Annotated in this window: 103 protein-coding genes, 3 tRNA genes and 2 pseudogenes (2 of these 108 only partly in view); 42 read left to right on the top strand and 66 right to left on the bottom strand. The window is 60.0% G+C overall.

Going from position 1 to position 114,729, the window contains the following annotated elements:
- The 3 genes in view from R3O64_RS06130 to pyrR are tightly spaced (at most 44 nt apart) and all read right to left on the bottom strand, a layout consistent with a single transcriptional unit that may run on beyond the window.
- Positions 1 to 1,246: the 5' portion of a dihydroorotase gene (locus R3O64_RS06130; protein ID WP_339017507.1), read on the bottom strand. Its footprint begins 113 nt before the window's first position; only the first 1,246 of its 1,359 coding nucleotides appear in the window; it begins with the start codon at positions 1,244 to 1,246; the stop codon falls past the left edge of the window.
- A 44-nt stretch (positions 1,247 to 1,290) separates the two neighbouring features.
- The gene (locus tag R3O64_RS06125) at positions 1,291 to 2,262 is read right to left on the bottom strand and encodes an aspartate carbamoyltransferase catalytic subunit (RefSeq protein WP_143335038.1); all 972 of its coding nucleotides are present in this window, start codon (positions 2,260 to 2,262) and stop codon (positions 1,291 to 1,293) included.
- Positions 2,263 to 2,853, bottom strand: a complete 591-nt coding sequence (pyrR, locus tag R3O64_RS06120) for a bifunctional pyr operon transcriptional regulator/uracil phosphoribosyltransferase PyrR (RefSeq protein ID WP_070532978.1) — start codon at positions 2,851 to 2,853, stop codon at positions 2,263 to 2,265.
- Between the two features lie 160 nt (positions 2,854 to 3,013).
- On the opposite strand from pyrR, the gene R3O64_RS06115 reads away from it, so the two are divergent.
- Genes R3O64_RS06115 through R3O64_RS06095 form a run of 5 tightly spaced genes read left to right on the top strand, consistent with a single transcriptional unit; the run spans position 3,014 to position 6,518 of the window.
- Complete coding sequence (locus R3O64_RS06115; protein ID WP_070532980.1) at positions 3,014 to 4,411, top strand: TIGR01777 family oxidoreductase; 1,398 nt, start codon at positions 3,014 to 3,016, stop codon at positions 4,409 to 4,411.
- A gap of 35 nt (positions 4,412 to 4,446) precedes the next feature.
- Positions 4,447 to 4,962: a YbjN domain-containing protein gene (locus tag R3O64_RS06110; protein WP_070532981.1), complete on the top strand. Its 516-nt coding sequence runs from the start codon at positions 4,447 to 4,449 to the stop codon at positions 4,960 to 4,962.
- Positions 4,955 to 5,476, top strand: coding sequence for a YbjN domain-containing protein (locus tag R3O64_RS06105; protein ID WP_070524347.1), 522 nt, complete (start codon positions 4,955 to 4,957; stop codon positions 5,474 to 5,476). Before R3O64_RS06110 ends, R3O64_RS06105 begins: the two co-directional genes overlap by 8 nt.
- Entirely contained in the window at positions 5,473 to 5,991 is a 519-nt protein-coding gene (locus tag R3O64_RS06100; protein ID WP_070683005.1) for a hypothetical protein, read from the top strand. Before R3O64_RS06105 ends, R3O64_RS06100 begins: the two co-directional genes overlap by 4 nt.
- Positions 5,988 to 6,518: a hypothetical protein gene (locus R3O64_RS06095; RefSeq protein ID WP_070524349.1), complete on the top strand. Its 531-nt coding sequence runs from the start codon at positions 5,988 to 5,990 to the stop codon at positions 6,516 to 6,518. The genes R3O64_RS06100 and R3O64_RS06095 overlap by 4 nt, the downstream gene beginning before the upstream one ends.
- A gap of 3 nt (positions 6,519 to 6,521) precedes the next feature.
- On the opposite strand, the gene R3O64_RS06090 is transcribed toward R3O64_RS06095, so the two are convergent.
- From R3O64_RS06090 to R3O64_RS06055, 8 genes are read right to left on the bottom strand one after another with little or no spacing between them, the layout of a single operon-like run.
- Entirely contained in the window at positions 6,522 to 7,376 is an 855-nt protein-coding gene (locus R3O64_RS06090) for a PPK2 family polyphosphate kinase (RefSeq protein WP_070564382.1), read from the bottom strand.
- Between the two features lie 25 nt (positions 7,377 to 7,401).
- Entirely contained in the window at positions 7,402 to 8,157 is a 756-nt protein-coding gene (locus R3O64_RS06085; RefSeq protein ID WP_269948219.1) for a sulfite exporter TauE/SafE family protein, read from the bottom strand.
- Positions 8,158 to 8,163: 6 nt separating this feature from the next.
- Positions 8,164 to 8,640, bottom strand: coding sequence for a pantetheine-phosphate adenylyltransferase (gene coaD, locus R3O64_RS06080; protein WP_070596563.1), 477 nt, complete (start codon positions 8,638 to 8,640; stop codon positions 8,164 to 8,166).
- Positions 8,641 to 8,642: 2 nt separating this feature from the next.
- On the bottom strand, positions 8,643 to 9,245 hold the full coding sequence (rsmD, locus tag R3O64_RS06075; protein WP_070564376.1) for a 16S rRNA (guanine(966)-N(2))-methyltransferase RsmD: 603 nt from the start codon (positions 9,243 to 9,245) through the stop codon (positions 8,643 to 8,645).
- Positions 9,246 to 9,287: 42 nt separating this feature from the next.
- Positions 9,288 to 11,384, bottom strand: coding sequence for an ATP-dependent DNA helicase RecG (locus R3O64_RS06070; RefSeq protein ID WP_070524361.1), 2,097 nt, complete (start codon positions 11,382 to 11,384; stop codon positions 9,288 to 9,290).
- 3 nt (positions 11,385 to 11,387) lie between these two features.
- Complete coding sequence (locus R3O64_RS06065) at positions 11,388 to 12,773, bottom strand: DAK2 domain-containing protein (RefSeq protein WP_339017506.1); 1,386 nt, start codon at positions 12,771 to 12,773, stop codon at positions 11,388 to 11,390.
- Between the two features lie 10 nt (positions 12,774 to 12,783).
- Positions 12,784 to 13,392 (bottom strand): uracil-DNA glycosylase, encoded by a 609-nt coding sequence (locus R3O64_RS06060; RefSeq protein WP_154762012.1) that lies wholly within the window; start codon positions 13,390 to 13,392, stop codon positions 12,784 to 12,786.
- Between the two features lie 35 nt (positions 13,393 to 13,427).
- Complete coding sequence (locus R3O64_RS06055; protein ID WP_070524368.1) at positions 13,428 to 14,426, bottom strand: thiamine-phosphate kinase; 999 nt, start codon at positions 14,424 to 14,426, stop codon at positions 13,428 to 13,430.
- Between the two features lie 57 nt (positions 14,427 to 14,483).
- On the opposite strand from R3O64_RS06055, the gene R3O64_RS06050 reads away from it, so the two are divergent.
- The gene (locus R3O64_RS06050) at positions 14,484 to 15,398 is read left to right on the top strand and encodes a DUF3515 domain-containing protein (RefSeq protein WP_070524370.1); all 915 of its coding nucleotides are present in this window, start codon (positions 14,484 to 14,486) and stop codon (positions 15,396 to 15,398) included.
- A 50-nt stretch (positions 15,399 to 15,448) separates the two neighbouring features.
- On the opposite strand, the gene R3O64_RS06045 is transcribed toward R3O64_RS06050, so the two are convergent.
- Both R3O64_RS06045 and R3O64_RS06040 read right to left on the bottom strand, forming a co-directional pair.
- Complete coding sequence (locus R3O64_RS06045; RefSeq protein WP_070685001.1) at positions 15,449 to 16,519, bottom strand: D-alanine--D-alanine ligase family protein; 1,071 nt, start codon at positions 16,517 to 16,519, stop codon at positions 15,449 to 15,451.
- Between the two features lie 21 nt (positions 16,520 to 16,540).
- Positions 16,541 to 17,539, bottom strand: coding sequence for an NAD(P)H-dependent glycerol-3-phosphate dehydrogenase (locus tag R3O64_RS06040; RefSeq protein WP_070685003.1), 999 nt, complete (start codon positions 17,537 to 17,539; stop codon positions 16,541 to 16,543).
- A 147-nt stretch (positions 17,540 to 17,686) separates the two neighbouring features.
- Here R3O64_RS06040 and R3O64_RS06035 point away from each other — a divergent pair, with 147 nt between their 5' ends.
- Positions 17,687 to 18,685 (top strand): bifunctional NUDIX hydrolase/histidine phosphatase family protein, encoded by a 999-nt coding sequence (locus tag R3O64_RS06035; RefSeq protein WP_339017505.1) that lies wholly within the window; start codon positions 17,687 to 17,689, stop codon positions 18,683 to 18,685.
- 46 nt (positions 18,686 to 18,731) lie between these two features.
- On the opposite strand, the gene R3O64_RS06030 is transcribed toward R3O64_RS06035, so the two are convergent.
- The 3 genes from R3O64_RS06030 to leuC form a co-directional block, all read right to left on the bottom strand.
- Positions 18,732 to 19,640 (bottom strand): EI24 domain-containing protein, encoded by a 909-nt coding sequence (locus R3O64_RS06030; RefSeq protein WP_154736540.1) that lies wholly within the window; start codon positions 19,638 to 19,640, stop codon positions 18,732 to 18,734.
- A gap of 75 nt (positions 19,641 to 19,715) precedes the next feature.
- On the bottom strand, positions 19,716 to 20,306 hold the full coding sequence (leuD, locus tag R3O64_RS06025) for a 3-isopropylmalate dehydratase small subunit (RefSeq protein WP_339017504.1): 591 nt from the start codon (positions 20,304 to 20,306) through the stop codon (positions 19,716 to 19,718).
- Between the two features lie 16 nt (positions 20,307 to 20,322).
- Positions 20,323 to 21,765, bottom strand: coding sequence for a 3-isopropylmalate dehydratase large subunit (gene leuC / locus R3O64_RS06020; RefSeq protein ID WP_070528544.1), 1,443 nt, complete (start codon positions 21,763 to 21,765; stop codon positions 20,323 to 20,325).
- A gap of 48 nt (positions 21,766 to 21,813) precedes the next feature.
- Between leuC and R3O64_RS06015 the strand changes: the two genes are divergently transcribed.
- On the top strand, positions 21,814 to 22,527 hold the full coding sequence (locus tag R3O64_RS06015; RefSeq protein WP_070528547.1) for an IclR family transcriptional regulator: 714 nt from the start codon (positions 21,814 to 21,816) through the stop codon (positions 22,525 to 22,527).
- A gap of 50 nt (positions 22,528 to 22,577) precedes the next feature.
- Here R3O64_RS06015 and R3O64_RS06010 read toward each other — a convergent pair whose 3' ends face one another.
- Positions 22,578 to 23,381: a hypothetical protein gene (locus tag R3O64_RS06010; RefSeq protein WP_083321610.1), complete on the bottom strand. Its 804-nt coding sequence runs from the start codon at positions 23,379 to 23,381 to the stop codon at positions 22,578 to 22,580.
- Between the two features lie 167 nt (positions 23,382 to 23,548).
- Between R3O64_RS06010 and R3O64_RS06005 the strand changes: the two genes are divergently transcribed.
- Both R3O64_RS06005 and R3O64_RS06000 read left to right on the top strand, forming a co-directional pair.
- Positions 23,549 to 23,839: a hypothetical protein gene (locus R3O64_RS06005; protein WP_083299015.1), complete on the top strand. Its 291-nt coding sequence runs from the start codon at positions 23,549 to 23,551 to the stop codon at positions 23,837 to 23,839.
- Between the two features lie 116 nt (positions 23,840 to 23,955).
- Positions 23,956 to 24,663, top strand: coding sequence for a hypothetical protein (locus tag R3O64_RS06000; protein WP_339017503.1), 708 nt, complete (start codon positions 23,956 to 23,958; stop codon positions 24,661 to 24,663).
- A 76-nt stretch (positions 24,664 to 24,739) separates the two neighbouring features.
- Here R3O64_RS06000 and R3O64_RS05995 read toward each other — a convergent pair.
- Positions 24,740 to 24,812: transfer RNA gene (locus R3O64_RS05995), tRNA-Glu, on the bottom strand.
- A 636-nt stretch (positions 24,813 to 25,448) separates the two neighbouring features.
- Between R3O64_RS05995 and R3O64_RS05990 the strand changes: the two genes are divergently transcribed.
- Both R3O64_RS05990 and R3O64_RS05985 read left to right on the top strand, forming a co-directional pair.
- Positions 25,449 to 25,853, top strand: a complete 405-nt coding sequence (locus tag R3O64_RS05990) for a hypothetical protein (protein WP_339017502.1) — start codon at positions 25,449 to 25,451, stop codon at positions 25,851 to 25,853.
- Positions 25,846 to 26,175 (top strand): transcriptional regulator, encoded by a 330-nt coding sequence (locus R3O64_RS05985; protein ID WP_339017501.1) that lies wholly within the window; start codon positions 25,846 to 25,848, stop codon positions 26,173 to 26,175. The genes R3O64_RS05990 and R3O64_RS05985 overlap by 8 nt, the downstream gene beginning before the upstream one ends.
- Here the strand turns inward: R3O64_RS05985 and R3O64_RS05980 are convergent.
- The 7 genes from R3O64_RS05980 to R3O64_RS05950 all read right to left on the bottom strand — a co-directional run bounded on the left by R3O64_RS05980 (position 26,170) and on the right by R3O64_RS05950 (position 37,914).
- Positions 26,170 to 26,733: an RBBP9/YdeN family alpha/beta hydrolase gene (locus R3O64_RS05980; RefSeq protein WP_339017500.1), complete on the bottom strand. Its 564-nt coding sequence runs from the start codon at positions 26,731 to 26,733 to the stop codon at positions 26,170 to 26,172. The two genes, R3O64_RS05985 and R3O64_RS05980, sit on opposite strands and share 6 nt — an antisense overlap.
- Before the next feature lie 237 nt (positions 26,734 to 26,970).
- Positions 26,971 to 28,653, bottom strand: coding sequence for a UvrD-helicase domain-containing protein (locus R3O64_RS05975; protein WP_339017499.1), 1,683 nt, complete (start codon positions 28,651 to 28,653; stop codon positions 26,971 to 26,973).
- A 9-nt stretch (positions 28,654 to 28,662) separates the two neighbouring features.
- Positions 28,663 to 30,486 carry an ATP-dependent nuclease gene (locus R3O64_RS05970; protein WP_425248919.1) on the bottom strand — a complete coding sequence of 608 codons (1,824 nt, stop codon included), beginning with the start codon at positions 30,484 to 30,486 and terminating at the stop codon, positions 28,663 to 28,665.
- Positions 30,476 to 31,216, bottom strand: a complete 741-nt coding sequence (locus tag R3O64_RS05965) for a M48 family metallopeptidase (protein ID WP_083306513.1) — start codon at positions 31,214 to 31,216, stop codon at positions 30,476 to 30,478. Before R3O64_RS05965 ends, R3O64_RS05970 begins: the two co-directional genes overlap by 11 nt.
- Positions 31,200 to 34,286, bottom strand: a complete 3,087-nt coding sequence (locus tag R3O64_RS05960) for an HsdR family type I site-specific deoxyribonuclease (protein WP_339017497.1) — start codon at positions 34,284 to 34,286, stop codon at positions 31,200 to 31,202. The genes R3O64_RS05965 and R3O64_RS05960 overlap by 17 nt, the downstream gene beginning before the upstream one ends.
- Positions 34,283 to 35,464, bottom strand: coding sequence for a restriction endonuclease subunit S (locus tag R3O64_RS05955; protein ID WP_083276498.1), 1,182 nt, complete (start codon positions 35,462 to 35,464; stop codon positions 34,283 to 34,285). The genes R3O64_RS05960 and R3O64_RS05955 overlap by 4 nt, the downstream gene beginning before the upstream one ends.
- Complete coding sequence (locus tag R3O64_RS05950; protein ID WP_339017496.1) at positions 35,461 to 37,914, bottom strand: class I SAM-dependent DNA methyltransferase; 2,454 nt, start codon at positions 37,912 to 37,914, stop codon at positions 35,461 to 35,463. The genes R3O64_RS05955 and R3O64_RS05950 overlap by 4 nt, the downstream gene beginning before the upstream one ends.
- Positions 37,915 to 38,275: 361 nt before the next feature.
- Here R3O64_RS05950 and R3O64_RS05945 point away from each other — a divergent pair, with 361 nt between their 5' ends.
- Positions 38,276 to 38,458: a hypothetical protein gene (locus R3O64_RS05945; RefSeq protein WP_339017495.1), complete on the top strand. Its 183-nt coding sequence runs from the start codon at positions 38,276 to 38,278 to the stop codon at positions 38,456 to 38,458.
- A gap of 236 nt (positions 38,459 to 38,694) precedes the next feature.
- On the opposite strand, the gene R3O64_RS05940 is transcribed toward R3O64_RS05945, so the two are convergent.
- Positions 38,695 to 39,804 carry a hypothetical protein gene (locus R3O64_RS05940; RefSeq protein WP_339017494.1) on the bottom strand — a complete coding sequence of 370 codons (1,110 nt, stop codon included), beginning with the start codon at positions 39,802 to 39,804 and terminating at the stop codon, positions 38,695 to 38,697.
- Positions 39,805 to 41,353: 1,549 nt separating this feature from the next.
- Between R3O64_RS05940 and R3O64_RS05935 the strand changes: the two are divergent.
- Positions 41,354 to 42,109 (top strand): annotated as a pseudogene (locus R3O64_RS05935) (IS1249 family transposase); the annotation flags it as partial.
- 228 nt (positions 42,110 to 42,337) lie between these two features.
- Here R3O64_RS05935 and R3O64_RS05930 read toward each other — a convergent pair.
- The 3 genes from R3O64_RS05930 to gltX form a co-directional block, all read right to left on the bottom strand.
- Positions 42,338 to 42,413: transfer RNA gene (locus R3O64_RS05930), tRNA-Glu, on the bottom strand.
- 56 nt (positions 42,414 to 42,469) lie between these two features.
- Positions 42,470 to 42,541, bottom strand: a tRNA-Gln gene (locus R3O64_RS05925).
- 173 nt (positions 42,542 to 42,714) lie between these two features.
- On the bottom strand, positions 42,715 to 44,214 hold the full coding sequence (gene gltX / locus R3O64_RS05920) for a glutamate--tRNA ligase (RefSeq protein ID WP_339017493.1): 1,500 nt from the start codon (positions 44,212 to 44,214) through the stop codon (positions 42,715 to 42,717).
- Between the two features lie 162 nt (positions 44,215 to 44,376).
- Between gltX and R3O64_RS05915 the strand changes: the two genes are divergently transcribed.
- The 8 genes from R3O64_RS05915 to R3O64_RS05880 all read left to right on the top strand — a co-directional run bounded on the left by R3O64_RS05915 (position 44,377) and on the right by R3O64_RS05880 (position 54,421).
- Positions 44,377 to 46,761 carry a choice-of-anchor M domain-containing protein gene (locus tag R3O64_RS05915; RefSeq protein ID WP_070528566.1) on the top strand — a complete coding sequence of 795 codons (2,385 nt, stop codon included), beginning with the start codon at positions 44,377 to 44,379 and terminating at the stop codon, positions 46,759 to 46,761.
- A gap of 54 nt (positions 46,762 to 46,815) precedes the next feature.
- Entirely contained in the window at positions 46,816 to 47,892 is a 1,077-nt protein-coding gene (locus R3O64_RS05910) for a choice-of-anchor M domain-containing protein (RefSeq protein WP_246818718.1), read from the top strand.
- On the top strand, positions 47,892 to 49,391 hold the full coding sequence (locus R3O64_RS05905; RefSeq protein ID WP_339017492.1) for an anchored repeat ABC transporter, substrate-binding protein: 1,500 nt from the start codon (positions 47,892 to 47,894) through the stop codon (positions 49,389 to 49,391). The genes R3O64_RS05910 and R3O64_RS05905 overlap by 1 nt, the downstream gene beginning before the upstream one ends.
- Positions 49,384 to 50,283 (top strand): choice-of-anchor M domain-containing protein, encoded by a 900-nt coding sequence (locus R3O64_RS05900; protein ID WP_070744045.1) that lies wholly within the window; start codon positions 49,384 to 49,386, stop codon positions 50,281 to 50,283. The genes R3O64_RS05905 and R3O64_RS05900 overlap by 8 nt, the downstream gene beginning before the upstream one ends.
- A complete protein-coding gene (locus R3O64_RS05895) occupies positions 50,276 to 51,004 on the top strand; it encodes an anchored repeat-type ABC transporter ATP-binding subunit (protein ID WP_070744043.1) in 729 nt (242 codons plus the stop codon). The genes R3O64_RS05900 and R3O64_RS05895 overlap by 8 nt, the downstream gene beginning before the upstream one ends.
- A complete protein-coding gene (locus R3O64_RS05890; protein ID WP_339017491.1) occupies positions 51,001 to 51,897 on the top strand; it encodes an anchored repeat-type ABC transporter permease subunit in 897 nt (298 codons plus the stop codon). The genes R3O64_RS05895 and R3O64_RS05890 overlap by 4 nt, the downstream gene beginning before the upstream one ends.
- Complete coding sequence (locus R3O64_RS05885; protein WP_339017490.1) at positions 51,894 to 53,237, top strand: choice-of-anchor M domain-containing protein; 1,344 nt, start codon at positions 51,894 to 51,896, stop codon at positions 53,235 to 53,237. Before R3O64_RS05890 ends, R3O64_RS05885 begins: the two co-directional genes overlap by 4 nt.
- An 80-nt stretch (positions 53,238 to 53,317) precedes the next feature.
- Positions 53,318 to 54,421 (top strand): isochorismate synthase, encoded by a 1,104-nt coding sequence (locus R3O64_RS05880; RefSeq protein WP_339017489.1) that lies wholly within the window; start codon positions 53,318 to 53,320, stop codon positions 54,419 to 54,421.
- 8 nt (positions 54,422 to 54,429) lie between these two features.
- Here R3O64_RS05880 and R3O64_RS05875 read toward each other — a convergent pair whose 3' ends face one another.
- The 10 genes from R3O64_RS05875 to R3O64_RS05830 form a co-directional block, all read right to left on the bottom strand.
- The gene (locus R3O64_RS05875; protein WP_210383650.1) at positions 54,430 to 55,239 is read right to left on the bottom strand and encodes a fumarylacetoacetate hydrolase family protein; all 810 of its coding nucleotides are present in this window, start codon (positions 55,237 to 55,239) and stop codon (positions 54,430 to 54,432) included.
- Positions 55,240 to 55,357: 118 nt separating this feature from the next.
- Complete coding sequence (locus tag R3O64_RS05870; protein ID WP_339017488.1) at positions 55,358 to 55,975, bottom strand: exonuclease domain-containing protein; 618 nt, start codon at positions 55,973 to 55,975, stop codon at positions 55,358 to 55,360.
- Positions 55,976 to 57,844 (bottom strand): DUF294 nucleotidyltransferase-like domain-containing protein, encoded by a 1,869-nt coding sequence (locus R3O64_RS05865; RefSeq protein ID WP_339017487.1) that lies wholly within the window; start codon positions 57,842 to 57,844, stop codon positions 55,976 to 55,978. It lies immediately after the preceding gene.
- A 17-nt stretch (positions 57,845 to 57,861) separates the two neighbouring features.
- Positions 57,862 to 58,881, bottom strand: coding sequence for a 3-isopropylmalate dehydrogenase (locus R3O64_RS05860; RefSeq protein WP_070818387.1), 1,020 nt, complete (start codon positions 58,879 to 58,881; stop codon positions 57,862 to 57,864).
- Positions 58,882 to 59,015: 134 nt separating this feature from the next.
- Complete coding sequence (serA, locus tag R3O64_RS05855; protein WP_339017486.1) at positions 59,016 to 60,602, bottom strand: phosphoglycerate dehydrogenase; 1,587 nt, start codon at positions 60,600 to 60,602, stop codon at positions 59,016 to 59,018.
- A gap of 44 nt (positions 60,603 to 60,646) precedes the next feature.
- Positions 60,647 to 61,531, bottom strand: coding sequence for a hypothetical protein (locus R3O64_RS05850; RefSeq protein ID WP_339017485.1), 885 nt, complete (start codon positions 61,529 to 61,531; stop codon positions 60,647 to 60,649).
- Between the two features lie 28 nt (positions 61,532 to 61,559).
- Entirely contained in the window at positions 61,560 to 63,353 is a 1,794-nt protein-coding gene (locus R3O64_RS05845) for a GmrSD restriction endonuclease domain-containing protein (protein ID WP_339017484.1), read from the bottom strand.
- Positions 63,354 to 63,465: 112 nt separating this feature from the next.
- Entirely contained in the window at positions 63,466 to 64,479 is a 1,014-nt protein-coding gene (gene ilvC, locus R3O64_RS05840; RefSeq protein WP_070564318.1) for a ketol-acid reductoisomerase, read from the bottom strand.
- A 109-nt stretch (positions 64,480 to 64,588) separates the two neighbouring features.
- Positions 64,589 to 65,104 carry an acetolactate synthase small subunit gene (ilvN, locus tag R3O64_RS05835; protein WP_070528612.1) on the bottom strand — a complete coding sequence of 172 codons (516 nt, stop codon included), beginning with the start codon at positions 65,102 to 65,104 and terminating at the stop codon, positions 64,589 to 64,591.
- Positions 65,097 to 66,929 carry an acetolactate synthase large subunit gene (locus R3O64_RS05830; RefSeq protein WP_339017483.1) on the bottom strand — a complete coding sequence of 611 codons (1,833 nt, stop codon included), beginning with the start codon at positions 66,927 to 66,929 and terminating at the stop codon, positions 65,097 to 65,099. The genes ilvN and R3O64_RS05830 overlap by 8 nt, the downstream gene beginning before the upstream one ends.
- Before the next feature lie 314 nt (positions 66,930 to 67,243).
- Between R3O64_RS05830 and R3O64_RS05825 the strand changes: the two genes are divergently transcribed.
- The 7 genes and pseudogenes from R3O64_RS05825 (at position 67,244) to R3O64_RS05800 (ending at position 72,755) form a co-directional block, all read left to right on the top strand.
- Positions 67,244 to 67,777, top strand: coding sequence for a PH domain-containing protein (locus R3O64_RS05825; RefSeq protein ID WP_070533040.1), 534 nt, complete (start codon positions 67,244 to 67,246; stop codon positions 67,775 to 67,777).
- Positions 67,778 to 67,779: 2 nt separating this feature from the next.
- Entirely contained in the window at positions 67,780 to 69,633 is a 1,854-nt protein-coding gene (gene ilvD / locus R3O64_RS05820) for a dihydroxy-acid dehydratase (protein WP_339017482.1), read from the top strand.
- An 11-nt stretch (positions 69,634 to 69,644) separates the two neighbouring features.
- A complete protein-coding gene (locus R3O64_RS05815; protein WP_339017481.1) occupies positions 69,645 to 70,913 on the top strand; it encodes a glycosyltransferase family 87 protein in 1,269 nt (422 codons plus the stop codon).
- Positions 70,914 to 71,012: 99 nt separating this feature from the next.
- Positions 71,013 to 71,576, top strand: a complete 564-nt coding sequence (locus R3O64_RS05810) for a hypothetical protein (protein WP_158011593.1) — start codon at positions 71,013 to 71,015, stop codon at positions 71,574 to 71,576.
- Between the two features lie 9 nt (positions 71,577 to 71,585).
- Positions 71,586 to 71,855: pseudogene (locus R3O64_RS12870) on the top strand (hypothetical protein); the annotation flags it as partial.
- A gap of 296 nt (positions 71,856 to 72,151) precedes the next feature.
- Positions 72,152 to 72,382: a hypothetical protein gene (locus R3O64_RS05805; RefSeq protein WP_144675827.1), complete on the top strand. Its 231-nt coding sequence runs from the start codon at positions 72,152 to 72,154 to the stop codon at positions 72,380 to 72,382.
- 4 nt (positions 72,383 to 72,386) lie between these two features.
- Positions 72,387 to 72,755 carry an IS30 family transposase gene (locus tag R3O64_RS05800; RefSeq protein WP_339017480.1) on the top strand — a complete coding sequence of 123 codons (369 nt, stop codon included), beginning with the start codon at positions 72,387 to 72,389 and terminating at the stop codon, positions 72,753 to 72,755.
- An 86-nt stretch (positions 72,756 to 72,841) separates the two neighbouring features.
- On the opposite strand, the gene R3O64_RS05795 is transcribed toward R3O64_RS05800, so the two are convergent.
- The 4 genes from R3O64_RS05795 to R3O64_RS05780 all read right to left on the bottom strand — a co-directional run bounded on the left by R3O64_RS05795 (position 72,842) and on the right by R3O64_RS05780 (position 75,610).
- Positions 72,842 to 73,156: a transcriptional regulator gene (locus R3O64_RS05795; RefSeq protein ID WP_339017479.1), complete on the bottom strand. Its 315-nt coding sequence runs from the start codon at positions 73,154 to 73,156 to the stop codon at positions 72,842 to 72,844.
- On the bottom strand, positions 73,153 to 73,590 hold the full coding sequence (locus R3O64_RS05790) for a hypothetical protein (RefSeq protein ID WP_193629667.1): 438 nt from the start codon (positions 73,588 to 73,590) through the stop codon (positions 73,153 to 73,155). The genes R3O64_RS05795 and R3O64_RS05790 overlap by 4 nt, the downstream gene beginning before the upstream one ends.
- 132 nt (positions 73,591 to 73,722) lie before the next feature.
- A complete protein-coding gene (locus tag R3O64_RS05785; protein WP_339017478.1) occupies positions 73,723 to 74,697 on the bottom strand; it encodes a DoxX family protein in 975 nt (324 codons plus the stop codon).
- Between the two features lie 28 nt (positions 74,698 to 74,725).
- Entirely contained in the window at positions 74,726 to 75,610 is an 885-nt protein-coding gene (locus R3O64_RS05780; protein WP_154737058.1) for a LysR family transcriptional regulator ArgP, read from the bottom strand.
- 70 nt (positions 75,611 to 75,680) lie between these two features.
- Here R3O64_RS05780 and R3O64_RS05775 point away from each other — a divergent pair, with 70 nt between their 5' ends.
- Positions 75,681 to 76,370 (top strand): LysE/ArgO family amino acid transporter, encoded by a 690-nt coding sequence (locus R3O64_RS05775; RefSeq protein ID WP_101736429.1) that lies wholly within the window; start codon positions 75,681 to 75,683, stop codon positions 76,368 to 76,370.
- Here R3O64_RS05775 and R3O64_RS05770 read toward each other — a convergent pair.
- From R3O64_RS05770 to R3O64_RS05745, 6 genes are all read right to left on the bottom strand, one after another.
- Positions 76,367 to 77,791, bottom strand: a complete 1,425-nt coding sequence (locus R3O64_RS05770) for a hypothetical protein (RefSeq protein ID WP_339017477.1) — start codon at positions 77,789 to 77,791, stop codon at positions 76,367 to 76,369. The two genes, R3O64_RS05775 and R3O64_RS05770, sit on opposite strands and share 4 nt — an antisense overlap.
- A 185-nt stretch (positions 77,792 to 77,976) precedes the next feature.
- Entirely contained in the window at positions 77,977 to 79,032 is a 1,056-nt protein-coding gene (locus tag R3O64_RS05765) for an NAD(P)-dependent alcohol dehydrogenase (RefSeq protein ID WP_070564285.1), read from the bottom strand.
- 55 nt (positions 79,033 to 79,087) lie between these two features.
- Positions 79,088 to 80,593 (bottom strand): Asp-tRNA(Asn)/Glu-tRNA(Gln) amidotransferase subunit GatB, encoded by a 1,506-nt coding sequence (gatB, locus tag R3O64_RS05760; protein WP_339017542.1) that lies wholly within the window; start codon positions 80,591 to 80,593, stop codon positions 79,088 to 79,090.
- A gap of 43 nt (positions 80,594 to 80,636) precedes the next feature.
- Positions 80,637 to 82,235, bottom strand: a complete 1,599-nt coding sequence (locus R3O64_RS05755) for an aspartate:alanine exchanger family transporter (RefSeq protein WP_070564279.1) — start codon at positions 82,233 to 82,235, stop codon at positions 80,637 to 80,639.
- A 39-nt stretch (positions 82,236 to 82,274) separates the two neighbouring features.
- Positions 82,275 to 83,306, bottom strand: coding sequence for an ATP-dependent 6-phosphofructokinase (locus R3O64_RS05750; RefSeq protein WP_070524457.1), 1,032 nt, complete (start codon positions 83,304 to 83,306; stop codon positions 82,275 to 82,277).
- A gap of 22 nt (positions 83,307 to 83,328) precedes the next feature.
- Positions 83,329 to 84,705 (bottom strand): MFS transporter, encoded by a 1,377-nt coding sequence (locus R3O64_RS05745; protein WP_339017476.1) that lies wholly within the window; start codon positions 84,703 to 84,705, stop codon positions 83,329 to 83,331.
- Positions 84,706 to 84,753: 48 nt separating this feature from the next.
- Here R3O64_RS05745 and R3O64_RS05740 point away from each other — a divergent pair, with 48 nt between their 5' ends.
- Positions 84,754 to 85,077, top strand: coding sequence for a hypothetical protein (locus tag R3O64_RS05740; protein WP_339017475.1), 324 nt, complete (start codon positions 84,754 to 84,756; stop codon positions 85,075 to 85,077).
- A 231-nt stretch (positions 85,078 to 85,308) separates the two neighbouring features.
- Positions 85,309 to 86,583 (top strand): HNH endonuclease signature motif containing protein, encoded by a 1,275-nt coding sequence (locus R3O64_RS05735; protein WP_339017474.1) that lies wholly within the window; start codon positions 85,309 to 85,311, stop codon positions 86,581 to 86,583.
- Positions 86,584 to 86,746: 163 nt separating this feature from the next.
- On the opposite strand, the gene gatA is transcribed toward R3O64_RS05735, so the two are convergent.
- On the bottom strand, positions 86,747 to 88,231 hold the full coding sequence (gatA, locus tag R3O64_RS05730) for an Asp-tRNA(Asn)/Glu-tRNA(Gln) amidotransferase subunit GatA (protein WP_339017473.1): 1,485 nt from the start codon (positions 88,229 to 88,231) through the stop codon (positions 86,747 to 86,749).
- Positions 88,232 to 88,233: 2 nt separating this feature from the next.
- Entirely contained in the window at positions 88,234 to 88,536 is a 303-nt protein-coding gene (gene gatC / locus R3O64_RS05725) for an Asp-tRNA(Asn)/Glu-tRNA(Gln) amidotransferase subunit GatC (protein WP_070525257.1), read from the bottom strand.
- 201 nt (positions 88,537 to 88,737) lie between these two features.
- On the opposite strand from gatC, the gene R3O64_RS05720 reads away from it, so the two are divergent.
- The gene (locus R3O64_RS05720; protein ID WP_070525255.1) at positions 88,738 to 89,397 is read left to right on the top strand and encodes an amino acid-binding ACT domain protein; all 660 of its coding nucleotides are present in this window, start codon (positions 88,738 to 88,740) and stop codon (positions 89,395 to 89,397) included.
- On the opposite strand, the gene R3O64_RS05715 is transcribed toward R3O64_RS05720, so the two are convergent.
- The 4 genes from R3O64_RS05715 to R3O64_RS05700 are packed head-to-tail and all read right to left on the bottom strand — an operon-like array spanning position 89,394 to position 94,253.
- Positions 89,394 to 90,152: an HAD hydrolase family protein gene (locus tag R3O64_RS05715; protein ID WP_339017472.1), complete on the bottom strand. Its 759-nt coding sequence runs from the start codon at positions 90,150 to 90,152 to the stop codon at positions 89,394 to 89,396. The two genes, R3O64_RS05720 and R3O64_RS05715, sit on opposite strands and share 4 nt — an antisense overlap.
- Positions 90,149 to 90,919: an HAD family hydrolase gene (locus tag R3O64_RS05710; protein WP_101736633.1), complete on the bottom strand. Its 771-nt coding sequence runs from the start codon at positions 90,917 to 90,919 to the stop codon at positions 90,149 to 90,151. Before R3O64_RS05710 ends, R3O64_RS05715 begins: the two co-directional genes overlap by 4 nt.
- A complete protein-coding gene (gene ligA / locus R3O64_RS05705; RefSeq protein WP_070525252.1) occupies positions 90,916 to 92,940 on the bottom strand; it encodes an NAD-dependent DNA ligase LigA in 2,025 nt (674 codons plus the stop codon). The genes R3O64_RS05710 and ligA overlap by 4 nt, the downstream gene beginning before the upstream one ends.
- 53 nt (positions 92,941 to 92,993) lie before the next feature.
- A complete protein-coding gene (locus tag R3O64_RS05700) occupies positions 92,994 to 94,253 on the bottom strand; it encodes an ATP-binding protein (protein ID WP_339017471.1) in 1,260 nt (419 codons plus the stop codon).
- 145 nt (positions 94,254 to 94,398) lie between these two features.
- Between R3O64_RS05700 and R3O64_RS05695 the strand changes: the two genes are divergently transcribed.
- The 6 genes from R3O64_RS05695 to R3O64_RS05670 all read left to right on the top strand — a co-directional run bounded on the left by R3O64_RS05695 (position 94,399) and on the right by R3O64_RS05670 (position 98,448).
- Complete coding sequence (locus R3O64_RS05695) at positions 94,399 to 95,070, top strand: 3'-5' exonuclease (RefSeq protein WP_070563067.1); 672 nt, start codon at positions 94,399 to 94,401, stop codon at positions 95,068 to 95,070.
- A gap of 63 nt (positions 95,071 to 95,133) precedes the next feature.
- Positions 95,134 to 95,649, top strand: coding sequence for an ArsR/SmtB family transcription factor (locus R3O64_RS05690; RefSeq protein ID WP_070525247.1), 516 nt, complete (start codon positions 95,134 to 95,136; stop codon positions 95,647 to 95,649).
- The gene (locus R3O64_RS05685) at positions 95,649 to 96,647 is read left to right on the top strand and encodes a serine hydrolase domain-containing protein (protein ID WP_070525245.1); all 999 of its coding nucleotides are present in this window, start codon (positions 95,649 to 95,651) and stop codon (positions 96,645 to 96,647) included. The genes R3O64_RS05690 and R3O64_RS05685 overlap by 1 nt, the downstream gene beginning before the upstream one ends.
- A gap of 9 nt (positions 96,648 to 96,656) precedes the next feature.
- Positions 96,657 to 96,941: a hypothetical protein gene (locus R3O64_RS05680; protein WP_070525243.1), complete on the top strand. Its 285-nt coding sequence runs from the start codon at positions 96,657 to 96,659 to the stop codon at positions 96,939 to 96,941.
- 4 nt (positions 96,942 to 96,945) lie between these two features.
- Entirely contained in the window at positions 96,946 to 97,209 is a 264-nt protein-coding gene (locus R3O64_RS05675) for a FitA-like ribbon-helix-helix domain-containing protein (RefSeq protein ID WP_339017470.1), read from the top strand.
- A gap of 108 nt (positions 97,210 to 97,317) precedes the next feature.
- A complete protein-coding gene (locus tag R3O64_RS05670) occupies positions 97,318 to 98,448 on the top strand; it encodes an ATP-binding protein (RefSeq protein WP_339017469.1) in 1,131 nt (376 codons plus the stop codon).
- Between the two features lie 8 nt (positions 98,449 to 98,456).
- On the opposite strand, the gene R3O64_RS05665 is transcribed toward R3O64_RS05670, so the two are convergent.
- Entirely contained in the window at positions 98,457 to 99,365 is a 909-nt protein-coding gene (locus R3O64_RS05665) for a methionine synthase (protein WP_339017468.1), read from the bottom strand.
- On the bottom strand, positions 99,366 to 100,451 hold the full coding sequence (gene mnmA / locus R3O64_RS05660; RefSeq protein ID WP_339017467.1) for a tRNA 2-thiouridine(34) synthase MnmA: 1,086 nt from the start codon (positions 100,449 to 100,451) through the stop codon (positions 99,366 to 99,368).
- A gap of 102 nt (positions 100,452 to 100,553) precedes the next feature.
- Between mnmA and R3O64_RS05655 the strand changes: the two genes are divergently transcribed.
- A complete protein-coding gene (locus R3O64_RS05655) occupies positions 100,554 to 101,396 on the top strand; it encodes a fused MFS/spermidine synthase (protein WP_339017466.1) in 843 nt (280 codons plus the stop codon).
- On the opposite strand, the gene R3O64_RS05650 is transcribed toward R3O64_RS05655, so the two are convergent.
- Positions 101,393 to 102,547 carry a glycoside hydrolase family 25 protein gene (locus R3O64_RS05650; protein WP_339017465.1) on the bottom strand — a complete coding sequence of 385 codons (1,155 nt, stop codon included), beginning with the start codon at positions 102,545 to 102,547 and terminating at the stop codon, positions 101,393 to 101,395. The genes R3O64_RS05655 and R3O64_RS05650 overlap by 4 nt on opposite strands.
- Positions 102,548 to 102,744: 197 nt before the next feature.
- Here R3O64_RS05650 and R3O64_RS05645 point away from each other — a divergent pair, with 197 nt between their 5' ends.
- Positions 102,745 to 103,149 carry a hypothetical protein gene (locus R3O64_RS05645; RefSeq protein ID WP_154762065.1) on the top strand — a complete coding sequence of 135 codons (405 nt, stop codon included), beginning with the start codon at positions 102,745 to 102,747 and terminating at the stop codon, positions 103,147 to 103,149.
- Here R3O64_RS05645 and R3O64_RS05640 read toward each other — a convergent pair.
- From R3O64_RS05640 to R3O64_RS05605, 8 genes are all read right to left on the bottom strand, one after another.
- Positions 103,146 to 105,602, bottom strand: a complete 2,457-nt coding sequence (locus R3O64_RS05640) for a bifunctional lysylphosphatidylglycerol flippase/synthetase MprF (protein WP_154762064.1) — start codon at positions 105,600 to 105,602, stop codon at positions 103,146 to 103,148. The genes R3O64_RS05645 and R3O64_RS05640 overlap by 4 nt on opposite strands.
- Positions 105,589 to 106,842 (bottom strand): alpha/beta hydrolase, encoded by a 1,254-nt coding sequence (locus R3O64_RS05635; RefSeq protein WP_339017464.1) that lies wholly within the window; start codon positions 106,840 to 106,842, stop codon positions 105,589 to 105,591. The genes R3O64_RS05640 and R3O64_RS05635 overlap by 14 nt, the downstream gene beginning before the upstream one ends.
- 90 nt (positions 106,843 to 106,932) lie before the next feature.
- Positions 106,933 to 108,057, bottom strand: coding sequence for a cysteine desulfurase family protein (locus R3O64_RS05630; RefSeq protein ID WP_339017463.1), 1,125 nt, complete (start codon positions 108,055 to 108,057; stop codon positions 106,933 to 106,935).
- On the bottom strand, positions 108,057 to 109,016 hold the full coding sequence (locus R3O64_RS05625; RefSeq protein ID WP_339017462.1) for an electron transfer flavoprotein subunit alpha/FixB family protein: 960 nt from the start codon (positions 109,014 to 109,016) through the stop codon (positions 108,057 to 108,059). Before R3O64_RS05625 ends, R3O64_RS05630 begins: the two co-directional genes overlap by 1 nt.
- A gap of 12 nt (positions 109,017 to 109,028) precedes the next feature.
- Positions 109,029 to 109,829, bottom strand: coding sequence for an electron transfer flavoprotein subunit beta/FixA family protein (locus R3O64_RS05620; protein WP_339017461.1), 801 nt, complete (start codon positions 109,827 to 109,829; stop codon positions 109,029 to 109,031).
- 34 nt (positions 109,830 to 109,863) lie between these two features.
- Entirely contained in the window at positions 109,864 to 111,015 is a 1,152-nt protein-coding gene (locus R3O64_RS05615; protein ID WP_339017460.1) for a THUMP-like domain-containing protein, read from the bottom strand.
- 11 nt (positions 111,016 to 111,026) lie between these two features.
- Positions 111,027 to 111,854: an NUDIX hydrolase gene (locus tag R3O64_RS05610; protein WP_070531149.1), complete on the bottom strand. Its 828-nt coding sequence runs from the start codon at positions 111,852 to 111,854 to the stop codon at positions 111,027 to 111,029.
- Between the two features lie 50 nt (positions 111,855 to 111,904).
- Positions 111,905 to 112,702, bottom strand: a complete 798-nt coding sequence (locus tag R3O64_RS05605) for an ABC transporter ATP-binding protein (protein ID WP_369815762.1) — start codon at positions 112,700 to 112,702, stop codon at positions 111,905 to 111,907.
- A gap of 132 nt (positions 112,703 to 112,834) precedes the next feature.
- Between R3O64_RS05605 and R3O64_RS05600 the strand changes: the two genes are divergently transcribed.
- Positions 112,835 to 114,729, top strand: the 5' portion of a protein-coding gene (locus tag R3O64_RS05600; RefSeq protein WP_339017459.1) for a maltotransferase domain-containing protein. The gene runs 112 nt beyond the window's last position; only the first 1,895 of its 2,007 coding nucleotides appear in the window; it begins with the start codon at positions 112,835 to 112,837; its stop codon lies off the right edge, out of view.

Raw genomic sequence — 114,729 nt, 5'->3', positions numbered from 1 at the left:
CCGACTTCGAGGCCAGGCGGGTGGAATCTGATACCCACTCATGTTCCGGATCAACGATGGTGAGGTTGGCCGGCTCGCCTACCGCAATCGGGCGACCATGGCCGGGCAGGCGGGTAATCTCCGCCGGACGCTCCGACATGACGCGAGCAACGAAGCGCCAATCCGCCAGACCGGTGGCGACAAAGAGCTTGGCGATGACCGCCAGGGAGGTTTCAAGTCCCAACATGCCCGGCTTGGCGTGCTCGAATTCGACACACTTGTCTTCGCTGCCGTGCGGGGCGTGGTCCGTTGCCACGACGTCGATAAGCCCGTCGAGCAATGCCTGGCGCAGGACCAGGGTGTCGAATTCCTCGCGCAGCGGCGGGTTGACGCGGAAGACGCCGTCATAGGTCACCAGCTTGTCATCGGTCAGCAGCAGGTGGTGCGGGGTCACCTCAGCGGTCAGCGGAATCCCCTGCTCCTTAGCCCACTTGAGCAGCTCGACTGTGCCCTTCGTCGAAGCGTGGCAGATGTGCATGCGGTTGCCGTAGTCACGCGCGAGCAGTGCGTCGCGCGCCACGATCGATTCCTCAGCCACGCGCGGCCAGCCGCGCAGACCCAGGCGGGCGGCAACCTCGCCCTCATGGGCACTCGCGCCTTCGGTCATACGGTGATCCTCTGCGTGCTGGGCCAGCAGGACGTCGAGCCCCTTGGCGTATTCCAAGGCACGGCGCATGAGCTGCGGGTCTTGAACACACTTGCCGTCGTCGGAGAACATGCGCACCTTGGCATCCGAGCGGGCCATCATGCCGAACTCGGTCAGCGTTTTACCCTCCAAGCCCTTCGTGATGGAGCCAACCGGATGGACGTCGCACAAACCGCGTGCCTGGCCCTTGGCCCAAACGGACTCCGCGATGATCGGCTGGTCCGTGACCGGGGAGGTATTCGCCATGGTGAACACGGCAGTAAACCCGCCCTTGGCGGCGGCCCGCGAACCGGTCTCGATGGTCTCGGTGTCCTCGCGGCCTGGCTCACGCAGGTGGACGTGCATGTCCACCAGGCCCGGCAGCAGCACGTTGCCGCCCCCGTCGATGGTGCGGTCGACGCCTTCCGCTGGGGTGATATCGGCGGCACCGATCGCCTCGATGAAGCCATCCTTGATCAGGATGTTAGTGGGTTCCCCTTCCCCATAGGGGCGAACATTGGTGATGAGCAAGGTGCCCGCCGCAGGAGCAGAGAGCACGCCGGTGTCTGGATAATTAGTCATGGTTTCTGAAAAGCTCTCCTCGTTGTTTTATGAGATAACTCGTTTTAGATACCGGCGTTCTCGCCGTTGGTGAGCAGCGTAAAGAGGGTGGCCATGCGCACGTGGACACCGTTGTGGACCTGCTGGAGCACTGCGGTGTTGTCATAGTCAGCCACCGCATAGTTGATTTCCATGCCGCGGACCATGGGGCCCGGGTGCATGATGATGGCGTCCTTCTTCATGGCAGCAGCGCGGTCCTTGGACATCCCGTAAAGAGCTGCATACTCGCGGTGCGAGGGGAAGAAGCCGCCGTTCATACGCTCTGCTTGGACGCGCAGCATCATGACGACATCAGCCTTGGCCACCTCGGAGTCGAAGTCATGGGAGACGCGTACCGGCCAGGTGTCGACGCCAAAGGGCAGCAGCGTCGGCGGAGCGACAAGCGTAACCTCAGCGCCCAACGTCGACAGCAGGTCCACGTTGGAGCGCACGACGCGGGAGTGCAGGCAGTCACCGACGATGGTGACGTTCAGGCCCTCGAAGCCGGTGCCAGAGGCGGAGCGATCCGTACCAAGGTGTAGCCGCTGGCGCATCGTGACGGCGTCGAGAAGCGCCTGCGTGGGGTGCTGGTGGGCACCATCGCCGGCGTTAATCACGCTCGGTCCCTGTCCTCTCGGTGCTACCCAACCGGCCAGCTGCTGCGCCGCGCCGGAGGAAGGATGGCGGATGATGATGGCATCGGCGCCGATGGAGGTCAGCGTCAGCCCAGTGTCCTTGAGGGACTCGCCCTTCTTCACCGAGGAAGTCGAGGCAGACAGGTTGATGACATCCGCCGACATCCACTTTCCCGCCGTTTCAAAGGAGGAACGAGTACGGGTGGAGTTCTCATAGAACAACGTAAACACGGTTCGCCCGCGCAGGGTCGGCAGCTTCTTGACTTCGCGGCCGTCCAAGGCTTCCCGGAAACGGTCGGCCTCATCCATGAGCCCAAGGATTTCCTCGGCGCTGTGGTCGGCGATATTGATGAGGTGCTTCATTTATGCCTCCTTGCCGGGCTGTGCAGTGAAGCGGGTAAGAACGACGGCGTCCCGGCCATCGATGTCGGCGTTGTATACGGTGACGTCCTCGTCGCGTGCGGTGGGGATGTTCTTGCCCACGTAATCAGCACGGATGGGAACCTGGCGGTGTCCGCGGTCCACGAGGACGGCAAGTTGGATGATGTCGGGGCGCCCGATATCTGCCAGGGCATCTAACGCAGCGCGGATGGTGCGGCCGGAATACAGCACATCATCAACAAGGATGACCGTGGCGCCGTTGATACCACCGGCTGGGACTGTGGTGGGCTGCAATGCCCGGTGCGGGCGGGCATATAGATCGTCGCGGTACAACGTGATGTCAAGGGAGCCCCAGGGAACCTCCACCCCGGAGAATTCCTCAATCTTTTCGGCAAGGCGCTGCGCCAAAGGCACGCCACCAGAGGGAATGCCTAAGAGCAGGACTCGAGGAGATTCACTCGAATCAAGCGCCGTTTTCTCAATGATCTGGTGCGCGATGCGTGCGACAGTACGCGCGACGTCTTTCGAGCTCAGCAGCTCGTTGGACTCCGCGTGGGTGCCGGTTTCACTCATCGTGACCTCCTTCCCCGCCTCACGGTGCGGTCTTTAAAGGATGTCGGACAATGGTTAATAGGCTTGTCTATGCTTGAAAGCCAGCACCAACCATAGCACTCTTCATCCGTGCTGTATACGCCCTCGCACCCCCGAATTTTCTCAGGCAGGTCCATAGACAGTGAGTTTTACTACCCAGCACGTTGTTCCAGCCCCGCGCGAAGAGGTATGGCAATGGCACACCCGCCCCGGGGCGCTCGCCCGCCTCACCGCGCCATTTGGATTCATGTCTCCCCTGCAGCAGGCAGAGTCACTGGCAGACGGAACATCGGTCTTGAGCTTGCCTGGCGGCCTGAAATGGGTTGCCCGGCATGATTTGAGTAGGTACCAGCCGCGGCGTTCCTTTGCGGATGTGTGCATCAACGCCCCCTTCCGTTCGCTGGCCAACTGGCGCCATGAACACCTCTTTGAGGATCACCCGGAAGGCACACTCATCACCGACAAGGTGGACACACGCATTCCCACGGGTGCGGTGGAGTCGGTCTTTGCCTACCGCCAGCAACAGCTCATCGAAGACTTTCGCTTTGCCCAACGGCTCGGTGAGCTCAACGCCGAGCCCCGCACAATAGCGATTACGGGAACGCACGGGACGGTTGGCGCTGCTGTGGCCGCCCAACTTGGCACCTTGGGCCATACCGTCGTTCCTTTAGTGCGCTCCTCCCCGGGTGCCGGCGAACGCTTGTGGCGCCCAAACATTCCCGCCAAGGATTTGTTAGAGGGAATCGATGTTCTCATCCACCTAGCCGGGGAGCCAATCTTCGGTCGTTTTAATTCCGCTCACAAGGAGGCGATCCGGGATTCGCGCGTGGGCCCCACTCACCTGTTGGCCCAGCTTGTAGCCCAGACACCGTCCGTGTCAGCGATGGTCTGCGCCTCCGCCATCGGCATCTACGGTCCGGACCGGGGCGACGAGGATCTCACCGAAGAATCGGAACGTGGAGATGGTTTCCTCGCCGACGTCGTGGGGGCGTGGGAGGAGGCCTGCGCGCCGGCGCGCGAGGCGGGAAAGCGCGTGGTGAACCTGCGCACCGGCATAGTGCAATCAGCCAACGCGGGTATCCTCCCGCTGCTGCGTGCACTGTTTTCTACTGGACTCGGCGGCACGTTCGGCAAGGGCACCATGTGGAATAGCTGGGTTGCACAGGACGATCTTTCAGACATGTTTGTCCGCGCCGCGCTCGACCCAGAGTCGCAGGGCGCGATCAACGCGGTCTCCCCGCAGCCGGTGCTCAACCGAGACTACGTCGACGCCCTCGGCGCACTGCTCCACCGCCCCACTTTTATGCCCATTCCCAGCATCGGGCCCGCCCTTCTGCTGGGTAAGGAAGGCGCACGCGAGCTCGCACTGGCTAACCAGAAGGTGGTGCCCAGCCGGCTGGAGAATCTGGGCCACGTCTTCCGCTACCCAGAGTTAAAACCAGCGCTTGCCCACGAACTCGGCGGCGAACAGCTCGTCGATGCCCCCACCTGCGCACCCGAGGAGGACGGCTCCGGTAGTGTCGGGGCCGGAAAAGATTAAGAAATATGTAGCAAGTAGCAAAGTGAGTAGAAGAATTGACGGACACCACTAATCACGACGACGCGCAGCAGCGCCAGCTGCAGCCCGACACCCCCATCGAGGAGGTCACCCTCGAGCGCATCGCGGAGATCTTTGAGTCAGAGAACTTGGAGTACCGCATCGAAGAGCAAAAGACCCAGGACGGCCAGACGGTCAACCTTTTGCGCACCGGTTTCTCCAACGCCGCCATTGCCTTCCAGCTCGTTGGCTCCTCACTCATCGTCGATTCCGTGTGGCGCGGCTCGGTCCCCGCCTCCGAGGGGCCTGCGCTCCTCATGCACATCAACGCGTGGAACCAGGACCATTTCACCCCGACTTTCCGCTTCTTCGAGGCACCCGATAACGCCTTGGCGGTCTCTGGTGCGCGTGATCTCGACGTGACACATGGTGCCTCCCGCAACCAGCTTGGCGCGTTCGTCATGTCTACCTTGGATGCCGTGTTGCAGTCCTTCGAGTGGATTGAACAGCAGTACCCGCAGCTCGTGACCTGGAAGGAGCACAACCATGACTAATCCGACAACCACCGCCGCCGAAGACCCGCACGCACTGCCGGAGGTCACCCTCGACCGCATCATCGAGGCGATGAAGACCTTCGACATCGAACTCGAGCCAGTCACCGGCCGCGACGATGCCGCCACTGCAAACCTCAACGGTCTGCCCTGCATGTTCGCCGTGTTGGAGAGCGTTGCCATCGTGCGCTGTGATGTGCCGACGGACGTCAACTACGCCAAGGCTGATGCAGGCCTTTTCCTGGCGGCCAACCAGATCAACTCCGTGGCCATGGGTGCCCGCGCGGTGATCGCGGACTTCGACGGCATGCTCCTCGTTCGCACTGAGGCCGACCTTCCGTGCGCGGCCGGGATGACCGACGAACAACTCGCAGCCGCACTGCGCGCCTCCGTGGACGGCGTCATCAACGCCCAGAACGCCATGGTCGCCGCCGCCGAAGAAATGGCCAAGCTCGGGTCCGAGTCCGCCGCGCAGGCAGGCGAGGGATCCGAGGACGCCCAGGGTGAACAGCAGTGACCGATCTCCACGTGGTTGAGCCGGTCACCATCGACCGGTTGGCGCAGTTGTGCGAGCTTATCGACGCCGACTATGCCCTCGTCGAGGCAGCACCGGAAGCCACCGAGGACGCTGACACTGGCGACACCGCATCCGCGCGGCGCGTGCTGCAGACCGGTGTCCCCCATATCGCGGTGCACTGTGACCTTGACGCCGAGGGTGACGTGTTGAGCGCCTTCGCCTCCTGGGAAGGCACGCTTCCCGCACACCTGGAGCAAGACGTGGCCGCCGCCGTGGCGGAGCTGAACTGGGCTAGCGTTGCACCGACGTTGAGTTACCTCGTGGAAGAGGATGCAAAGGGAAACGAGGAAATCCACCTAGGAGCCAACCGCGCCATGGCTGTGGGCGAAGGCCTCTCCTTGGCCCAGCTGGGCCACTTCCTGCTGAGCTCGCTCGCCAGCTTCGCGGAAATCTTCGATATCGTGGCGCAGCGCTTCCCGCAGGCAGTCACCTGGGATAAGGAGGAGCAAGCATGAGCCACAACTCGACAACGAACCAGAATGCATCCGTAGGTTCCGATCCCTTCGATATCATGTCCGGCTCACCACTGCCCGCCGTGAGCCGGGATCGCGTGCTCACCGCGCTGAACAGCACCGAACTGGACATGGCGGCCACTGCGCACCCGGAGGATGCGACTGCCGCAGTTGCCCGCCTCAACGATCTGGACTGGGTCATCACCGTGGAAGAGGGCCTCGTGCGCATCGAGTGCGTACTCTCCACGCAGCTCAACGCCGACATGCTCCCCATCTTCCACGTCCTGTGCAATGAGTTCAATGCAGGCGCATTCGATGGGCGCGCGCTCGTCGGGCTGGTCGAGGATGAGGTGGAGCTGCGCGGTGACGCCTGCTTCGTCACCACTGCCGGACTGAACGAAGACCAGCTCTTCCACGCGCTTAACGTGGGCGTCATCAATGCCCAAGAAGCTCTGCTCTCTGTTCTCGATACCTTCAACGCCGCGGCCCGTGAACTTGCCCGCGACGTCGATGACGCAGAAAGCGACTAGCTCTTAGTCGGCGTCCTTAATGCGCTGGCGCTCTACTTCCGGATCAAAGTCGGGCGCTGGCCATTCCAGGTCCAGGTGGCGTAGGAGATCCACGATGAGGAACTTCAGCGCCATCCGGGCATACTTTTTATTATCGGTGGGGATGACGTACCAGGGTGCGTAGTTTTCATCTGTGCGCCGAATGGCATCCTGATAGGCCGCCATGTAGTCATCCCAATAGGCCCGCTCTTCCACATCGGAAGGGTCATATTTCCAGAACTTGTCCTCCCGTTCCGTGCGCTCCAGTAGGTTCTTCTTCTGCGCGTCCTTGGACAGATGCAAGAAAACCTTGATGACCTTGACGCCCTTCGCCGTCAGATCCAGCTCATAGTCGCGGATGGCTTCGATGCGTCGGTCCACTTCTTCTTCATCGACCCACTCGTGTACGCGTTGGATGAGGACATCTTCGTAGTGCGAGCGATCAAAGGCCACGATTTGCCCCGGCTGTGGGTCATGCTTGCGGATGCGCCACAAGAAGTCGTGTTCTAATTCCTCCTCGGTGGGCTTACCAAAGCTCACGGTCGTGGTTCCCTGAGGGTCAAAGGTGTTCAACACGTGGCGGATAGCCCCGCCCTTGCCCGAGGTATCCATGCCCTGCAAGACAATGAGCACCGCTGGGGCGTCCTCACCATAGCTGCGACCATTGGCAAAAAGCCGCTCTTGGAATTCATACAGCTCATCATCGTACTTGGAGAAGCGAGCGGCGAGCTCCTCCTTATCGCCGTCAAAACCGGGGGTTGCCGAAGCATCGACCGAATCAATCTGAAAATTCTTGCCAGCGCGCAGGGACAGTGCGTCCTCAATCTTGAATTTCGCCATGGGTCCCACCCTACCCAGGCGCTGTCTAAGCACCCAGAGTGAACAAGCCTCGCAGCAATGCGCTGAGCGCCCCCAAGCTTGCCAGCGATAGCGAGAGCTTATGCGCCTTGTCCCGTGAGACCCGTCCTGCAATCTTCTTACCTAGGAAGATGCCAATGCACATGCCAACGACGCCGCAGGGCCACACCAGCCAGTGCAAGCCCTCAAAACCGCCGGATCCCAAGAAGAATTTGGTCAACACCGACGACAGGCCGCCAATGAAGAAGCAGGGCTGTAGGGTTGGCGCGAGGACCTCCTTGGGCCACCGCGCAGCCTGCGCATACACAGTGATGACCGGGCCGGCCACGCCCGCAAGCGTGTTGGTGAACCCACCCAAGATGCCCGCGGAAATGGCTGGGCCCGTACCGCGCATCTCCGGGACGAACTTTCGCCCGAAGACCACCACACCCAACGCGATCAACAAGGCCGCGCCAACGAGTACCAACAATGCTGCGGTATCAATACGCGCGATGAGCAGGGCTGCCGGGATTGAGCCGAGGATCATGAAGGGGCCGATGCGCAGCCACTTTCCCCAATCCACGTTCTCACGCATCGAATAGGTCGTGAGAACAGCGTTAAGGCAGGCCAAAACATTGATGACCATGATGCCTTCCACCGGGCCGAGGAAGAGGGTCAGGATTGGTCCACCAATGAGGCCAAGGCCCATGCCGGACACTCGTTGCAGGCAGGAGCCAGCTAGAACTGTGAAGAGAACAACGAGCGGTATTGCCAGTACAGACATGTCCCCTTAGCCTCGGTACCGTTCCATGACAGCAGCAGCCACATGCTCCGGGAACATACCCGTGACGTCGCCTCCGTAGTGTGCCACCTGCTTGCACAGCGAGGAGGAAATGTAGCCGTACTTCTCATCTGTTAGCAAGAAGACCGTATCGATTCCGGAAAGGCGCCGGTTCATCTGCGCCATGGGCAGCTCGTATTCATAGTCCAAGGAGGAGCGAAGGCCCTTCACAATCGTGTCTATGCCATGCGCGCTGGTGTAGTCCACGAGCAGACCGCCCCACCAGTCCACCTCGATTTCCGGGGCGACGGTACGGCGAATCAAATCCACGCGCTCCTCCACGCTGAACAACCCGGAAGGCTTGTCTGGGTTGCCCGTCACCAGCACCGTGACCTTGTCAAAGAGCTCGCTCGCACGGTTAAACACGTCAACGTGCCCTAGCGTGATGGGATCGAAAGAGCCGGGGCATACGGCGTGGGTCGGCATGGCTAGTCCTCCTGGTTGTCGGTGTGATTGGTGTCCGAGGTCTCCGCGTCGCGGTGATAAATCGCCATATCAAAACGCGCGATACCGAAGGTCCGCTTCTTGAGCTTCTGACCGGTGGGCTCGAAACCTTCCGGCCATTGTGTCTGTGGGGAATCTACATGGCGCTCGATGACAACAATCGCGGCATCATCCAGCACCGGCTCGATCGCCGCGAGAAGTCCGTCGACGTCATCGAAGCTATACGGCGGATCCGCGAGCACCATGTCGAAATAGCCGCGCGGTGCGGTGGCCAGGTAGGAGGAGGCATTCATTTCTCGTACCTCGACGCGCGGGTGCTTGACCACCCCAATGTTGTGGCGGATGACTTTTACGGCCGCGGCGTTGTTCTCCACGAGGACGACTTCTTCGGCACCGCGGCTGGCCGCCTCCAGACCCAGCGCACCTGAGCCCGCAAACAGATCCAGCACGCGGGAATCAATGAAACCCCAACGCACGTTCAGAGATGAGAAAAGTCCCTCACGGGCACGGTCGGACGTGGGCCTCGTCCCGGCTTCGGGCACCTTGATGGTGCGCCCGCGGGCCTCCCCGGCGATGATTCTGGTCATGGCTTCTACCCTATCTCCCCTGTCCCAGCCGCGGAGACTCCCCTAGTTCTTCTCCAAAAATCCCTGCTCATCGGCGCTCAGATTGTGCGTCAACTGCTCCGCCAGGTCAGGATTGCGCTCAACCAATGCGGCGGCATCGGCATGCGTGCGCTCGATGATGTCCCTGTCATAAACAAGGTCGAGCAATTTGAGCGTGCGCTTCGTGCCGGATTGGAGTGTTCCTAAGATGTCGCCTTCGTGGCGTTGCGTGAGATCCAATTCGGCAAGGTCAAAGCCGGACGGCGTATCCGCAATGGCTTTAATGCGCCGAAAGGACTTGCTGTCTGGCTCGGCCAGCGTATGCAGCAAACACACGGATTCGTTTCCCCCGCGGCCCACGCGCCCGCGCAGCTGATGTAACTGCGAAACTCCAAAATTCTCCGATTCACGGATGAGCATGACGGTGGCGTTGGGCACATCGACGCCGACCTCGATGACCGTGGTGGCCACGAGGACGTCAATCTCCCCGCGGGCGAATCGCTCCATCACCTCATCCTTATCGGGCATCTTGCCGTGGAGCATCTCCACTCGAAGCCCGCGAAAAGGTAGGTTGCGCAATTGCAAAGACATGGTTTCCACCCCGCCCTCGCCTTCAATTCGCGGGCAGACGATATAGGCCTGGTGGCCTTTGCTCACCTCTTCGCGAATGCGCTCGATGGCGCGGCGCACCCATTCCGGTTTCCATTCAGGCACCACCGCGGAAAGGATGGGTTTGCGCCCACCGGGAAGCTCCTTGAGCGTCGAGACTGCCAGGTCACCGAAGACGGTCATGGCAATGGTGCGCGGAATGGGGGTTGCTGTCATCACCAGCACGTGCGGGCTGATGCCCTCACGCGTCTTGGTGCGCAGACTATCGCGCTGCTCCACGCCGAAACGGTGTTGCTCATCCACGATGACCAGGCCAAGATCGAAAAACTCTACGCTGTCCTGGATGATGGCGTGGGTGCCGATGACGATATCGGCCTCACCAGAAACAATCTCCAGCAGCGCCTTGCGCTTCTCCGCCGTCTTCATCGACCCTGTCAAGACCGTAACGGTGACACCATCCGGAACGCTGGCGCTTATCGACGCCCCATGCTGCGCCGCCAGCACCTCCGTCGGCGCCAGGAGCGCGGCCTGCTTGCCGGCGTCTACCGCTTGCAGCATGGCGCACGTGGCAACGAGCGTTTTTCCCGAACCCACCTCGCCTTGCAGCAGTCGCATCATGGGCGCGGTGCCGCAGAGATCAGCATCGATTTCGGCGATGACGCGGCGTTGGCCGTCGGTTAGCGCAAAGGGCAGCTCAGAAAGCAGCTCATCGCGGTAGCCCTCCAGAATGGCTGGCATTGGGGTTGCCGTGCGCGCCTTGACGTCGCGCTGACGAAGGGCCATGACCAATCCGATCGACAAGGCCTCGTTGTATTTCAGACGCTGGATGGCGCGTTCCGGCCCGCTGTCTCCCGGTTCGTGGATTTCGCGCACTGCCTGATCGAGCGTCACCATCATCCGATAGTCCAGCGGCTCCGGAATAGGCGGGGTGTGTTCGAGGACCTTGTGGATGGCACCCATGATGTACCACGACGTCACCTTCCCGCTGGCCGGGTAGACGGGGATCCATTCACGTTGCAAGAAGGTGTCTAGTGAACCGAACTGGGAGAGCTTCTTGAGCGAGCCTGTCCCCTGCCCGGTTGCGCTATCCAGCAGGGACTCCTGATAGCGGCCGGGATCAAGGATGAGGAAGTCGGGGTGCTGCAGGCTGGGATATCCGCGAAAGTACTTCAGCTTGCCGGAGAGCATGACGCGCATACCTCGGCCCAGCACGCGCTGGACGTAGTGCGCGTTAAAGAAGGAGGCTTGGACTCCGTTATCCATGTAGAGGATAAACACCATGGCTTTAGAGGTGTGCTTGACGCGGGCCTCCTCAATGACGCCGGTGATGGTGACGTGATCTCCGTCCTCGGCACCGCCGAGGCCCACGTCCTTGTTGTGGCGGATATAGTCACGCGGATAATGGCTAAGCAGCTCCCCGCACGTGGTGTAGCCGAAGGCGCGCTTGAACGCCGCGGCATCCTTCTTTGCCAGTACTTCCGTCAGCGCCCGATCGTCTTGCCATCCCAGCATGGTCTACTCCACCCCGATCTCCGTGCGCAATCCGGGAACTCGAAGCACAACGACGTCGACACCAAGAATCTGCGTCAACTCTTCAGCATCGATGTCACAGCCGGACAACACAGTGATTTGTTCGCCCCCATAGGCCAACTGGGTGCGGCATGCCGCGATGATGCCGTCGAGGCTTTCTGTTTCCGGATGAGCCACCCGCATGGAACGCGCGGCATCGGACATAGCGGCCACTACTTCGGCCGAACGAGAGGGGTTGGGCGAGTACACCGATAGCGCGGCGAGCCCGGCCACGATGGAGCCAGTCGGTATGACTGTCGCCCTGCCTGGATCTCCACCGCACCCGTTGGGCAGGAAAAGATCGCCTGCCGCAGCATGTTCCAGATCCTCGCCGGGCCCAATTGCTCGCGCCCCAGCCTTCTCAAATAGCTCCCGCGCGGCCCCTTCGGGCACCGCGGCAAAAATACGCCGCTGCGGGCTCTCGCCCTCGCTGTGCTCCGTGGCGCACTCCCCCGCCTCTGCGGGCGGCAGCGCCTCGAGCCGCAGGTTGCTGACCTTTCCCAGGCCGTAGGCCTTTTCGATCACCGTGCCGGCCTCCGGACTATGGATGTGAACGCTGCCAGAGGTGTCCGTCGCCCGCGCGATGACGAGGCTATTGCCCAGCGAGGCCAATGTTTGTTCAACCTCAGCGAGGTTTCCCTCGAAGAAGAAGACGACTTCGATCTCTGCAAGCTCCTCAGGTTTCTCTGGCACCGAAACGCTCAACGGCTGGTTGGCGGGTTCTTCACCGGTGACCTGTGCAAGGAGGCACTCCAGCAGAATCACGAAGCCGGTACCGCCGGCATCCACGACACCTGCCTCGCGCAGCGCGGGCAGTTGCGACGGAGTCTGCGCCAGGGCCTGCCGTGCGGCGTCTAACGCTGCAACCAGGATGCCGTGTAGCTGGGCACCGGGCTGCCCGGCGGCCTCACTGGCAGCGGCCGCTGCAGCGCGCAAAACGGTGATGATGGTGCCTTCTACTGGGGCGGCAAGCGCGCGATCGACCAACGTGACAGCCAGCGTCAAAGCATCAGCGAGGACCGCACCATCCACGCGCGAGTCCGTTGTGGCATCGGCAACGCCACGCAGCACCTGCGAGAGCACCATCCCCGAGTTGCCGCGGGCACCGCGCACCGAACCGATGGCCAATGCTTCAGCGACGTCCGCCTCACCCTTATCGGCCTCCGCCAAGGCGGACTCCATGGTGTGCGCCATGTTGGATCCCGTGTCCGAATCGGGCACCGGGAAAACGTTGAGGGCATTGATTTCAGCGCGGCGGCGCTGCAGCTCCTCCACGGTTCGTGCGGCCCACTCATGCAGACCACGAGCGTCCAACTCGGCGGGATATGACATGGTGGCTAGTTTACAAGCGCCAGTCCACCGCGGGGACGCCACGGGCCTCTAAGGCCGCGTTTGCGCGGGAGAAAGGGCGCGAGCCGAAGAAGCCACGCCGCGCTGACAGCGGCGAGGGATGCGGGGAAGTAATGCAGTCCGTGCCCGGTAGGTAGGCCTGGCAGGACTGGGCGTCGCGGCCCCACAGGATGGCCACGATATCGCGCCCCGCCAGCGCCCTAATGGCTGCCTCGGTAATCGCCTCCCACCCGAGCCGGCGGTGCGAACCCGCCTGGCCCGGGGCCACGGTGAGTACCCGGTTGAGCAGTAGTACGCCCTGGTCAAACCAGGCCCGCAGGTCACCATCGGCGCGGCCGGGGATGCCGAGGTCGGCGCCAAGCTCGGCGTAGATATTCTTCAGCGAACGCGGTGCCGGCACGCCCGGCCGCGTGGAGAAGGACAAGCCCATGGCATGCCCCGGCGTGGGATAGGGATCCTGGCCCACGATGAGCACCCGCACGTCCTCGAGGGGCATCGACAGGGCGGCAAAGACGTCCTCGGCCGGCGGCAAGAACTCTGCCCCAATCTCACGCTCGATGCGTGGGAGGTTGTCCTCCAAGGCCTGCCTGATGTGCGGCATCCACGAATAGTGGATGTGAGAAGTATCGATGTGGCTCACGCAAATCCCTCCCAGCCCTCGCTATAGCGAGGTTCCTCTCCATCGATGGTTACTCCGGTGCCGCGCATCACCCGGCCAATTTCCCGGAACCCGGAGGGGGCAGCCTTAAACGTCGTAGCCAACAGCGTGTGGTCCTCCCCACCCGCCAAGACCCACTCCCAAGGGTCGATGCCGAGCACCGCACCGGCGGCGGCCACAAGCGGATCGGGGGCAATGGCGCCGCGGTCAAAATCGATGCGCACCCCGGAGCGCTCAGCCAAGTGCCCCACATCGCGCACGAGACCATCCGAGTTATCCGTCATCGCGGTCGAGCCGGTTGCCCGAGCGATGACGCCGCGTCCGGGTGCGAGGGTGGGCGCGCAGTGGGCGTCGATCAGTGGCCAGAGCTCGTCCAGCTCCGGGGGCAGCGCGCGGCCGTAACGTTGCAAGAGGGCCAAGCCCGCCCCGGAATACCCAATCTTGCCGTGCGCCACTAGCTTCTGGCCCGCACGCGCACCATCCAGAGTTAACGGTGCGCCGCTTCCGCCCAAAGAGCCCATCGCTGTGACGTTGATGACCAGGCTGTCGCTGCGGGTCAAATCACCGCCGACCAGCTCGGCGTTGTACACCGCGCACCGCTCAGCAATGCCTTGCGCTATCCCCCGCACGAAATCCACCGGGGTATCGCCCGGGGCGGCGATCGCCAGAAGCGCTGCAGTGGGCCGAGCCCCCATTGCCTCAATATCGGCAAAGTTGCGCACGATGGCCTTGTGACCGACTTCCGCGGCGGTGGACCAGTCCCGCCGAAAATGCCGGCCCTCCACCATCATGTCCGTCGAGGCCACAGTGCGCGAATTAGGCGCCGCCGGATAAAGCACCGCGGCATCATCGCCGTTGAGTGCACTCGGCGCTGCGGTGACGATTTCATGGATAACGTGCCGTTCGCCGGCTTGGTCGAGGGTATGGGATAAACCCACCGTCACGGACTCCTTTTCCTTGCGCAGATGGCGCACCATTCTGGCACGCCTTCAACGTTCGTTCTTCTTGGGCTATCAGCGATAGGATAAGCCCCTATGGATACCCAATTTAACCGCACCGCTATATACATCTCACTCGGGATTGCCATCGCGATGGTCTTCGCGGTGATTTTTGGGGCAAAGTACGTCATCACCAGCGCCGCGCAACAGCCGGTGGCGCTGCCTCCCACTCCGTCTGAAGCAGCGGACTCCCCCGAATGCGCCGCTGTCGTCGACTCTCTGCCGGAAAAGCTCATGGGATACTCACGGGTCGAACTCGTCGACCCAGCCCCGGCGGGTGCCGCAGCCTGGACGAAGAGCTCGGAGGACAAAGTAACCCTGCGCTGTGGCGTTGACCTGCCGCAGCAGTTTACGGATTATTCCCAGACCATCGAGGCCGACGGCGAATCCTGGTTGCAGGTCATTGACGCCACCCCCGGCTCGAACCTCACGACGTGGTACAGCACCCAGCGCACTCCTGCGGTCGCCGTGACTACGTCTACAGGCGACGCACATTCCGACGCCCCGCAAGGGCTAACAGAAGCCCTCAACAAACTAGATAAAAAGCCTCAAGACCCCAATCCGGCACCGCTATCCAAACTCAAGGCAGGTCCGGATTCCATGTGCCCCGCGCTGGACAAGGCTCTGCCAGACTCACTCGCGGAGGGCTATACGCGCCGCACGGATGCTGGCGCTAAGAACACCTGGGTCTACAGCGCGCCGGGCCATGAGGAAATAGTCGTGCGCTGCGGTGTCGCCGCTCCGGAGAACTACCGCGCGGGCGTTCAGCTCCAGCAGGTTAATGACGTCCCTTGGTTCGAGGACACCACGCTGGCGGAAGGCACAACGGCCGGCACGTGGTTCGCACTCGGCCGCGCGGAGGACCTCGCGCTGTCTGCCCCGCAAGAGGCAGCGAACTCGGCGCTGGTGCGGCTTAGCGACGCCCTCGTTGAAGCCACCCCCGCTCAGTAGGTGTCGCGGCCTCTTTCTTCACCACCTTCCCTTCGCGCACGGCTCAGGGACTAGGAACGCGCGAGAGCGGTCTGGATGAGAGTATCGAGCAGTTCGGCGTAGCCCACTCCCACGGCGGCGAAGACCTGCGGGTACATCGAAATCGGCGTGAATCCAGGGAAGGTATTGATCTCGTTGATGCAATAAGAGTCTTCGCTAACGAAGAAATCCACGCGCGACAGCCCCGTAGCGCCCAGCGCCCGGAAGGCCTCGATGGCGCGCTGACGCAGCTCGTCGATGAGCTCCGCGCTTAGCGGCGCAGGAATCGCCGCCGACACTCCCTCATCGATGTACTTGGCATCGAAGTCATAAAAGCCTTCCTCCGACTCGGTGGTCCCCAAAAGCTTGGCCGGAACAGAGGCTTGCAGGCTTCCGTCCGGGTGCTCGAGGACGCCCACCTCAACCTCATCTCCGCGGATCTCAGGCTCGACTAGGACCTTGTCATCGGACTCATAAGCCAGGGTCAGCGCCGCGTCAAAATCTTCCCACGCGGAAACCTTGGAGACACCGATGGAGGAACCGCCCCGCGCCGGCTTCACGAAGACAGGCAAACCAAGGCGCTCTTTCTGGGCATCATTCAGCGTATCTCCACCGCTAAGCACTTCTTGGGGTGCGACGGGAAGACCTTCGGCCACTAGGAGCTTCTTGGTGAACTCCTTGTCCATACCCACCGCAGAGGCCAGTACGCCCGCGCCGACGTAGGGGATTCCGGAAAGCTCAAAAAGACCCTGTACCGTGCCATCTTCCCCATAAGGTCCATGGAGAACTGGAACGATGACATCCACCTCTGTGTAGTGCTCGTGGCGGGTGACATTGTGGATGCGCCCGCGTGTTGCGGGGTTGAGGGATAGCGCCAACTCATCGTGGAGTTCCACCTCAGGCAGGCGCCCATCGACGATGGCGAGGCCCGCGCGGTTGCCCTGGGTCCAGGTGCCTTCCCGCGTGATACCGATCGGCACGACCTCATACTTTTCTGGATCTAGGTGCTCCATGATCGCGCCGGCGGAAATGCATGACACCGAGTGCTCGGAGCTGCGGCCGCCGTACACAACGGCTACGCGCACAGGTTTCGCTTCAGTCATACCGAGCAACTTTACTCGGCTTTACTCAGCTTTCTTGGTACGACCCATCAGAGCGACGATCATGTCGTCGACAGTCACGCCACGGTGACACACTCCATAGACCGCCTGGGTAATGGGCATCTCCACGCCCGCGCGCTGCGCCAACCTAAAAATGGAATCGGAAGAGATAACGCCTTCCGCGACCTGCCCGTTAGTGGCCGCGGTAGCTTCCTCCAGAGTCCCGCCCTGGCCAAGGCGGTAGCCAAAGGTACGGTTGCGCGAGAGCGTCGAGCTGCACGTCGCCACAAGGTCACCCATTCCAGCTAGACCAGAGAAGGTAAATGGATCCGCGCCCAGTTTCACACCAAGGCGGGTAATCTCAGCAAGCCCGCGCGTGATAATGGTCGCCATCGTGTTATTGCCCAACCCCTTGCCAGCGGCCATACCACACGCAAGAGCAATAACGTTCTTGCAGGCGCCACCAATTTCTGCGCCGATAACATCGGTGTTGGTATAGGGGCGGAAATATGGAGCGGCAGCTGCGTGCTGGACGGCCTCCGCGCGGGCAGCATCGCTGCAGGCAATAACCGTAGCGGCCGGCTGCTCCTGAGCCACCTCCTTGGCCAAGTTGGGCCCTGAGAGCACGGCAATGCGGTCAGCGGATACGCCGGCGGCGTCCGCGATGACCTCGCTCATCAAGTTAAGCGTAGCTTTCTCCACGCCCTTCGAGATTGAGACCAAGGTAGCGTCCTCCGGCAAGAGCGGCGCCCATTTCTCCAGGTTTCCGCGAAGGGTTTGGGAAGGAACGCCGAAGATGACGATGTCTGCAGTTTTCAGAGCAGCGGCGGGTTCGGTGGTTGCCCGGATCGACTCAGGCAGTAAGAGCTCCGGGAGATAGTCCGGGTTTTCGTGGCGCGTGTTGATGGTGTTTGCCAGTTCCTCGCGGCGCGCCCACAAGCTGACGTCATTGCCGGCGTCAGCAAAGACTTTCGCCAGCGTGGTTCCCCACGAACCCGCGCCCATTACTGCCACGTTTGCCATGTGCCACCTCACGATCAATTCCACTGCATCGACTTTTCCCATTAAAGCACGCCCGGCATTGAAATACGTTCGGCGCGTAAAGCTGCATCGTGGCGGCGAGTGGAGGAAGATGGAGAAGGTCACAAGCTACAGGCACAAAGGAGCAGCATGCCCAAGGCAAAGAACATGCATGAGACGGATAAAGATATCCGATCGGAGGTCTTCATCTCTGGTCGCCACCAGGAGATCCCTGTCGATCCGGCGGATGAGTTCAAGCGGACGACGCTTGCCGCTGGTGCGGTTCTCTGGCGTGGGGATCCGCACGATCCGGAGGTTGCTATCATCCACCGCCCGCACTACGACGATTGGTCGCTGCCTAAGGGCAAAGTCGATCCGGGCGAATCACTTCCCGTCACCGCCGCGCGCGAGATCTTCGAGGAAACCGGCTACACCGTGCGCCTGGGCAAGCTCATTGGCAAGGTGGCTTATCCCGTTCAAGGACGCACGAAGGTTGTCTACTACTGGCTGGCACGTGTACTCGACGGCGAATACACCACGAATTCGGAGACCGATGAGCTGCGTTGGATGACAATCGACGAGGCCTGCACGCTGCTCTCCTACGACGTTGATACGCAGGTGCTGGCGAAGGCTAAGAAGCGCCTACGCCTGGCTCCGACGACGCGCGTGCTGTATGTCCGCCATGCACGCGCTCACCAGCGCCGCTCCTGGGAGGGCGATGATGACCTGCGCCCGCTGGATAAGAAAGGCCGCCGCCAAGCAGAGATGCTCGTGCCGATGCTCACGCCTTTTCACCCGACCGCCATTTACAGCGCCCCGCCGCAGCGCTGCCAGCACACCGCTGCCCCGTTGGCGGATGAGCTCGGCATGGACATCGCTGTAAACAAAGCATTCGGTGACGATGTGTTTGCTGAATCCCCTGAAGACGCCCGCGCGGCCTTCCAGCGCGTTGTTGACGGCGGCAGTGTCCCCGTCATCGTGAGCCAGGGACTAACCATTCCGGGGATTATCGAATCCTACGCGCCGAAGTTCATCACGACTCCCATCGACGAGCTCAAGTTCAAGAAGGCTTCGGTGTGGGTGCTCTCCTTCAACGACGGTGAACTTACCGGCGCAGACTACCTCGCTAGCCCGCTGCCCGTGCGATAAGCACTACATCGCCACTTCACCAGGTACCTTTCGCCGTCCTGCTGTTCTATTCCCAACGCACAGCAGGGCGGCGCTGCATAGCACGGGTGAAAAGGACCATCCCCAAAGCCCAGATCGGGTAGGCGGCAAGGAAGCCAACGATGGGGATAAATATGACAAAGCTCGTGATGAGGGAACAGATCAAGATAAAGAGCAGCGATTGCCCAAGGTTCTCAATGACCAAGTTCAAAGCCTCCCGGAAGCACTCCATGAGAGGCTTATCCGGGGCATCAGCCTTGATGACAGGCGCTGGCCACAGAAGCGCAAAGAGAATCAGTCCGGGGAAGCCGCCCGCAATTGTTCCGAGCATTGCCAAAATAAAGAAGCAAGCATAGACGCCGGCGCAACCATTCAGCTGGGCAAACCTAAAGTAGTCGCGGAAGGTGACCTTCTCCCCATCAGCGATCTTCCGGGAGCCATTAAAGAGGTTCGCCATCAGCCAGAAAAGATAAGCGAAGGCGGCTAGCCCCATGACAACCATGAGAGGGATCCCCACGGTAGTCGCTAAAGGCTCGATGTCCGTGCCATTTCCTTCCATTACTGCGAATACACCGCCTACAACGGTTCCCGGCACAAGAAGAAGAGCAAACGTGATAATGAGATGCACCTGCATGGCCAGCATTCCTGGCACCGGTTGCTTTAAGTAACCCTTGAATGACTGGCCCAGAATATCCATGGCGTCAATGGGCGGCGCTCCTGCCCCGCCGGGTGGGTTGCCAGGTACTGCGCCGGGCTGGTGGTACCCGTAGCTTCCCGTCTGCTGGTAGCCGTAGCCGTTTGGTTGCCGGTAGCCGTAGCTCCCGGATTGTTGATAGTCGTAGCCACCGGGCTGGTGATAGTCGTAGCCACCGTACCCGGTGGTGCCGCCGAATTGATTGCCGTTCTCTCCGCTAAAGCCGTCAAAAGGATTAGTCATGCTGAGGATGTTAACGGCGCTATGTGCACCGCGCCACAGGAGGCGGGGAATACTACCCCACCGGTGCCGCCTCCGCTAGGACGCAAGGACGCGCGGTTTGAATCCCGGGCGCTTGGATTCAAAGGCATCGATATCGTCCTCGTTACGCAAGGTCAGGCCGATGTCGTCGAGCCCCTCCATAAGGCGCCAACGGGTGTAGTCATCGATATCGAAGGTATAGCTATTGCCGCCCACGGTGACCGTGCACGCCTCCAAGTCGACGGTGGTTTCGGTCTCCCCTGCCTCCAACTGTTTCCAGATGAGCTCAATGTCTTCTTGTTCCATGAGCCCCGTCAGCAGGCCGGCCTTGCCAGAGTTGCCGCGGAAAATATCGGCGAAGCGAGAAGAAAACACCGCCTTGAATCCGTACTCAGCAAGCGCCCATACCGCGTGCTCACGGGAAGAACCGGTACCAAAGTCCGGGCCCGCGAAAAGCACAGAGCCCTCCCTAAACGGTTCCTGGTTGAGCACAAAGTTTTTATCACTGCGCCAATTGGAGAACAGGCCGTCTGCAAACCCCGTGCGCTTCACGGACTTCAGGTAGCGCGCTGGGATGATCTGGTCGGTGTCCACATTGGAGACACGCAGCGGAACGCCGACGCCAGTGTGAGTAATAAACTTCTCCATTTTCTTCTCCCTTTCCTTAAGCGCCGGCAACGGCGGAATCGTCAATATCTGCAGGTGCGGCCAAGTGCCCCAGAACTGCGGTTGCCGCGGCGACGGCCGGGGACACCAGGTGGGTGCGGCCGCCAGGGCCCTGACGGCCCTCAAAGTTGCGGTTGCTTGTCGACGCCGACCTCTCCCCCGGCTTCAACTGGTCCGGGTTCATGCCCAGGCACATCGAGCAGCCAGCAGTGCGCCATTCGGCGCCGAAGTCGGTGAAGATTTTGTCCAGCCCTTCTTCCTCAGCCTGAGCCTTGACCACGGCCGAGGACGGAACCACCATCATGCGGGTATCCGCCGCGATGCTGCGCCCCTTGACCACCTCGGCGGCTGCACGCAGATCCTCAATGCGTGCGTTCGTGCACGATCCAAGGAAGACCGTGTCGATCTGGATATCGCGCAGCGGCGTGCCGGGCTTTAGATCCATGTAGGACAATGCCTTTTCGACGGAGGCCTTTTCTCCATCGTCACCGCACTCCTCCGGGTCGGGCACCGTAGCGCTCAGCGGCAGGCCCTGCCCCGGGTTAGTACCCCAAGTCACGAAAGGCGTGAGTGCGGAGCCGTCGATCTCTACGACGGTATCGAACTCGGCGCCCTCGTCGGTCGGCAGAGTCTTCCAGTACTCGACGGCCGCATCCCAGTCTTCTCCTTGCGGTGCGAATTCACGGCCCTTGACGTATTCAAAAGTGGTCTCATCCGGAGCCACCATGCCGGCGCGGGCGCCAGCTTCGATGGACATGTTGCAGATGGTCATGCGGGCTTCCATCGACATTTTGCGAATGGCCTCACCACGGTATTCGATGATGTGGCCCTGGCCGCCGCCGGTGCCAATCTTGGCAATGATCGCCAGAATCAAGTCCTTGGCGGAAACGCCTTCCGCCAGCTCACCGCTAACCTCAATGGCCATCGTCTTAAAGGGCTTGAGCGAAAGCGTCTGGGTGGCCATGACGTGCTCCACCTCAGAGGTACCGATACCCATAGCAATAGAGCCGAAGGCACCGTGCGTCGACGTGTGCGAGTCACCGCACACAATGGTCATGCCGGGCTGGGTAATTCCCAGCTGCGGGCCTACGGTGTGAACGATGCCTTGCTGAGCATCACCCATCGAATGCAGACGCACGCCGAACTCCTCACAGTTCTTGCGCAGCGTGGACACCTGCGTGCGAGAGACCTCATCTTTGATTTCTAAAAGGTTGCCGGTCTTAATTCCCACCGTCGGAACATTATGGTCTTCAGTAGCCAGGTGCAGCTCCGGGTGGCGCATCGTGCGTCCGGCCAGGCGAAGACCGTCGAAGGCCTGCGGGCTGGTAACTTCATGCAGGAGCTGGAAATCAATATAAAGAAGATCGGGCTCGCCGTTCTCTCCCTTGCGCACGACATGGTCGCGCCATACCTTCTCTGCGAGTGTCAGTTTCTCAGTCATGTACCTCTCCACTTGAAATCTCAATTAATGGGACGTAGATTTCATTATATGGGAGAGTATAGCGCAGTATCAGGAATTAAGGTATTGGATCGCGCCGTAGCCATCATGATGGCCGCGACCAACCAACCTTCTACACTCAACGAGCTTTGTGAGACCACCGGCCTGCCTCGAGCAACCGCTCACCGTCTCGCCACAGCGCTCGAGGCGCACCGAATTCTTACCCGCACCCCGGATGGAAAGTGGGGCGCGGGCCCTGCCCTTCCCGGCAACAGGGATCGGATCATCGAAACCGCCGGCCCGATTATGGAGGAGCTTCTTGACGCCACAGGCGAATCCGTCCAGCTTTACGAACTCTCCGGCACCACCCGTACATGCATCGCCACGCGTGAGCCGGAAATTGGACTCCACAACGTGGTACCCGTGGGTCGCCAACTTCCCCTGACCTCCGGCTCGGCAGCGCGTATTTTCGCGGCTTTTGCCGATGTCCACGTTCCCGATGCCATCTTTAGCGAGCACGACGTCGAACTCGCGCGCACTAACGGCTACTCCGAATCCATCGAAGAACGCGAGTCCAACCTCGCCTCCGTCTCCGCCCCCGTCTTCGACGGCGCCGGAAATTTCATCGCTGTTCTCTCCATCTCCGGTTCAGCCGAGCGCTTCCACCCCTCTCCAGCTGAAAAGTTTGCGGACGTACTGGTGGGCGCTGCCAACCGTCTCAGCGCCGCACTTTCCCACGGCGCACCACGCAACGGCAACCACTAGGCACGCCAGTAGCCAAACCCTCATTGCCGTATGCATAGATACCTAGCTACCTAGATACTCAGCCCAAAATACATTGCGAGACCACGCAGCCCTTCTGGACCCGTGCTGCTTGTCGAGGACAATGCCTCTCCCTTTTCCTGAACCACTCGGACCGGGTTTCCTGGCTCCCGATTAGGGCGGCGCGGTACCCATCCCTGGTGCGGCAGGCGCGCTAGTTCATCTGCATGCGGCATCCGTGCATAGTTTGAGAAAGTCACTGTCCGGCCATTCCGGTTGGTCTGGGTAATACCCTGGTAAATTCCCACTACGCCCGGCTGCCCTGGAACGGAGACTGCTCCACCGCTATCCCCTGGTGCCAGCGAGACGTCGACCGCATAGTTCATCCCCGGGAAAAGACCCGGCCCTCGGACGGCAGTACCACACTGGCGGGACGCAGCCTGCCCGTCGAAGCACACTGTTGCACCTTCACCAGGAACCGGCGTCATGCCATCCCCTGTGAGGGGGTTTCCTGCCGAATAGGTTCCGCCAGCGAATTGAATATAGGCCAAGTCATGCCCTGCAGCTCCGGAAGGCTTGAACCAACGTAGCGTACCCAGGTGCTGACCCGCTTCGTTATACATCTGCTCGCCATTCAGACCGCAGTGCGCCGAAGTCCACGCTCGATTAGCTTCGACATAACCAACAGTACACAAGGAGCCATCAGCCGCAGCAATCTTTTGCCCTTGTCTGACCGGCACACCTTCTGCGGCTGTTGCAGGGGCAGCGAGAGCAAGAGCCAGGGAGCACGCGCCAGCCACCGAGGCAAGGCTGAACACAAAGCGCGAAACACGGCGCTGAGAAGACTTTTTCAACATGAGTTTACTTTAGCCTGTTTTGCCCCATGTGCACTTCACGCACCTCACATCACTCCGCTAACACCCCCAAGCACCCCCACTATTGAAACTGAATTGAAAACAAGCTTTACTGAGGTTGTCAGCTACTGAAAATTGATTGAAAATCCCCAGCCTTTCAAGGAGGAGTCATGACCCACACCATTCACGACGAGCACACGCACACCCACGGCGAAGGCTGCGGCCACGTGGCATTCCCGCACGGCGATCACACCGACTACGCGCACGATGGCCACATCCACCGCGAGCATGAAGGCCACTGGGACGAGTGCGAGGCATCCGAGCACACCGTTCACGAGGGCCACGACCACGAGCACGGCGAAGGCTGCGGCCACGTAGCCATCCCTCACGGCGATCACGTGGACTACCTCCACGATGGCCACCGCCACGCAGCACATGATGGCCACTGGGATTGCCACTAAGAGCGCTCCGGATTCCATTTTTCTCAGCTGCCTAGCCCGCGCTTACGCTGCCGGGCCTGGGCAGCTCTCCCCGTTTTCTCCAGCGAATCTCGGTACATCCCGTTAGGGTGGGTCTTATGATTTCCACGCGCGCCCTCCGTCCCGTCGCAGCTTTTGCGGCCATAGCCACCGCTGGTGTTTTAACCGTTGGATGCTCTACATCGTCCGACATGGCAGCGCCCTCAACCCCAGGCGAAATATCGGGTGAGCCAACTTTCGAGAACACATACCCGGCCTTTCAGCCGCTCAATGACGACGCCGAACTTCACGTCCCTGACTCCGCCGATGAAGGAGCCCCAGCCGGCCCCGAGCCGACGTTGCCGGGCACCGCAACCGATCAGCCTGCGGGCCAGGCTCAACAGCCGGATACTCAAGCGCAAGGTGTGCAGGGAGCCAAACCAGGCGCAGGCCAACACCAGACCGCTCAGGCTGCAAAGATGGCCACCTACAACAGCCTTTCCGGACAGCTTCCCCAAGGCGAGGCCAACGGTGCATCAGTCAACGTTCACGGCACACCCGCCACGGTGTGCCAGATGGGCGATGGCTATAACATTGCCTTCGTCATGGCCGGCGCAAACACTAGTTGCGATTTTGCGCGCTCCACAGCCGGGCGCTTGATGACTTTAGCCCCAAGCTCCCAAGATGACCTCCGCGCCTATATCCCCGCACAGGTAACCGTCAACAGCTCGGTCACACAGCAGAACTACTCGCTGACGTGCAACATCGATGAGCACGAGGTCATTCGCTGCACGGGCGGCAATAACGCTGAAGTCCTAATTGTCTAGAGCCCAGGCCGCTAACCCCGTATCCCGATCACAAAAGAGGGCGGCAAGCTATATTGCTTGTCGCCCTCTTTATTTGTACCCCGTACGGGATTTGAACCCGTGTTACCGGCGTGAGAGGCCGGCGTCCTAGGCCGCTAGACGAACGGGGCTCGTTTAGCTGTCCGTTGCGGACTTGCTAAACACTATAGGATCTCCAAAAGATTGCACAAATCGGCAGGTAAAGGACCTTTTTACACAGATAAAATCCCGAACCTCGTTGCCATTTATGGCCGCGATGTAAACTTCGACTCTCAAGGCCTAGGTGCGGATCGAATCAGTGGTTATTCCGCCGGCGTGCCGTTGGCTGCAGGGGCCGGAGCACTCGTTAGACATCGCTGGAGGTTCGGGAGGACACGTGCACTAACAGCATGTGATGCAAGGCTCCTACTTCGCTCGAGTGTTGGCTTTAAGAAGTTGTGGATTATGGCGATGCCGCCTTGTATTATCTGCTAGGGTTGCGTCGGCGATAGTGATGATCTTCAACTTCCGCCATCCGCTCTCCTTTCTGTCGGGAATGCGTTGTACCTGCAGTGTATGGCCAGAAAAGGCTTACCGGTAAGACTTAGGCCAATTGAGTACTGGTTCACCCCCTGGTACTCCAGCGCCCCTCCCGTCCACCTCGCCGAAGTTGCAAGCCGGTATGGGGTAAAACCAGACCACTCAGATGGTACGAGTAGCCTCACCCCTTTACTTGCCACTATTGCAAGCGTTAGACTTGCATAAGATGCAATTAAGGGAGGAGCATTATGAACGACGAACTCAAAGTCATTGAAGAGGTTCAGCAACGCACCACTTGGACGCAGAGCTGGTGGGCGGTAGCACTTGTAGCGCTCGGCACCGGTAGCAGTCTTGCACTATCCAAGCTGTCCTGGTGGTACACACTCGCAATCCTGATACCGACGTTCATTCTCGGCTACCTCCTCAAGGACAAAATCGCGAACCCTTTTGTTCGCCCCAATCCCAACAACGGGCCGAGGAACGATCGCGCCACATGGTCACGTATACTGCTCCCCGCCGCAATGATTTTCTCCACCACTCCGACACCTGATACATGGCCATGGATGATCACCAGCGGGGTCATTGTTTCGGCAGCAACAGCTTGGATGCTCTACGAGAACCGCAACGCGGCCATAAAGGGCGCCAATGCCTAAGGAAGCACCCAACCAATCCCCTGAGCTGGATCCAGTAATCCACCCGATTAACCGCCTCAGAATCTGTGCCACGCTGTACTCCGCCGGTGCCACCGACGGCCGGCAAATGAAGTACAGCAAGCTCGCCGAGTTGACCGAGCTCCCCGCCGATACACTTTCCAAGCAGTTAAAGCACCTCGAAGAACGCGGCTACATTAGCCGCACCCGAGAGTATGGCTCTACCCGCGCCAAAGACGCCGTGTGGGTCGCGCTGACTGAAGCAGGAGCACAGGCTTACGTGCAGCACGTGGAGGCACTCAAAGCGATGACTGAGGGACTATAGACAGCGCAGCCACTGCGTGATGCGATCCCCCAGTTGTGGAAACTCGGTATAGCCGTCTTCCTCAAGGAAATGTCCCGCGTCATGGATGGTGATGGGCGTGGCCGAGAGGGCGTCGGCAAGCTGCTGTGTGAGGGCAGGGTCAACCAGGACATCGTTAGTGGACACGAAGACCTCTGTGTGAGCGATGTGGGGTTGGACAGCAGGCACGTCGACGTGTGCTTGGCCGATGAACTCGTCGAGCTCCGGAATGACACGAAGCTTCTCCACAAACCCAGAGACAATGAAGAGCCCAGGAAGCTCCCACTCGCCCTCCAATGCCGTGAGATAGTGCAGTAGCGCGGTGCCGCCCAGGCTATGCGTGATGATGCAGGTATTAGCGTTTGGACGCTCAATGTCGTTGCGTATCGCCTCTACCCACTCATCGAGCTTCGGTTCGTCTGGTTCCGGCAGCGCGATGGTGTGAACGGTGTGGCCGTCGGCGGTCAACAGACGCTCTAGCCACGGGAACCAATGACTGTCAGGACTGGCTTGGAATCCATGAACAATGGAGAAGTGCATGGTCGCCAATCATACGAAAATGAAGCGTACCGAGCCACATCGAACGCAACTTTTCCGAGGTTCGCAATCCTCTTCACCCGCGTCCGATCTCGGCCAGCCCTCAGCGCACACAGCGTCTCTAGCTCCTCACTGTAGGCCTCACTTCTGGCGTGCAGTGGGTCGGATTAAAGGCTGCTATGGCGTGACTCCTGGAGCTCAGGCAGCAGGGTAGACCTTCTTTCGTAGACGACCGGTCCTCTATCTAGATAGCGCAAGGGGGACTGCGTCTCTTTCTAAGATTGCCTTCACGGCATCTATGTATCTACTGTGTACAGCCAGTATAAGTAGCCGCTCGGCCCTGGACGCGCCGACATAGAGGACTCTTCTTGCCTCTGAACTTTGGTCTTCACTCCAGTCACGGATCGTGTCCCCGGTCCAATTATCTCCTGGAATTATCAGTACGACCGAGTCTGCCTCCAATCCTTTAAAACCGTGAATTGTTGAATGCTCATACTGGTTCTCGGCTGTCGGTACCCCGTCCCAGATCCAGACATTAGCTAAAGGTGTCTTGGTGCGGTCGCGGTCGAGAGCGACTCCAAACTTGTCCGCTACTTGGACAACTTTCTCTCTGAAGTCACCGCGAGACAGCCCCGTTGGATCTCCTGCTGCCACTGCAAACCTCAGGCATAACTCGCGGTATGCACTCTTAGTCAGCCCAAGACTCTCGAGATACCTCTCTTCACTAGCCTTAGCTAGGCCTTTATCTGGATGCAACCTCTGCAGCGAAAGACCGATATCAATAAGTGCTCGGGTCCGCTGCGCCGACGTCGAGGAGGGGTAAAGGAGTTCGTTACAAGACCCTGCAAGAACTGCAACCTTGTTGGCAGACGTCTTTTTCTTTGCTCGGCTTCCTGCTGCAAGGGCTGCGTTATCTCCTTTGTGAGCTAGAAATACCGGCTGAGATAGTTCCTGGTACTGGTCCATTACTGCCTTGACTGAGGGACCAATATCCGAAGTCTCTCTATAGCCGACAAGATGTACTGGGATCTCGCAGCTGGATGCTCTACCCCCAGCAGTGTCTGTACTCGTGCCCTCGCGCAGACTGTCCACGATCTTGCAGATAGCGGGCGAGCTGCGGAAGTTCGTGTTAATTCGCGGCTGGCGGTCCCTCGAATCGACAAAATTGCGTACTTCAGCAACCGACGTGCCTCGAAACTCGTAGATAGATTGGTCAATGTCCCCAACCGTGATCAAACGGATGCCGGATTCCTGAAGTGTCCGTAGAACGAGAAGGTCAACAGTATTACAGTCCTGGACTTCATCGACGATAACCTCCTCGAATCGAGTAGCCAACAGCTCGACGATTCCGTACCTGTTCTCTTCAATCTCAATTCTCGCCAGAAGTCTCGAAGTGTCAGCGTCGAGATGTCCCGCCTTGGTCAGTTCTTTCCATTTAGCATGCGCGGCAGACTCCAATGCCCGGATGGGGTAATGTTTATACTTCCACCTGTATTTGTCCAGCAAGGTCGCCCGGTCATTATGACAAATGAAGTCATCCAGCGGTGCTGGCGCCTGTCCCTTTATCGTCACGACTGCTGAATCAAGACTGCTCCAGGAATCCCAGAATGTAGGAGTCTTGCAGAACCTTGCCTTATAGAATGGTGCCGCGAAAAACCTATTGATAAAGCTGTCAATCGTTCCGACGAAGTTCGGCGCTTGGAGTAGTTCTGGTTTGTGCGCGCACCTCCTCTGGGCTTCTTCCGCAGCGGCGTTGGTAAAGGTAATCAAGGCGACGCCGCGCCGCGAGTTCTCTGTATCCGCACGTGTTGCAAACCGCTCGACGATGGTCTGTGTCTTCCCAGCGCCCGGGCAGGCCTCAAAGAAGCCGCCAGACTCCGACTCGATGAGCGCCCGCTGGGCCGGTGTGAATTCAAAAGTCATTTCTCACCTCTAGTCTTCGGCTGCTGCCTCAATCGCTGCTCGAAGTTGATCCGGGCACGCAAAGGTCACATCTGGCTCGGATATAGCAATTGCGACGTCGTGAGCAAACTGACCCTTGCTGATACACAGATTCTCCGCATCCTTTTTGACCTGGAGTCTCCGGTACATCTCCTGCGCCGGCGCAGGTGCATTCTCGATAGCCTCCCACTTCTTAACAGAGCGGGGATGCTGCTTCAAGAACGCCCCCTTAAGGATGTCGTTGTTGGCATCCGAGCTGGTCAGCAAGCTTGCCTCTAGTGTGTACTTTGATGTCTCCACACTCAACACGTTGTCAGCTCGTAAGTTGAGAGCGATATCCTCGAGGTCTTCAGATCTATTGATGCTCTTGGCTTCCAGATCTTCGAGAGGTGGGTCTTCGTCCGTAAGTGCGATCACCTTGTCAGCGAGCCGCAAACCCCCACCAAAGTCATACAGAAGCAGCGTGAGGTACGGACGGAAATCCACAGAACCGAGGTTGACGATAGGTGTGGCATTGAAACGACGGAGTTGTTTCGCCTGTTCGGGATCGCTTCGGTCGAACACACAGTGCCGTGCAAGTGCTGGTAATAGAACTGCCTCAGAGATTCCCTCGACCAGGATGACCCGCTGAGTAAACAGCAGATCAGATCGAGTTACATCCAAGTACTGGTCGATTTTCCTTCGGTCGTTCTCACCGTCGAACTCGACCTGTTTAAGAGCTAGCGCTGCCGTATTACTACGGCCCTCGCGCTTGGTCGATCGGATGACTACGGTTCTTTCTAGTCCAACCGAGCTGGCCAGGTTCGGAGAATGTGTCGTCGCGATAACCTGGATCCGACCAGCGGGCTGCCCCTCTTCTGGCTGGGAGACAGAATTCTCAGCTTGCTCGAGGAGGAAGTCGAGCAAGACACCTTGGAGTTGCGGATGCAGGTGCGCTTCTGGCTCTTCGACCAATAGCAGAGTGAGCTCGGACTGGTTAGCCTCCTGTAGCTCAAGCAAGACTGTCGACATAAACAGGAGGTTAGCGTAGCCCAATCCGGATGATGCAAGGTCAGTTGCATCTATCCCATGCTCTGCCATCTTCAGGCGGAGACCTCGCGCAAGATGCTCGAGCGAGGGCTGTTCAAAACCAAGCGCCACCTGTTGTCCACGCACCGCATCGGTTAGCGAGGATAGATGCCCCTGAATCTTGTCGCTAACTCCCTGGACCGCACTACTTTCGGATAGCTTCTCAGTAGCGGCATGAGCCTCGTTCAGGAAAGCTTCCCTATCCTCCTTGTCGAGCAGGTAGCGCAAGATCGTCCCCAAACGGCGACCGTTGGCGGAGTCCAGCTCCCGCTTCGCATCGCGTAGCGGCTCCAGGTAAACGTGGTTGATCTTCGACCGCACCTCAGCTTCTGGATCCGGAGAGGCAACTGGCCCTGCCAAGCGCTCGGTTCGACCGCGCGGGTACTGATCAGTTGGCGGAAAATAGCGGACATGGTGGTGAATTTTCTTAGCGTTGAGATCCAACGCACCGATGAATAATGCCTGCTGGAAGCTATCTCCGTCCGCGAAAACAAGCTCAATATCTGGGTTAGTGTCGGCCCCGATCGACGGGTCATCAATCTCGAAATACCTCGTCCGTCGTCCACTCAATGGAGTCGTTGCTAGGCGAAGGGCATCAATGATGTTGGATTTGCCCGCATTGTTCTCTCCGACCAGAAGAGTCAGATCAGGGCTAAGCGCTACTTCCGTGTCCTCGCATGATCTGAATCCCTTGATCCGTACGCTCTCCAGCCACATTGCCGCGGCGGGGTCGCTTTCAATAGTCAAAGCTCTCACTCCAGTCTTCTGCCGCCAGAGGGGCATCATTTAGGTCATCTCGCCGAGCAGTCCAGTCTGGCAAGTGCTGATCCATCACCGCTACAAACCTAGAGTTGTGGCTTCTCTCGATCAGATGCGCCAGCTCATGAACCACCAGGTACTCCAGACTCCGAGGATTCTTCTTTGCTAGCTCCGGGTTGAACCAGATGTTACGGCTATCAGGATTGCACGACCCCCACTTGGTCTTCATCCGCTTGACCGTAATCTGGTTAGCTTTCACCCCCATGGCAGCCTCCCACTTCTCAAGCAGAGGCGGGAGTGCGGCCTTGAGCTCCCGTCGGTACCAGCGGTCGAGAATGCCGAATCGATCATCACGAGTCGACCCTTCCGGGGAGTAGAGCCACAGAGTATCGCCGGCCAATACTACCTTGGGATTTCCACTGTGTTTTGAGACGTCGAGGCGGTAGCGCTTCCCCCAGGCGTAATGGCTCTCTCCGGAAACCATCTGCCGCTCCGTCTGGCGCTTCGCCTTCTGCAGTCGCTCCCGCTCACGCCGGATCCACGGCAGTCGCTGGATAATAGCCCGACGGATAGTGTCCTCGTCCAGGCGGGCGGGCGCAGCCACGCGCACGCGACCCATCGGTGGATACACCGACAGGTGCATATTCTTGATGTCCTTGTAGACCAGCTCTACATCAAGACCGGAGACGGTGAGGTAAGCACTAGCGGAATTCATCATGCATCACCAAGAGCTCAAGCAGCTTCTTCATCTCATCAGGTTGCAAAAGTCCAGGGAAATTGAGAGCGACGGTACGCATCAGCGACTTCTGCTTCGTCTTATCGCCAGCCCAGCCGTGCTCCTTATTGCGCTGGATTATGCCGTACACCCGCTCAAAGTCGACCTCGATATCCTCCGGCCAGGCGAAGTCAATCAGGGCACGGCGCGCAGACGTGCCAGCCCATTCTGGGTACTTCTGATCCGACTCTCTCCGAGCAATCCGCTGGGTAAGCTCAACCAGCTTCAGCAGGTACTCCTCATAGTCGATAACAGCCTCACGCCGCTGCTCGATCAAGGCATCCAGGAGCGTTGACATCGACTCGTAGTACTTCGGGTTCATCGCGTGTTCGTCAACGATGGTCTTGCGAACGTTGTTGACGATGGTCTCGGCAGCAGCCTCTGGATCCTTCCGGATATTCTCCGGTAGCTTGTCGATAACTCCGACCCCATGCTCGACGATGAGATGGACGAGACCCTGGTCAAAGGTCGCCAGGTTCCGGGATGCATCCGCCTGAATGTAGGTGTCGAGAAGCGCGCGCATGCCGGCCTCGAACTGCTTGAGGTCAACATTCTCGCCAGCACCGAGCTTCACTTCGTCGCGGACATCGACGAAGTGCTTGACCTCGGACCTTATGAAAGCAGCTTCACTCTCCGAGTATCCAGCCTCACTCATCCGGTTGGCCAGGTTCGCATAGGCACGGACCAGACTGGCCACGCCCTTGTAGAGATCCACTCGCCTCGGTTCGTTGGCCTTGAGCTGCTCTGCGTTGCCACTTTCCCTCGCGCAGAAATAGTGCTGGTACTGCAGCGTGCCTTTCGGCGGAGCCACCGGCTCACACAAGGCTCGTACCATCTCAAGAGCCTCGTCCAGGTCCTGGCGCTCTTGCTCAATGCGGTCCTTGAGCAGACCTTCCACGTCTTCTTCGTCGTAGTCAGCAAAGGCTTCGGAGGTGTAGTCAGAAACCGCATCCTCAAGGGATTTGAACAGGTCGCGGTAGTCGACGATGTAGCCATACTCCTTATCGTCACTGTCAAGCCGGTTCACGCGACAAATTGCCTGGAATAGGCCGTGGTCCTGCATGTTCTTATCGATGTAGAGATAAGTTGCACTCGGAGCATCAAACCCAGTCAGGAGCTTGTCGACCACGATCAGCAGCCGCATCTGACCAGGATGCTTGATGAACTTCTCCTTGACGCTCTTCTCGAACTCGTCAATCCGCTTGACAGCATCATCAGCGTTGGTCTGAAAGTAGTCCGCAAGCATCCGACGGTAGATCTCGTACTTGACGATCTCCTCATTCTTGCCAGCCCCGGAGTCTTCCTTCGAGATCTGGGAAGCGTTCGGCTCATAGCTCGTGATGATGGCAACCTTGCCAGCCAGTTCGCTATGGCTGAAGATGTCGTAGAATTTGCAGGCTTGGTAGACGCTTGAGCACACCAGCATGGCGTTGCCTCGGCCATCCATCAGGCGGGGCATTCTGGCCATATCCATCAGGATGTCTGCGGCGATCTGCCGAGCTCGCGGCTCTGCGGACTCGACTGCCTTGATCGTCGCCCAGCGCTTCTTCAGCTGGTGTTTTGTCAGGTCGGTCATGCCCTGAGTGTGAATCTTGAACCACTCATCCACCCGTTCTGAGCTCATGAGGCGTTGCTCGATATCTCGCGCCTCATAACGCAGATCCAGCACCACGCCGTCATCAACGGCCTCATCGAACTTGTAGGTGTGGATGTACGAGCCGAAGGTCTCGATGCTCTTGGCCTTGTCCTTCTTGAGAAGCGGAGTGCCAGTAAAGCCAATGAACATCGCGTTTGGCAGCAACTCCTTCATCGCCTTATGGAGTTTGCCGCTCTGGGTGCGGTGAGCTTCATCAACAAAGACGAAGATATTGCCCTTGGGGTTGAACCCTTGAAGGAGAGGTTTCTTGAGCTGACGCACGAAGTCTTCGGTGTCGCCCTGGTCCTTCTCGTCATCACCCCGGAACTTATGCACCAGTGAGCACATCAGCCACGGCTTGTTCCGGTCCAGCATGCCGATCATGTCTGCTCCAGACGTCGATCGCTCGATGGTCTCATCGACACCGGCAAAGACCTTCTCAATCTGCTCATCAAGCTCAGTCCGGTCGGTGATCACCAAGACACGCGCTTCGCGCTGGTTCTCCCGGATCCACTTCGCCAGCCACACCATCGTTAAGCTCTTGCCTGACCCCTGAGTGTGCCAAATAATACCACCCTCGCGACGAGCAATACGCTCCTGAGCAGCCTTAACACCGAAGTATTGGTTATGTCGGGCTGTCTTCTTCACACCAGAGTCGAAGACGATGAAATCATGAATCAGCTCGAGGAAGCGCTGTTTGCTGGCCATCTGGAGCAACCCTCGGTCGAGATGGTTCTCAACCTCGCTTGGTTCTTTCCACTCCAGCCAATACTTCTCCGGAGTCTCAATCACTCCGTAACGTAGGCCCTCAACATCGTTACCGGCAAAAAGCAGCTGGACAGTGGTGAAGAAGGGTCGAACGAAGTCTGCCTTCTGGTTGCCGAGGTGCTGGCGGATACCATCCCCAACGCTGACCTTGGAACGCTTGAGTTCGATGACGCCGAGAGCGATGCCATTGACGTAGAGCACGACATCTGGACGCTTGGTGTTCTTGCCCTTGATCGACACCTCTTCGGCCACCACGAAGTGGTTAGCTTCCGAATTGTCCCAGTCGATAAGCCAGATCGTCTCGAAGTTTTCCGAGGCGCTGCGTTTTACCTTTACGCCGTAGCGAAGCAGGCTGTAGACATTGCGGTTGGCCTCGTAAAGCGAACCGCCAGCCGGCAGCGAAGCAACCTTATGAAGCTGCTCGATGGCACGCCGAACCAAGTCCTCTTCATAGCCACGTGCCAGCAGATTCTGGCGCAACAGCTCTTCCTCAACGTTGGAGTTAGCCCGGTCCTTCCAATCCCCGACATATTCGTAGCCCAGCTGGCTGGACAGGATGCCTACGACGTGATCCTGCGTGACACGCTCACGCTGCCCGACCAGACTCATGACGCTACCTCCTCGACAGGCAGACGAGTACGACCAGTAAGAAGTTCCTGCATCATGCCTTGCTTGATGCTGCGAGCGGACTCGAGGCGACGCTTAAGGGCAGCGATTTCCTGGTCGGCATCCTGCAGGATCTGGGCAATAGCTTCCTGCTCTTCTACTGGCGGCAGAGGAATGGATAAATCTTCCACATCTCGATGCGAGAGATGCTTGACCGTAGTAGCACCGGTTGAGTTCTGCATTTCTAAAAGCGGCTTTTCCAAAGCATAAGATAGATACGCGCCATTTACGTGGCGTGAGAGTATCAACCGACCCACTCGTTGGTTAAGAAGCGCAGGACCACCTCTCCAAATGATTGGTTCAAAATCACCATCCATTCCCACGAGAATGTCACCGTCCCCAAGGATGAAATCTTCTGAGAACACTCCGGAAAAAAATATAACGGAATCATTTGAGCGGAGATCCCTGTTCCGGACAAGCCTCATTCCTGAAGCAGATTTGGAGAATCCTGAAGATGGAAAAGGATATCCGACTTGAAACTTAAGTACCGTACCAAGTCTGGTTCTGTCCCAGGACCTCGTAAATCCATCTAGCCTAGTCGCCCCACTAAGAAGTTGCTGTATCATGCCCTGCTTCATTGCCTGCTTCTTCGAGATCAGGCGCTCGAGAGAGGAAATGAGGTCGTCTTTCTCCCAAAGAGCACTTGAGATCGCCTTTTGCTCGGCGAGATCTGCAGGTATTCTGACAGGCAATCCCCTCACAATGTCTGAGTTAATGTTCATTTGAGAACCCGACTGGCCGGCTTCCTTTAAACGACCCTCAGCAGCCTTGAGAAGATAGAGCATAAATTTCTGATCGGCCTTAACTGAAGTTAAGGCAACAAAACCGTCATGAATACATGCTGGAATCCGTGTTATAACTGGGATTCCAACAGATGCAGCAATGCTCAGAATCAGAGTTCCTGATTCTAGAAAACGGCTTCGCAGTATCCCATCTTCGGAAAGGCGTTGAGACGTCACCTTGAGCTCCCGACCATTTGACCTGTTTACGTCTGCAATTCGAACCCACCCAACTTTTCCAGCGTCATCAAACCAGCGATCCGAAGCGATCGGGCGAGGAGACGCGCCTCGTGTGACTACTGCTAGTTCGCCGATCGTGGTATCTACCCAGTCACTGGTCATTTCCAGAATCCCATCTTCGCGAGACCCTCATTGACTTTTGACTGAAGTCCCTGTGATTCTTGCTGAAGTTCGTCCAGTGTCGAGCTGTAACGCTGCCCCAGTACCTCCAGTCGATTAGTCAGCTGTTGAGTGGCAAGGAATCCAACCAGTCGGATCTTCGTATGTACTGTGACTTCCCACTTTCTCTCGATAACCAGCCCGCAAATAGCCGACTTTTCCAACTTCGAGTAGGTAGCCAAAGTCTTCAAGTTGAGGTCTAGATTGGCATCCTTCACAGCCTTCTTTGCTGCTGTCTCAGCAGCAAACAGTTTTACGGCATGATTGAGCGCGGCGATCTCCTCCGCCTCTGCACCCTCAGCCTTAGCTTCCTTGAGGCGCTTTCTCGCATCACCAACCTTGACCCCGCCATCGTCATTGACGGCCTCCCAGAGCAGACCTTCTTCGACCGCGTGCTCCTCGATATACTCCAGGAGCTCCTGGCTAATGCGCTCCTGTTCTGCAGTGAGACGATCAAGCTCGGCCTTCTTTTCAGCGAAATAACGATCGATGATTAGTGCCGGCGGGATCAGGTCAGTTACCCAACGCTGGGCCTTGACACCCGTGCCGAAGACCAGGTCAGCGGCCTCGTACTTCGGCTTCTTCTTGTTGTCATAGCCAGTGATCCGAGCTTCACGCGGTTGAGCAGCATCAACCCAGCCGGACCCGCCGATGAGTGTGACGTCATCGTGCATGGTGTCATTCCAGTAGCTCATCAGCTGCTCGTATACGCTGTATTCGCTGATCAGCGGACGACCCCGGAACTTCTCCAGCAAGTCATCACCAAGATCCTCAATCAGCTGCTGCGGCCTGGTCTGCGAGTCAATCGCCTCCAGTTGAGATCGGTGAGAACCCCACCAATCCTCAACAGCCTTGGAAATAGTCGAGGTAAAAGCCTTAACGTCCTCTGATTCCTCAATCACCTTGGCTACCTGCTCGGGCTCTACGGTGAGCTCGGAGTATCCCTCCCGCAGAGGCCGGAACAGCTCACTGCGCAGTTTCGGGAAAGCATCCCAGTATTCACCCAGGGCATCGAGATCTCGGTTCGGGACACCACCCTTGAGATGGGCTTCTAGGTCCTGGATGTCTTCCGGTTCAGAGGTGTCGATGTAGCGCGGGATGTTGACGTTGTAGTTGTTCTTCGCATCAGAGATCTCAGAGAGCGGCACCATTCGGGCGTAGCGCTCAATTTCCTCGCTAGCAAGGTAGGTGTCGATTACCTTGCGCATATCCCGAGGACGCAGACGGTTCTTCGGCCCGTCCTTCTCAAAGCCTTTGGAGGCATCGATCATGAAGATGCCCGTCCGGTTTGCCGCGTCCTTCTTGTCGATGACGATGATGCAGGCCGGAATTCCCGTACCGTAGAAGAGGTTGGCCGGCAGTCCGATGATCGCCTTGATCAGGCCGCGCCGGATCAGCTCTTCACGGATCGCGGCTTCAGTGTTGCCACGGAAGAGCACTCCGTGGGGAAGAATCACCGCTCCCCGACCATCAGACTTGAGCGACTTCACCATGTGGAGTAAGAAGGCATAGTCGCCGTTCTTCTCCGGCGGCTCAGCGAAACCCTCGAACCGGTCGTATTCCTTGTCGAAGCCGTTCTTCCAAGTCTTCACGGAGAACGGTGGGTTGGCCACGAAGTAGTCAAAGGTCTGCAACTGCTCGCCCTTGAGAAACTTCGGATCAGAGAGCGTATCTCCCTGGCGAATGTCGTGCGTCTCGTTGCCGTGAAGGATCATATTCATCCGAGATAGTGCCCAGGTGGCGTTGTCCTTCTCCTGGCCATAGATCGACAAGCCGTTGGGAGCAGCGTCAGCAACCTTGATCAAGAGTGATCCAGACCCACAAGTCGGGTCATAAACGGTGGTAGAGCGGGGAGCATCCTTCGGGATCTCCAGCACTTGGGCCATAATCCTGGAAACCTCAGCCGGGGTGTAGAACTGCCCCTTGCTCTTGCCGGACTCCGTCGCAAAATGCCGCATCAGGTACTCATACGCATCCCCGAGCAGGTCGTCACCTTCAGCGCGGGAACCGGTGAAGTCGATGTCCTGGAAGATGCTGATGAGGTTCGTTAGGCGATCCTGCATCGCCTTACCTTCACCTAGCTTGTTCGGGTCATCGAAGTCGGCGTTGTTGATCACACCCTGCAGGTCGTTTTCCTCAGCCAAGCGACGGATGGCGATGTTCATCTTCTCACCGATATCGGGAGCACCCTTGAGTGCTACCAGGTCATCGAAAGATCCACCTTCGGGAACCTCGATCAGACTGTAGGGGTCGCTTTTGGCCTTATCCGAGACATACTTCACGAACAGGAGCGTCAGGACGTAGTCCTTGTACTGGCTGGCATCCATGCCGCCGCGCAGCTCATCGGCACTCTTCCAGAGGGAGCTGTAAAGATCAGACTTCTTGAGAGCCACTACCACGTCACCACCTTCGACGACTCGGCGTTAATTGATGCTTGTTGGACTCTCAGACTCATCTTGCGGTTTTCTCCTCCACGCTGGGTGGTCTAAATCTTGTTAGGTAGTTGACTCTACTGATCGCCACCGACATGGTTGCCGGGAACTGCCCTCGTCAGGTGTGAAGTGGCGGACTGTAGCTTCACCCCTGGGTTGGTCGTCAATGTTTTGATTATACCTCCGAACTGGGGTTTTGTTAACTTTGTCCACGAGTCCACACACCTCTCGGAGAGGTCGCCATGTTCGAACACGCAAGCGGTGGAACTTCGTCCACTCCAGGGGGCGACCCTGCCTGGTAATGCTTCGTAGCGTCGTGCTCATGAGCGCCTCCGAGAGCCGCAACCCAGGCCTGGACGGCTACGTTGACTGGATCGTCTTCGACCGAGACTGGAATTCCTTTTCCGAGCCGTGTGAAACTGAGGAGGAGGCCCAGTGGGTCTCCCACCATACGGGCGGCGAGCCGATCTACAGGCGAGAGTGGAAAAGGTACTTTAAGCTGTGACAATAGCTACACTGTAGCGATTTCAGCTCGCCAGGAAGCGCTTCCCATATAAGAACATGTGAACGATGAACAACTAAATCGCAGAGCGAGTACCTTAGAATGAGCAACTCAGTCGCCACGATGAAGTCATCGATGAGCACAAGGGCCGTCTCGCCAGGCTTGAACAAGTATCGGCGCAGCACTACAAGCGAGATCTACGCTCTCCAACCTGGAGCTCCGAGCTGCTCGCTTCCAGGTCAGAGCCGCTTCGTCAGCTGGAGTAAGTACTGCCATTCCGAGCCTGCGTCCTGCGTCCGCTTCGCCTGGCGAGCTTTTAGAATTTCATGCACGTTTAGCCCGTATTTGTATGCCAGTGCAGACAGTCCTCCAGTAGCCAGGTCTGCCAACGCAGTCCCAGCCAACCCCATCGTTAGGGCTCCGACCCCCTCCTGAATCGTGGGGACATCAAGGAATCGAGCCAGGGCTTTACTTGAAACTTCCCAGGTAGCAGCAGCCTTAGTCTGAGCCGCTGCCTTGGCCATCTCCGCCACAGTAGGGTGAACTTCGTCGCGCCAGTAGACATCCACTTCTGGCAGGAAGTCTGCTTCAAGTGGAGATGATGCAATCTTGTCCTGGACGTGCCGCACTCCCCTAAAGTACCGGCCACGAAGATCTGTAAGTTCGGATCTAGCTTCAAGAATATTCTCCATGGAAGCATCGGGAAAAACTGGTAAGTGCTCGATAAATCTTGAGCCGACCCCGGCACGGGCAGAGTTGGTCAGAGCGACCTCCGACAGGGAGGCTTCACCATTTTGGGTAAGTTCTTCAGCCAGCAGGCGAATGTGATCATCGAGGAGTAGGTGCGATCTCGGGTTCTGTAGGAGTCTGGTAAGTAGGGCTGTGAAATACGCTGAGTCCAAGTCACTGGTCGTCTCATCCAAGAATAGGCTAGAAGAGCTAAAGGTCAGCGCGCCACTCTCCAGGGCTTGGTCAATATCGTCTCCGCCATAGTTGCGCCAAGAGTCCTCATACTGCCGGCGCATCCGACTGGCTATCGAGTCGTACCCCGAACCAAGATACTGATCGTGGACCTTTTGAGCTTCGCGAAGTTCGGGACTATTCCGTCGCTGTGCGCGGGAATACTGCTTCTGAAAAGCTGCCAACTCGCGTGGCACCCGCAAGACTTCACTTATCTCACGCTGACTTCGTCCTACTAGGTCAGCTCCCTTTTCCCCCGAGTGCATCTCAAGCAGTGCTATGACCCCGTCAGTCCCCGACCGAGAGAGATCAACGAGTTTTTGCAGGTGCAACAGTGCCGGAGACACGAGCTCGACCTGCCCCGCATAAAGCAAGGCTGAGCGGACCAAGCGGACTTCTTCCGCGACTCTCCGTTGTCCCGCCAGGTTTGAGAAATCGAGCGCTGTAGCATCCCCCCAGAGCTACGACCACTATCGTTGGCAGGTCCGCTTCACTCGACAACCGCTTAAGGTCTTTGCGCTGGTCTTTCGACTTCTTCTTGGCCATAAGCTGATCGTAGCCTGGTACTGCTGGAGTATCGCTTCTGTCTGACGAAATTTTAGAACACTCGTTCCCAAACGTACTAACTCAAATTGACGCAGTAGTCAGGGGTGGTCCGGTTATGCAGATAGATTGCCGTAATCGATCCTCCAGGTAGGAGTCTTGGCCGATACTGAAGTTGTGGCAAAGAAGGAGCTCACTGAACGCCAGAAGACAGTCCTGCAGCGGATCAACGACGGGTGCCCTGACAACGACTGGCCAGAAACCTACTACAAGGGCTCAGCCCGCATGATGGCCAGCTACGACCTCGTGAAGATCAAAGGGCGAGGCAAGGAGTGGCAGGCTCAAATCACGCAGCGAGGCAGGGATGTCCTCGCCGGCGTAGAGGCACTCACCGGCTCGTCTCAGGTGAAGTCTCGAGCTCCACGGCGAGATCTGGCCACAGGTCCAACCGCCACCAAGCCCGCAATCCCAAAGAAGATCGCACCACCCGCTCCCCCGGCTGTAGATACCGAGCAGCTCTTCGACGAGCTGCTGGCGGCAGAGTTCCAAGTCATCACCAGACCCTTGGCTACCGATGACGAAGAAGCCAGATGGAAAGACGCCCTGAGAAGGCTCCGTTCCTCACGCTCCCTCCTCGGCGACACCTTGCAGGTGACCTCCCGAGTCCGAAACGAGGGCAGTTACCGTGCACCACAGAAATTCTTCGACCTCACGCTCGTTCCAGTAGACAAGTGGCTCAACGATCCAATTTCAGATGAGATTAAACGCTACCACCCAGCCGTAGGCCAGGTCATGAAGTACTCCACCAACACGACTCGTGACCTCCAAAAGCGGACCAAGAGAGCCTTGCACATGCTGTTTCGTGAGGTCGAGGCTCGTGGGTGGGAGCACAAGGAGATCGATGTCATTCCATACTCCGGCCATAAGACATCTCGCGAGCGCGGCTCTCTCAACCCTGGAAATACGGGCTACGGCTTCAACGACGGGCATAGAGACTACTTTGTCTCTGCTACCGAGCGGGTAGACATTGTCCAGCGAGAACCCACCAAGCAAGAACTCGAAGACCTTGAAAGAGATCTACGCTGGTGGCCGGACGCGAGGATCAAGAAGTTCTACGACCACCCGTACACCGGAAACCTCACCGTTACGATCGGCAAGTACCAGGCCAAAGACTCAATCACCAGGACTGCCGAAACCTCAATACCGGCGGCTTTCGCCCAAATCACGCTGTCTCGTTGCTGGGTCGAGCATGACCGAGAGATGAGCCGGCGTGCCAGGGAGCTCTGGGGCAAGAAGGTCGCGATAGCTGAGAAGCGGGCCGATGAAATCATCCGCAGCCGTCAATTCCACGAAGCTCTCCGAGAAAGAGTGGTGAAGTGGGATGAATTCAAGACCATTCCAGCACCTTTAATCGCCGTCATCGACGGCGGGCAAGGAGCTGCCAGCGCCATCAAACAGTGCTGGCCGACCACACTCGTCCAACGCTGCCTGGTACATGCTCAACGCGTGGTACGCCGCTACACCACCTCACGCCCACGCACGGATGCCGGACGCACAATCTACCGGCTAGCACTCAAGCTCACCCGTATTAGCACTATCGAGCAAGCCAGCCAATGGGGCGCACAACTGCATGAATTCGCCACGGTCTACCACACCTGGTTAAACGAGAAGCCCCTCGTCAAAGACCCCCAAACAGGCCGCTGAACACGCACTTGGACCCATGCCAACGTGCGCAAGGCCTACAACAGCCTCAACCACCTCTGGCGCAGCAACCTGCTATTTGTCTACCTCAACCCTCCCGAAGAAGTCATTGACACTGACCAGATCAAAGCCACCACCAACAGCCTGGAAGGCGGAATCAACTCCCAGCTGAAACTACTAGCACGAACACACCGCGGACGACGAGGAGAACACCAACGCCGAATGCTGGAGTGGTGGCTCTACCTAAAAACTGAACTACCCGACGACCCCGTAGAAATCGCCAGGCAGCAAAACTGGGGCCAGGACGCACTCGCCAAAGCACAAACCCTAGCCAACCAGGAAACACAAGCCACCAGCGGCCACGAAGACGGCCGACCAGCAACCTACGACAGCGCCATCGACACTGCCTACAACCACTCTATGGGAATACGCAAAGGTCACATACGCTAAACCCCAACCCCCACCAACACAATCTGTCGTTTAACTCGACACGCCGGAAAACAACACGTTTTGTCGTTTAGGCCCAATCGGTTTGAAGCATCAACCAGAGCCAGCACCAGGACTCGAACCGGGCGAGAACCTGGCCACAGGGGTGGATTTAACCCAAGAAAAAAGAAGCCAGGTCCGAAGACCTGGCTACCTCTGTTAAATCACTAACTCGTATGTGCAAGAACACAATGGTACCCCGTACGGGATTTGAACCCGTGTTACCGGCGTGAGAGGCCGGCGTCCTAGGCCGCTAGACGAACGGGGCTTAGAACTGTGACCGCTGACTGCAAAGTGCCGCTGCACTTTGCGCAGTTATCACTGCTGGCCTACCAGGACTCGAACCTAGAATGACGGTACCAGAAACCGTTGTGTTGCCAATTACACCATAGGCCATTATTGCCGTGAACTAGCTCGGGCTTTAACCCCTCGCCGCTCGCTGCAACGGTTTATTACTATATCCAGCACTACCGATACACACAAATCGCCAGGTCAGGATATTTTTTCGGGGCGTTAGGATTGAACCCTAACGCCCCGAAATAACAGCCATGTGAGACTACTTAATGGATCTACTCAGCGCTCCACGGCGTAAGTGCCCGCGCAGCCTTAAGGCGGGCCAACGTGGACTCCTTGCCCAGCAGCTCCATGGACTCAAACAACGGCGGGGAAACCTGCTGACCAGAGATAGCTACACGCAGGGCACCGTAGGCCTTGCGGGGCTTGAGGCCGAGGTCGTCGATAAGCGCGGCGGAGAGAACCTTCTCAATCTCCTCCGTCTTCCACTCCCCGAGCTCCTCCAGCTTGGCGATGGAAACCTCCAGCGGCTGAACCGCATCCTCCTTGAGGTTCTTCCGGGCTGCCTTCTCATCTAGCTCCAGCTCAGCGTCCGGCGTGGTCAGGAAGGACATGAGGCCATAGGCGTCGGACAGCGTCTTAATGCGTGTCTGCACCAGATCTGCAGCGAAAGCGAACTTCTCCTCGGGATAGTCTGCCGGGAAGTCGGTGTACTCAGTCAGGTAGTCGCGCAGGCGCTGAGCAAAGTCTGCTGGCTCCAGCAAGCGAATGTGGTCGGCATTGATGGCCTCGAGCTTCTTCTGGTCGAAGCGAGCCGGGTTACCCAATACGTCGTGGACGTCGAAGTTGGCGATGAGCTCGTCGACAGAGAAGATGTCCTGGTCCGCGGACAGGGACCAGCCCAACAGCGACAGGTAGTTGAGCATGCCCTCCGGGATGATGCCGTTGTCGCGGTGATTGAACAGGTTGGACTGTGGGTCACGCTTGGAAAGCTTCTTGTTCCCCTCACCCATCACGAAGGGCAGGTGGCCAAACTCAGGCGTCTTCTTGGCAATGCCGAGCTCTACGAGCGCCTCGTAGAGGGCCAGCTGGCGCGGCGTGGAAGACAGGAGATCCTCTCCGCGCAGGACGTGGGTAACTCCCATGAGGGCATCATCAACCGGGTTAACCAGCGTGTAGAGCGGCGCACCGTTCGAGCGTGCCACGACGTAGTCCGGCTGGGTCTCCGACTTGAAGGTCACCTCGCCGCGCACCAAATCAGTCCAGGACCAATCCTTGTCCGGCATGCGCAGGCGCCAGACCGGCTTGCGGCCTTCTGCCTCAAAGGCGTCGATCTGCTCCTGAGTCAGGTCACGGTCGAAGTTGTCGTAACCCAGCTGCGGGTCGCGGCCAGCTGCCTTGTGGCGCTCCTGAACCTCTTCATTGGTGGAGTAAGCCGGATAGACATAGCCGCCATCCTTGAGCTTCTGCAGGACATCTGCGTAGATATCCATGCGCTGCGACTGACGGTAAGGCTCATCCGGGCCACCGACGTTAACTCCTTCATCCCAGCCCAGCCCGAGCCAGTTCAGGGAGTCAATGATGGCCTGGTAGGACTCCTCAGAATCACGGGCAGCATCGGTGTCCTCGATACGGAAGATGAGCGTACCGCCAATGTGACGGGCATAGGCCCAGTTGAACAGAGCCGTGCGGACCATGCCCACATGGGGCGTGCCGGTAGGCGAAGGGCAGAAACGGACGCGGACGTCGGATGTCGGTTTAGTCATGTCCCCCATCGTAGTTCAGCGCTTAGCTACTGCATTGGCCGCCCCACTTGGGGGTAATTGAACCCTGTTTCCACTAAGCGTGAACTGGGCTTTCTGCGCAAGCTTAACGGGACTGAATTCCATTACCTATAGTGAAACTCTCGCCAAAGAACTGAAGAAAGGTCCCTGACTGTGGCTCAAACTCGCTATGTGGCGCTTCTAACCTGCGCCACGCTTCTCTTCTCCCCCGCTACCGCCGTCGCTGGCCCCGACGACGGCAAACACGTAGCCACTCAGACACATATTGATTCCCCCAAGGCTTTCTGGGAGGGCAATGCTCTCAACCTCAAGAGCCATTCTGCAAGCTCCGACCACGACCTAGCCGATACCGTGACCTGGGTAGGCAAAGGTTGGGACCAGAACGGCACCAACCAATACCAGTTCACAGTGCCTGAGGACCCCGCGCTCTCTTTTGTGGGACAGCCGGGCGACACGTATTACATGGCGCCGGCCAGTGTCCAAGGCAGCTTGGACCCGGTGTGGATGGGCTTCGGCGCGGACACAGAGCTGCCTGTCGACGACTTCCGCGACAACATCGCTTCCTTGGACCTCTTAAGCGTTGACGGTCCCGGCGATGTCGAGATGTTTGGCTACTACCCCGGCCCCGGCGGCCTGCAGCGCTTCTTTGGGACCACCGAGGGCGCTCCGCATTCCGCATGGCTGACCAGCGGCACGCATACCCACAACTACACAGTCTTTTCCAAGCCTGGACGCTATGAGCTCACCTATCAAACAAGCGCGCGGGGCAAGGATGGCTCGTTGATTACCTCCAAGCCCACGACCACCTCGATCCAAGTCGGCGGGCAGCGTCCCGCTGATGAGAAAACGCCTTCCCTCACAGAGCGCTTTGACCAAGCTTCCTCTGGCGATGCCAGCCAGAAGGACTACCGCCTGAGCATCACGCCCAAGAAATCCGGGGACAAGGACGGGGATGAGCGCCTTTCCTCCATCGATTTCTCTGGCGGCAGCGACGGCACGCTTACGCTGCTGATCGACGGCTACTTCCTCACCGATCTAGCCGTGAAAGATGGCAAAGCACACTTCGATGAATTCTTAGGGCCCGAGGCCTCCACAATCCAAGCTGTGTACACCCCGGAGGACGGCAGCCCGCGCTGGGTGAGCGAGGAGCTCGCCTACTCTGAGAACGCTGAGCTTTCCACCACCTCGAAGACGTCCGCGGAGTCTTGGACCGAGACCACGAACCCCCGCCAGCTCTTCTCCGGGGAAGAGGTTTCGCTATCTGACACGGGTCTGTCCGCGCGTGCTGTTCCGGAGGGCGAAGACGCCACCCGCATCATCCTGGAGGCAGCCGATAAGAACCTAGAAGGCTACGTGCAGGGCGGCTTCTTTAGCAAAGGAAGCTCGCTTCCGGACATCGATTTCGACGGCACGATCACCCGCGGCCGCGCGGAATTTGTCGTCGGCGCCGATGCAAACTTCAACGGCACTACCGTGCGACTGGATATTCTTCCGCACCCGAGCATCACGCAAGAGTCCGGCAGCATCACGCTGACCGACGATTTCGCTTTCGGGCAAAAGTACGAGGGCACGGGCAAGCTCGGTACTGGGGCTCAGGCTCCTGCGCCAGCCCCGGATAACGGCCCGAAACCGGACGCAGGGAAACACACCGGTACCTGCGCTGACAAGGTAGTGCTTGACCGCGGCCACGTCGACATTGCGGTCACCCGTGACGGCGATGAGTTCCTCACCCGCTTGAAGGATGAAACGGCCCTCGTGGACAAGAAAACTGTTGAGCGCCCGCTCGATGACGTCGTCCTCGCGGTGCACGACAACGCTCTGCACTCCCGCCCCGCCGAACTTAAAGGAAAGGACTTCGATTACCTAGGCAAGGAAAAGTTCTTCCTCCTCCCGCAGACCCAGAAGCAAAGCATTATCTGGCCGGGCTATAACACCCAGGCCCTCAACTACAAGGACTATAAAGACGGCAAAGTCACGCTCAACATCAAGCCCGTGGAGATGCCAGAGGGTGCGCAGGTAGGCCTTTTCACTGCCGAAGGCTTGGGCAAGGTGTTCACCCCGCTGATCAATACCGCGGAGGGTGACTACTCCATCGAGACCACTTTTGCTTCGCACACCCACACCAATTGGGCGTTTACCAAGCCGGGCATCTACAAGCTCGAGGTCACCTATTCGGCCACCACCACAGAGGGCAAGGACATCTCCTCTGCACCCCAAACGCTCACCGTCGCAGCGGGCGATGCAGCAATCAAAGACTGTGTGAAATCAAAGGAAGGAAAGGAAGGCGAAGACACCCCCAAGCCAGGTAATGAAAAGCCCGGAGATAAGCCAGGCGATAAGAAACCAGGTGAGAAGAAACCAAACGATAACCAGCCTGGTGGCCAGAATGGCAAGACGTCCTCTCTGCCCAAGCTCGAGGGCCTGTGGGGGCTCGTGCTCCCAGTTGTCTTGGCCATCATCTTCCAAGGTTTCCTCAACTTCTACAACGATCACCGCGACCAAATTGCGGCGCGGTTCACTGGCCTGCTTCCCCGCTAGAAAGGACACACTGGATTGCACTCCACACCATCACGCGCTGCTCAGGACCTGAACGTGCGCCAGAACAGTGCACTGCTAAAAGCCAGCGCCGCCGTGTTCACCATTGTCGCGATATTGTGTGTAGCCGTCCTTGGCTCTCCGGCTGCGGCGCGAGCTGATAGCGAGCTCATCGATTCCGGACACGTCGATGCCTTTTATGTCTCCGCGCCAGGCGGTCAACTGACCTTGTCGATGAAGGAGGACGTCACCGGCAGTGGCGTCGTCCGGCCCGGCAACGATGTCATCCTCAAAGTCGCAGAAGAAGCATGGAGCGAGGCGACCGAGCGTATCGACGGCATTGGTATACCTACGTATTACCTTCCTCAAACCCAGGACAGCTCGCTGCTGTGGCCGGGATGGGATACCCAGGCGGCGCAATCCGCTGGTTACAAAGACGTGAACTTCGAATTCGTCGAGGTCACTGGTCCTGGTGACGTCTTCATCTTCGAAACCGCTGGCTTCGGCGATATCCAGCCGGTCACCGATGCCGGCGAGCTCGACCTCGTGTCTGGTGATGTCATCAACCAGGCTTACCCGGCGCATCGCCACGTTAACTGGGCTTTTAGTGAACCGGGTATCTACACCATGACTGTCCAGGCGGAATCCAACGGTGACACGAGTAATCAGGTCACCTATACCTGGGATGTCGGTGATGGTGACGCCGCGCCGCAGGAGGCCGGGGAAGAGGAAGCCGCCACCGATAATGGTGACCACGGTACCGAAGACCACCACGAGGCAGAGCTGGGCGACGCCTCCCCTGAGCAACCAGCATCCTCTGCTTCCGGAACACGCTCGGGAGGTGGAAACGCCGGAGGAGGTACCCGCGGTGCGGCATCCGCAGCCGGCACCAGGAACGCGAAGCAACAGGCAAGCAGCAAGGAGCGGAAAGAGCGCGGAGAAAGGAAAGAGCGCAAGCCTTCTCACCGCTCCACCGCGGCCGCGGACGGAGAGAATGTGGACACCGTCGCTGCGGCCGGCTACTACGACAGCGGGCAAAACCTGCTGCCGTGGGGCATCGGAATCCTGGGCTTAGGCATGCTCGTGCTGGGCTTGGCGCTAGCGCGCCTCGCGCTCATGAAGGGCCGCGACTAATGCCACGGAAGGCTCGTACTCGGACGCAATACATCGCGCTCCTTTCCGCCATCGTTCTCGGCGCGTCCATGCTGAGTGGCTGCACGGGCTCCGCCAGCGGAGACGATGGGAAGGTGAAGGTGGTGGCGACGACGCCGATACTGGGGGACGTCGCCAAGCACGTCGCCGGTGAGGATGCCACAGTAACCACGCTGATTCCTGCGGGAAAGGATCCACATACCTTTGAGCCGAGTCTGCGCTCGGTGCGCGATATCGCCAACGCCGACGTATTGCTGTCCAATGGTTTTCTCCTCGAGCCGCAAAACCTGCTGAAGTCCTTGCGGGAGTCATCGGATGTGTCCGTCACCGAAGTGGCGGACCAAGCGTCCACGCGCGGCGCGAAGCTCGTCCCCTTGGTAGAAAACGTTGCCCTCGATGCGGTGTGGCTGGGATTGCGCGTACGCAACGCAGCCCCAGGTACCACGAGCGTCGACATGCGCCTGCTCGATGTGGAAGGACCCGGCGATGTCGCGGCCTACGTGGTCTCTACGTTCGGTACGCCTGAGCCGCTCTTTAACAGCGCAGATGGGATTGACCAGCACAACGATTCCACGACGCTGCCGGCTAATGCCCACACGCACGTCTCCTGGGCTTTTAACAAGCCAGGTGTGTACCGGCTGAAGTTCGACGCAACAGACAGCTCCCCGCAGGAGTTCACAGTGGCAGTAGGCGTGAGCGCACCTGAGGGGATGCGCGCGCTCGATGCAGGTCACGTGGATATCACCGCGGACATGGCATCCGGGACGCTCGACCTAGAAGACCAAGGCGAGCGTTTTGATCCGAAAAGCACGGTGCTCAGCATCCCGAACTCCGCGCTGCAGGAAATTCCGCCGGACCCCTCCTACCGTTTCTTGGGCCGGCCGGGTGATGAAACATATCTCCTGCCGCAAGCCGTCTTGGGTAAACACATTCACGGTGAGGTGGACCCGCACCTGTGGCATAACGCCGCCAATGTGATCAGCTTTACCGAAGTTATCGCTGAGCAACTTGCGCAAACGGATCCTTCGCACGGCGCGGACTACCGTGCCCGCGCACAGGACTACATCGCACAACTGCGGGACGTCGACGGCGAGGTTAATCAGCTCATCTCCGCCATTCCTGAGCGCAACCGCCACCTCGTCACACCCCACCACGGCTATGCCTACCTGGAACAAGGCTATGGCGTTGACATTGCGGGCTTCGTTACTCCCAACCCGGCCATCGAGCCCTCGCCGCGCGATGTCATCGCGCTGCGCCGCACCTTGGAAAACCTCCAGCTTCCCGCGGTGTTCGTGGAGCCGACCCAACAAGCCAGCGCAGACGTCATTAGGGAAGCCGCCGTTTCCCTCGGGGTGGCGGTCTGTCCCATTTACGGCGACACCCTCGATGACGCCGTACCGACGTATCTCGATCTCATGCGTTTCAATGCACACTCACTCAACCGCTGCCTTGGCAGCACAACAAAGGAATCTCATGTCTAATCGCACTATCCGAACTTTCACCATGCCGCTTGCGGCAGCACTGAGCGCCGTGGCGCTGGCCTTCGCGCCCTCCGCCGCCTGGGCTGGGGATCTGGCTCAGGTTGTCAGCTCTGACGAAGAAGTGGCGGCACCAGGAACTGCTGCCGCTATCGATCACGGTCACGTCGACCTGGGCCTGCTGCTTAATGAAGGGCAAGCAGAATTCCTCGCTCGTGATGATTCAGCTGAAACCCCCGTGTGGCGTCAACCCGACGATGTGGTATTCCAGGTGGGCGACAACGCGCTGTTGACTCTGCCTGAGGACAAGGCTTTCTCCTTCGTCGGTGCCGAGCCCGGTTCGCAAGTATGGGTCGTTCCACAAACGGAACAGGCTGATGTGCCGTGGCTAGGTTGGAATACCCAGGCTCCTTCCCTCGAGGAGAACGTTGAGAGAGGAGTCACTATGGAGTTCCTGGGACACCAAGGCCCGGGTGAGTTCTCCCTCTTCTTGCAGAACGGCGGCTTCGAGGAACCGCAGTTGCTATGGTCCACCGCCACCGGGGACTCAGAAGGCTTCTGGGTCGACTTGGGCACGCATACCCATGCCAATTGGGTGTTCACCGAGCCCGGCATCCACCAGGTGCGCGTGCGCATGAGCGGCGAAGGTGCGGGTGAAAGTGCTGGCAGCGAGGTGGCCGCCGAGGCTACGTTGACCTTTGCTGTAGGTGATGAAACGGATGTCGCACAAGCTCAGGCAACAGAATGGGATCCGAACGCTGAATCCTCTGCCGATTCAAGCTCTGCATCGGCATCCGTGCCGGTATGGATCTGGGCGCTGGCCGGCGTGGGCGTCCTCGTTCTTATCGGTGCCATTATCGCCGTCGTGCGTGCGAAGGGCGGCCAGCGTGACTAGTCCCCTCATTTCAGTCAAGGACCTGTCCGTTTCGCTCTCCGGCCGCAAGGTCATCGACGCCGCCAACCTGTCCGTACACCCTGGCGAATTCATCGGGCTCCTCGGCCCCAACGGCGCGGGAAAAACCACGCTGATGCGCGCCATCTTGGGGCTCGTCCCCTTCGCCGGGACGATTGACGTGAGCACCTCGCTGGGGTATGTCCCGCAGCGGCACGACGTGGAATGGGACTTCCCCATCAGCGTGGCCAAGGCTGTGCTCAGCGGACGCACCGGGCTGGTGGGCTGGCTCCGCCGTCCGGGACGTGCCGATAAACAAGCCGCCCGCCGCGCCATCGCGCTAACCAACTTGGAGGAATTTGCACGCCGCCCCATCGCGCAGCTGTCCGGTGGTCAACGTCAACGAGTCCTCATTGCTCGGGCCTTAGCCTGCGAGCCTGAGGTGCTGCTTCTCGACGAACCATTTACCGGCCTCGACGCCCCCAACACCGAAGAGCTCCTGCTTCTCTTTGACAAGCTCACCGCCGATGGCACCAGCGTTGTCATGTCCACGCACAATCTCTCAGAGGCCGCACATTCCTGCTCGCGGCTCGTGCTGTTCAATCGGGGAATCATCGCGGATGGCCCAGCGGAAACGCTGCGCATAACCTCGCAGCCCTGGAGCGACACGTTTGGGGTCTCAGCTTCTTCTCCACTGCTTTCTGCGATTGGGGTGGCCGCATGATCGACATCTCGCTTTTCGAGTTCTTCCAGGATCTCACCAACCCACACTTGGACTTCCTGGCGCGTGCGGTGGGAATTTCTATCCTCGCCGCCATCGTGTGCGGTGTGGTGGGTTGCTACGTCGTGCTGCGCGGCATGTCTTTCATCGGTGATGCTGTTTCCCACGCGGTCTTCCCAGGGCTGGCCATTGCCTTCGTGCTCCAGGGCTCAGTGTTGCTGGGCGGCGCCGTGGCGGGCTGCACCGTGGCGGTGCTCATCGCATGCTTCTCCCAGCGGCGCACGGTGCGCGAGGATTCTGTCATCGGAATCTTCTTCGCCGCGGCGTTCGCCCTCGGTATGGTGATCATCTCCCGGGTTGACGGTTACACAGCATCGCTCACCAGCTTTCTCTTCGGCTCGCTCACGGGTGTCTCCCGCGCGGACCTCTACACCGCGTTCACCGTCACGGTGCTCATCGTGGCCACGGTTCTTCTCCTTGGCCCCCAGCTCACCGCCACGTGCTTGGACAAGGAAACCGCCCGCGCGATGGGTCTTCCCGTCTTTGCTCTGGATATCGTGCTTTACCTCTGCGTTACGGGCGCAGTAGTTATTTCCGTGGGCACCATCGGCAACGTCCTCGTCCTCGCACTGCTTATCACCCCGGCCGCGACTGCCCGCCTGCTCTGTGACTCGCTGGGCTCGATGATGCTCGCAGCCGCGACAATCGGCTCCTTGGGTAGCTTCTTCGGAATCTACCTGGCATGGGCCATCGACCTTCCCGCCGGTGCCACCATCGTTCTACTCCTCACCGCCTGTTTCCTCGTGGCGTGGGTGCTTTCCCCTCTTGTGCACTCCCGCCGCGCTTCCGCATCCACCTCGACATCACATACCCCGAAGGAGACCTTGTCCGCATGAACATTCTCCCAATGACACGCATGAACTACCGCCCCCTCGCCTTGACTGCAGCCACTGCTCTAGCACTCAGCTCCCCGACGATCATTCTCGCTGCTCCGCCCGCCACGGCGGTCGAGCAGGCGAGTGACACTTCCTGTGATGCTGACTCCCTCCACGCCTTTAGCCGCGGACACCAAGACCTCGCTTTGGTCGGTGGCTCCGGGGACCTGTCCTTTATAGCCCGCGATGATGAATCCGGTAAGGACTATGCCTCTGGGGAGTTCTACGTGGAAGTGGGTAACAACGCTGCTTTCGATGAATCAACGGGGAGCGATATTCCATCGAGCGGTTGGCAAATCCCCCAAACCCAAGATCCGAATATCCCTTGGTTGGGGTTCAACACCAGCTACCTCGATGAGGCCACTGCGGTCGATGCCACTTTATCCTTGACGCTACACAGCGGCCCAGAAGGCGGGCGCATGGTGGGCTTTCAGAACTCTGTGGGCGCTGATCCCACCGTGCTCTTTGACTCCGAGGACCCCGATATCACGTGGGATTATCCTGATCATTTCCACAGTCACACCGGGATCATCTTTAGCGAGCCGGGTGCCTATGCTGCCACTTTTACCTTCACCCTCAACGATGGCTCCGAGCACTCTATTGATGTGCCTTTCTTGGTTGGTGGCGCAGATATCTCTGAGCTTTGCCAGCTGGAATGGGGCTCGGGCGAAAGTGGCAGCGGTGGCTCGGGAAGCCCGAAGAACCGCCCCCAGCAGCTGGCCAAGGACATTAATGACACCTCCAAGGCCATCGCGCAGCTAGATAAGACGATGGACAAGACCTTCAAAGAGGCCGATACCTTCTTCAACGGTGGGAAACCCTCCGATGCGAAGAATGCGAAGGAGGAAAAGAACTCAGAGCGCTCCACGCGGGCCAGCGCGCGGAAGGAAACAAAACCAGAGAAAGAAACAGGGTCGAAAGAGCCAAGCGCAGCCAACACTGCGACCGGGCAAGGCCGGAATCCGGCCCCCAACGCTACAGCCCACACGGCACAAGGACAGAGAGATTCAGCACAGCGTGGGACGTCGCGCAGCACGTCTGCCGCCGACACCAAGGACTCGACGCGCAGCACCGCGTCCAATCGCGAACGGAATGCCAGGAAAGAAGCAGCGGCACAGCGTCCGGCTTCTGATGTGCCAGAACAGTATGCTGACGGCGGAAACATCCAGGCTATGAGCTATGGAGCCCCGATGGTGGGCTTCTGGGCGGGCTTTTTGGCCGGCATGGGAGCCCTGGCCCTACTGCTAGGAATTGGACTTTTCATCGCCGTGCAATTCTTCCGCCCGCGCAAGCGCGACTAGCACTACAGCCATGCGCACAGCCTGTACGGAGGGGGATCTGGTTTCGGCACTAGCACAGCAAACAACTAGAGTTATTCCCTATGTGTGAAAACAGACCCTCTACCGCCCCTGACTTCCTCCTGTCCCGCGCGACGGGGTCTGTGCGTACCCAAGGCTCAGTGGCCACCTTCAGCGATGTTGACGCTGCCGTATCTGCTCTGCGTGCCGGCACGGCACCCATGGTTGTCGGCGCGCTGCCCTTCCACAAGGGTGACCCCGCGGCGCTGACCGTGCCGCGCAGCATCATCCGCGAGGACGGGCCGCTCGAACCGCACGCCTATTACCGCAGCGGCACGCTCAACGCGCGAGTGACTGGGTTTGACCCGGAGCCGGAGGAGCACCTGCGCCGCATCGAGGCGGCCATTGCCACGATCGAGGCCTCCAAGCTGGATAAGGTGGTGCTTGCACGCGCCGTCGACATCGAGTTCAATGCCCCGGTGGATCCGCTCCTCGTTGCCGCGCGGCTGATTGATTTATCTTCCCACCGCGATGGCTTCATCGCCGACCTCACTCCGGCTGGACGCCCTGGCGCAATGTTCGTCGGCTCCTCCCCAGAGGTGCTGGTTAAGAAGCAGGGCTCGACGGTCACGGCCTTCCCTCTGGCTGGCTCCGCGCCCCGCCAGGCAGATAAGGCACGCGATATCAAAGCGGGCCAAGACCTCCACAACTCCGCAAAGGACCTGCGCGAGCACGCCTTCGTGGTGGATCACATCCGCCGCATTCTGCAGCCGCTGTGCGAGACCCTCGATGCTCCCACGTCCCCGCAGCTGACCTCCACCAATGAGATGTGGCATCTGGGAACGCCGATCGCGGGAACCCTTAAGGATTCGAACATTACTGCGCTCGAGCTGGCCGAGCTGGTCTACCCCACCCCGGCTATTTGCGGCACCCCCGCTGAGGCCGCACAAGCGCTGATCGAAACGGCTGAAACCGACCGCGGTTTCTACGCCGGCGCAGTTGGCTGGTGCGATGATTCCGGCGACGGCGAATACATGGTGGCCATCCGCTGCGCCGAGGTGGCCGGCGATGGCCTCTCCGCCCGCGCGTGGGCAGGCGGAGGAATCGTCGTGGATTCCGACCCAACGGCTGAGCTTCAGGAAACCACGGCTAAGCTACGCACAATTTTGCGCGCGCTCAATCTTTAGAGCAGCGTCTAAGCGCGCTCGATCGGGTTGGTCAGGCTACCCACGCCAGGGATCTCAATTTCGATGGTATCGCCCGGCACCATCGGCGCCGTACCAGCCGGGGAACCCGTCGTGATGACATCACCCGGCAGCAGCGTGTAGGACTGCGAGATCTCAGCGATGATGTGACCCATCTTCACAATCATCTGATCCGTATTGGAATCCTGCTTCTGCTCACGCTTGCCCTCGTGAGTGAGGTAGGCGTTAATCTTCTGGTCATCGAGATTGATGCAGTCCAAGTCCGTCTCAATCCACGGGCCCAGCGGGCAGAAAGTGTCGATGCCCTTCGCACGTGCCCACTGGCCGTCCTGGAACTGCAGGTCGCGCGAAGAAACATCGTTACAGATCGTGTAGCCAACGACGTGATCGCGCCACTTCTCCGGATCAATATTCTTCGATACCTTAGAAATCACCACGGCGAGCTCGCCCTCGAACTCGACGTTGGTGGCGAACTCCGGGATCTTGATGGGTGCACCGGGGCCAATGACCGCGGTGGAGGGCTTGATAAAGATCGTCGGCGGCAGGTGCTCCGCGGATTCCTTGAAGACCTCCGCCACGTGGTCGGCGTAGTTGCGGCCCAGAGCCACGACCTTGGTGGGCAGAGTCGGCGCCAGCAAGCGCACCTCACTCAGCGGCCACTCGCGGCCAGTCGGCTCCGGTGGGGTAAACGGTGTGCCGGAGATTTCCTTGGCCACCAGCTGGTCAAGCGGGGCGTCGGCGGGGCCATCGATGATGGCGAAACAGATACCTTCGGTGTGAGCAATTCGTCCTAAACGCATAACGGCCATACTACTCGCAAGGATTTTTAACTCGCGATCAGGGGTCTTAGGTAAAGGTTGCAAAGATTGCAATGCTTCTACGGGCATCAAGCTCCGCGATGAGCGCCTTCGCACAGGCCTAGCGCTGGGCGACGTCCCCCAAGGTCACCGCCCGCGTGTGTCCCCGTTGTGCAAGGTATAACTCGGCACAGGCCAAGGCATCACTGAGCGCATTGTGGCTTCCATAACGTGGAAGGCCATAACGCGTCCGCACGCGGGGCAGACGTAGATCCTCGCCGCGCGGGTAGGTTCCCATGCGCTCCATGTGGCGCCGCTCAAGTGCAAAGGTATCAACCACGCTCAGGCGCGGGCGCTCCCCAAAGACCTCACGGGAGGCAGCTTCAATGAACCCCACCTCCAACGCCGCGAAATGCGCAAGTAGCGCGCGTCCCTGCAAAGCTTGGCGCAATTGCGTCACCGCGATACTTAGCTCCTCGCCGGCGTCAATGACCTCCTGCGTCAGCAGGTGGACATGTGCGTCCTCGGCCACCTGCGCGCCGCGCACCACGGTATAACCGGCACCAGATAAGTCGATGGCTCCCCCGTTGACCGGCACCCAGCCAATGGAGACAATTTTTCCCCTGCGAGGGTCAAGGTTCGTGGTCTCCATGTCCACGGCGAGCAATCCCAGGTCATCGAGCGGGGTACTGCGTGCGGGCGCGCCCCAGTCCGCTCGGCGGCTCCAGCGATTCCACATTTAGATATTCCTCACCGGATACTTGGTGGCCAACGCATTCTGCATCGATTTGATGGCACGGAAAGCATCGCGCAGGTGTTCTCGCTCCATGCGGCCCAAACTCTTGGGGTCGATGTGGTAGTTCGGCTGCTGCCCTTCACGCAGCTGGCGGGCCTGGTGTTGGAAGGACAGGGAGCGCAGGTAATCGAACGCGTCGAGAAGCTCCTGCGCGCCCTGTCGGCTCACTGCATTACCGGCTGCCTCCCTGAGCCGCTGGCGCGTATCCACCACCGTGGATCCGGAGGCCAGCGCGAAGAGACGGGCCATCTGCACGATGCCCGCTGTTCCACCCTTTTTGATATCGAGGGTGTTTGCGTAGTCACCATCGCGTTCCACCACGAGCCCCCGAAACAAAGTCAGCGGCGGCTCACGGCGTGCGGCCAAGCTAGCCAGGTGGGCGTGCAAGCGCGTTGCCCCTTGACCCATCTCTACGGCAGCAGTGTGAACGTCCCGGCCCAGCGCCTCGCTTCCATAGAGCACCCGGAAGTCGAAGAAAATCTGCGCGTTGAGCAGCGCCTCCGGTTGAGGGTCTCGAATCCACCGGCGAAAGGTTTCGATCCATTGGGAGCGCGTCATCCGCCACTGAGCGGTCATCGCCATCATGTCCCCAGGGCACAGGATCTGCCCGGCGTCGGCTAGGCCCTGGCACACAAAGGAACTAAGCCGCGCGAAATACTCTCCATGCGCAGCGGCATCGAAATCATCCGCGAGGACTAGCGCATTATCTTGGTCTGAGGCCAGCGCCATCTCTCGCCTTCCCTGCGAGCCCACGGCCACGAAGGCATACTCGACAGGCGGAGGACCAAGCTCTTCCTCCGCCAGCGTGCACAAGCGCCGTGCCACAGCATCGGCGGCAAGCGTGACCAGGCTCGAGGCTTCCGCCGGTGTGGAGCCGCGCTCCACGAAGCGGCCAGCCAAGCGCGTGGCCTCGTTGAAGGCACCATTCAGCTCTGCAACACTGGTGCGCCGTGAAAGGTCCGCCGCGAGGTAGACCGGATCATTGTGCAGCAGCCGGGTAACGTCCGACTGCGTAACTATCCCCTGCAGGGCGCCTTCTTTGACCACCGGCAAATGGTGGATGCCGCGCTCGGCCATGTGCAAGAGGGCTTCCATGGCCGGGGCATCTGCCGACACCGTGAGGGGCTCAGGCGTCATGAGCTCCCCCACTGGCTCGGCAGGGTCGCGCTGGGCGGCGAGCACCCGAGTTCGCAGATCGCGGTCGGTCAGTATTCCCGTGAGCCGCTTATCTGACTCTAGGCCCGGTTCCACGACGAGTAAGGAAGAAACGCCATGTTCTGTCATCAGCAATGCAGCATCGCGGATGGTGGTTGCGGCTGGCGCGGTGACCACGTCGGTCCGAATAAGCTCCCGCAGCGGCGTGCGGAGCACGTCTGTTGGTGCGGATTCGGTGAGCTCGCGCGCTGCTGCTCGGATCTGACGGGACTGCGCTGAAAAGAAACGCGCGATGTCAGGGTTCCGCTCAGCGAGTTGGCTAAAGGCCTCCTGCTCAAGAGTAAAGACGAGGCTATCCTCCACCGCGACCATCTCATAGGCAGAGACCGGCTCTCCCTGCAATGTGGAGTAGCCAAAGGTAAGGCCAGATTCGCGGCGGTCCAGTAACACGCCTTCCTCTCCCACCACATCAATCGCACCGGTGCGGATGATGTGGAGATGAGCATTCTCTTCCCCCATCTTTATGGGAATCTCCCCGCGACGCAGGTAGATCATGCTCAGCTGAGAGGACAGTGCGGTGAGCTCTTCCTCCGGCAGACGGGAGAAGGGCTCATGCTGGGCGAGGAAGCTAGTGACCTCGTCTATTTCGACGCTCATGCGCCAACCATACAGCGCTAAGCACTGAGCGCGGCGGCGATTCGATCACCAATTTCAGTGGTACGCGCCTGTGCATCATTGCGGGCGGAAACATCAGCGGCCACGGCCTCTTCGATGCGCACGGCGTTCTCCTCGTCACCAAGGTGGCGCAGCAACATCGCCGCCGACAGGATCGCCGCGGTGGGATCCGCGATGCCCTTGCCCGCGATATCCGGTGCGGAACCGTGAACCGGTTCAAACATGGAGGGGTTAGCCCCGGAGGCATCAATGTTGCCGGAGGCGGCCAAACCGATGCCACCGGTGACAGCACCGGCCAGGTCAGTCAGAATGTCACCAAAGAGGTTATCGGTCACGATGACGTCGTAGCGAGCGGGATCGGTGACCATGTAGATGGTTGCGGCATCGATGTGGTTGTAATCCACGGTGACCTCCGGGAATTCCTGAGCTACCTCGTTTACGGTGCGCTGCCAGAGCCCACCGGCGTTGACCAAAACGTTGGTCTTGTGCACCAACGTGACGTGTTTGCGGCGGGACATCGCACGCTTGAAAGCATCCCGCACCACGCGCTCAACGCCGTAGCGAGTGTTCTGGGAAACCTCCGAGGCCACCTCGTGCTCGGTTCCTTCGCGCAGCGTGCCGCCGTTTCCGCAGTACAATCCCTCAGTGCCTTCACGGACGACGACAAAATCGATATCGCCCGGGTTCGCCAGCGGCGAGGTGGACGTCGGGTACAGCTTGGAGGGGCGCAGGTTGACGTGATGGTCCAGGGCGAAACGCATCTTCAGCAGCAAGCCGCGCTCAAGCACACCGGGCGGGACCTCACCGGGTGCACCAATGGCGCCGAGCAGGATGGCGTCGTGCTCACGCAGGGATGCCAGGTCGGCGTCGGTAAGCAGCTCCCCGTTGCGCAGGTAACGTCGTGCACCAAGGTCATAGTCCGTAACCTCGACATCCTGACGAACCGCACGCAGGACCTTCAATGCCTCCGCGGTTACCTCGGGACCAATGCCGTCGCCGCCAATCACTGCCAGTTTCATTTTGTGGGATTCCTTTCTCACATATTGGATACTTGTGAGAGTACCACTCTCTCGGCTCCGGCGACGGCAAACCCCCGTGAAGAACCGCGGACGATCCTTCACGGGGGCTGCTGCGTAATGTTCAACGCCGTGGACTATGCATCCAGGACGAGCTGGCGGCAGGTAGCACCCAGCGCCGCGTTGATTTCCTCGACCAGCTCCTCCGGCACCTCACGTTCGACGCGCAGGATGAGCACAGCATCGGAGGCATCCTTGCCCTGGGTCAGGGCGGCGGCCACGATGTTGATGCCTGCAGCGCCCAGCTTGGTGCCCACGGTGCCCAGTGCGCCCGGGGCATCCTTGTAGGAGAAGAAGAGGTTGCGGCCGGTAGCGCGCATGTCGACGCCGCGGCCATTGATGCGGATAATCTTCTCCACACCATCGATACCTGTCAGGGCGCCGGTGAGCTGGGAAACCAGACCATTAGGACCGATGACCTTCACGCGCACCGAGGAGCGGTGGCCCTTCGACTCCACGTTGGTCTTAACATCTACGGTCACGCCGCGGCTTTCGGCGATCTTCATGGCATTGACGAAGGTAACGGCCTCCGAGACAACACCAGAAAACAGTCCACGAACAGCAGACAGTCCGAGTGCCGAGACATCCTCGTTGGCCAGCTCACCGCAGGCCTCGACCTCAACAGCAACCGGCGCTGCATCCAGCAGGTTGCCGGCCACCAGGCCCAGCTTACGGGTCAGATCCAGCCAACCGGATACTTCCTCGCCGACCTTGCCGCCTTCAACGTTGACGGCGTCGGCCACAAACTCACCGGCCAGCGCCTTCAAGACCGAATCGGCCACATCGGTACCTGCACGGTCCTGTGCCTCTACCGTGGAAGCACCCAGGTGCGGGGACACGGTTACCTGCGGGAGCTCGAAGAGAGGGGAATCGGTGCAGGGCTCGAAAGCATAAACATCGAAACCGGCGCCGCGGTGGTGCCCCGACTTGATGGACTCAGCCAGCGCTGCCTCATCCACGAGGCCACCGCGGGCAGCGTTGATAATGATCTGCCCCTTCTTGGCCTTAGCCAAGAGTTCAGCATCAAACATGCCGGCGGTCTCCGGAGTCTTGGGCAGGTGAATGGTCACGAAGTCAGCGCGAGACATGAGCTCCTCAAGGGGCACCAATTCCACGCCCAGCGCTGCCGCACGGGCCGGGTTGGCATAAGGATCGTAGGCGATGACGGTGGTCTCAAAAGCCAGCAAGCGCTGTGCGAAGAGCTGGCCGATGTGGCCGAAGCCAACGATGCCGATGGTCTTGCCATAGATCTCGACGCCCTTGAAGGAGGAACGCTTCCACTCACCCTGGCGCAGGGACTGATCCGCTGCCGGCACTTGGCGGGCGGTGGCCAGAAGCAGCGCGATGGCCTGCTCACAAGCGGAGTGGATGTTGGAGGTCGGAGCGTTGACAACCATGACGCCACGCTCGGTGGCAGCGGGGATATCAACATTGTCCAAACCGACACCAGCGCGGCCCACAATCTTGAGGTTCTCCGCGGCGGCCAGCACCTCCGCATCCACGGTCGTGGCAGAGCGGACGAGGAGGGCGTCAGCCTCCGGCACCGCGGCGAGCAGCTCCGCGCGATTTGGACCATCTACCCAACGGACCTCGACGGTGTCCCCGAGAGCATCGACGGTGGATTCTGCAAGCTTATCGGCGATAAGAACGACCGGCTTCGACATAACTTCCTTTACTAGTCAGAATTGGAGATGCCGAGAAGTGTAGTTTATTCTTTCCAGCCCTGAGTGATTTTATGCGTGAATTCTGTCACTGAACCGAATTCCGGCCCGAGGGCCACGATCGGCCCGTCTGATAGCCCCGCTGTAATCGCCGCGCCGGCCTTCGTCGCTGTCGGATCCTGGTCCTCCATCACGAACACCGTACCGCCATATGCGGTGGCATTCACCACATTGGCCAAGGGACTATCTTTCGTCGCCACGATAACCGGTGCCATTTGCGCATCACGGCGCGCTTGCGCGGGAATCGCCGGCATCTTCTCCTTGGTAAGGTGCTGCGGCAGCGGCTCCCACGCGGCCTTGAGCTCCGTTTTCGTGGAGGAATCCAAGCGGGCGATGGTATCAACCATGCGCTCACGGTTCACCACCACTTTGGAATCAAAACGAAAAGCGGTGTACTCCCCCAACGCCTTGGTGTTTCCTGGGTCGTGGATAACCTCGAGTTGCCCGTTCTGGCTAGCCCACGGCACGTTGCCGATAACGAGGATTTGATCAACGTCAAGGTCATTGATCAGTTGTGAAATCTGCGGGCGAATCGAATCATCGTAGGTCACCATGGGAACGCGCTGCGACACACTCAACGTCGCCGCCCGCAAGGCCGCAGCATCTGTCTCCTCGGCCAGGATCAGCGTATTACTCTCCTTGAAGAATAAGCGTGCCGAGTCTATTCCCCAGCGATCCCCAACAACGGTAACTTCATTGGCGAATTGCGGATCAATGAGCCGCAGGCGGTTTTCCTCACTCGCCCGAGCCAGGTCAATTTCCGACTCAGGCAGAGCGGTGATGTCTTGAGTCAAGAGGGGCTCACCGCGTCCCAGCGATGAGCACCCCACGACCCCCAGAGCGGTCATGCCCAGCAGCACCACCGAGGACACGACCTTTAGCCCACGTGGAGATGGAACCTTAACGAGCAAAGGCCTGCGGCCCCTCCTCGCCACCAGAGAGGTTCGCCTCGTCCACGTCACGCACTACCTTTTTGTTGAGCGCGTATTCAACAATGCCGACGAAGCGCTCGCGGCGGTCAGCAAAGAACTGGTGCACAGTCTTCGCGGTCAACAGATCCGGTTCCAGTTCATGGGAGGCCAGCACGCTATCAAACTCAGCATCCTCCATGATCGACTTCGACTGCACGCGCGGCAGGTAGCGCTCGGGCGAATGCCCATCGATGACAACCTCGGTGCGCTTGCCCATCGGAGTGCGGTTCAGCACGGAGTTTGCCAGCACGCCGCTGACGCCGTGACGCTCACACCAGCGAAGCGGGAAGACGGGGAAGAAGCCCGGCTGCAGCTCCTCAAAGCTATGGCGGCTAAACGGACGGCCCGTACGCCAGTCCTTCGCGCCACGAGCCATGAGCAGGGCATACAGACCGTGCCACACCCCGTCGTGCTCCCCTACCGACAACAGGCGGGACTCGCGGAAGGAGGCATCTCGGACGGTCTTTGGAACATCCTCGGTGTCGCCGGCGACCCACGCGGTGACCTCGTCAACATCGCGCGCTGCACGTAGCTTCACGGCGGAGGAGCCGTAGAGCTCACCAAAGACGCCGCTCCAGAACCACTGATTGAGGCGGTCCCAGGCATCCTGATTCGACAGCACGCCCTTCTTCTCAGCTAGACGCGCCAGAATAACCGCCAGCGGAATGATCTGCTCGGAATAAGGAACCTGCTCAAGGGAAAGTATGCAACGCTCAGCCAGGAACTCTGCGACTTCGCGGAAAGTAATCACCAGGGTCTGCGAAGCCTTGCGGTATTCGGCGAGCGAGAGCTGCAGGATGTCTTCGCGCTGGCCGCCGGCATTGCCCTTCTCCCCCGACACCAACAGCGATACTGCCGAGAGGAATTCATTGCGGCCGATGCCGTCGAGCGCTGGGAAGGCACGTAGCTGCTTCTCGACGCCTGCCCAGTCCTCCGCCAAGTGGAAGTCCGGGTCCTCGGAGGCAAAGACTGCCGTGAGGAGGTCGAAGACATCCATCTGTAATCCGGCCGAGTTCACCTGGGCAAAGATGGAGCCGATACCAGCGCTGGCCGTTTCGCGGGAAAGGCGAATCATCGGCACAGTGTAGCCGGACAGCGGGCGCAGGATGCGGTTATTGAAGGCAGCGACGACATCGCGGTTGGCGCCATCGTTGGCAGCGGCGAGCTCGAAGAGCATGCTGGTGCCTTCCTCACTCAGCAACGCCGAAACCGGGATGCAGCACGCCTGCACTGCGGCCTCGCGACTATCCAAGGTGCCCTCGATGTCCGGCGCGAAGTGGGAGCGCAGTTCGCCGTGCTGGTTGATGGCGAAGACAGCTTCATCCGGCATGATGTCCTCGGAGGTAGCTTTGCGCAGGTCCACGAAGTACTTGCGGGAGACTTTCTTGGAGCGGAAATCGGTGGTATCCACAAAGCCCTCACCGCGGAAGCAGTGATACAGGGTGGTGAGCCTCTGTTGCCCATCGAGCAGGAGCAGGCCGGGGTTCACCCCAGTGTTAGGCGCGCCCGCGAGAGGCCGTGGCCGAAAGCGCATGGCTTCATTGCGGGTATCCAAGGCCATGAATGCACCGAGCGGGTAGCCGCGCAGGACGGTGACGATCAGCGATCGAATTCGGTCTTCATCCCAGGCATAGGAGCGCTGGAAATCGGGCAGCTGAATATCACCGCGATCGATGCGAGCGAAAAGGTCATTAAGGTCATAGCTTGGCGTAGAGAAACCCATGGCCCCGAGCCTACAACTAAATGTGGGAATATGCCCGTTTATGTGCGAACATCACATCAAAAGGAAATCCCGCTGACCAATGGCCAACGGGATTCTTTAGTCGAAGCGCAGTTTAGGCAGTTGCATCCAACGGATTCTTGACCCAGCTCATGAGGTCACGCAGCTGGGAGCCGGTCTGCTCAATCGGGTGGGAGTTCACCTTGGCGCGCAGCTCCTCCAGCTCCTTATTGCCGCCCTCTACGTTGGCGACGAGGCGCTTGACGAAGGTGCCGTCCTGGATATCAGTGAGGACATCCTTCATGCGTTCCTTCACGGAAGCGTCGATGACGCGCGGGCCGGAGAGGTAGCCACCGAACTCAGCGGTGTCGGAACAGGAGTAGTTCATGTTCTTGATGCCGCCCTCAACGATGAGGTCAACGATAAGCTTCAGCTCGTGGCAGACCTCGAAATAAGCCATCTCAGGCTCATAGCCAGCTTCAGTCAGGACCTCGAAGCCGTTCATGATCAGGTACTCCACGCCACCGCACAGGACCGCCTGCTCACCGAAGAGATCGGTCTCAGTCTCATCCTTGAAGGTGGTTGGGATAACGCCGGCGCGGGCACCGCCGATGGCCGCAGCATAGGACAGGGTCAGCTCGCGCCCCTCGCCCTTCGGATCCTGCTCGGTGGCGATCAGGCAGGGAACGCCCTTGCCGTCGACGAACTGGCGGCGAACCAGGTGGCCCGGGCCCTTCGGAGCAACCATGCCGATGGTGATGTTCTCCGCCGGCTTGATCAGGCCAAAGTGGATGTTGAGGCCGTGGCCGAAGAACAGCGCGTTGCCGTCCTCCAGGTTCGGCTCGATATCATCTGTAAAGATCGTCGCCTGGGAGGTATCCGGCGCCAGCAGCATGATGACATCAGCCCACTTGGCGGCCTCAGCGTTGCTGAAAACCTTGAAGCCAGCCTCCTCTGCCTTCTCGCGGGACTTCGAGCCCTCGCGCAGGCCGATGGCGACCTCAACGCCGGAATCACGCAGGTTCATAGCGTGGGCGTGGCCCTGGGAGCCGTAGCCGATGATGGCGACCTTGCGGCCCTGGATGATGGTCAGGTCTGCATCAGATTCGTACAGAGTCTCAATAGCCATGTTTGATGTTCCTTTTCTTTTTGGGTTCGTTCGCACTACGCATCCAGTAGTGACTCGGTCTATTGAATTTGTATCACACTTTGGGACAGTTTGCCCACATTGTGAGATTTTATTTCGTCGGTGCCATTGCCTTCGGGCCGCGTCCCAGTGCGACGTTGCCAGATTGCACCAGTTCGCGGATACCGAAGGGCTCGAGGACGTCGAGAAGCGCCTGCAGCTTGCCCGGGGTACCGGTGGCCTCAACCACCACGGACTCCGGCGATACATCCACGATGCGTGCGCGGAAGATGTTCACTGCATCGACCACCTGAGGGCGGTTAGAGTTATCCGCGGCTACCTTCACCAACATGATGGAGCGCGCAATCGTGTTCTCTTCCTCGAGCTCAACCACCTTGAGCACCGGGACGATTTTGTTGAGCTGCTTCGTCACCTGCTCGATGATGACCTCGGAGGCATCCACGACGATGGTCAGGCGGTTAATGCCTTCCGTCTCGGTCCGAGCGGACACCAGCGAGATGAGGTTATAGCCGCGGCGGGTGAACATGCCGGTCACACGGGAGATGATGCCCTCGATATCCTGAACCCGCACGGAGAGGATGTGTCGGGTGATGTCGTCTTTAGCCATTGTTTTCGGCCTCCTCGAGAGATTCGTGGATGTCGGCCGGTTCCTCGGCCGCGGACTCATTGTCATCAAACAGCGGGCGCAGGCCCAGGGCGTACTGGATCTCCTCATTGGAGGCACCGCCACCAATCATTGGCCACACCTGGGCATCCTGGCCCACGATGAAGTCAATAACCACTGGGCGGTCATTAATTGAGCGCGCACGCTCAATCGCGGGGCCGATCTCTTCTGCTGTGGTGACGCGAATGGACTCGCAGCCCAAGGCTTCGCTGAGCTTGACGAAGTCCGGCACATACTCGTCGTGCTCGCGCAGCTTGGTGTGGGAGTACTTGTTGTCATAGAAGAGCGTCTGCCACTGACGCACCATGCCCAGGTTGCCGTTATTGATCACGGCAACCTTGATGGGAAAGCCTTCCACGGCCGCGGTGGTCAGCTCCTGGTTGGTCATCTGGAAGCAACCATCGCCATCGATAGCCCAGACCTCTCGCTCCGGGCAGGCAGCCTTTGCCCCCAGCGCCGCGGGCACGGCGTAGCCCATCGTGCCGGCGCCACCGGAGTTGATCCAGCTGCGGGGGTGCTCGAAGTCGAGGAACTGCGCCGACCACATCTGGTGCTGGCCCACGCCCGCACAGTAGATAGCCTCCGGGCCGACAATGGAGCTGAGCTTTTGGATAACCTCTTGCGGGTTGAGCAGGCCATCTGACGTCGGCTCAAAGCCGCGCGGGAAGCGGCGCTGCATGTTCCCCAAATACTCCATCCACGGACCAATTCGCGGGGCATCCAGCTCCGCATCATTGGCATAAGCCTTGGTCAGACGCAGAAGCACCTCGCGGGCATCGCCCACGATCGGAACAGCCACCTCGCGGATTTTGCCGATTTCCGCCGAGTCAATGTCGGCATGAATCACCTCGGCGTGGGGAGCAAAGGTGTCCGTATTACCGGTCACGCGGTCGTCGAAGCGTGCGCCCACGGCGATGATAAGGTCCGCGCGCTGCAGGGCCGCCACCGCGGGCACGGTTCCGTGCATGCCGGGCATGCCCATGTGCTGCGGATGATTATCCGGGAAGGCACCGAGAGCCATGAGCGTGGTCACCACAGGGATTCCGGTTAGCTCCGCGAACTCGCACAGCTCGCGGGAGGCCTCGGCCTTGATGACGCCGCCGCCAACGTAGAGCACCGGACGCTCGGCGCGCGCAATACGCTGAACAGCCTGGGCAATCTGACGCGGGTGCGGAGTAGTCGTGGGCTTGTACCCCGGTAGCTCCGGCATCACTGGGCCCGAATATTCCATATAGGCGTTCTGCACGTCCTTCGGAATATCCACGAGCACAGGCCCTGGGCGCCCAGTGGCGGCCAAATGGAAGGCTGCCGCGATCGCCCCGGGGATATCTTCTGCCTTGGTGACGATGAAGTTGTGCTTCGTAATTGGCATCGTCACGCCACGGATATCAGCCTCTTGGAAGGCATCGGTGCCCAGCAGGGAGCTGCCCACCTGGCCCGTGATTGCCACGACAGGAATCGAGTCCAGGTTAGCGTCAGCCAGCGGGGTCACCAGGTTGGTCGCACCCGGGCCGGAGGTAGCAATCATGACGCCGACCTTTCCGGATGCTTGGGCGTAGCCTTCGGCTGCATGGCCGGCCCCCTGCTCGTGGCGGGTGAGCACGTGGCGCAGCTTCGTGGATTCAAAGAGGGCGTCGTACAGCGGAAGCACGGCGCCACCCGGAATGCCGAAGACAAGCTCGGTGCCGAGATCTTCGAGGGTGCGGACAATGGCGTGTGCGCCCGTGATGCGCTCGGGCGCCCGCTGTGGCGGTGTGGAAGCTGTCACGGTTGATGTGCTCCTTCAGTGGGGTGGGTGGTGAAGAGATCATCCAACGAGTAACGCCCCCGTCTTTCCTTCCTGGGTGTGAAGGTAACGGGGGCGCTTGCTGGTCGACGTCACTTGTGGACTCGCTACGGCTCGCGCCGCCCGGGTACTACTACGAGGTGAAGTCGAATAATGATCATGGGACAAACTGTACACTGATAGAAACACCACCGCTGGCATTTACCCCCATTTTTGGGATCTTTTTCTCATTTTGCGAGATTGCACAGGTGGGGCGGTTCGCCACCGCGCCGCACAGTCAATTACGATGGCCCACTATGACGTCCTCACATCCGCAGAACGCATCAACTCGTGCCGAACACCCCACGGCCGAAACGTTCAAGCCCACCCGCGAACACCTCCTCGGCATTGGCATCCTCGCCGCCATTGCATTTCTCAGCATTGGCTGGGCCCCGAAGTACCTCTTCTGGGTACTCATCTTCCCAGTGCTGGCCATCTGGTGGGTTCTACGCGCACGCACCACCGTCGACGGCAAGGGCATCCACATCACCTATGGCTTCCGCGGCCCCAAGAACATCGAGTGGGGCAACTTCAAGGGAATCGGCTTCCAGCGCTCGCGGGCCTACGCCCGCACCACAAGCGGCAACAACTTCAACCTGCCGGGAGTGACCTTCAACTCCCTCCCCCGCCTTGCCGCCGCTTCCAATGGGCGCATCCCCGACGCATTGACTGCAGGCCGCAACGCCGCCGACGACAAGGTCATCATCGTCCACCGCGATGGCCAGCAAGTCCTCCTCACCAAGGAGGAATACGCCGAGTACCTCAAGAAACACCCCGAATTAAAGGATTAACCATGTACCCGCTCCGCTCCAAAGTCACGACTGTTGGCCGCCAGGCATCCGGTGCGCGCGCACTATGGCGCGCTACCGGCTCCAAGGAGAGTGACTTTGGCAAGCCAATCGTCGCTATTGCCAACTCCTTTACCCAGTTCGTCCCCGGCCACGTCCACCTCAAGAACGTCGGTGACATCGTGGCCGATGCCGTGCGCGAAGCCGGCGGTGTGCCCAAGGAATTCAACACCATTGCCGTCGACGATGGCATCGCCATGGGCCACGGCGGCATGCTGTACTCCCTGCCTTCACGCGAAATCATCTCCGATTCCATCGAGTACATGGTCAACGCCCACACTGCCGACGCCCTAGTGTGCATCTCCAACTGCGACAAGATCACCCCGGGTATGTTGAACGCCGCACTGCGCCTCAACATCCCCACCATCTTCGTCTCCGGCGGCCCGATGGAAGCCGGCAAGGCCGTTGTTGTCGATGGCGTGGCGCACGCGCCGACGGATCTGATTACGGCAATCACGGCGTCGGCAAGCGACGCCGTCTCCGACGAGGGCCTAACCCGCGTGGAGGAATCCGCCTGCCCCACCTGTGGTTCCTGCTCCGGCATGTTCACCGCCAACTCCATGAACTGCCTCACCGAAGCGCTCGGACTCGCACTGCCAGGCAACGGCACCACGCTGGCCACCCACAGCGCACGCCGCGATCTCTTTGAACAAGCCGGCCACACCATCGTCGAGATGTGCCAGCGCTACTACGGCGAAGAGGATGACGCAGTCCTCCCCCGCTCGATTGCGACCAAGGAAGCTTTCACCAACGCCATGGCCTTGGATATGGCCATGGGCGGTTCCACCAACACCATCCTCCACACGCTGGCCGCCGCGCAGGAGGGCGAGGTGGACTTCACTCTGGAGGATATCAACGAGATTTCCTACCGCGTGCCTTGCCTGTCCAAGGTGGCGCCCAACGGCACCTACCACATCGAGGACGTGCACCGCGCCGGCGGCATCCCCGCCATTCTGGGCGAGCTGCGTCGCGCCGGCCACTTGAACCTCAAGGTCCATACCGCGCTCTACCACAACGCCGAGGAGTGGCTCGACGAGTGGGATATCCGCGGTGGCAAGGCTACCGACGCTGCCCGCGAGCTCTTCTTCGCCGCCCCCGGCGGTGTGCGCACCACCGAGCCTTTCAGCCAATCCAATCGCTGGGATGAGCTCGACACGGACGCTGCCAATGGCTGCATCCACGACGCCGAGCATGCCTTCTCCTCCGACGGCGGCCTGGTCGTCCTACGTGGCAACCTCGCCCCCAACGGGGCCATCGTCAAGGCTGCCGGCGTTGACGAGGAACTGTGGACCTTTACCGGCCCAGCCCGCGTGGTGGAATCCCAGGAAGAGGCCGTATCCATCATCCTGAAAAAGGAGGTCCAGCCTGGCGATGTCATCGTCATCCGCTACGAGGGCCCCGCGGGCGGTCCCGGCATGCAGGAGATGCTGCACCCGACTTCCTTCCTCAAGGGTTCCGGCTTGGGCAAGGCCTGCGCCTTGATTACCGATGGCCGCTTCTCCGGCGGTACCTCCGGCCTGTCCATCGGCCACATCTCCCCCGAGGCTGCCCACGGCGGCCTCATTGGCCTAGTGGAAAACGGTGACCCCATCACCATCAACATCCGCGAGCGCCAGCTCACCCTCGACGTGGACGACGACGTCTTGGAGCGCCGTCGCGCCACCGAGGAGCAGCGCGAGAAACCCTGGACGCCGAAGGACCGCAACCGCCCAGTCACCAAGGCACTGCGCGCCTACGCCAACATGGCCACCTCCGCTGACCGTGGTGCGGTGCGCGTGGTGGATGGCTACGTCAATTAGAGTATGGGGCGATGAATTTCGCCACTAACGCCGCAAGGCGCACACTCCTGACCGCCGCCGGGCTCATCATTGGCCTGGTGGGCGTCATCCGCCACGTCCTCCACACGGACTACCCTGTGGACATGATCATTTACCGTGAGGGCGTGCGCGCCTTCATGGAGGGCCGCTCGGTCTACTCGGAGCCCATGTACGCCGGGGATTTGGCGCTCCCCTTTATCTACCCGCCCTTCGGGGCACTGGTCATGGTGCCGCTGACAGCCTTTGACTGGATGAGTGACGCCCTGGCGGGCGATATCATGATCGTCCTCTCGGACGCCCTGGTCTTTGCGTGCCTCTACGCGATCTTCCGCGCACTCAAGGTGCCGCACCTGTGGCCCACCGTGGCTATTGCGTGGGCCGCGGCTATATTCTTTGAGCCGATCCGCCTCAACAACGGTTTTGCGCAGATCAACATCGTCATCATGGCGCTGGTCATCTTCGATCTCGTCCCCCGCAAGCGCAAGCTCCCGCAAGGCTGGCTGATAGGCCTCGCGGCAGCCATCAAGATCACCCCGTTGGCCATGCTGCTCTACTTCCTGCTGCGCCGCGAGTGGAAGCCAATCCTCACGGCCTTCGCCTCCACTGTCGTGGCTACGCTGTTGGCCGCGGCCTACCGCTGGGAGGCCTTTGTCGAATTCTTCAGCTCGAAGCTTCTCGATATGGGCTCGGGCGCAGACTTCGGCGTGGCTACGGACTATCAGTCCAATTCCTCGCTCAAGGGTGTCATCCAGCGACTCTTCACCTCCCAAGAGGCCATGGATAACAACGGTATGCTCATCAACGTGCTGTGGCTCGTGGCTGCGCTCACGGTCATCGGCCTCGGCTCCGCACTCATCCTGGCTCAGATGCGGCGCGGCCTGCTTGTCGACGCCCACCTCACCACCGCCACCATCATGTTGCTCATCTCCCCCGTCTCGTGGTCCCACCACTGGGTGTGGCTGTCGCTCATCGTGCCGGTTCTGGTCTACCGCGCATGGTCCTGGCGGAATTCCACCTGGGTCGCTGGCAGCTTGCTGGCTGTTCTCGCGGCTTGGGCAGGCATGCTGCTGACCGTTCCGCCGAAGTGGTGGTTCGGCGATAGCATCGATGTCCACGCGATGCCGCTGTACCAGAAGTTCTTGGTTGATGACTTCGTGTGGCTGGCACTACTCAGCTGGATTCTCTACGCCATCTGCCTCAAGGCTCAAGGCGCTCATTCCGACAAGCCACATACTGAGCTCGCTGCGGCCCAAACCAACTAAGCCCCGAAACGCAAAACTGCCCGTTCTGCCAAAGTTGTTCGCCGCGCCTGCGGCGGGCTCAGGTGGTGAATGCATCTATACAGCTGGGAGGTTGTGTAGATGTCAGGTGATGAGAAACTACGTGAGCGGTATGTGCAGGCGTATCTGCATGATGCGCGTCCGATGTCGGTGATCCTCAAGGAGTTGGGTGGCTTGAAGGCTCAGGCGAGGGTGTGGCGCCAGGCTGAGGGCCTTAGCCGCGGCAAGCGCCATCGGAGCCTGAATGAGGATAAGTACAAAGATCAATACCAAAAGATCATTGCTCTTGTAGAAAGCGGCCAGTCTGCGTATAGCGCACTGAAAGAGACAGGTTTCCCACAGACCGCTTACCGATACCTTGCGCGAGACGGTATTGAACTCGCCAACAACAGTCGCGGTGGAGCCATACAAATTGAGCGGGATCGCATTGCTAAAGCTTTGAAACTTGTTAATGCTGGCAAAAGCTATAAGGAAGTCGGCCAGGTAGTTGATCACTGCGCTGACACTGTGAAAACGTGGCACCATAATCGCATGTCTGGGCGTTTGGTGCTCAATGATCATCCCACCGAATCCGAATCGAAGGTAGGACGCGGAAAACGTCTTATCCGCCATAACCGAATAGCGATGGCCTATCTGCTGAAGTAGGGCCATTCTCATCGTGAGATTGCAGCCCAGCTTGGCCGGAATCAGTCGACGATTAGCAGGGAAATCGCCCGTGGGATGACTGAGCATGGCTACGATGCCCTCGTGGCGCAAAACCGTGCTGTAGACCGTTTAGCCAGGCCTAAACCCCGTAAACTCGATACCAACCCGCAGTTGCGGGCCTTTGTCATCGAGGGGTTGAACACGAAGTGGTCACCTTCCCCTTGGCTGCTGAGCCCTGCCCCTAGGAACAAAAATCGGGGCACTTCACTTCTGCTCTGAACCAGTGCGCCCTCTGGGCTAGAATTGGACTGCTATCTACACTTTCCTAGGAGAAGGGGGTTATGTTAATGAGACGCATGATGGCGCGGATAGGGTTCACTAGTATTGTCTCCCTATTACTCTCCTCTTGTAGTTTTGATGACCCATTGGCTTCTCATCTCGCGTCCCTAGGACGATCGGGACATGCAATCCCCGTTACTGAGTCCATCACACTGGAGGAACTCTACGGACCAGAGTGGACTGAGTTTTCGCTCGTGTGCCCATACACTCCGTATCAAACAGTCAAAGAAACACTTATGGCAGATGATCCCCCTGTTCCAGAACACGGCTTCTCCGATCATGAAAACTTCCTCTTTCTTAGAGGAAAGGGCGACAGCGAACAATGGGTGAAGTTCTCTCGAAAGGCTCTCGATCTGTGTTCTCCATCAAGTCCGCCTTCTTTAACCATGGAGTCAACGACAGTTGCTCTCAGTTTTTCTCTGGATAATCCGGGTAGTGCTTGGATTCTAACCGGCTTGAACAAGTAGTCATATGGGCTCGCTGCTTGATGTGCATGATTCCGCCACGACTGTCGATAAGTTAATCGAGATGTTTACCGGAAAAATACGCAACACCACCAAAACACTGACCTGGGACCAAGGTGTGGAACTAGCCCAAGTAGACAGGCTGAGCATCGAACGTGGGCTCGCAGTCTACTTCTGCGATCCACACTCACCCTGGCAGCGTCCTACCAACGAAAACACCAACGGGCTAGTCCGAGACTTCCTACCCAAAGGAAGCGACTTTAGTACCCTGACCGATAAGGGCGTTCAACACATTCAAGACCCACTCAACGGGCGCCCCAGAAAAGTCCTCAACTGGTACACACCAGAAGGGAAAATCCAAGAACTATTCAAGTGATGCATCCACCACTTGAAACCGCCTGCGGCGGGCGGGAAAACTTTGGCAACATTGGCACCTCAGCGACGCCATACTATGCGCCCAACTCAGCCCTCAGCTAAATCCTTGAGTGCTGCCAAGTGATCGTCGAAGGCAATCTTGCCTTGCTCAGTCAATGCGACCCACACCGAGTCCTTAGCGCGGCTGGTGCCGTATTCGCGGAAGCGAGTCACGTATCCGGCCTGTTCTAGCGCTCCGAGCTGCTTGGATAAGGAGGCGTCGGAAAGCTCCGTGTGATCGCGCAACATAGCGAATTTCATCTCACGGTTGACGTCTCCTCCCTGCGTGGCGCCGAAGGCATTGAGCGTGGCGCAAATTTTAAAGCGGTTGAGCGGGTGAATGATCGGATCGAGTTCACTCATCGCGGCATCCTATTCAGCGCACCGGTGTGCAGCGTCCAAAAGACCGACAGACTGCACAGCACACCCGCGATGCACGAGGCAATAACGTGCCCTTCAACAAAGGGATTGAACAGTGCCGGCAGAAACATAAACCCCAATCCTGCGTAGAAGCGCCAGGTCACATTCCTGGAGGCGTGCGGATCAACCTTCTGACGCATCGAATCCCGCACCCCCGTGCGGTAAAAGACGGCAAGACTCACCAAGAGCGCGAGTACAAGAAGCAGTCCGCCAACAAGAACGAGAGGATGGACGTAATCCTTGATCCACATGTAGGCAAACCACGCGCCGTACGCGGCCGATGCGAGCAAGCTCAGCCAGATAGGCGGCCGCTTCGCTGCGGCCACCTGCTGTTGCTCCTCAAATGCGAGTGCGTCTCGAACATCCTGATCAGACAAAACTAAAGCTCCCCTCCTGCGGCACCAAAGTCATTGTTTTCCATCACGGAAACCAACTTACTTTACGCAATGGAAAACAACAACAGTTGGTGTATAACTGCAGGCTGGGAACTTAAGTAGGCGCTAAAACTCTTAGCTCAACGGGTTAACGCCAGCGCCAAACCACCAGATAGCCACGAGCGCAGCAACGCCGATGACGATGAAGACCCACGAGGTTGCCAGTGGGCGGCGGGTCCAGGAGCGATTGAAGTCAAGGGAGATGAATCCCGGACCGGTGAACTGCAGGGCCACCGCGATAACAAAGAGCACCAGACCCAGCCAGACGCTCTCATTCCAGGCAAAGACATCCAATCCGGCACCGGAGGCGTTGAGGCCGTGAATAGCGGAGAAGCCTGTGACGATGAGGCCGAACATGGCCGCCAGCGGTGTAACTAGACCCAGAAGCAGGAAGGCACCGGCAATGAGCTGGACGGTGGGCACGCCGATGGCCAAGGCCACCGCCATGGTGTACTCACTGAACTCGTTCTCCAAGCCTGACAGCCCCTCGTTGCCGCCGAGCTTGAAGAAGGTCGAAGCACCCGCCACGAGCAGGTAAACGCTGAGCGCCAGGCGCACGAAAAGCAGACCAAAGTCAATGGTGCCGCGGCGGGCCGACGGGTGCTTTTCTTCTACGGCCTCCGCCTCGGTTGCGGTGACTGGCTCAGCCGCAGGGTCAGCCACGGCAACGGCGCTGGGCTCTTCATCAGCCTCAGCCGCCGGCATTGCAGTCGTTTCCGTATCGGTTCCTGCCGTCGCCTCCGCGCGTGGGAAAGCAGTAGTTTCAGTTTCAGTATCAGCGGCAGAGCTGTCGAAAGACAGGGATTCCTTGGAGGCGCTTTCAAAGGTTTCGGTCTTCGCCTCGGGTTCGGCCTCAACGGCGGACTCTTCAGCCTTCTTTGGCTTGATCACCTGCGGCTCGGCGCGCCCCGGGCGCTGGAAGAGACTGCTCTTCTTCGGCTTTTCGGCCGCAGCTTCCGCGGGGGTGCTGTCCTTCACGGAGTCTTTGCCCGTGTAGGTCGGGATATCGTCATCAAAGTTGGTGGCTTTATCAGGAGTTTTATCGCTCATACCTCCAACTTAAGGCAGCGCAGCACCCTTATGGTGCATCTTTACCGGCGCGGCGCGAAGCTAAAACCGCATGGCCAGCGTTTAAGACGTCTTCGGTGAGATCGGCAAGCAATTCCGACTCCAGCCGCCAGCGTTGCCAGTAGAGGTCGATGTCGAGCGGGAAGTCGTCGAGAAGCACCAGCTCCCCGGACTCCAGCAATGGCTGGGCCTGCAGGCGTGGCACCAAGCCCCAGCCCAGCCCGTAGCGCACGGCCTCCACATAACTCTCAGAGGAGGGAATCTGAGATACCCGTGTGCGCAGGACGTGGGAGTCGATGAAGCGTTCACGCATGGCGTCATCCAAGGTGGCGTCGTTTGGCCCGAAACCCACGATCGGCAGCGTCTCCCAGTCCTCGAAGGTCTCCGCCAGCTCCGGCGCGGCGACGGCAAAATAGCGCATGGTACCGAGATACGTGGATTCGCAGCCGGAGACCGGTGTTTGCTCGCGTGTCACAGCTCCCAGAACGTCACCGCGGCGCAGCATTGCGAGCGTGCGGGCCTCATCTTCGATGCGGATGCGCAGCGCCGCCGCACCGCGCTCGGCGGTGCGCTGGATTACAGGACGAAACCACGTGGCCAGGGAATCCGAGTTGATGGCAACGGTCAGTGGCACGCGGGACAACCGCTCGGTAAGCCGCGCATCCGCTTCCGCCTGGACCAGTGCCATGCGCCGCGCGGCTTGGGCAACGATCTCCCCCGCCTCAGTCACGGTGACGGGGGTCCCGCGGCGCAGGAGTATTCGGCCCGTCGACACCTCCAGTGCCTTGATGCGCTGGCTCACGGCCGAGGGAGTGATTCCCAACACAGCCGCGGCACCCTCGAAGGAACCTTCATCGATAATGGCCAGCAGTGTTTCGGTATGCAGCGGGTTCATGAAGCAATATTAAACCAGATGTAGAACATTTAACTGGACTTCATATGTCGATATACGCACACTAGAAGCCATGTCAGTATTGCTCGCAGGATTTGCGCTGGGCCTGTCCCTCATCATCGCCATCGGACCGCAGAATGCCTACATCATCAAGATGGGCATTAAACGCGACCATGTCGGCCCCATCCTGTTGGCATGCTTGCTTTCCGACGTCATCCTGATCACCGGCGGCACCGCCGGCGTCGGCGTCCTTGTGGAGCGCTTCCCCACCGCGCTCGTCGTGGTGAAGTACCTCGGCGCGGCCTACCTCATCTACTTCGGCTTCACGTGCTTCCGCGATGCCTTCAAGAAGGAACAGGAAGCGCTTGTCATTGAGGAAACCGCACCGGTGGCCCAAGTGGTTGATGAGAATTCGGGTTCCTCTGGGACACCGGGGAACTCAGTGCTTACGAAGATCCGCCCCCGCATGCGCTCGAAATCCTGGGTCAGGCCTGTCCTTGGCGCATTGGCGCTGACGTGGCTCAACCCCTTGGCCTACGTCGACGCGCTGGTCATGCTGGGCTCCATTGCAAACCAGTACGGCGACCAGCGCTGGGTGTTTGCAACCGGCGCCATCATGGCCAGCGCAGTGTGGTTCCCCTCCTTGGGCTTTGGCGCCTACAAGCTCTCCCACGTGCTGGCCAAGCCTACGACGTGGCGCGTCGTCAACATCGTCATCGGCTGCGTCATGTTTGCGCTAACAGCGAAGCTCTTGCTCCACTAGTTCTTCTGTGATTCCTCGGGGAGGTCCTCATCCTCGGCGGGGTCTCCCACCGCGCCGGTTTCTTCCACCCAGGCCTTGATCTCTTCGTCGCTGCGGTCCTGCTCCACGGCGTCGCGCTCGGTGTAATAGGAGTGATCGTTGCGGTTTTCTTCCCACTCTTCCTTGTCGAAGTCGAGCTCCTCGTCCGAATCCAGCTCATCGACCACATCGGAGACGAGATCCTCAAAGAGGGCTTCATCATCCATGTTGGAATCGGCGATCTGCTGACCAATCTCATCGTCGTAACGCGCTGCGTCATATTCCGAATCGGGGTGCAGCTTCAGGTGAAGCAGGGCGCGGATGCGCTCGCGGCGCAAGCCTTCATCCTTGATCTTGCCCAGGGAGCGCAGCCATCCAACCACCAGGATGACGACGAGGACGATGCCCATGTAGCCCAGAACCGGGTACACATACTGCATGAGCGCCTTGAAGCCGGCGAAGGAAACCGCGAAACCTGCAAGGCAGCCGGCGATAAAGATGATGCGGTACTTGGACTCGTTGCCGGAGGACAAACGCTTACCCAGCGCATAGAACATGCCGATGGCCGTGTTGAAGATCATCAGGTAGATGATGACTGCCATGATAACGCCAAGGACTGGGTGAACGTTGTCCACTAGGGTCAGCATCGGAATATCTGAATCTCCCACATTCTCCGCGTTCATCAGCAAGGAGAAACCAGCGATACCCATGAGCACCGCGTACACCGCGCCGCCTACGATGCCACCAACGCCGGCCTCGCGCGGGCTGATGTTATCGCCACCGATCACCAAGGACATCGATACAGCCAGAATGAGGGCGAGGCCGTTGTAGTTCAGCGCGGAGACCAACCAATTCGAGATCGGGGACTCAATCGCTTCAGAGGCGCTAATCGCCGCATCAACGCTCTCCGGCATGTGCAGCAAGGTATAGGTGCCCACGAAAAGAACGGCGATGATGATGGTCGGGGTCAAAAGGCCGATAACTTGGGAGACCTTGTCTACGTCGAACATACCCGTAACCATGACAAGCACGAGCATGAGCAACGAACCTACCCAGGCAGGCCAACCGAACTGCTGCTCCATGTTGGAGCCAGCACCTGCCAGCATGACAAAGCCCACCGCAAACAGCGTGAGAATCACCGCAACATCAAGAATGCGCGAGATGATCGGGTGGGTAATGTTGCGGAAGACTTGGTTGTGTTCGCTGGCGTGGAAGTAGCTTCCTAGTTGAAGAAAGACTGTACCGGCGAGCGTCATCACCAAACCGGCAACCAGGATTCCCCACATGCCGGAAATACCGAAGGACGTAAAGTACTGGACAACTTCCTGTCCCGTGGCAAAGCCCGCACCCACGAGCAAGCCAATGAAGGACAAAGCGATGCCTACGACGTTTTTATAAGACACGTTTTCCTATCTGTTTTCTAGTTTCTTCTCTTTATGCTTTATAGCTAGCGCATAAAAACGCGCCATACCTTTGATGGAGTACGGCGGCACACTACTACCACGGTACTCCATCATGACAGGAAAACATGTGTGCGGCCGTAGAGAGCTTGCTCCAATGGCCGCTAAAGCATGAGGCGGCTCACCTCTTAATGCTCGGCAAACGTAGCGGTATCAATGACGAATCGGAACTTCACATCACCCGCAACGACGCGCTCATAGGCGGCATCGACGTCATCGACGCCCACCTTCTCAATGACCGCTCCCAGGCCGTGCTCGGCACAAAAATCCAGCATTTCCTGGGTTTCGGCGATGCCGCCGATGTTGTTGCCGGTGAGCACCTTGCCGCCGCCTACTAGGCGGTTGAGGCGCAATGGCAGGGCCTCCGGCGGCAGCCCCACGACAGACATGATGCCTCGCGGCTTGAGCATCCGCAGGTAGTCCTCGAGGCTGTACTCGGCGGAAATCGTAGAGAGGATGAAGTCGAACTCCCCGCGGTGGTTTTTGAAAAAGTCCTCTTCTTCGGTGGTGGCGAGCGTACGGTTCGCGCCGAGCTTCGCGGCCTCCTCAGCCTTGCGCGAGGTGCGTGAGATGACGGTGACATCCGCTCCCTTGGCAGCGGCAATCTGCACGCCCATGTGCCCCAAACCGCCGAGGCCCACGACGGCCACCTTCTGTCCTTCCTTGACGTCCCAGCGAGCCAGCGGAGAGTACGTGGTAATCCCTGCGCACAGCAGGGGCGCTGCAACGTCAAAGTCGAGTGCATCTGGAATGCGCAGGACGAAGTCCTGATTCACCACGACCTTCTCCGCATAGCCACCTTGGGTAATCGTGCCGTCGACGTCGGTGGAATTATAGGTGCCCACACCACCATTGAGGCAGTTCTGCTCCATTCCAGCTTGGCACTGCTCGCATTCGCCGCAAGAATTCACTAGGCAGCCGACACCGACGCGATCGCCCACTTGGAACTTGGTGACGTCCTCCCCCACGGCGGAAACCACTCCGGCGATCTCATGGCCCACGGTCAGCGGGAAATGCGCCTCACCCCACTCGTTACGAATGGTGTGGATATCCGAGTGGCAGATGCCCGCAGCCTTGATGTCGATGACGACGTCATCGGCGCGCGGGTCACGGCGCTGGATGGTCACAACCTTAAAAGGTTCGTTTGGGCCTGTCTTTTGGAGTGCTTTAGTAGAAATAGTCATGGCGACTACGGTACCCCGCAGCCGCCTGACCTCGCCTAATGGAAATTTATACCAATTAGGAGAGCTTCTTCGCAATCAGCTCGTTAACCTGCCCCGGGTCAGCCTTACCTTGGGTAGCCTTCATGACCGCGCCAACGATGGCGCCGGTGACCTTCTTGTTGCCGGCCTTGTACTTCTCCACGATGTCCGGGTTCGCAGCCAGGGCATCATCAACGGCCTTCTCGATCGCGCCGTCATCGCGCACGACCTCGAGCCCGCGCTTGGCGACGACCTCGTCGACATCCCCCTCGCCTTCGAGGACACCATCGACCGCCTTGCGAGCAAGCTTGGTGGTCAGCTTGCCTTCTTTGACCAGTTCGACCACGCGTGCGACCTGAGCCGGGGTGATATCGAGGGCGCTCAGCTCAACGCCCGCCTCATTAGCCTTACCGGTCAGGTAAGAAACCCACCAAGAGCGGGCCTCATCCGGGCTGGTTCCGGCTTCCACGGTTTCGATGATGAGATCCAAGGCGCCGGCGTTGACCAGATCGCGCATCTCCTCGTCCTTGAGGCCCCACTCCTCTTGGATGCGGGCGCGGCGAATCCACGGCATCTCTGGCAGGGTCTGGCGGATTTCCTCAACCCACTCGCGGGAGACAATCACCGGCGGCAGGTCCGGGTCGTTGAAGTAGCGGTAGTCCTCCGCGGTCTCCTTCGGGCGGCCCTTCGAGGTGGAGCCATCCGCTTCCTGATAGTGGCGGGTTTCTTGGACGATCTCGCCACCGTCGACAAGCACCTGCGCCTGGCGCTGCATCTCAAAGCGCACCGCCTGCTCGACGGAGCGCAGGGAGTTGATGTTCTTGGTTTCGGTGCGGGTGCCGAACTCTTCCTGGCCCACCGGGCGCAGCGACACGTTGGAATCCACGCGCATCGAACCCTGATCCATGCGGGCATCGGAGACCCCCAGCGCCGAGACGAGCTCGCGCAGTGCGGACACATAGGCGCGGGCAACCTCGGGGGCACGCTCGCCGGCGCCAACAATCGGCTTGGTCACAATCTCGATGAGCGGGATGCCCGCGCGGTTGCAATCCACCAGCGAGGAGGTCGCGCCATGGATGCGGCCGTCGGCACCGCCCAAGTGGGTGAGCTTTCCGGTGTCCTCTTCCATGTGGGCGCGCTCAATTTCTACGCGCCACTCGGTGCCGTCATCGAGGACGACGTCGAGGTAGCCGTCGTATGCAATCGGCTCATCATACTGAGAGATCTGATAGTTCTTCGGCTGATCCGGGTAGAAGTAATTCTTGCGGGCAAAGCGCGACGATTCCGCAATCTTGCAGTTCAGCGCCAGACCGATCTTGATGGCGCCTTCCACGCCCTTAGAATTCACTACCGGCAATGCTCCGGGCAGACCCAGCGAAACCGGGTCCACGTTGGAATTGGGGACTGCGTTGAAGTTCGTGGGCGAGGTGGAGAACATCTTGGTTTCCGTATTGAGCTCCACGTGAACTTCCATGCCCATTACGGGTTCGAACTTTTCCAGGACCTCGTCGTAGTCCATCAGGTCATACATCGCAGCAGTCATGCGTGCCATCTTAGTATGTTAACGCGTCACCGTGCGCAACCGCCTAACCCAACAAGGTGATGCCGTGCGTAATAAGAATTTTGGCGATCATCGCTGCTGGATAGACCATGGCATAGCCCAAGGACACACGCTGATCAGTGCTCGTCCGATTATTCACAAAGGCGAGAACTGCCGGTTGAGTCTGAGCTCCGGCCATAGCACCCGCCGTCTTTGTAGCGCCGACGCGCAGGAATCGGCGCATCACAAAGGCAAACCCGAATGCAACCAGCGTTGTGATGATGATGCCAAGGAGAAGAATCTTCCACCACGCGCCGCCTGTAAAGGCACCGGCGATCTCCCCGCCCGCATTCGTTCCGGCTTGGGCCAAGAAGAGCAACAGGCCGAGCTCGGAAAGAATCGTATTAGCTGAGTGAGGTAATGCGGTCACTGTATTGCCGATTCGCCCAATCCGCGCCATGACCAACGCGACGATGAGAACGCCGGCGGCAGCACCGAGGTTGAAGGAAGATCCGCCCGGAAGCGGGATATCGATATGCCCTACAAAGATGCCAAGGGCCAAGCCGAGGCCGAGGGATACGGGGTTGATATCCGTTAGGCCTTGCGAAGAATCCCCAAGAAAGTTTGAGATTTCGCGCAGTGACTTCTTTGAGCCCACGACGCGCACGCGATCGCCCAGCTCCACGATGTGTTCGGGGATAGCAACCTGGTCATTGTCCGCGCGGCGAACGCGCGAAATGCGCGCGCCCCACCGGTCAGACAGCTGGTTGTTCAGCTCCGCAATAGTCAGGCCAGCCAAGCTGTGCTCGGAGATAGTAATGCGACGAAAGTCTAGCTCGTGGCGGTCATCGTTGAGGATCTGCGGGGATTCACGGCCAGCGCGCTCAATGATATTGTCCAGATCTTCCGGGGCACCGACGAGCGTGACCACATCACCTGGGTGCAACACATCGAAAAACTTCGGCAGGACGATATCATTGCTGCCGACGCGCCGCAGGCGGGTCACTTGCACTTCCCCGTTGCCGATGTCTGCAATCTCTGCCACCGCGATTTCTCTCAGAATCTGCATGTGCTGGCGCGTGACGGGTGACAGGGTGTCGTCGTCATTCCCGGCGTCGCGAAGCACGAGCACCGTGGCCGCGAGCATGCCGATGACGCCGAATAAGTAAGACACCGCGTAGCCCACGGTTGCTGCGCCGGGATCACCCGTAGCTTCCGACGCCGCCGCCAACGCGGGGGTATTCGTCACAGCGCCGGCAAAAGTACCCGCGATGGTGGCATTCGATAGCCCAAAGACATAAGTGCCCAACCCCCACGCGGCCAGCGCCGCGACGATGAAGACCCCGATCATCGATAGGACTGGGCCCGTCGCCGTTTTCAGCGACTTAAAGAAGGACACCCCAGAATTATTGCCAATGCCAAAGGCAAAGAGCACCAACCCGAGCATTCCCAGAATGGGAGGTACGGAGGCCTCCACACCAACGGCGGAGGCGGCGGCCGAAAAAGCAATACCGAGGAAGAGAACGGCGGCCGCCCCTAAGCTAATTCCCCGGGTTTTGATGCCGCCGAGCGCCATGCCGATGCCAATCAGCAAAAACACCAACAGGACCGGCTGCTCAGCAAGGAAAGCTAATACGCTTGTCATCGAAACCTTTATTAACTATGGGCGACCTTGTCGCGGCGTTTAACCGAAAAGGGCTTGCGCGTTGGCATAGCGCTTTGCCGGAACCACCTTCAGCTTGCCCACGGCATCCTCGAGCGGGACGAGATCGATGTTTTCACCGTGGAGGGCGACGCACATTCCGGACTGACCATTGTGCGCAGCACGGGCGGCGTGGGTGCCGTAACGGGTTGCCAGGACGCGGTCATACGCCGTCGGCGTGCCGCCGCGCTGGATGTGGCCGAGGACGGTCGTGCGCACGTCGTAACCGGTGCGCTTCTTGATCTCATCACCGATGACCTGACCAATTCCGTTGAAGGTCTGGTGACCAAACTGATCGACACCGCCCGCTTCGAAGTCCATGGTGCCTTCCTTGGGAAGTGCTCCTTCGGCGACGCAGATGATGCCATACTTCTCACCCATCTGGAAGCGGCGTTCCATCGCCTTGGTGATATCTGCGATATCGAATGGAACCTCAGGGATCACCGTGTAGTGCGCGCCGCCGGCCATGCCTGCATGCAGCGCAATCCACCCAACGTGGCGGCCCATGACCTCCACGATGAGGATGCGGTTGTGGGACTCAGCAGTGGTGTGGAGGCGGTCAATCGCATCGGTGGCCACGGACACGGCCGTGTCGAAACCGAAGGTGTAGTCCGTTGCATTGACGTCGTTATCGATGGTCTTTGGCACGCCGACAACTGGGATACCGTTGTCAGAAAGCCACTTAGCACCCTTGAGAGTTCCCTCGCCGCCAATGGCGACGAGCGCATCAACCTCAGCATCGGCCATATTGGCCTTGATGGTGTCCAGCCCAGCCTTGAACTTGTCTGGGTGGAGGCGGCCAGTACCAAGGATGGTTCCGCCGCGAAGGAGGATGCGGTCAATTTCAGCGTCGTCATAAAGGTCACGGCGTCGGTCCTCCATCAGACCAACCCAGCCGTCCTCGTAGCCGACGACCGTATCGCCGAACTCGTTGGATGCGGTGCGAACGACCGCGCGGATAACAGCATTCAGACCGGGGCAATCACCACCGGATGTCAGTACAGCAAGACGCATGACATCCAATCTACTCGCTTCCCTATTGGCTCGCAGTCTCCACACCAGCGTGCAGGGTATCCCGGAAGAAGAGCGAAGCAATACACCCAACGAAAAGGATCGCAACGATAGCGACCAGCGAGTCCGCCGCGCCGGTGACCTGCATGACTGCTGATACACCGGCCACACCAATCACCGAGCCCACCTGTCGCGATGTGTTATAGACACCGGAAGCAGCTCCCATGAGATGTGCATCAATATCGCGCATCGTCGTCGCGGCATTGGATCCCCAAATAAAGGACTGTCCCGCCCCCAAGGCCGCACATGGCAGGCTCAGCCACCACCCCGAAACACCCGCGTGCATGAGGAACCACAGCACGGCGAAAGTGGCAATCAAAATGCCGAATCCCGTGAGCGCTAATAGTCGCGGATGCAGCCTATCTGCCAAAATGCCCGCTAGTGGTGACACGCACAAAGAAACCAGAGCCATCGGCGTGACGATCATTCCGGCATCTCCCGCCGATAAACCCTGATCGACCTGCAACCACATCATGATCGGAATCATCATCGACGCAGCCATAAAGCCCATGGACACGATGGCCACCGTGCCCACGGAGTAGTTACGGTCCTTAAACAACCCAAGCGGAACGAGCGCTGCCGCCCCACGGGATGATTGCAGGCGCACGAAGATAGCCATGCCGACAATTCCGGCGACGAGGAGGGCCCAAATCCACCACGGCCAGCCAGTCTCTGGCCCTTGTTGCACCGCAAAGACGAAGCAGGCCAACGCGACAAACGACGCCCCTACCGACACGAAATCAATCCTTCCGGTCGCCGTCGGCAAGGCAGGCACCCACAGGCCGGAAAGCACAATCGCTGCAATGACAATGGGAATGTGGATCCAAAAGACCGCCTGCCACCCAAACGCGGCTACGACGAAGCCTCCCACTAGCGGTCCAGCAAGAGTGGCCAGCGAACCCACCACGCCCCAGGCACCCAGCGCACGGCCGCGCCGCTCACGAGGAAAAACACGGTTGATCACCGCCATGGTCTGCGGCATCTGAATGGAGGCACCTAGGCCTTGTAGCGACCGTGCGGCGATGAGAAACTCTACGGATGGCGCCAGCGCACAAAGCAGTGCACCAAGGCCAAAGAGTCCGTTGCCGAGCTGAAACATTCGCTTCTGCCCGTAGATATCCCCTAGCCTTCCAGTAAACAGAAGAGGCACAACCACGGCGAGCAAATAGATGGCGGAGACCCACAGCACCTGATTGACGTCGGCGTTGAACTCACGACGGACGTCGGGAAGCGCAACTGCAATCATCGATTGGTCGAGCAACGACATGAAGAAGCCGAGCGACAGCGCCGCCATGGCGAGCCAAGCTTGCTTTTCTGAAGTGTGCGTTGCTGGGTGGTTCATGGAGGGAAGTCTAGCCACCGTCCATGCAGGCGGCCTAAACTGAAGCGCATGGGAATGATTGACATCAAGAAACCACAGGACGTATCGACCGCCGCGACCGTCTCTCTGGGTCTCATTGGCGGTTGGCTCACAGCTCGGGAAACTGGAATCCGCCTGCTAGGCGGCGTTGTACTCGCAGCCGCTGGCGTCTGGGCCGGACGCAGCTGGTGGGCTAAGACGAACCCCGCCACTACGGCTGGCCTTGCTGCTCTATACACCGGCGCGTTTGGCCTCTCTCACCCGCTGGCTAAGAAGATTGGCTCCTGGCCGGCAGTCCTGACCGTCACCGCCGCAAGCGCTGGTGCTGCCTACGCGCTTTCCGACGCCCAGTAGATCCCCACGCCCCACGTGCCGCCAACAACGCACGTGGGGTTTTGATTGTTTTCTCCTCTTACCCCTACTGCACCCTATCGAACCTCCTGGCTAACAGGGTGCCACTACCCCCGTTTATAGTAGCGACTTGACATTAATTTACCACTGACTATAGCCAAACAGGCCATGTGGTACTAGAATTACGGTTAGAACACAGCTTCTAAACCAGTATCTGTCTCGGGGGAGACTTCCATGACCACCACTGTCACACGCCCACCTACCTTTTTCTTCTCAACGACCAACCCTAATAACCCACACGCGGTTGCTCGCGCTAAAGCCCGCCGTGCCATCTATGACACCTGGCAGGCTGCCATGCCCAGCCTGCAGGCTGATATCAACACCACCGCCCTATCTTTAGTGGCGGCCTGGTCACTTCCGGAAGGTCACATCAAAGCAGGTCTGCGTGCCATCCACCGGCTTGATAGCCTGCCGAAAGTCAAAGCCATACAAGACACCCACTGCCTGCTGGACATCGAGTCCTTGATTGCTATTGACCAACCCATGTCAGCACTAACCGCCTTGACTGCTGAAACCCTGGATTTCATCGACACCATCCTGGCTGACTTCTTCACCCCCACTAAGGCGAATCAGGCTTTTCCCACCCGCAGCCAAATCAGACGCAAAGTCCGCGATATATGTAAAACCCTGGATGATTCCATCGCATATCGCGACACCCGCCCCAAGGATGCCTACCGCTTCTCCTCCAACGGAACCTCCGCCTGGCTAGAACTCCAAGTTACTGAAGATACCGGCATTAAACTCGATGCCTTCATCCACCAAACCGCCGCCAAGCACGACCTGACGATTCCGGATGCTGTCAAGAAACTGCTGTCCGGTGAGATTGAGCCTCCAGCCGCTGTAGTGCTACACACCTATCAAGCCTGCGATATTGAGAATGCCCCGACCTTCATTGAAGGCTTCGGCTGGCGCCAAGAAGCCATGCCGCATGATAAAGCCCGGGATCTAACCGGTGACATCGACGAAGCAGACGGCTACCAGCCAGGTATTGTCATGCGCAAGCATGTCGAAGGCCGTGACGGGACCTGCCGGGTCGGCGGGTGTGAGAAACCTGCCTTTCTTACCCAGCTTGACCACCGGCACAACTGGGCTGAAGGCGGGCCAACACATCCGAAAAACCTGGCATGCTTATGCCAAGGCCATCACAACATGAAAACCGATGGCACCTTAAAGTACCTGCTGGACCCCTACAGTGGGGATGTTATCTGGCTTTTCGCTGACGGTACCTGGACCATCAACGAAGCAGAAGGACCCCTGGCACCCAAGCAAAAACGGTGGGCACAGACCGTAGCCCAGCACATCACCGCCACCAGGAAACGTGTGCGCGAAGAAGCCCAACACCTCAAACAAGAACTCGACGACTACGCACAACAACAAGCCAAAGCCAACGCTGAAGCCGAAACCCAAACCAACACCGACACCGACAGCGGCGAGGACATCCCCTTCTAAAACCTGAATCGTCGACCCAAACGACGAAACCCAACCACTACAACGAAAGGAAAGGAACCCAAGAGCACACCCACCGTCGAATAAAACGACGAAGACCGGCGGCCTCCCACGTTTCCGTGAAAGGTCACCGGCCGAGGAGCACTACAAGGTGCAGTTCTGCGCGCTACTTTCGTCCTGCTTCGTAGGCGGCACCAACCTTGTACAGGCGGTCATCCTTGAACGCCGGAGCCATGATCTGCAGGCCGGTCGGCAGGTTGGTGTCAGATGCCAAGCCGGAGGGTACAGACATGCCGCACACGCCGGCAAGGTTCAGCGGCAGGGTGCAGAGGTCGAAGTTGTACATCTCCATCGGATCCTCAACCTTCTCCCCCAGCTTGAAGGCTGTGGTCGGCGTGGTCGGGGAAACAAGGACATCGACCTGTTCGAAAGCGTGCTCAAAGTCCTGTGCAATGAGGGTGCGCACACGCTGTGCTTGGAGGTAGTAGGCGTCGTAATATCCGACGGAGAGCGCGTAGGTACCCAGCATGATTCGGCGCTTAACCTCAGGGCCGAAACCAGCAGCGCGGGACAGAGACATAACCTCTTCCGCAGAGTGGGTTCCGTCATCGCCCACGCGCAGGCCGTAGCGCATGCCGTCGAAGCGGGCCAGGTTGGAGGACACCTCACACGGCATGATGAGGTAGTACGCAGCCAGTGCATCGTCGAAGTGCGGGCAATCAACCTCGACGATCTCCGCGCCCTGGTTCTTCAACTGCTCAACCGCAGCGTGGTAGGCCTCCATCACGCCCGGCTGCCAGCCGTCGCGCTCGAATTGCTTGATCAGGCCAACCTTGACGCCGGAAAGGTCGCCATTGGCGCCTTCCTTAGCGGCGGCGACTACCGGGGCAACCGGCTTATCCACGGAGGTGGCATCAAAAGAATCGTGTCCGGCAATGATTTCGTGCAGCAGTGCGGTATCCAGAACCGTGCGGGCAGTCGGACCTGCCTGGTCCAGAGAGCTTGCAGCTGCGATGAGGCCGTAACGCGACACCGTGCCGTACGTCGGCTTGACACCAACGGTGTTGGTCAGTGCAGCAGGCTGGCGGATCGAGCCACCAGTGTCAGTACCGATACCCAGCGGAGCCTGGCCCGAGGCAAGAGCCGCAGCAGTGCCACCGCCGGAGCCGCCCGGGGTGCGTTCGGTGTCGTAGGGGTTGTGGGCCGGACCGTAGGCGGAGTTCTCATTGGAGGAGCCCATCGCGAACTCATCAAGGTTCGTCTTACCCAGAATCGGGATACCTGCCTCGCGCAGCTTGGTCACCAGAGTGGCGTCATAAGGTGACACCCAGCCCTCCAGCATTTTGGAGGCAGCGGTCGTGGGGGCGTCGGTAGTAACGAGGAGATCCTTGAGCGCCAGCGGCACGCCAGCCAAGGCAGAGGCGGGTTCTTCGCCGGCGTCGAGGGACTTATCGACGGCGTCGGCAGCCGCCAGTGCTTCCTCCGCGCCAACATGGAGGAAGGCGTTAAGCTCGCCATCGGTCTCCGCGATGCGATCCAAGAATGCCTGAGTAACTTCGCGGGAGGTGAGCTCACGGGAGTGAATCTTCTCAGCCAGCTCGGCGGCGGTCAGTGCGGTAATGCCCTCGGTGGGCGCAATGAATTGTGCCATTCTTATTCGTCTCCTCCACCCAGAATCTGCGGAACCATGAAGCGGTCATCTTCAGCTGCCGGCGCTTGGTCCAGGGCCTGCTCGGCAGTGAGGGTGCGCACAATAACGTCCTCACGCATTGGAGCATGTACGGAGTGCGGGTGCGACATTGGCTCCACACCTTCAGCCTCGACCTTGCCCACCGCGGACACCGAGTCCACGATTTCGTCGATCTGCGCGGCGAACTGCTTCAGTTCTTCCTCACTCAGGGCCAATCGCGACAGCTTTGCCAAGTGCGCGACCTCGTCACGCGAAATATCAGACACGCGAACTCCATCCTTTTATTCATTGAGACGGTTGATAGCTAAGCACCCATGGTACTGCACAGCTGTTGCCGCGCCACCACCACTCCTCCCCTAAGTGAAGCTCATACTATTGAATAGTATTCGACAGGTTGGGTAACATCGATCGAGTTAGAAAGCCAAATATCCCCTCCCTACTTATTCACCTTCCCCAGAAAGAACGATATGTCGTACCTCGTCCGTGTCCTTCTCCCTGACACCCCCGGCAGCCTTGGCCTCCTTGCCAACGCGATGGGCAGCATCGAGGCCAATATCCGCTCCGTCGACATTGTAGAGAATTTCCCAGACGGTACGGTCATGGATGACATCGTCTTGGATCTCCCCCAGTCCACCATGGCGGATGAGATCATCACGGCAGCACAGACCGTGGAAGGCGTAGAGGTCGACTCCATTCGCCCCTTCAGCGGTCGCGTCGACCGCCGCGGGCAAATCCACGTGCTGGCCAAGGTTGCCGCACAACGCAACGTGACGGCCGCAATGAGCGAAGTCTGCGCCGCCATCCCCAAGGCGCTGACGTCCAATTGGGCCATTGTCATCGCGAACGACGAGAACATCAGCCGCATCGCCGCGTCGGACGCCGCGCCTGCCGACGACGGCTCGATCCCCACCGACCTCAACATCACAACGGCTCGCGTGCTCAACCCTGAAAAGGACACGTGGATTCCGGAATCCTGGACGCTCATCGAATCCGCGCTGGCCGCTGCTCCCCTCGTGGGAACGAACTACGTGGTGGTGATGGGCCGCGTTGGTGGACCCGATTACCTCGCCTCCGAAGTTGAGCACTTGGGTGACTTGGGCGCCATCTTGGGTGCGTTTCTTACTTAGCGGGCAAGCAACGAGTTGAGTCCCGCGGCGACATCGGGGACCACGTGGTCCACCTCTTCGGCGATCTGCGTTCCCGGGAAAGTGAAGGACTCGGTGGCGATGGAGTGCATCGAGAGATCATTGAAGCTATCACCGAAGGTATAGAGTTCAGCATTTTCGTGGCCGAGATAATCAAGCAACCGCGTCAAGCCCTCACCCTTGTTATGGCCAGGTGGCATGATGTCGTAGAAATCGCAGTTAAAGGATGATTCGACGGCACAATTCTCGCGGACCCACTCGTCCACCTCGCGGCGCAGCTCAGGGTTGCCAGGGATCCACAGGGACAACAACACAGTGCTGCGCTTGGCGACGTCCCCCGGATCCACCACTTCCGTATTCGCCACCATGGAGGACTCGCGTCCTGCGAGGCCATCCCACGCTACCTGGTCGGCTCCAGACAAGCCTGTGAGGTAGATATTCAACGGCAGGCCGGTGAAACGAGCGACAATGGACTGCACAACCTCACTCGGCAGATGCTCCTCGTGCAGGATGGAATAGTCGCCGCCGGTGATGACTGTCCCGTTGTAGAGCACGTGGTAGTCCAGCTCCACGCCGAAGGGTTCGAGTGTGTTGCGCGCATTGGCGATGGACTTGCCCGTCGCGGAGACGGCCAAGTTGCCTGCGGCACGCCACTCAGCGATGGCTTTTTGTGTGGCCTCTGTTATGTCTTCGTTGACGTAAACAGTGCCATCCATGTCTAAAGCCGCAATCTTCATGAACCGTAGTGTATTAGACCTTCAAAGGCTGAGTCCACAACCGCTGAGCACGCCTTGTGGATGTCGGGTTGCGCCCAGGGGAAGGTGAGGGAGACGTCGGCAAGCGCATGCATGGGCAGGTCATTGTGCCCGTCCCCGAAGGTGATGAGCTCAATGTCAGAGCGCTCAACTTCCAGGTGACGAAGCAGCCAAGTCAAGGCAAAGCCCTTGTCGTGACCGAGCGGCATGATGTCGAAGAAGTTGCGGTTCATCGCGGTACCTACCGGAAAGCGGTCCGTGACCCACTGCGCGATCTTCCTCTGCAGGTCTGGGTTGCCCGGGGTCCAGGCGGCAACAAGCGGGAAGACCTCTTCCTCAATGCGTGACGGCGGGACCGGCACGGGCTCACTGATGATGGGGTTGTGCACGCCCGCCACGTTGCGCACGAGGTAGCCGTCCGGGCCTGTCAAACGTGTGCAATAGAGGTCGAGCTTTGGTGTGTCATGCACCCGCTCATACACGGCACGAACCACCTCGGGCGGTACATGGTTTTCGTAGAGCAACTCATAAGAGCCATCCATGATGACGGTGCCGTTGCAGAGCAGGTAGTAGTCGAAGTCAACGCCAAAAGGCTCTAGTGCACGCCGAGCAGAATGAGGAGACTTGCCCGTGGCCACGACAGCAAGGTTGCCCGCAGCGCGCCAACCGGCAATCGCCTCCGGCACGTCTTCGGGCATGTGCCCATCAAAGTAGATAGTGCCGTCCAGGTCGAAGGCGGCTAACTTCATGCCTCGCCCGTTTCAAGGAGGCGGTTGAAGCCTTCCTCATCCAAAATGGTCAAGCCAAGGTCGCGGGCCTTCTGTTCCTTTGAACCGGCGTTTTCTCCGACGACGACATAGTTGGTCTTCTTCGACACCGACCCGGAGGCCTTGCCGCCACGGGATATGATGGCTTCCTTAGCGGAATCGCGACTGTAGTTCTCTAGGGTTCCGGTCACCACCACGGTGATTCCCTCCATCGTTTGCGCGGGCTTATCGCTGGATTCTTCCTCCATGGTCACCCCGGCGGCGGTCCACTTCTGCACGATGTTGTCGTGCCAGTCCACCTCAAACCATTGCTTAAAGGATTCCGCGATGATGCCGCCCACGCCATCGGTATCCGCCAGCTCCTCCACCGATGCTGCGCGCAGCGCCTCCATGGAGCCAAACCGCGTGGCTAACGCACGTGCGGCAATGGGGCCAACGTGCCGGATGGACAGCGCTACGAGCACTCGCCAGAACTCAGCCTGGCGGGCGGACTTGAGGTTCTCCAGCAGCTTCTTGCCCGAGGCGTTGAGCGCGCCCTTCTGGGTGGTGTAGACCGAGGACTTGAGGAGTGCGTCTTCATCGAGATCAAAGAGCTCCGCCTCGTCCACGAGCACTCCGGAGGAAATCAGATCCGCAGCAGCCTTCTCCCCCAGCTCACCAATGTCGAGCGCCTTGCGGGAGGCCAAATACTCCAGACGCGCCGCCAGCTGCGCTGGGCAGCTGCGGGTATTCGGGCAGCGCCAGTCCTGGTCGCCTTCCTTCTGCGGTGCCAGCTTCGTGCCGCATGCAGGGCAGTTCTCCGGGAAGACCCATTCGGTCTCGCTGCCATCGCGCTTGTCTAGGACGGGGCCGAGAACCTCAGGGATGATCTCTCCGGCCTTGCGGATGACAATGGTGTCCCCGATGAGGACGTTCTTGTTCTTGACCTCGAACTGGTTGTGCAGGGTGGCCATGGAAACCGTCGAGCCGGAGACAAAGACTGGTTCCATGATGGCGAAAGGCGTCACGCGTCCCGTTCGACCGACACCGACCTCAATGTTGAGCAGCTTGGTGGTGACCTCCTCCGGTGGGTACTTATACGCGATGGCCCAACGTGGCGCACGTGAGGTCGCGCCTAAGGAGCGCTGGCTGGCCAGGTCATCGACCTTGATGACGAGACCGTCCATCTCGAAGTAAGCATCGTGGCGGTGTTCCTCCCAGTAGGTCACGCGCTCTTGAACCTCCTTGGCGGTGGTGACCCGCTGGGTATAAGGCGACACCGGGAATCCCCATGCCTCCAAGGCCTGGTAGGCGTCGTGTTGCGAGGCTGGTTGGAATCCTTCGCGCGCGCCGATGCCGTGGCAGACCATGTGGAGCCGGCGCTTCTTGACGTCCTCCGGGTCCTTCATGCGCAGTCCGCCCGCGGCCGCGTTGCGGGGGTTGGCAAAGGTGGGCTTACCATCCTCGCGGCGTGCGGAGTTAATTTCCTCAAATTCATCCGGGCGCATGTACACCTCGCCGCGGACCTCTACCAGGGAGGGAACCGGGTATTCTTCGCTGCCCGTCAGCTCACGTGGGATATCGGGAATAACACGCGCATTAGCAGTGATGTCCTCACCCACGCGACCATCACCACGCGTGGCGGCCGTGGCAAGCTTGCCGTCACGATAGACCAAATCGATGGACAAACCGTCAATCTTGAGCTCGGTGAGATAGGCCTTTGCCGGGGTGCGGTCCAGCCAGTCCTGCAACTCGTCAGCGCTAAAAACGTTGTCCAAACTGTACAGGCGTTCCAGGTGCTCGATGTCAACGGCGCCCTCCGGGGCAGCGCCCACCTGCTGGGTAGGCGAATCCGGAGTTTGAAGCTCCGGGTGTTCCGCTTCCAGCGCCAGCAAGCGCTGGAAAAGGGCGTCAAAGTCCGCATCCGGGATCGCCGGCTCGCCGTTGTAGTACAGCTCGCGGTGCTTGCGCACTTCCTGGGCAAGCTCGGACCATTCGCGTTGGATATCTACTGCATCACTCACGAGTCACTAGTGTAGCGGGGCTGCCGGACACAGCATGTTCCTGGCCAAACGTCCTATCCACGCCACAAATATGACATCGGTAGCGCACAAAGTTTGTCTCCCAAGGGCTGCACATAGGGAATCGGAGCCAAGACAAATCCTCCACGGAAACGGGGCCCTAGTTTCTCGCTCAGTGCACGCAAATGCCGAACCTGTCCTGCCTTGACTGTCGCACCGGATTTAACCTCAAGCGCAGCGATGCTATTGTCCGCGAATTCGATGACAACATCCGCTTCCATCCCGGCACTATCACGCCAGTGGAGCAGCTGATGCTGACTTTCAGCCCAACCCTGCTGGGCAGAAAGTTCCTGAAGGACAAACCCTTCCACTAAATGCCCTAGATGCGACTGCACCAGCGGATTCATGAGCATGTCTCGAGCTTGCCCCGCTAACCAGGAAGCCAGACCGGAATCAGTGACCCAACTTTTGGGCTTGGATATTTCTCGCGACGTCAGATTTGATTTCCACGCTTTCACCTGTGAGGAAAGAAACAGCCTTGACAATGTATCGAGGTAGGAGCGGACAGTGGACGCTGGGATTTCCGCTTCACGTGCGAGCTTCGCCGGAACTAACTCCCCCGCCTGATGTGCTGCGAGTAGTCGCAACAACGATTGCAACCTTCCCGGCTGTGCGCTTTCCCGGGATAGGGTTTCTTCAATCACCGTCACATGTGAAACATAAGACTCGAACCAAGCTCGGCGCATCCGATCTTGCAGCTCTAATGCAACCGGATAGCCGCCCTTCAGCACTTTGTCCACCAAGCCAGCTCGATCTACTTGTTCCGTAGGAACAGAACGCACAGGCAATTCGACGAGCTCATCGAGCCTATCTACAAAGGCGCCGTCACTGACGGTTTCACAAATTTCTTGTTGGCTCAGTGGGTGCAAATGGAGATCAATAATTCTTCCTGCAAGGGAATCCTTCTTACCCACTCCCCGAGCAAAATCTGATGAACCAGTAATGATAAATCGACCTGGCCGGCGGTTCCTATCCACCTCGGCTTTTAACGGCAGTGTGAGCTCGGGAAGCCGCTGAATTTCATCAATAATCAGCGTTGCGTCACCACCTTGCTGCACAAAGGTCATCGGATCCTCTTCCGCTAGTGAGAGAGCAGCGGGATCATCCAGCGTTACATACACAGCACGTTCAAGGCCGAGATGCCTTGTCAACGTCGACTTGCCAACCTGCCGTGCGCCCGTGACGTGGACAACGGGTGAGAAGGTCAATGCTTCTCGGGCAAAACCTTCCATACCGCGTCTAATATACCGTTCCATAAATAGCACTCTACCTGCAGTTGGTCATTCTGCAAGGCTTTGTCCGTCATTCTGCAAGATATTGATCGTCATTCTGCAGTTCTATATCCGTCATTCTGCAGGACTTCCACAGTGCATGTCCGAGCCGGGCGCTAGAGTGTTGTCCATGAACTTCGACGCCACCCGTATGCTCTCCTTCGACCTCGAGACCACCTCCGTAAAGCCCAAAGAAGCCCGCATCGTCACCTCTGCCCTGGTTCGTATCGACGGGCGCGAGGTAGATAAGCGGGAAATGCTCGCTGACCCCGGAGTGGAAATCCCCGAGGAAGCCGCCAAGATCCACGGCATCACTACTGAGAAGGCCCGCGCGGAGGGTCGCCCGCACGACGAAGTCCTCAAGGAGACGGTCGATGCCATCTACCAGGCCTGGGAGGAAGGTCTTACGCTCATTGTCTACAACGCCGCCTACGATCTCTCTGTACTGCGCGCGCTGACCGGGGACTTCACGGTGAACGGCCCAGTATTCGATCCTTTCGTCATCGACCGGGTGAAGGACAAGTGGCGCAAGGGCAAGCGCACCCTGGAGGAGGTCTCTGCCCACTACGGCGTGGAGCTGAGCAACGCGCATGAGGCTACTGCCGACGCCCTCGCGGCCGCCCGCGTCGCTTGGAAGCAGGTGCGCCAGCACTTCCCCGAGCTAGCACAGATGGACACCAACGAGCTCATGGAATACCAGGCCGTCGAGTGGTACAAGGACCGCGAGTCCTTCAAGAAGTACCTGGAAGGACGCGGTCGGGATGCCTCGGATGTCTCCACCGCGTGGCCGATGATTTCTTAACTCCAGTACCCAATCCTCAACTAAGCCTTGCCAGGTTTCTAGATTTCTGGAATTCTAGATTCCATGGACACAACAGTCGAAGCACGCCTCGCCGAGCTTGAAGCGCGCGTCGCCGCGCTCGAGGGGCGCACGAACACTGCCGACGCCAGACCTACACCCACCACCACTGAAGAAGACTCGACCTACTGGCTGGTCGACGCCCTCGCACCCAACGAGCAGCTTCCCGACGGTTCCGTCATCTTTGGCGGCAACATAAACGTCGGCAAGCGCTCGTACGCCTATCAATGGCAGCGCCCCACCACGTTCGTTACCGATGAGAGCTGGGCGGAGAATCTCGAGCGCCTCTCTGCGCTCGCTCACCCAATTCGCGGCGAAATCCTCCGCCGTCTCCTCGCCGCATCCGCCACCGCCGCCGAGCTGGTCGAAGAAAACATCGTCTCCTCCACCGGCACCGCTTACCACCACTTGAGCGCTCTAACTCATGCGGGCTGGACCACGAAGTCTGGCGGCGAATACTCCATCCGCCCGCCCCGCGTTATTCCCCTGCTCACCATTATCACCGCAAGCGAGGACCATTAATGCGCAAAATTGTCTTAGCCGTCATCACTGCTACTGCCGTTGCCGCCGTCCTGCTTGTCGCAGGCCCACAGAGAATTACGCTGGCACAAGACAAGACTGGCGACGAAACCCTAGCCACCCAGCTGGAACAGCACTCGGAGTCCGGCTTCCACAACCTCACCGCCTTCACGATCCAAGACGGTAAGACCACCTTCGCGGGACTAGGCAGCGACGAGCACACGGAGGTCGAAATTGGCTCCGTCACCAAGATGTTTACCGGCGAGCTGGCCCACCAGCTCGTTGAAGAGGGGAAGCTGAGCCCCGACACGACCGTCGGCGAAGTCCTCAAGGTTGGCGATGCACCCGTCGCCGACGTCACCGTAAGGGAGCTACTCGACCACACCTCTGGCCTTCCTCGGCTGGCCAGCAACGATGTTCTAGGCAGCCTTATTTCGGCCATTACCGGCGCCAACCCTTATGAGGGCAAAACCACCGAGGACATCATGGATGCGGCCACGAAGTCTAAGTTGAAGGGCCGCGGCGAAGAGTCCTATTCCAACCTTGGCTATGGGCTCCTGGGACACATGGTGGAGACCGTTGCCGGGCAGCCTTATGAGCAGATGCTCAAGGAGCGCATCTTCGAGCCAGCTGGCATGACGGAGACCTACCTCATGACGCCGGGCTCTGTGCCTGCCGACGCTCCACGGGGACTTACCGCCACCGGCCGCCACGCTGCCCCCTGGGAGATGGAAGGCTCCGCACCTGCGGGAGCGATCCGCTCCACGGCGAGTGACATGGCCAAATTCGCTGAGTGGTTTATGAAGAACGGCGATATCGACTACGGCTGGCAGCCTCCCAGCGAGGACAATGTTGGGTACTGGCACAACGGCGGCACCTACGGTTACTCGACCATGCTCATCATCGATCCGGAAACCAAACGCGCCGCCTTCGCCAACAACGATTCCCTCGCCGGCACCGAAGACCTTGCCCAAGCTCTATTCGACGAGCTCGCACCTTAAGGAGTAACCATGTTCCTCACCGTAGCGCTCGCCGTCATCACCGCTTCGGAGCTCTGGGCCGCATGGAAGGCCCTGAGAAAGCCCCATTCCATTGCTCAAAGCATTGGCACCACGACGATTACGATCCTCGCCATACTCTTCATCGGCTACGCCATGCCATGGCACACCTCAGTGAATTTTGGCTGGTGGTACGCCCTTGTGGCAGCCTGCTCGCTGCACATCGGCGCGGTGGCTTGGCAGGCCGTGCAGCCTTCTAGCGGCACAGACGCTGGTCAAGAAGCTCCCGTACGATAGCACTATGAGCTCCTCCCCTACCTGCACCGTTGAAATCCAGGACGTAGACAGTACAACAATCGCACCCCTTCAGCACCGCGCCGCTACCGCTGGTGTTTCCCTCGAAGACTACGTGCGCAACATCCTCACCAGGGTCGCGTCGTCCCCATTTACCGCAAACAGAAAATCCATCGAAGAAAAGGCGGCCGAACTCTCCCAGCGTGCACCTATCGATGTGAAGGGAGACTTCGACGTCATCGCCGCAATCCGCGCCGGACGAGACACATAGAAGACTAAGGAGATCGTTGGTCTCCCTAGTCGCCGCCCTCAGAAAAGTCTCCCAAATCTCCGCTTTTAGAAAAGTCTCCCAAATCTCCCAATGCTCTAGGATGAGGCTATGTCCCCGCACGAGAATCCCTTCCGCCCCACCTTCGGCGTTCCACCACTATTCTGGGTCGGCCGCACGGCAGTGCTCGACACCTTCCGCGCAGCGCTTGACTCCCAACCAGGCAGCCCGGGCCGCTCGCTCATCATCAGCGGTGCCCGCGGTATCGGCAAGACGGTCTTGCTCAACGAGATAGAAGATATCGCTTCTAGTCGCGGGTGGATCACATTGCGAGCCTCGGGACGCAGCTCCATGGTTGACGAGCTCGTTGACACCACCATCCCGCGCATCATGGACAAGCTGGCCCCGGCGGACAAGCACAAGGTCAACCGTGTCGGCATTGGTGGTGTGGCAACCATCGGCATCCAGCACAACACCGAGGAAGCCTATAAACCCACGCTCAACACCCGCCTGCGCGAGCTTTTAGGCATGCTCAAAGGCACTGGCGTGCTGCTCACCATCGACGAAGTGCAGGACGCAGACGCCGAGAACCTAACTTCCCTGGCCGTGACCTACCAAGACTTGGTGCGCGATGAGCTCGACGTCGCTATTGTCGCCGCGGGCCTTCCACAAGGCGTCAACCGCCTGCTGGACCTGCCGGGTGTAACCTTCCTACGCCGCGCGCAGAAGTTCGTTCTGGGCCCGCTCTCCCCCGCGAACGCCGAGGTGGCCTTCACCGAGACCGCCGCACAGTCCGGGCTCGAGTTCACCGATGATGCGGTTGCAGCGGCGGTGCGCCTGTCGCGCGGCTACCCCTACATGGTGCAGCTGGTGGGCTCACTGGCTTGGGGAAAGGCGCAGCGCGAGGGTGGGAGCAGTATCGAGGAGAGTGACGTCGCAGCGGTGTCAGCCGAGGCTATCTCGGTTTTGGGCGCCCAGGTACACCAGCCCGCTACCCTTTCGCTTCCACCGGCCCAGCGCCTCTTCCTCGAGGCGATGAGCGCGGTTATGGAGGACGGCACGGCGGAAATCAAGAACATTGCGGCGCACCAGGACCGGACGGTGCGCTCACTATCGGCCACACGCCAAAGGCTTATCGACGCCGACCTCATCGAACCCACCGCCCACGGCAGGCTCCAGTTCGTCATCCCGTATATGGAGGCCTACTTCACCGCTACGGACAGCCTGGGACGAGTCGATTAACAACTGGGTTAAAGGTCACCGGCGTCGCGAATCAGGATATCGGCGGTCTCGGATACCGAGCGCAGTGAACGAGCGGAGGCCTTGACTGGGTAGACGTCGAAATGATCGATGAGCAGCTCGCGTGGCATGCCGATGCGGTCAAGGTGACGGGCCAGCGTGATGGCCTCCGCGCGGGAATCGGAACCTTCGATACCCAGAGCGATGCGGTGGCCGGCATTCAAGTGCTCACCCAGGCCGTCGAGGTGACGCGGGGTGTCTAGGCCGCGGAAAGTCGTGAGGAAGGTCTTTGCGGCACGCGCGAGGGACCACAGCGGCGGGGCGTGTAGGTAGTCTGCCTCGAAAGACTGCAGGAGATCGAGCGCGACCTCATCTGGAACGGCGGGAATGGTGTCAAAGTCGGTGGTGCCGGGGAGTCGGCCGGCGATGATATCGGCAAGCAGGGGCTCGTCGAGCTGGACGACGACCTCCCCGTGGAAGCGGCGAGCGACGTCCTCGGCGTGTGCGTGGAGGCCGTGGCGGAGGGCGTCGGCAAGCTCGGTGAAGGCGCCGCGATCGGTGAGGACGCGGTGGCCGTCGGAAAGCTCAATGCTCGCCGCAAGCGACCAGGGGCCGAGAGCTTGGACCTTGACGCGCGGCACGGTCTCGCCCCAGACTTCCTGGACCTCGTCGAGGTCGCGTTCCAAGCGGTCCCACGTGCGGCGGGTGAGCAACTGCGGGCGCGCTGTCATGCGCCACGAGCGCGGGCCGCGGTCGATGGAGATAGCCTCCAGCATGCTGGCCGTGCGGCCCACTGCATCGGAGCCCAGCCCACGCTCGGGCAGCTGCGGGATGGCGGGAAGCTCGGTCTCCCCCATGATGATGTCCGCGGCCTCCGCCATGGAGGTGCCGGGCATGGGGCCAAGGGCGAATCCCGTCATCTACGCCGTCCCGCAGATGGTGCCGGAGCCCAGCACGATATCGCCTAGCTCGTCCGGGCTCGGCAGGTAGAGCACGGCAGCCTGGCCACGAGCCACACCGGAAAGAGGCTCCTTCAGGTCCAGCGTCATGCGGTCGGCTTCACGGTCCACGTGAGCGTAGCAGTGAACGACGGAACCGTGGGCTCGCACCTGCACCTCGCAGTCGAAGTCACCTTCCATCGCTGGGTGCAGGTACTTTAGGCGGTCGGCCTCGATGCGGGTCACGGCCAGGTCTGCGCGCGACCCGACGGTGACGGTGCCGGTGGCCGCGTCGATGTCGGTGACGTAGCGCGGGGAGCCGTCGGCAGTCGGCGTCTTGATGTCCAGGCCCTTGCGCTGGCCGATGGTGTAGTTCCACGCGCCATCGTGTTCCTTGAGTTCGTTGCCCTCGGTGTCCACGATCATGCCTGGGCGCAGGCCGATGGAACGCCCCAGGAAGGCCTGGGTATTGCCGTCCGGGATGAAGCAGATGTCATAGGAGTCCGGCTTGGCCGCCGTGGAGAAACCATGGCGCTTGGCCTCCTCGCGGATTTGCGGCTTCGGAGTATCACCAATCGGGAAGAAGCAGTGGTCCAGCTCCTCCTTGGTAATAACACCCAGCACATAAGACTGGTCCTTGTTCTCATCCAGGGAGCGGCGCATGTAGCCGTCGGCGTCGATAGTGGCATAGTGGCCCGTAGCCACCGCATCGAAGCCCAGCGCCATGCCCTTGCGTAGAAGGGCTGCGAACTTGATCTTCTCGTTGCAGCGCAGGCACGGATTCGGGGTCTCGCCGCGGGCATAGGAGTCCACGAAATCGCCGATGACGGCTTCCTTGAACTCCTCGGAGAAGTCCCACACATAGAAAGGAATGCCGAGCTTGTCGCAAATACGGCGGGCATCGGCGGAATCCTCCAAGGAGCAGCAACCGCGTGCCTTCTCACGTGTCTGCTGTGCATCCTTGTGCAGGGCCAGGTGCACACCAATGACGTCGTGGCCCGCCTCCACCGCGCGTGCCGCGGCGACCGAGGAATCAACGCCGCCGGACATGGCTACCAATACTCGCATGCTTTCCCCTTCTTCCTTCTTTCGTCCACTTAGGCTAGTCGCGGTGTACCCCATACCCCAACACACTGAACTCACGCTCTATTCCCTAAGCTAAAAGGCATTATGGGAAGAAAGCGCAACAAGACCGATTCAATCGCGGGCACCTACGAGATTTCCACGGGGGAGCTTGTCGTCGAAGCCGACCCCTTCCGCGATGGCGCCTTCATCCTCAACATCAACGGCGTGCCCTCCTCACACCTCATCCCCGAAGACCCACGTACCCTCGAATTCGAGTACATGCGTTGGATTGCCGCTGCGGTGGAGAACCTGGCGCCCGGCAAGCGCCTGCTCCACCTGGGCGGCGGTGGCTGTTCTCTCCCCCGCTACTTCGCAGACCTGTGGCCGGATTCCCACAACACGGTGGTAGAGCTCGACGCGAAACTGGCCGAGCTCATCCGTGAGCTGGCCGATATCCCTGCCGCTCCCCGCGTGAAAATCCGCGCCGGTGAGGCACGCGCGGTGACGGAAGGCTTCCCTCCGAATCGCTTCGACGTCATCATCCGCGACGTCTTCGCCGGCGCCGTCACGCCGGAGCCTCTCACCACCCAAGAGTTCTTCCAGCACGCCCACGCCACGCTCACCCCGGGCGGGCTTTACGTTGCCAACTGCGGTGACCACTCCGACCTGCAAGGGGCGAAGGCAGAACTCGCCGGAATGGCAGAAGTCTTTGCCCACGTTGCCGTTATTGCCGACCCTCCCATGCTTAAGGGTCGGCGCTACGGCAACATCATCCTCATCGGCTCAGACACCGAGCTGCCTGTCGACGGCTCCCCGCAAGCCGCCGCGCTTTCTAAACCACTGCTGTCCGGTGCGGTGCCCGCGCACTTTCGCGACGAATCCTGGACCCGCAGCTTCTTTAAGGGGGCTAATCCGCGCCACGACGCCCCGTCACCCGGTAGCGATTAGCGCAGGTTATTGAGCAGGTCCGCCACCTGCTTGGCGTCGAGATTCGGCACCGCAACGCCTGCGGCGTGACCAGCGCTGCGTGCGGCACGGTCGGCGTTCTCCACGTCCTGCTGGCTGACGTTATCGGCGTCAACGTCCTGGAGGTGCTGCGCGTTATCAAGGAAGATGGCTAGATCGCCGATGCTGGCGTCATTGTTGGCCATGTCCTTGAGGTCATCAGTGCTGATGGCGCCGTCGTTAAGCAGCTTTTCCGCTTGCTTGATAAGACCGGTCGCATCGACATCGAGCCCCGCGTTCTTGGCGGCATCGGCGACGGCCGGAACGGCTACAGCACCGGCTGCCAGGGCCAGGATTCCAGCGATCAGCACGCCGGCGTCGTCGCCCAGGTCAACGCCCGGGATGACCATGTCATCCAAGATGCCGCCGAAGTCGATGTAATTGCCACCGGAGAAGGACTGCAGCTGTGCCTCAGTACCGTTAAAGAGGTTCATGTCAACATCGGTTTCGATACCGGCAACACGGCCGCTGCCGGAGCGCTGCCAGAAAGCCAGCTTGTCCCAGCCACCGACCGGTTCCGGCGCGGTGTCCTGGTAGGCCGCCAACCACAGCGGATACTCGGAGAAGCGCGTGGAATTGCCCATCTGGCCCATCCAGAAGTACTTATAGGTGTACAGCATTGGCGTGCGGCCGGTTAGGGTCTTCACCTCAGTCATGAAGGTGTCGATCCACTCCTCCAGCTGAGCAGTACTCAGGCCCTCATCGACCTCAATGTCGAGCACCGGCGGCAGAGTTTGCGTCGGCACCAGTGCAATCTGGGAGGCGAAGCTCGCTGCCTGCTGCTTGGCATCACCAGCCGGGCGCGCGTAGTGATAAGCGCCGACCTTCAGACCAGCCGCTGCGGCGGCATTGGCATCGCGTACGAAGTGGTTGTTAACAAACCCAACGCCTTCAGTAGCCTTCACAAAGGCATAGGACTGGCCATCAGACTTCACAGCGTCCCAATCGATTCCGCGAAGGGACGCGTGGTTATTGCCGGAAACATCCACACCGGAAGGTGCGGTGGACGGGATGGCAACGGCGGTGGATACGGACAGTGCCACGGCCGCTACTGCGGTAACGGCGGCGGTAACAAGGCGACGTGCATGGCTCATGCGCGCCACACTACCGCTTTAACAACATCAGTCACAGTTGCAACACGCGAAACTTTAAACTCGTTTGCCACATCCTTAACGCAGTCCTGGACATCACTCCCAGCAGCAACAACCGCTGCTACACTGCGCATCAAATTCACCACCGATCGCTTAGCCACTGACAGCGCCACAGACTGATACCGAAGAAGGACAGCTCCATGGATCAGAACGCCGAGCCCTCCGCGCCCCAGGCTTTCCAAGAATCCCAGGAATCAGGGCTGCCTTTACGCCGTGGCCTGGCAAGAGTCTTCAACGAGAAACTCGCCTTGTGGGGATCCATCACCATTCTGTGCGGCTGGGCGCTTGGGTTCCTCTCACTATTCGTCGCCGATGCCGTCGAGGAACCCGCCTCGGCCCTATTCGGTTTCTTCGGAATCTTCGCCTTCATTGGGCTGTGCTTCGCCACCCCGGTTCTCGCACCGCTCTTTGCCTTTCTGGGCTTCAAGTCGCTCTTATCCGATGAACCATCCTCGCGCAGGAGGACCGCCTTCTTCGCACTTGTGCTAGCAATCCTGAGTATCGTGCCCATCGTTGTCTACTTCGGGCCGAAGTTCATGTTCTAGGTGCCACGGCTCTGGGAATCGCGCAGTGCTTGGCGACGCTCCTGCAGCCACGTCTTCACCGCCCGGGCGGCGTCAGCTGCGCTCATGTCGGGTACGTAGGCGTGGACGACGGCCAAGCCGATGGCAGGCAGCGCCAGCTCATCGTTGTAGGCTAGGTACCACTTGTGCTCTTCCGGCTGGAACTTGCGTTTGGAGGCAGCCAGGCTGCGGAAGCCGTAGAGAGGCTCCATTTCTTCGCCGAGGCGGGTGAGGAGGGCGTCGAGAAGCCCGGGTTCCTCTGGTGTACCTGACAAGGGCGCGCCGGAGAGTGAAATCCAGGCACAGCCTTCGCCGGCGGCAATGATCATGGCCTCGGAAAGGAGCAGCTCGATAGCGCCCTTGAAGCCGTGGTCGGCGCGGCGCATGACGTCGAGGGTGTAGCCCACCACGCTGCCGTTTTCGCGAACAGGGAGCCAGGATGTCACGCCGTGCAGCGTGCCGTCCTCCCCCAGCGCGAGTAGTAGTTTGGTGCCTTCCTCCCGCAGCTCGTTAACACCGCCCAAAGTAAAGCCCATCTCCGGGAGAGCTTTGTCAGAGACCCATTCTTCGGAGAGCTCCGCAATCTTGTTGCGGGTGGCAAGATCAAGGTCCTTCCACTCCGTCCACAACGTGGTCACGCCCTCCTTGCTGGCCTTGTTACGGGCCGTGCGGATGTTCTGGAATTTCTTGCCTTTGAACTCGGTGTTAGAGGTGTCCAGGACGGCCTCCTCAGCTATTTCGAGACGGCGGAAGCCTGGGCGGGTGAAGCTTTCCCGTACCGAGTACCAGGCTGGGCGCCAGCCTTGTTCGCGGGCGAATTCTTCGAAGGCGGCTGCGGTGGCCTGCGGGTCATTGCCCACTGGCTCGCCGAGGCTGAGCGCAATCCCGTTGTGGACGCGGTAGGCCACGTAGTTGTTAGCGGCGAAGAAGTAACGGTTTCCCTTCCACAGGGTCATGGCGGAGAGGTGGTCGCCGCTACCCTGTTCAAGGATGGCGCGGGCGCGCTCGCGGGCCTCTGCGGCCTCAGGGTTCGCTGGTGTCGCAAACATTCGGTAGGCCGCCCAGGCGGTGTACATCCAAAACAGTGTGCCGACCCACTCGTAGAGGGCCCACGTCAGCCACGTGGTCGGGGCGAGCTCGAGCGGTAGCAGCGTGGCCACGACTGGTGGGACGTAGCGCAGTGGGAGTTCGGCGAGGATGGTGCCGGCGGTGGCTGACTCGACGAAGCCGCCTTTGAAAAGCAATGCTCCAAAGAACCAGAGAGCAGCCGTGATGACGAAGACAACCGCAATCTTTACTGCGGCCTTGCCCAGTGCGCGGGCGCTTTCGTGGATGTGGAATACGCGGCGGTTCCAGACGAGTACGACAAGGCATGCGGCCCAGGGCAGCACCACGGCGGCGAGGTTAACACCGTAGAGAACAATGCCGTCCTCGCCGAAGTCACGCAGCTGCACCAACAGCACCGCGATGACCAGGAGCTGCACCGCACCGGACAGCCACCAGGCCAGGCGGCGTCCGCGGATCAGACCGAAACAAAGCACGAGCTGGATCAGCAATGGCATGAGGCTGGCGATGACCGGTCCAACGCCGTGGACGCGGGCAACATCGAGAGCAGCTAGGCAGGCCTGGCCTGCAGGGGCATCTTGGCATACTTCAGCGGCATGGTAATTAGCAGAGTTAAAGGACCACATGAGCCGCGTAACTTGGCTGAACGGGCCCTCCGCCAATGGGTCAAGCGCCACGAAGACTGGGCCGATGGCCACAATGCCGAGGACGAGTGCGGTAAGCACGCGGCGTTCAGGAACCGAGGCGCGGCGAAACGCTGAGGGGCGTTCGGCCTTCGTATTCGGCGCATAGACCGCCCACAGAATGCCGGCGAGGATTGATAGCGCGGAAGCGGTTACGCCGAGGACGTCACTAAAGGTGCCGCCGTAAAGCGCCATCGTCACGGTGAGCGCCAGGATGGACAGGCGCACACGACGCTGCCACAGGCGCGGCATCCACGCGGAGGTGAATCCCGCCGTGCCGACAATGAAACCGATAGGTGACAGCGCGGCGGCACTGAGCAGGTCATCGCCCCAGCGGTTAAGGCCAACTTCCTCAATGCCGTGGGCAGCCACGAAAGCCACCGGAACTGAGACGAGTTGGGAAACCACGCCGACGCCGAGAGTTTTCAGGGAGCCGAGTGTGCGTTCCGCCGGGAGGACGAAGGCCAGAGCCATGAACGTCAACGCCACGACGGCACCTATCGTGCGGCCGGTCAGGCCCATGCTGACAATGGCATCACTGATCCCCTTATCCAGCGCGTTAAGGACAGCGAGCAGCCACATCACTGCAATAAGCAGCCAGGCGACGGGTGCGCGGCCAAGAATCGCAGTAATGGTGCTGGTGGTGGTTGTGGAACTAGTGACGGTCTCAGTATTAGCGGTGGACATCGGAATTCTGCACTCCATCGAAGGGATCGGTGATGTCGGTGAGCCCGCCGCGGCGGGCAATCCAGGCGAAAGTCTCACGCAGGGCTGGGCGCCACACCTCGAAGGAGTGGCCGCCTGGACGGGAGGTGTAGTAGGTGGCCATGCCGGCTTCGCTCGCGGCATCGCTCAGTTGGCTGAGTGCGTTCACCGCGGCAGCGTCGCGATTTCCGGCGATGAAGATTGATTGGTGGTCGGGGTACTTTTTCGTCGCTAGCAGGTGTGCGGGATTAGCGGCTTGGTAAGCGGCTTCATCGCCCCCATAAAATTTGGCCACGGTATCAGCGTGCTTGCCAATGGTCGGTTCCGCCTCGCCGGAGATGTCCACTGCCTGGCCATAGGCTTCCGGGTGATTGGTGAGGATCTGCAGAGAGCAGGTTCCGCCGTAGGACAAACCAGCGACGGTCCAGTGCTGTTGGTTCTCGTCGACGCGGAAGGCGCTCTTGATGCCCTTCGGCACGTCGGTAGCTAAGTACGTCATGACCTTAGCCACGGAAGAGTCGGCGCAGATGGGATTGGCGGTCTCGCTACCAGTGGCGTCGACCGCCACGACGATGGGACTTAGTCCCCCATTGGCGCGCTGGAAAGCATCGGCGGTTTCGGCCGCCTCGCCAGAGCCGAACCACTGCTCGGGCCCACCCGGGTTGCCGTGGAGCAGGACTAGGACGGGAAGATTCATATCCTTCTTGCTCCAATAGGCCGGCGGGATGTAGGCAATGGCCTGGCGTGCGGTGAATCCTGACTTGGTACCCGGAAGATCTAGGTGCACAATCGCAGCGGAATCCGCGGACTTGATGGCCTTGAATTGGCCGTAGTCCATCTCCTGGGCCACCGGCGTGGGATCGAGCGAGGCGATGTCCGGATAGGACTGGTACTCCATATTGGCCAGGCCGGCCACCGCAAGTGCCGAGAATGCTGCTATCACGGCCATAAGGACACGTCGGCCCGCATGGTGAATGAGGGAGATGAGCCCCGCGATGGGGACCAGCCCGGCAACGAAAAGGTAGAACGGAACATCCCAATGCTTAAGCGCGAAGTAGGCCACGGTGGCAATGACTGCGGCGAGAAGGAAGGACACGAAATCGCGTTTGTGCAGGCGCCATGCGATGAGAATCGCGCTGATGACCACAATGGCGATGTAGATCCCGCCGTTCACGGAATCCGTCAGCGGTAGGCCCAGCACGGACTGGATGAAATTATTCACGGATTAAACTTAGACCCGCGCCGAGCCGAAAGCGCTGTAGTCTCCCTGTGAATATGCCCGAGTGACTGTGAATTGGGCGGGAAAATTGCACTAGACCGAGCGAGCGCGACGAATGATCTCCGGAAGCTCTGCCAGGACGGCGTCAATGTCCTCGTCGGTGGTGAGGCGCCCCAGGCTGAAGCGCAGGCTGCCGCGACCGTGTTCCTCGTCGATGCCCATGGCTTCGAGCACGTGGGACATGCGGTTAACGCCCGCGTGGCAGGCGGAGCCGGCGGAGGCTTCGATGCCGGAGGCGTCGAGAAGCATGATGAGGCTGTCGCCATCCGTGCCCGGGAAGGACACGTGGAGGTGGGAAGCCAGGGTGGGCTCGACGGAGTTGATGATGACGTTGTCGATACTGTCCTCAATGCCGGCCTTGAGCTTGTCGCGGAGTGCGCTCAGGCGAGCGGTCTCCTGCTCCATGTCCGCGACAGATTCACGCAGGGCCGCGGCGAGTGCGCTCGCGCTGGCCACGTCCACGGTGCCGGGGCGGATGCCACGCTCCTGGCCGCCGCCGAAGGCAATGGGTTGAGGCGCCGGGGTGCGGCGCGCGAGCAGCAGGCCGATGCCGCGGGGCCCGCCGAACTTGTGGGCGCTGGCCGCCAATGTGGTGGCACCCAGCTCATGGAAATTGATGGGCAGCTTACCTGTGACCTGCACAGCGTCGATATGCACAGGAGTGCTCTGCGCGGCGGCACGCTGAACAATGTCGGCGACCGGCTGGATGGCGCCGGTCTCGTTATTGGCCCACATGCAGGTGGCCACCGCGGCCGGGGTATCCAGGGCTGCGAGGTCACTGACGTGGCCGGTGGAATCAACCGGAAGCAGGTCAACGGTAGCGCCGTGCTCAGCGCGGAGCTTGTCCACGGTCTCCAGGACGGCGGGGTGCTCGATGGGGGTCGAGATGATGTGCGGTGTCGTATCCGCCCCCGCACGGAAAAGGCCCTGGATGGCAATGTTATCCGCCTCCGTGCCGGAGGAGGTAAAGACTACCTCGATGGGTTCGCAGCCGAGCAGCTCGGCGACGGTCTCGCGGGCGTCATCCAACACGGAGCGCGCCTTGCGCCCGGAGCCATAGGCCGAGCCGGGGTTCAGGGACCCGGCGGCGTCGACCCAGGCGTCGATGGCGCACTGGCGCATGGGTTGGGTAGCTGCGTAATCGAGGTAGCGAGGCATTAGTTGCCGGCCCCCTTGCGGGACTCAAGCTCGGAGACCAGCGCCGGGGCGATCTCGTGGAGGTCGCCCACCACGCCGAGGTCGGCGATCTGGAAGAACGGCTCGTCCTGATCCTGGTTGACCACGACGATGGTCTCCGAGGTCTGCATGCCGGAGGTGTGCTGGATAGCGCCGGAGATGCCGAGGCCGATGTAGAGCTTCGGGGAGACGGTCGCGCCGGTCTGGCCCACCTGGTGGGCTGGGTCGTAGAAGCCTTCGTCCACGGCGTCGCGGGTGGCGCCGACGGCGCCACCGAGGACGTCGGCAAGCGGCTCCACCACGTCGGCGAACTTGTCACCCACGCCGCGGCCGCCGGCCACAACGACCTTCGCGGAGGTTAGCTCCGGACGGGCGGTCTTCTCCGCCGGGGTGAAGGAGGTAACGGTGACGTCCTTCGCGGTGGCGGCAGGCAGATCGAAGGGAGCGAGTGCCGCGGTGACCGGTTGGGGTTCAGCAGCCACGGAGCCAGGGCGCAGGGTGTAGACCACGGAACCAGTGGCCGTGGAGGAGGTCTCGTAGGAGCCGCCGAAGATGGTGTGGTGCGCGGAGCCATCAGCATTGATGCCGTCGACGTTGACCAGGGTGCCCGAGCCCAGGCGGGCGGCGAGGCGGCCGGCGATCTCGTTGTTGGTCGGGGTGGCGGCCAGCACGATGGGCGCCGGGTTATTGGCGGCCAGGGCGTGGAGGGCGTCAACTTCCGGGGTGACGATGCGCTGCTCATAGTCCGCGGCGGTGGCCTGAACTACTTGGGCTGCACCGAGGTTGCCCAGCTCGGCGTCGAAGGATGCGGCGGTGGCGGCATCCTTGGCCACGACCACGGCGGAGACGGTACCGAGTGCGCGGGCAGCGGTGATGAGCTCGCCGGTAACGGGGCTGAGCTGCTCTGCTTCGTGCTCAACTAGGACATAAACGTGAGACATGTGTTTTCTCCTTTAACCCTCGATGAGATTCTTGGCGGCCAGGAAGTCCGCAACCTTGGCAGCTGCCACGGTCGCATCCGGATCGGTGATGACCTCACCGGCGGTGCGAGCTGGGCGCTGTGCGGCGGCGGTCACGGTGGTGGTGGACGGCACACCATCGATGCCCAGGTCGGCCACGGCGAGCGTGGTGACCTCAGCCTTCTTAGCGGCCATCAGGCCCTTGAAGTTGGGGAAGCGCGGCTTGTCGGCCTTATCCGTAAAGGACAGAATGGCCGGCAGGTTGGCCTCAAGTTCCCAATGGCCGTGGGCGTCCTCGCGGGTGCCGGTGGCGGTGGCGCCGGCCAGGGAGGCTGCCTTGAGCTCCGTGAGCGCGGGCAGCTGGCGGTACTCGGCCAAGAGCCCAGCGAGAAGGCCGGTGGAGGCGTCCGAGGAATTATTGCCCAAGGTGATGACCTGGACTTCGCCGAATTTCTCAGCCACCTGGTTGATGGCTGCGTTGAGGACCCAGGCGGTGGCCAGTGCGTCGGCGCCGGCAAGGGCGTCGTCCGTCACGTGCACGGCGTGATCCGCGCCCATAGCCAGGGCTTTGCGCAGGGCTTCATCGGCAGCCGCCGGGCCCATGGTAAGCGCCACGACCTCATAGCCGGCATCGGCATTGTCGTCGCGCAGGCGCAGGGCCTGTTCGACGGAGTACTCGTTGACCTCGTCGATGACGTTATCCACCGAGGTGCGGTCCAAGGTGTGGTCCGCCTCGAGGGTCTTGGTTGACCACGTATCCGGTACGTGCTTGACCAGAGCCACAATGACTGGCATGTGGGCACTTCCCCTTCCGTAAATTTTGAAACTATTAGGGTGCGTAATTACCTTCGGACAATACTACTCGCGGTCCACACAACACCGCGACTCCCTTCGCACCGATGCGCGTGACCACGAGGGTCTTGGCGGTGGAACCTTTCAGTTTGAGCTTCTTGCGCAACTGATCCGGGTTTACATCTTGCCCGCGTACCAGGATTTCCAGCGAGCCAACATCGTGGGCAACCATGGCCGCCTTGAGCTTTTTCATGGGGACCATCTCGATGAATTCAAATCCGGAGGTGCCGTGAGGCAGGCGGTCACCGGTGAGGTAGGCAATGCGCGGGTCCAGTTGGTGCAGGCCTTCCCGCGCGGCGTAGTGGCGCACCAGCCCGGCGCGCACGATGGCGCCGTCGGGGTCGATGAGAAAGCGGCCGATGGGGCCGGCCTCAGGTAGCTCGTGCTCTGCGACGTCGTCGTCGATGACGTCCGTGTGGATTCCATCTGGCGTGGTACTGAGGACCACTGCCCTCTTCCCCGTTCCCAGGCCCGGGGTGTACAGGCAGGCTTCCTTCACCCCTCCGTCGAGGCTGACCACGCAGGCTAGGCCTTCCCATTCGGAGTGGTCGATTCCCGGCGCGCACTTGATGGCCATCTCACCGTGGGTGTCCAGGAGATCTGCCGGTGGTGGTAGCAGTTGGTCAAGCCGGGTGATGCGGTTGCCGCCTTGGCGCCGGGCGGGATCGGCGATGCAGACCTGGGCGGTCGTCGTTGTTGTCAGCGCATCTGCGCGAAAGACGGGGTGCTCAATATTGTGCCGCGCCATGGCCACGCGTGAGGCGTCGAGGTCGCTGCCCACATAAGCGCCGGGGCGATAAGCCTGCCCCTCGGTGCCGATGGAACACGTGAGGTCGTGGACGAGGTCCACGTTGCGCTCCTGGAGGAATTGCGCGCGGTAGGTGGCCACCGCGGGTGGCGTGGCCTGTTGTGCAGAGTCGTGGTCCATGAGCCAATCCTGCGGCAGCTTTCCGGAGCTACGAGCTTGGATGAGCTCGGCCACGGCGCGCCCATAATCACCGAACTGCGCCTGCAGCTTGGCGACGTCCCTCAGGTGCGCCTTCTTTGTGCCCTCCAGGTCCGCCGCGGCGGCGTCGATGGCGGCTGCATTCTCGCGCAGGAAGGCGACTTCGTCCAGGGTGTAGCTCATGGTGTGCTTTTCTAGATGCGGTTGACGGGGAATGTGGTGAAGTACTCGCGGTAGCGTTCATCGTCCCGGGGATCCCCGATGATGGGGCGCAGATCGGAGAAGGAGGCATCGTCCAAGACTTCCTTGACGCTGGAATAGGACGTGAGGCGCTTGAGCTGCGCCCAGGTGGGGATGGCTAGGCGTACCAGCCCGGCGCGCCAGCCGTCGAGGACCAGTTGTGGGTCGAACCAACCGGCGTCATCGGCCTCCCCTGTTTCGCCATCCGGTTCTTGGCCCTCGGGCAGCACACCGATGAAAAAGAAGGTGTCGAACCAGTGGTTATTGTCCTCACCTGCCCAGCGGGACCAGGGAAGGAACATGTCGGCGTCGACTCGCATGCCGTTGTGTTCAAGGAATTCGGTAAAAGAAATCTCGTGGGATTCCAGTAGCTCGCGCTCGCGGTGATAGCGCGAGGCATCGGAGACTAGGCCGTCTTCGCGGATGGCCAGCAGCGTGCCGGCCTCTTCGAAGAGTTCCCGGGCCGCGGCGAAGACAAGGGCGTGGGCCTTGTACTTGGTGACACCCATGCGGCGTGCCATGGAAACCACTGAGCGGCCTGCCCACAGTTCGCCGGAGTCCCAGGTGCGGGGTGGGAAGTCACGCGGGTCTACCCCGCCGCCGGGAAACACGACGTGGCCGGGGTAATTGCGCATGGTGCGCACGCGTTCCTGGATCCACACGCGCAGACCCTCTGCGGTATCGCGCAACAGGAGGACGGTAGCGGCCAAGCGTGCCCCATTGAAGCCGGTGGTTTCGCCAGGGTCGATGGCGTCAAGGCTGTCGTGGATGGACTGACTCATGCAACTTTCCGTGTCCGCGAAGGAGCAGAATTCTTGGGGTGTACTAGAGATTAGCGGGTGCGCCGGGCGAAGTACCGCTCCCCAATGCGGTCCACCTGGATGGGCTGGTGGAAGGCCTTGGAGAGGTTTTCCGACGTCAGGACAGAATTAATGAGTCCTTTGGCCACGACCTTACCCTCATCCAGGAGCATCGCATGCGTAAACCCGTAAGGTATTTCCTCCACGTGGTGGGTGATCATGACAATCGCCGGGGCATCCGCATCGAGTGCTAGGTCCCCGAGGTAGCCCACCAGGTCCTCGCGTCCACCCAAGTCCATGCCGGCGGAGGGCTCATCCAGGATGAGCAGCTCCGGGTTGGCCATGAGCGCGCGGGCGAGGATGACGCGCTTTTTCTCACCTTCGGAGAGGGTGCCCCAGGTGCGCTTGGCCAAGTGGGATGCGCCGACTTGAGCCAGGATGTCATCGGCGCGGGAGAAATCCATGTCTTGGTAATCCTCACGCCAGCGGCCGAGCACGGCATAGCCGGCGGAGACCACGAGGTCATCAACGCGCTCATTGTCCGGGATGCGGTGCTGGACGGCGGCTGAGGAAATGCCGATGGCGGCGCGCAGATCACGCATATCCGTCTTACCCAGGCGCTCCCCCATCAGGTATGCCACGCCGGCGGAGGGAAACTCTTCGGCGGCGGCCATCCGCACCAGGGAGGTCTTGCCCGCACCGTTGGGGCCGATGATGACCCAGCGTTCGTCGAGCTCCACCTGCCAGTCGATGGGCCCCACCAGCGTGCGCCCACCCCGTCGCAGTTCGACGCCGCGGAAGTCAATCAACCAATCTTCGTCGGTGTCCATAAGTTCAGGGTTTTGCTGGCTTTGTTGCTCTGGAGTGTTCACACGCACCATTGTGGCCGAAACCTTCCGCCCCCGGTGAAACTGACACAGCCTTCCCCGGTGAAACTGCCACAGCTGCATTATTCTATGGGCATGACTCAACGCCTTGGTATCGACGATGTCCGCCCCTCCCTCTCCGGTAATGCAGCCTCGAAGGCCGTTGTCGGAGAGGTCGTTCCTGTTACCGCGCTGGTGTGGCGTGAGGGCCACGATGCCGTCGCCGCGACGCTGTCGGTGTGGAACACTGACTCCCCGTCCACTTCTGCCGTGACCATGACGGTGGATCCGGAGAACCCGGATCGGGTCCACGGCGTGTTTAGCCCGGCCACTGCCGGCCGCTGGTTCTTCCGCGTCGACGCCTGGTCCGATCCGATGTCCACCTGGCGCAACGCGGTGGTCAAGAAGATGGAGGCCGGGCAATCCGCACAAGAGCTCAGCAACGATCTCTTGCACGGCGCCGAACTTTTCGAGGAGGCGGCAATCCAGTGCCCGAGCGACAAGGCGGATCTGCTCTTTAAGGCGGCGAAGGAGCTGAAGGATGAAACGGGGGACGTCGACAAGCGCGTGCGCACCGCGCTGTCCGACGAGGTCGCGGACGTCCTCCACCACCACCCCCTGCGCCACCTGCTGGTGGAGGGTGACATTCACGAGGTCCTCGTGGAACGCCGCGAGGCCCTCTACAGCTCCTGGTACGAGCTCTTCCCACGCTCCACCGGTGGCTGGGATGACGAGGGCAACCCCGTACACGGCACATTTAAGACCACGGCACAGGCACTCGAGCGAGTGGCAGCCATGGGTTTCGATACCGTCTACTTCCCACCCATCCACCCCATTGGCAAGGTGCACCGCAAGGGCCGCAATAACTCGGTGGTGGCTGAGCCCGGCGATGTGGGCTCGCCGTGGGCCATCCAAGATCACTCCACCACGCACCCGGACCTGGGCACCATGGAGGACTTCAAGGAGCTGGTTAAGAAGGCCGCCGACTTGGGCCTGGAGGTGGCCCTGGACCTGGCGCTGCAGGCCTCCCCGGACCACCCATGGGCCAAGACCAACCCGGAATTTTTCACCGTCCTGGCCGATGGCACCATTGCCTACGCGGAGAACCCGCCGAAGAAGTACCAGGACATCTACCCGCTGAACTTCGATAACGACCCGGATGCCATCTACGCGGAAATCTATCGCATCGTCATGATCTGGATCGAGGCCGGCGTGCATACGTTCCGCGTGGACAACCCGCACACCAAACCAGCTAACTTCTGGAACTGGCTGATTTCCAAGGTGCATGTGACTCACCCGGAGGTCATCTTCCTCGCCGAGGCCTTCACCCGCGCTCCGCGCCTGTTCGGCCTGGCCAAGGCAGGATTTACGCAGTCCTATACCTACTTCACGTGGCAGACCTCCAAGCACGAGCTCACCGAATTCGCGCAGATGCACGTGGAGCAGGCCGATATCTGCCGCCCCAACCTCTTTGTCAATACCCCGGATATTCTCCACGAATCCCTGCAAACCGGTGGGCGCGCCATGTTCGCCATTCGCGCTACGCTGGCTGCGACTCTCTCCCCGCTGTGGGGCGTGTACTCGGGCTTCGAGCTCTACGAGCACCAGGCCGTCAAGCCGGGCAGCGAGGAGTACCTCGACTCGGAGAAGTACGAGCTGCGCCCGCGCGACTTCCAGGCCGCTGTCAAGTCCGGTGACTCCCTGGAATCCTATATCCGGCTGCTCAACCTCATCCGCCGCGAAAACCCGCCCCTCCAGCAGCTGCGCACGCTGCGCTTCCACAACACTGACAACGAGGCCATCATCGCCTACTCCAAGGCCGATCCCGCTACCGGCAACGTGGTGCTCGTGGTGGTCAACCTGGATCCGCGCAATGCTCAGGAGGCCACGGTCTTTGTGGATCTGGCCGCCGTGGGTCGCCACCCGGGTGAACACTTCACGGTGCAGGACACCATCAGTGGTGCCGCCTACGAGTGGTCCGACCGCAACTT

It is taken from the genome of Corynebacterium hesseae (genome assembly GCF_037850265.1).
Classification (GTDB): Bacteria; Actinomycetota; Actinomycetes; order Mycobacteriales; family Mycobacteriaceae; genus Corynebacterium; species Corynebacterium hesseae.
Note: the sequence above shows the minus strand (reverse complement) of the source record. Positions and strands in the feature narration are given on the sequence as shown.

Bases quoted from the DNA above. Each gene is read 5' to 3' on its own strand.
- R3O64_RS05870 (WP_339017488.1), bottom strand. From the start codon at position 55,975: ATGTGGAATCGCTGGAGCCGCCGAGCGGACTGGGGCGCGCCCGCACGC.
- R3O64_RS05640 (WP_154762064.1), bottom strand. From the start codon at position 105,602: ATGTCCACCGCTAATACTGAGACCGTCACTAGTTCCACAACCACCACC.
- R3O64_RS05965 (WP_083306513.1), bottom strand. From the start codon at position 31,216: ATGATGAATTCCGCTAGTGCTTACCTCACCGTCTCCGGTCTTGATGTA.
- ilvD (WP_339017482.1), top strand. From the start codon at position 67,780: ATGTACCCGCTCCGCTCCAAAGTCACGACTGTTGGCCGCCAGGCATCC.
- R3O64_RS05665 (WP_339017468.1), bottom strand. From the start codon at position 99,365: ATGACGGGATTCGCCCTTGGCCCCATGCCCGGCACCTCCATGGCGGAG.
- R3O64_RS05610 (WP_070531149.1), bottom strand. From the start codon at position 111,854: ATGAGTCAGTCCATCCACGACAGCCTTGACGCCATCGACCCTGGCGAA.
- R3O64_RS05625 (WP_339017462.1), bottom strand. From the start codon at position 109,016: ATGTCTCACGTTTATGTCCTAGTTGAGCACGAAGCAGAGCAGCTCAGC.
- R3O64_RS06095 (WP_070524349.1), top strand. From the start codon at position 5,988: ATGAGCCACAACTCGACAACGAACCAGAATGCATCCGTAGGTTCCGAT.
- R3O64_RS06000 (WP_339017503.1), top strand. From the start codon at position 23,956: ATGATTTCCACGCGCGCCCTCCGTCCCGTCGCAGCTTTTGCGGCCATA.
- R3O64_RS05815 (WP_339017481.1), top strand. From the start codon at position 69,645: ATGAATTTCGCCACTAACGCCGCAAGGCGCACACTCCTGACCGCCGCC.
- R3O64_RS05690 (WP_070525247.1), top strand. From the start codon at position 95,134: ATGGACACAACAGTCGAAGCACGCCTCGCCGAGCTTGAAGCGCGCGTC.
- R3O64_RS05780 (WP_154737058.1), bottom strand. From the start codon at position 75,610: ATGAACCCGCTGCATACCGAAACACTGCTGGCCATTATCGATGAAGGT.
- leuC (WP_070528544.1), bottom strand. From the start codon at position 21,765: ATGACTGAGAAACTGACACTCGCAGAGAAGGTATGGCGCGACCATGTC.
- R3O64_RS06010 (WP_083321610.1), bottom strand. From the start codon at position 23,381: ATGTTGAAAAAGTCTTCTCAGCGCCGTGTTTCGCGCTTTGTGTTCAGC.
- R3O64_RS05695 (WP_070563067.1), top strand. From the start codon at position 94,399: ATGAACTTCGACGCCACCCGTATGCTCTCCTTCGACCTCGAGACCACC.
- R3O64_RS05615 (WP_339017460.1), bottom strand. From the start codon at position 111,015: ATGAGCTACACCCTGGACGAAGTCGCCTTCCTGCGCGAGAATGCAGCC.
- rsmD (WP_070564376.1), bottom strand. From the start codon at position 9,245: ATGACCAGAATCATCGCCGGGGAGGCCCGCGGGCGCACCATCAAGGTG.
- R3O64_RS05805 (WP_144675827.1), top strand. From the start codon at position 72,152: ATGGCAGATGATCCCCCTGTTCCAGAACACGGCTTCTCCGATCATGAA.
- R3O64_RS05620 (WP_339017461.1), bottom strand. From the start codon at position 109,829: ATGCCAGTCATTGTGGCTCTGGTCAAGCACGTACCGGATACGTGGTCA.
- R3O64_RS05865 (WP_339017487.1), bottom strand. From the start codon at position 57,844: ATGAGCGTCGAAATAGACGAGGTCACTAGCTTCCTCGCCCAGCATGAG.
- R3O64_RS06060 (WP_154762012.1), bottom strand. From the start codon at position 13,392: ATGCCGCACATCAGGCAGGCCTTGGAGGACAACCTCCCACGCATCGAG.
- R3O64_RS05860 (WP_070818387.1), bottom strand. From the start codon at position 58,881: ATGAAACTGGCAGTGATTGGCGGCGACGGCATTGGTCCCGAGGTAACC.
- R3O64_RS05990 (WP_339017502.1), top strand. From the start codon at position 25,449: ATGAACGACGAACTCAAAGTCATTGAAGAGGTTCAGCAACGCACCACT.
- R3O64_RS05880 (WP_339017489.1), top strand. From the start codon at position 53,318: ATGTGTGAAAACAGACCCTCTACCGCCCCTGACTTCCTCCTGTCCCGC.
- R3O64_RS06050 (WP_070524370.1), top strand. From the start codon at position 14,484: ATGGATACCCAATTTAACCGCACCGCTATATACATCTCACTCGGGATT.
- R3O64_RS05745 (WP_339017476.1), bottom strand. From the start codon at position 84,705: ATGAACCACCCAGCAACGCACACTTCAGAAAAGCAAGCTTGGCTCGCC.
- serA (WP_339017486.1), bottom strand. From the start codon at position 60,602: ATGTCGAAGCCGGTCGTTCTTATCGCCGATAAGCTTGCAGAATCCACC.
- R3O64_RS05890 (WP_339017491.1), top strand. From the start codon at position 51,001: ATGATCGACATCTCGCTTTTCGAGTTCTTCCAGGATCTCACCAACCCA.
- R3O64_RS05720 (WP_070525255.1), top strand. From the start codon at position 88,738: ATGTCGTACCTCGTCCGTGTCCTTCTCCCTGACACCCCCGGCAGCCTT.
- R3O64_RS05785 (WP_339017478.1), bottom strand. From the start codon at position 74,697: ATGAGCGATAAAACTCCTGATAAAGCCACCAACTTTGATGACGATATC.
- R3O64_RS06040 (WP_070685003.1), bottom strand. From the start codon at position 17,539: ATGGCAAACGTGGCAGTAATGGGCGCGGGTTCGTGGGGAACCACGCTG.
- R3O64_RS05700 (WP_339017471.1), bottom strand. From the start codon at position 94,253: ATGGAACGGTATATTAGACGCGGTATGGAAGGTTTTGCCCGAGAAGCA.
- R3O64_RS05800 (WP_339017480.1), top strand. From the start codon at position 72,387: ATGGGCTCGCTGCTTGATGTGCATGATTCCGCCACGACTGTCGATAAG.
- R3O64_RS05675 (WP_339017470.1), top strand. From the start codon at position 96,946: ATGAGCTCCTCCCCTACCTGCACCGTTGAAATCCAGGACGTAGACAGT.
- R3O64_RS05900 (WP_070744045.1), top strand. From the start codon at position 49,384: ATGTCTAATCGCACTATCCGAACTTTCACCATGCCGCTTGCGGCAGCA.
- gatB (WP_339017542.1), bottom strand. From the start codon at position 80,593: ATGACTGCTGCGATGTATGACCTGATGGACTACGACGAGGTCCTGGAA.
- R3O64_RS05715 (WP_339017472.1), bottom strand. From the start codon at position 90,152: ATGAAGATTGCGGCTTTAGACATGGATGGCACTGTTTACGTCAACGAA.
- R3O64_RS05670 (WP_339017469.1), top strand. From the start codon at position 97,318: ATGTCCCCGCACGAGAATCCCTTCCGCCCCACCTTCGGCGTTCCACCA.
- R3O64_RS05905 (WP_339017492.1), top strand. From the start codon at position 47,892: ATGCCACGGAAGGCTCGTACTCGGACGCAATACATCGCGCTCCTTTCC.
- R3O64_RS05955 (WP_083276498.1), bottom strand. From the start codon at position 35,464: ATGACCAGTGACTGGGTAGATACCACGATCGGCGAACTAGCAGTAGTC.
- R3O64_RS06085 (WP_269948219.1), bottom strand. From the start codon at position 8,157: ATGTCTGTACTGGCAATACCGCTCGTTGTTCTCTTCACAGTTCTAGCT.
- R3O64_RS05765 (WP_070564285.1), bottom strand. From the start codon at position 79,032: ATGACTATTTCTACTAAAGCACTCCAAAAGACAGGCCCAAACGAACCT.
- R3O64_RS05960 (WP_339017497.1), bottom strand. From the start codon at position 34,286: ATGAGTCTGGTCGGGCAGCGTGAGCGTGTCACGCAGGATCACGTCGTA.
- R3O64_RS05885 (WP_339017490.1), top strand. From the start codon at position 51,894: ATGAACATTCTCCCAATGACACGCATGAACTACCGCCCCCTCGCCTTG.
- R3O64_RS06035 (WP_339017505.1), top strand. From the start codon at position 17,687: ATGCCCAAGGCAAAGAACATGCATGAGACGGATAAAGATATCCGATCG.
- R3O64_RS06090 (WP_070564382.1), bottom strand. From the start codon at position 7,376: ATGGCGAAATTCAAGATTGAGGACGCACTGTCCCTGCGCGCTGGCAAG.
- R3O64_RS05710 (WP_101736633.1), bottom strand. From the start codon at position 90,919: ATGAAGTTAGCCGCCTTCGACCTGGACGGCACTATCTACTTTGATGGG.
- R3O64_RS06065 (WP_339017506.1), bottom strand. From the start codon at position 12,773: ATGTCATATCCCGCCGAGTTGGACGCTCGTGGTCTGCATGAGTGGGCC.
- R3O64_RS06125 (WP_143335038.1), bottom strand. From the start codon at position 2,262: ATGAAGCACCTCATCAATATCGCCGACCACAGCGCCGAGGAAATCCTT.
- R3O64_RS06070 (WP_070524361.1), bottom strand. From the start codon at position 11,384: ATGCTGGGATGGCAAGACGATCGGGCGCTGACGGAAGTACTGGCAAAG.
- R3O64_RS06015 (WP_070528547.1), top strand. From the start codon at position 21,814: ATGGGAGAGTATAGCGCAGTATCAGGAATTAAGGTATTGGATCGCGCC.
- R3O64_RS05605 (WP_369815762.1), bottom strand. From the start codon at position 112,702: ATGGACACCGACGAAGATTGGTTGATTGACTTCCGCGGCGTCGAACTG.
- R3O64_RS05650 (WP_339017465.1), bottom strand. From the start codon at position 102,547: ATGAGCCATGCACGTCGCCTTGTTACCGCCGCCGTTACCGCAGTAGCG.
- R3O64_RS05655 (WP_339017466.1), top strand. From the start codon at position 100,554: ATGGGAAGAAAGCGCAACAAGACCGATTCAATCGCGGGCACCTACGAG.
- R3O64_RS05755 (WP_070564279.1), bottom strand. From the start codon at position 82,235: ATGACAAGCGTATTAGCTTTCCTTGCTGAGCAGCCGGTCCTGTTGGTG.
- R3O64_RS05775 (WP_101736429.1), top strand. From the start codon at position 75,681: ATGTCAGTATTGCTCGCAGGATTTGCGCTGGGCCTGTCCCTCATCATC.
- coaD (WP_070596563.1), bottom strand. From the start codon at position 8,640: ATGCCGACCCACGCCGTATGCCCCGGCTCTTTCGATCCCATCACGCTA.
- R3O64_RS05980 (WP_339017500.1), bottom strand. From the start codon at position 26,733: ATGCACTTCTCCATTGTTCATGGATTCCAAGCCAGTCCTGACAGTCAT.
- R3O64_RS05875 (WP_210383650.1), bottom strand. From the start codon at position 55,239: ATGCGTTTAGGACGAATTGCTCACACCGAAGGTATCTGTTTCGCCATC.
- R3O64_RS05685 (WP_070525245.1), top strand. From the start codon at position 95,649: ATGCGCAAAATTGTCTTAGCCGTCATCACTGCTACTGCCGTTGCCGCC.
- R3O64_RS05740 (WP_339017475.1), top strand. From the start codon at position 84,754: ATGGGAATGATTGACATCAAGAAACCACAGGACGTATCGACCGCCGCG.
- R3O64_RS06030 (WP_154736540.1), bottom strand. From the start codon at position 19,640: ATGACTAATCCTTTTGACGGCTTTAGCGGAGAGAACGGCAATCAATTC.
- leuD (WP_339017504.1), bottom strand. From the start codon at position 20,306: ATGGAGAAGTTTATTACTCACACTGGCGTCGGCGTTCCGCTGCGTGTC.
- gltX (WP_339017493.1), bottom strand. From the start codon at position 44,214: ATGGGGGACATGACTAAACCGACATCCGACGTCCGCGTCCGTTTCTGC.
- gatA (WP_339017473.1), bottom strand. From the start codon at position 88,231: ATGGCACAATTCATTGCGCCCACCGAGGGCATTACCGCACTGACCGCC.
- R3O64_RS05945 (WP_339017495.1), top strand. From the start codon at position 38,276: ATGAGCGCCTCCGAGAGCCGCAACCCAGGCCTGGACGGCTACGTTGAC.
- R3O64_RS05750 (WP_070524457.1), bottom strand. From the start codon at position 83,306: ATGCGTCTTGCTGTACTGACATCCGGTGGTGATTGCCCCGGTCTGAAT.
- pyrR (WP_070532978.1), bottom strand. From the start codon at position 2,853: ATGAGTGAAACCGGCACCCACGCGGAGTCCAACGAGCTGCTGAGCTCG.
- R3O64_RS05810 (WP_158011593.1), top strand. From the start codon at position 71,013: ATGTCAGGTGATGAGAAACTACGTGAGCGGTATGTGCAGGCGTATCTG.
- R3O64_RS06045 (WP_070685001.1), bottom strand. From the start codon at position 16,519: ATGACTGAAGCGAAACCTGTGCGCGTAGCCGTTGTGTACGGCGGCCGC.
- ilvC (WP_070564318.1), bottom strand. From the start codon at position 64,479: ATGGCTATTGAGACTCTGTACGAATCTGATGCAGACCTGACCATCATC.
- R3O64_RS05985 (WP_339017501.1), top strand. From the start codon at position 25,846: ATGCCTAAGGAAGCACCCAACCAATCCCCTGAGCTGGATCCAGTAATC.
- R3O64_RS06105 (WP_070524347.1), top strand. From the start codon at position 4,955: ATGACTAATCCGACAACCACCGCCGCCGAAGACCCGCACGCACTGCCG.
- R3O64_RS06055 (WP_070524368.1), bottom strand. From the start codon at position 14,426: ATGGTGCGCCATCTGCGCAAGGAAAAGGAGTCCGTGACGGTGGGTTTA.
- R3O64_RS05630 (WP_339017463.1), bottom strand. From the start codon at position 108,057: ATGCCTCGCTACCTCGATTACGCAGCTACCCAACCCATGCGCCAGTGC.
- R3O64_RS05645 (WP_154762065.1), top strand. From the start codon at position 102,745: ATGGATCAGAACGCCGAGCCCTCCGCGCCCCAGGCTTTCCAAGAATCC.
- R3O64_RS05795 (WP_339017479.1), bottom strand. From the start codon at position 73,156: ATGAGTGAACTCGATCCGATCATTCACCCGCTCAACCGCTTTAAAATT.
- mnmA (WP_339017467.1), bottom strand. From the start codon at position 100,451: ATGCGAGTATTGGTAGCCATGTCCGGCGGCGTTGATTCCTCGGTCGCC.
- R3O64_RS05680 (WP_070525243.1), top strand. From the start codon at position 96,657: ATGTTCCTCACCGTAGCGCTCGCCGTCATCACCGCTTCGGAGCTCTGG.
- R3O64_RS05975 (WP_339017499.1), bottom strand. From the start codon at position 28,653: ATGACTTTTGAATTCACACCGGCCCAGCGGGCGCTCATCGAGTCGGAG.
- R3O64_RS06005 (WP_083299015.1), top strand. From the start codon at position 23,549: ATGACCCACACCATTCACGACGAGCACACGCACACCCACGGCGAAGGC.
- R3O64_RS05825 (WP_070533040.1), top strand. From the start codon at position 67,244: ATGACGTCCTCACATCCGCAGAACGCATCAACTCGTGCCGAACACCCC.
- R3O64_RS05845 (WP_339017484.1), bottom strand. From the start codon at position 63,353: ATGGGTTTCTCTACGCCAAGCTATGACCTTAATGACCTTTTCGCTCGC.
- ilvN (WP_070528612.1), bottom strand. From the start codon at position 65,104: ATGGCTAAAGACGACATCACCCGACACATCCTCTCCGTGCGGGTTCAG.
- R3O64_RS05735 (WP_339017474.1), top strand. From the start codon at position 85,309: ATGACCACCACTGTCACACGCCCACCTACCTTTTTCTTCTCAACGACC.